The organism is Pseudomonas sp. NFPP02, from assembly GCF_900119355.1.
GTDB lineage: Bacteria > Pseudomonadota > Gammaproteobacteria > Pseudomonadales > Pseudomonadaceae > Aquipseudomonas > Aquipseudomonas paracarnis.
Genome location: NZ_FPJI01000005.1, coordinates 131,718 through 243,145 on the forward strand (window position 1 = coordinate 131,718; position 111,428 = coordinate 243,145).

Consider the following 111,428-nt stretch of genomic DNA (forward strand, 5'->3'; position numbering starts at 1 on the left):
CGCCAAAGCCTGGGTAGATGCCCAGCTTGACTTCCGGCAGGCCGATCTTGGCCGTCGCAGACATGACGCGGAAGTCTGCCGCCAGGCACATTTCCAGGCCGCCGCCCAACGCGATGCCATTGATGGCAGCAACGGTCGGCACGTTGAGGTCTTCGAAATCGCTGAAGATCTTGTTGGCTTCGAGGTTGCCAGCCACCAGCTCGGCATCGGGCAGCTTGAAGTTGTCGACGAATTCGGTGATGTCAGCGCCGACGATAAACACGTCCTTGCCGCTGGAGACGATCACGCCCTTGACCGAAGCATCTGCTTTGATGGTGTCTACGGCCTGACGCAGTTCGTTCAGGGTTAGACGGTTGAACTTGTTGACGGACTCACCCTTGAGGTCGAATTTGAGTTCGACGATGCCACTTTCAAGAGCCTTAACCGTGATGGCTTTACCTTCGTAAATCATCAACTGATCTCCACGATATGGAAGCTGAACAGTACACACTGGACGCTGGTCTCTGGTTTGACATTGACAGTTGAATCAATGCTCACGCCAATCCGCCAGGCACACCCGCCAGTGCGATAGTCGGGTTTTGTATGAGTCGTCTGACAGGCAAACGCTCAATTCATACGCCCGTTTGATTTGGGTACGCCACCTTCATCCAATTCCGAGCAATTGTCAATCGCTCCAAAGGCTAGGAAAAACGCGACTTTCCGGTCATTTCAGAACCCGGCCCACCGGCTGGCCACCCGCCAATATTCAAATATTCACAGGATCAATAATAGAAAAGGTGTGGGAAAAAGCTGTACAGAACGCAATACACGGCTAGGCTAGCGGCAACCTACAGATTTACCGGCCTGCCTGGCCAGCTCCAGCCCGATGATGATGTCGGGCTTTTTATTGGCCGGCTTTTCTGTAGGAGCGAGCTTGCTCGCGAAAACCTGGAGAGCGCCGCGTATAGCCTGGTTATCCGCGTTATCGTTGGCGATTTTCGCGAGCAAGCTCGCTCCTACAGGTGTGGGTCAGGCCAGGGCCTTGAGCAGCGTATCAATATCTTTCAGGACGCTCGCGTCGCCCTTTTCGCCCCAATACAGGGCAATCATTTGTTTGTCGGCCTCGACCTTGTAGACGTTTGCCGGCAGCGTTGCAAAATGCGGCAACAACTTCTCATCCACACAGGGTTCACGCCACTGATTGACCCACAGCCCGGGCTCCAGCTGCCAGTAGCTCCAGGTTGCGGGCGCGTTGCCGCGTCGTGGCCGGCAATACTGCGCGCACGGGCTCGGCGGCTCCTGTTTGAGCCAGTGCGGCCACTCCTGGGGCGCCAACTGCATGGCCAGCCCGATGCGGCGTGCCTCCATGCGCAGGGCCATGCGCCCACTCTGCTGGCGCGAAGGGCGCAGCCATACCAGGGGGCTTAAAACCACCGCAAGGATTGACACCACTATCCAGACCGTCATATGTGTACTCCCGAATTTCTAGATGAGCGGATTTGATCTGCGGCAACCCCATCCGCTTGAAAGCAGCCATACTGAACTTATTGCAGCCCCCTGGAGGAACGCCTCATGCCCTACGAACATATTCTGGTCGCTGTCGACCTGACCGAAGAGTGCGATCCAGTGATCAAGCGCGCACAGGAATCCGCGATTGCCAATGGCGCCAAACTGTCGTTGGTACACATCGTCGAGCCCATGGCTATGGCCTTTGGTGGTGACGTGCCAATGGACCTTTCCCAACTGCAGCAGCAACAGTTCGACCAGGCCAAGGAGCGCCTTGACCGCTTGATTCTCAAGTATCCCAAGGTCAGCAAGGAAAATTCCCATCTTACCTACGGCCAACCGCGCCAGGAAATCCACCACCTGGCCAAAGAACAGGGTTGTGACCTGATCGTAGTGGGTAGCCATGGGCGCCACGGCTTGGCCTTGCTGCTGGGTTCGACCGCCAATGATGTATTGCACGGCGCACCGTGCGATGTACTGGCCGTCAAACTGGTAAAGAGTTCGTAAGACCGATGAAGGTCTAATGTGGGAGCTGGCTTGCCTGCGATAGCGGTGTATCTGCCACCCGATACATCAACTGACAGACTGCTATCGCAGGCAAGCCAGCTCCCACAGTTGAATCGCATTTCATATTAAAAAGCCCGGCGCTCATAGAAGAGCGCCGGGCTTTTTTATTGCGGGTCGATCAGTCAGGCATCCAGCTCGGCCCAACGCTCAACCAACGCTTCCAGCTCCTGGTTCAGCGTCTCCAGAGAGGCGATGACCTTGGCGGTTTCTGCCGCAGGGCGCAGGTAGAAGCCGGCGTCAGCCATTTCCGCTTCGACCGCAGCGATCTGCTGTTCCTTGGCATCGATATCGCCTGGCAAGGCTTCCAGTTCACGCTGCAACTTGTAGCTGAGCTTTTTCTTGGCAGGCGCAGCTTCAGCAGCCGGTGCAGGCGTTTCGGCAGCGACCGGCGCCACCACCGCCGTGTTCAGGTCGGCCTTGCCCGACTTGCTCTCGGTCACGCCCAGCAGGCGCGGCGAGCCGCCCTGACGCAGCCAGTCCTGATAACCGCCCACGTATTCGCGCACCTTGCCTTCGCCTTCGAAAACCAGGGTGCTGGTGACCACGTTGTCGAGGAATTCCCGGTCGTGACTGACCATCAGCACGGTGCCGTTGAAGGTCAGCAAGACCTCTTCCAACAGTTCCAGGGTTTCCACGTCGAGGTCGTTGGTCGGTTCGTCGAGCACCAGCAGGTTGGCCGGCTTGCTGAACAGCTTGGCCAGCAGCAGGCGCGCGCGCTCACCACCAGACAGAGCCTTGACCGGCGTGCGCGCACGTTGCGGGCTGAACAGGAAGTCGCCCAGGTAGCTGAGTACGTGGCGGCTCTGGCCGTCGATGTCGATAAAGTCGCGACCTTCGGCGACGTTGTCGATCACGGTCTTTTCCAGGTCCAACTGGTGGCGCAACTGGTCAAAGTAGGCCACGTCGATGCGAGTGCCCTCTTCTACCTTGCCGCTGGTCGGTTGCAGACCGCTGAGCATCAGCTTGAGCAAGGTGGTCTTGCCGGTACCGTTGGCGCCCAGCAGGCCGATACGATCGCCACGCTGCAGGACCATGGAGAAGTCCTTGATCAGGAACGGGCCGTCCGGGTGATGGAAGCTGACGTTCTCCAGCACCATCACTTGCTTGCCCGACTTGTCGGCAGTATCGAGCTGGATATTGGCCTTGCCGGTACGCTCGCGGCGCTCACTGCGCTCGACGCGCAAGGCTTTCAAGGCACGCACGCGGCCTTCGTTACGGGTGCGACGGGCCTTGATGCCCTGGCGGATCCAGACTTCTTCCTGGGCCAGCTTCTTGTCGAACAGCGCGTTGGCGGTTTCTTCGGCCGCCAGGGCGGCTTCCTTGTGCACCAGGAAGCTGGCGTAGTCGCCGTTCCAGTCGATCAGGCCGCCACGGTCCAGCTCGAGGATGCGCGTGGCCAGGCTCTGCAGGAATGCACGGTCGTGCGTGATAAACAGCACGGCGCCCTGGAAGTCCTTGATGGCTTCTTCAAGCCAGGCGATGGCGCCAATGTCCAGGTGGTTGGTCGGTTCGTCGAGCAGCAGCAGGTCCGGCTCGGACACCAGGGCCTGGGCCAGCAGCACGCGACGACGCCAGCCACCGGACAATTCGGCGAGGGTCTTGTCGGGCGGCAGTTGCAGGCGGCTCAGGGTGCTGTCCACCAGTTGCTGCAAGCGCCAGCCATCACGGGCTTCGAGGTCTTGCTGGACGTGCATCAGTTTGTCCAGGTCTTCTTCGGTGACGCAGTTCTGTGCCAGGTGATGGTATTGCGCGAGCAACTCGCCTACGCCGTCCAGGCCTTCGGCTACCACGTCGAACACTGTCCGTCCGTCGGCCACCGGCAATTCTTGCGGCAATTCGCCGATCTTGAGGCCCGGGGCACGCCAGACAGAGCCGTCATCGGGCTTCTGGTCGCCTTTTACCAGCTTCATCATGCTGGACTTGCCGGTGCCGTTGCGGCCGATGATGCACACCCGCTCACCACGGGCGATCTGCCAGGACACCTTGTCCAACAACGGCATGGCGCCGAAAGCAAGGGACACATCGCTGAATTTGAGCAGGGTCATACGCTTCTCCAAAAACTGGGCGCGCATTCTACCTGAGTTGAAGGTGGGATGCGGTCGGGATTTTCTGTATAGACACGTTCTGTAGGACATTTCCAGCGAACTTGAACGAACCAGCCGGCAAAGCTTTCGCGGGCCGCTGGCAAAAGGCTAAGCTAGGGGCAATCAGTGTCGGCGGTGCCGGTGCTAGTCGTGATTTCTCTGCACGGACGTCTCATGCGCAGTCGCCTTTTCAACTTTTTGTCTTGTCTGCTCCTTTCCGCCACTGCCGTTCAATCCGCCCAGGCGGTGGATCTCACCACTCAACGCCAGTATTACGATCAAGCCAAACGCGCCCTGGCCAAGGGCGACACCGGCCCTTACATGCAATACAGCCAGGCCCTGGCCGACTACCCGCTCACGCCCTATCTGGCCTATGACGAACTGACCGCGCGCCTGAAAACCGCAAGTAACGAGGAAATCGAACAATTCCTCGCCAAACACGGCGACCTGCCCCAGGCCAACTGGATGAAACTGCGTTGGCTGCGCTGGCTGGCCGAACGCGGCGATTGGCAGACTTTTGAAAAGTACTACGACACCAAGCTCAATTTCGTCGAGCTGGACTGCCTGCATGGCCAATACCAGCTCAGCCACAACCTGAAGGCCGAAGGCTACAAGACCGCCGAAAAACTGTGGATGACCGGCAAATCCCAGCCAGCCGCCTGTGACGTCACGTTTGGCCAATGGGCCGCTGCCGGCCAACTCACCGAGCAGAAGATCTGGGACCGCGCCAAGCTCGCCGCCGAAGCGCGTAACTACGCGCTGGCCAACAGCCTGGTGAAAACCCTGCCGACCCTTGGCGCCCAGGGCCGCCTGATGGTGGATGTGGCACAGAAGCCAGACATGCTCAGCGACCCGTCACGCTTCCAGCCGGCCACCGAGGCCATGTCTGACGCCGTGGGCCTGGGCCTGCGTCGCCTGGCGCGCCAGGATCCGGACAAAGCCATGTCGCTGCTCGATGGCTACGCCAGCAGCATGCACTTCTCCCGTGACGAAAAGGTGTCGATTGCCCGCGAGATCGGCTTGACCCTGGCCAAGCGCTTCGACCCGCGCGCGCTGGAGGTCATGACCAAGTACGACCCCGAGTTGCGCGACAATACGGTTTCAGAGTGGCGTCTGCGCCTGCTGTTGCGCCTGGCGCGCTGGGAAGACGCCTACCAGTTGACCCGCAAACTCCCACAGGACCTGGCCACCACCAACCGTTGGCGCTACTGGCAGGCACGCAGCCTGGAGCTGGCCGAGCCGAAAAACCCGCAGGCTTTGGTGCTGTACAAAAACGTGGCCAAGGAGCGGGACTTCTACGGTTTCCTCGCTGCTGACCGCTCCAAAGCCCCTTACCAGTTGAACAACAAGCCGCTGGTGATGAGCCAGGCGCTGGTCAACAAGGTGCGCAATACCCCTGGGGTGCGGCGTGCCCTGGAGTTCTACGCCCGTGGCCAGATCGTCGACGGTCGCCGTGAGTGGTACCACGTCAGCCGTCATTTCAACCGTGACGAGATGGTCGCCCAGGCCAAGTTGGCCTACGACATGAAGTGGTACTTTCCGGCCATCCGCACCATCAGCCAGGCGCAGTACTGGGACGATCTGGACATCCGCTTCCCGATGGCCCACCGCGACACCCTGGTGCGCGAAGCCAAGGTACGTGGCCTGCACTCCAGCTGGATCTTTGCCATCACCCGTCAGGAAAGCGCGTTCATGGACGATGCCCGCTCCGGCGTCGGCGCCAGCGGCCTGATGCAACTGATGCCCGGCACCGCCAAGGAAACCGCACGCAAGTTCAGCATCCCCCTGGCCTCCCCGGCCCAGGTGCTGGACCCGGATAAAAACATCCAGCTCGGCGCTGCTTACCTGAGCCAGGTGCACAGCCAGTTCAACGGCAACCGCGTGCTCGCCTCCGCTGCCTACAACGCCGGCCCAGGCCGCGTGCGCCAATGGCTGCGCGGCGCAGACCACCTCAGTTTCGACGTATGGGTGGAAAGCATCCCCTTCGACGAAACCCGCCAGTATGTGCAGAACGTGCTGTCTTATTCGGTGATCTACGGGCAGAAGCTCAACTCACCACAGCCGTTGGTGGATTGGCATGAGCGGTACTTCGACGACCAGTAGGAGCGAGCTTGCTCGCGAAGAACGTCAACGCTAACGAGTGCTTCCTGGATAAACGCGGCGCCTGTGAGTTTTTCGCGAGCAAGCTCGCTCCTACAGAGGTTTCATTGCCCGCATCGAAAGATGCGGGCATTTTTTATGGGCGCTGATTCACCTGTTCATCTCCATCACTGAACTGCAACGCCGCCAACCGCGCATACAGCGGATTGCTCGCAATCAACTGCTGATGCGTGCCCACCGCCACCAGCTTGCCCTGGTCCATCACCGCAATGCGGTCGGCATTCTTCACCGTGGCCAAACGGTGGGCGATCACCAGCGTGGTGCGCCCCTGCATCAGCTGCGGCAGCGCTTGCTGGATAAGGTGTTCACTTTGGGCGTCGAGGGCGCTGGTGGCTTCGTCCAGCAGCAGGATCGGCGCGTCGACCAGCAAGGCGCGAGCGATGGCCAGGCGTTGGCGCTGGCCGCCGGAAAGGCCCTGGCCACTTTCACCTAAGTGGGTCTGGTAGCCGTCGGGCATTTTCAGGATGAAGTCGTGGGCGTGGGCGATTCGGGCGGCGGCTTCCACCTGGGCGGTGGTGGCGGACGGGTTGCCGTAGCGGATGTTGTCCTCGACGCTGCCGAAGAACAAAGCCGGGCTCTGGGACACCAGAGCGAAATGGCGCCGCAGGTCTAACGGGTCAAGCTCGGTCAGCGGCTGGCCTTCGAGCAGGATTCGGCCTTGCTGGGGGTCGTAGAAACGCAGCAGCAGATCGAAAATTGTCGACTTGCCCGCACCGGACGGCCCTACCAACGCCAGGGTTTCGCCCGGGTTGATGGTCAGGTTCAAGCCGTCGATGGCGTAGCTGTCCGGTCGCGAAGGATAGGAAAAGCGTAGGTCCTGCAGTTCCATGCGGCCACTGACGCGTTCCGGCAAACGTACGCCGCCTGTGGTCGGCGCCTGGATCTCGTTGCCTGACTGCAACAGCTCACCGATACGCTCGGCTGCACCAAAGGCACGCTGCAACTCGCCAAGCACTTCGCTCAGGGTGCCGACGGCGCTGCCGACAATCAGGCTGTAGAACACGAACGCCGCCAGCTCACCGCCGGAAATGCGTCCGCTGATCACGTCCATGCCGCCCACCCACAGCATCACGCCTACCGCGCCGAGCACCAGCATGATCACCAGGGTGATCAGCCAGGAACGCTGCAAGATGCGTTTACGTGCCGTGACAAAGGCGTCCTCGACGGTAACGGCGAAGCGCTGTTCGTCCTGCACCTGATGGTTATAGGCCTGCACGGTCTTGATCTGGCCCAGCGTTTCGGCGACATAGCTGCCGACGTCCGCGATACGGTCCTGGCTCAAACGCGACAGGCTGCGCACCCTGCGCCCGAAGATCAGAATCGGCGCCAGCACCAGCGGCAACGCCACCACCACGATGCTGGTGAGCTTGGGGTTAGTGATAAACAGCAACACGATGCCGCCGATCACCATCAGGGCGTTGCGCAAAAACAGCGACAGTGATGAGCCGATCACCGATTGCAGCAAGGTGGTGTCGGTGGTCAGCCGCGACTGGATTTCCGAGCTGCGGTTGTTCTCGTAGAAGCCTGGGTGCAGGTAGATCAGGTGATTGAACACCTGCCGGCGAATATCGGCCACCACCCGCTCGCCAATCCACGACACCAGGTAAAACCGCGTGAAGGTGCCCACGGCCAGGCCGAGCACCAGCAGCATGAACAGGCCTATAGACTGGTTGAGCAGATGCGGCGACTGGGTCATGAAGCCCTGGTCCACCAACAGGCGTATGCCCTGCCCCATGGACAAGGTGATGCCAGCGGTGACGATCAGCGCCAGCAGTGCGCCAAGCGCCTGCCAACGGTAGGGCGCAATAAAGCGGCTGGCCAGGCGAATCGCACGGCGTTGACGGATTGAGAACATGGAAGGCATCACCCAATGAGGAGTCTGTACCTCAACATTGGGGGAACTTGCGCAAATAACAATGAGTCAGGTTAATTATGCCCGCCGATGCAGGCCGCTAGAGGCTATCGGTCTAAGCCTGATCTGGAAATATGTACCGGTTTCTGGTGGACTGGGTGTTCGAACCGATGAGCGTGTAAGGAGTTGTAACAGCGCGTTCATGAGGGGGAATTAAAGTAGGTACACAACCTGATGAGGAGACAGGCCATGACCTTGCAAAATAGCAGCGACGCCAAGATTGAAGTGATCCGCCAGCCGCAGCAGCTGCCTTGCTCGTACATCGATGCCAAGGGCCGGGAAGTGCAGATTACCGAAGAAATGATCCAGCAAGCCTGCAGCGAGCTGGAACAGCGACTGGTCAAGCCTGCCCAGCAAGGCTGAAGCGCCCACGCTCTTTCAAACCCGGCCCAGATGGCCGGGTTTTTTATGCCCTCTGTAGAAGCGAGCTTGCTCGCGAAGGCCTCAAGAGCACCGCGATAACCGTTACAGCTGTTCGGCACCCAGAGCAGTCACGATCTGTGACAGCACCGCCGACTCCCCGTTGATGCGCACCTTCAAGCCATCGATCTCGCGACGCTCCGGATAGTGCTTGCGCAGCAGGTCGAAAGCTTGGCGCTGTTCCTGCACGGTGCCCACCAGGCTGCGGCGGAAATCCGCGTCGTCACGGCGTGGGTCGTACACACTGCGGCACAAGGTCGCCAGCGCCCAGGCCGGGTCAGTCTCAGGATGCAGGTGCATCTCGGCCAGCCAGGGGGCCGGCAGCAAATCACTTAAGTGAATACTCGGTTCCTGGCCCAGGTGCGCGCACAGCGCCTGGTAAATCTGCGCGGTGCCGCGCTGCTTGCCATCGAGGCTGTAGCCGGCAATATGCGGTGTGGCCAGCACGCACAGGTCAGCCAGGTCGACGTCCACCTCGGGCTCGCCTTCCCACACGTCCAGCACCGCTTGCAGGTCTTCGCGCGCCAGCAACACCTCGCGCAGCGCGGCGTTATCCACCACCGCACCCCGGCTGGCGTTGATCAGCCATGTGCCTGGCTTGAGCTGTTCCAGGCGCTGGCGATCAAGCAGGTGCCAGGTAGAACCGTTGCCGGACTTGATCAGCGGCGTATGCAAGCTGATCACGTCACATTGCTCGATGATCTGCTGCAGGCTGACGTAATCACTGCCCTCGGTAATCTGGCGCGGCGGATCGCACACCAACACATTCCAACCCAGGCCCTTGAGCACCTTGACCAAACGCCCGCCGACTTCACCCGCGCCGACAATGCCGTAGGTGCGCTGCTTGAGGTCAGCGCCTTCGATTTCAGCCAGGGTCTGCAAGCTGCCAAGCACGTAGTCCACCACCCCACGCGCATTGCAGCCGGGCGCGCTGGACCACTGGATACCCGCTTGCTTGAAGTAGTCGAGGTCCAGGTGGTCGGTGCCGATGGTGCAGGTGCCGACAAAGCGCACGTTACTGCCCTCAAGCAAGGCACGGTTGACGTTGGTCACCGAGCGCACCAGCAGTACATCGGCCTGCTCGACGGTGGCGCGGTCGATGGAACGGCCGGGCACGCGGCGAATCTCGCCAAACCCTTCGAAGAATGCATCGAGCAGCGGGATATTTTCGTCGGCAACAATCAGCATGGCAGGCTCCTTTGGCGGATTGGCAGTGTACAGAAGATCCTGTGTAGGAGCTGGCTTGCCTGCGATTGCATCGACCCGGTTTGCCTGATGGACCGAGGTGCCCGCATCGCAGGCAAGCCAGCTCCCACAGGGGTCAGCGCTGGCCTGGGCGCATCGCTTACAAATCCCTAACACAGGTTTTTTCCTGACCGCTGCGTCAACGCGTAGAATCCGCCGTCCTTGCGACTGCCTTTCTATTGGACACCTGTACGTGAACACTGCCACCGCTACCCTCTCCCGCCCCGCCCGCATCAGCCGGGAAGTGCGCGGCCTGCTGACGCTGGCCTTGCCGATCATGATCGGCCAACTGGCCACCACCGCGATGAGCTTCGTCGACGCGGTGATGGCCGGGCGCGTGAGCCCGCAGGACCTGGCGGCGGTGGGCCTGGGTAATTCGATCTGGATCCCGGTGTACCTGTTGATGACCGGCACTCTGCTTGCCACCACGCCGAAAGTCGCCCAGCGCTACGGTGCGGGCCAGTTCAGCGAGATCGGGCCCTTGGTGCGTCAGTCATTGTGGCTGGCCGTCGTGGTTGGCATCGCAGGGGCGCTGTTGTTGCTATGCGCCGAGCCGATCCTGCATGCGATGAAGGTCGAACCCGACTTGATCGAGCCGTCCATGGGCTACCTGCACGGCATCGCCGCCGGTATGCCGGCGGTGGCGTTGTACTACGTGTTTCGCTGTTTCAGTGACGGCCTGGGCCGCACACGGCCGAGCATGGTCATGGGCTTGTGCGGCTTGGCGCTGAATATTCCGCTGAACTACATCTTCATCTACGGCCACTTGGGCGTACCGGCCATGGGCGGCGTGGGTTGTGGCTGGGCTACCGCGATTGCGATGTGGGTGATGATGATCGGCCTGGCCATCTGGACGCGCTGGGGCGCGGCCTATCAAAGCAGCGAATTGTTCAAGCGCTTCGACTGGCCGCAGTGGGCGGTGATCAAGCGCGTGTTGGGCATTGGCCTGCCGATAGGCGTGGCGATCTTTGCCGAATCGAGTATTTTTGCGGTGATCGCCTTGTTGATCGGCAGCCTGGGCGCCACGGTGGTCTCCGGTCACCAGATCGCGCTGAACGTCAGCTCCCTGGTGTTCATGATCCCCTATTCCCTGAGCATGGCCGTCACCGTGCGCGTCGGCCAGGCGCTGGGGCGCGGCGAACCTCGGGAAGCACGCTTCGCCGCCGGCGTCGGCATGGGCACCGCACTGGCGTATGCCTGCTTTTCCTGCAGCTTGATGCTGTTGTTTCGCGAGCAGATTGCAGCGATCTACACCCCCGACCCGGTAGTGATCCACCTGGCGTCGATGCTGATCGTGTTCTCGGCGCTGTTCCAGTTCTCTGACTCGATCCAGGTCACCGCCGCCGGCGCATTGCGCGGCTACCAGGACACCCGGGTGACCATGGTGCTGACCTTGTTCGCCTATTGGGGCGTGGGCCTGCCGGTAGGTTACGCCCTGGGCCTGACAAACTGGCTCGGCGAGCCCAGCGGCCCGAGCGGTTTATGGCAAGGGCTGATCGTGGGCTTGAGCTGTGCGGCGGGGATGTTGGTGGTGCGCCTGGCGCGCAGTGCACGCCGACGCATTCGGGCCGAAAAGGCGCAGGCTTAATCGGCTTTCTTGCGGATCCAGTACAGGTAGGTGCCAGCATCTTCCCGCTGATCCACCAGTTCATGGTCGAGAAACACGCAGAACTTGGGGATATCGCGACGGGTCGACGGGTCGGTCGCGATGACCTTGAGCAGGCCGCCCGCCGGCAGGTCGCGGATGTGCTGGTGCAGCATCATCACGGGTTCCGGGCAGTTGAGGCCGGTGGCGTCGAGGGTCCCGTCGACAGGCTGTTCAAGACTCATACTTCACTCCTAAAACTGGCACCGCTCAACAATGTGGGAGCGGGCTTGCCCGCGATGACGGGGGCACATTCAACATAAACTTCGACTGTAATACCGCTTTCGCAGGCAAGCCAGCTCCCACATTTAATATCAGCGGCCTTTGGATTTCTTTACGTCTACCAGGCGGCGCAGGTGACAGGTCACCTCTTCGCGGTCGTGGTAGAGCTGCTTGCAGCCGATCTCCACACGAATGCCGCGCGCCTTGAAGCCCTCTTCGATGCGCTCCAGCAGGCGCTTCACCTCGGCGTAACGCTGCTTCATCGGCAACTTCAGGTTCACCACCGCCTCGCGGCAATGCCCTTCGCCAATCCAGGTTTCCAAGAGTGCCGCGTTGCGCGCAGGTTTTTCGACGATATCGCAGACCATCCAGTCCACCGGCTGCTTGGGCACGAAGGTGAAGCCGTCGGCCATCAGGTGTTGCACCAGGCCGGTGTCCATCAGGCTTTCGGCCATGGGGCCGTTGTCGATGGCGGTCACCAGCATGCCACGGTTGACCAGTTGCCAGGTCCAGCCGCCCGGTGCTGCGCCGAGGTCGACGCCGGTCATGTCGCCGTGCAGGCGTTCGTCCCACTGGTCACGGGGGATGAAGTGGTGCCAGGCCTCTTCCAGCTTGAGGGTCGAGCGGCTGGGCGCGTCACGCGGGAACTTGAGGCGCGGGATGCCCATGGGCCACATCGCCGAGTTGTTCGACTCGGCCAGGCCCATGAACACTTCGCGGCCGCTCTTGAAGGTCAGCAGCAGGCGCGGCTTGCTCGGGTCGTCCACCAGCTTGCCGGCGTTGAGCAGGGCTTTGCGCAGGTGCACTTCGAATTTCTTGCAGAAGTTCGACAGTTCCTTGCCGTCATTGGTGTCGACCATCTCCAGCCACAAGCTGCCGCACAGCGGAAACTCGCGCAGGTGGGCGAGGATCACGCTGATGCGGTCGGTTTCCGGCAGGTCGATAAACACCCCGCGCGCCCACTGCCTGGGGAAGATCAGCTCGGCAAAGCGCTGGCCGTGCATCAGGCGCTGGGCGCCGTCTTCTTCGGTGCAGACAAATTCGGCGCAGGCGCTGCCGGTCTTGGCCTTGGCGTAGCCGGAAACGTTCAGGCGCGCAGCGTGCTCCGCGATCTCGGAACAGACTTCGCCTTCAAAACCCGGGCGGCAGTGCATAAAAAGGGTGTTCATTGAATCTCCTGGTGAATCAACCGGCGTTGCGCTATCGCAATACCTGTCATGAAAACGCGCGCATGATAGCCGAGTTCGGAACCTTGGACTCAGCGATAGAGTCCAGTTATTAGCCTGCTAATGAAAACAGCGCTAACGTGATAGCTCTGTTCGTCCCGTCAGGTCCGTAGCCGTGCGGACCATAAGGAGTCATGTAATGTCATCCCTTGATAGCCTGAGAACCCTTAAGACACTGCAAATAGACAGCAAAACCTACCACTACTTCAGCCTGCCCGAAGCCGCCAAGAGCCTGGGTGACCTGGACAAGCTGCCGATGTCCCTCAAGGTGCTGCTGGAAAACCTGCTGCGCTGGGAAGACGCCAAGACCGTCACCGGCACCGACCTCAAGGCCATCGCCGCCTGGCTCAAAGAACGCCAGTCCGACCGCGAGATCCAGTACCGCCCCGCTCGCGTGCTGATGCAAGACTTTACCGGGGTACCCGCCGTGGTCGACCTGGCCGCCATGCGCGCTGCCGTGGCCAAGGCCGGGGGTGACCCACAGCGCATCAACCCGCTGTCACCGGTGGATCTGGTGATTGACCACTCGGTGATGGTCGACAAGTTCGGTACCACCAACGCCTTCGAGCAGAACGTCGACATCGAAATGCAGCGCAACGGCGAACGCTACGCCTTCCTGCGCTGGGGCCAGAGCGCCTTCGACAACTTCAGCGTGGTACCACCGGGTACCGGCATTTGCCACCAGGTCAACCTCGAATACCTGGGCCGCACCGTATGGACCAAAGAGGAAGACGGCCGCACCTACGCCTTCCCCGACACCCTGGTAGGCACCGACTCCCACACCACCATGATCAACGGCCTCGGCGTATTGGGCTGGGGCGTGGGCGGGATCGAAGCCGAGGCGGCGATGCTCGGCCAGCCGGTGTCGATGCTGATCCCGGAAGTGATCGGCTTCAAGCTCACCGGCAAGCTCAAGGAAGGCATCACCGCCACCGACCTGGTGCTGACCGTCACGCAAATGCTGCGCAAGAAAGGCGTGGTGGGCAAGTTCGTCGAGTTCTACGGCGACGGCCTGGCCGATTTGCCCCTGGCCGACCGCGCGACCATCGCCAACATGGCACCGGAATATGGCGCGACCTGTGGCTTTTTCCCGGTGGATGAGGTGACCCTGGACTACCTGCGCCTGTCCGGCCGCCCGGCTGAGACGGTCAAGCTGGTGGAAGCCTATACCAAGGCCCAGGGCCTGTGGCGCAACGCAGGCCAGGAGCCGGTGTTCACCGATACCCTGGCCCTGGACATGGGCACTGTCGAGGCCAGCCTTGCCGGGCCCAAACGCCCCCAGGACCGCGTCGCCCTGCCGAATGTAGGCCAAGCGTTCAGCGATTTTCTCGACCTGCAATTCAAGCCCACCAGCAAAGAAGAAGGCCGCCTGGAAAGCGAAGGCGGAGGCGGCGTTGCCGTGGGCAATGCCGACCTGGTCGGCGAGGCGGATTATGAATACGAAGGTAACACCTATCGCCTGAAAAACGGCGCGGTGGTGATCGCCGCGATTACCTCCTGCACCAACACTTCCAACCCCAGCGTGATGATGGCGGCCGGGCTGGTGGCGAAAAAAGCCGTGGAAAAAGGCCTGACCCGCAAGCCCTGGGTGAAAAGCTCCCTGGCGCCGGGCTCCAAAGTGGTCACCGACTACTACAAGGCTGCGGGCCTCACCCAGTACCTGGACAAGCTTGGCTTCGACCTGGTGGGCTACGGCTGCACCACCTGTATCGGCAACTCCGGGCCCCTGCCCGAGCCGATCGAAAAAGCCATCCAGAAGGCCGACCTCACCGTGGCCTCGGTGCTGTCCGGCAACCGTAACTTCGAAGGCCGCGTGCACCCACTGGTGAAAACCAATTGGCTGGCCTCGCCACCCCTGGTCGTCGCCTACGCGCTGGCCGGTACCGTGCGCATCGACATCAGCAGCGAGCCGCTGGGCAATGACCAGCAGGGTAATCCGGTGTACCTCAAGGACATCTGGCCCAGCAGCCAGGAAATCGCCGAAGCGGTGGCCCAAGTCAGCACCAGCATGTTCCACAAGGAATATGCCGAAGTGTTTGCCGGCGACGAGCAATGGCAAGCCATTGAAGTACCGCAGGCAGCCACCTACGTATGGCAGCAAGATTCCACTTACATCCAGCACCCGCCGTTCTTCGACGACATTGCTGGCCCGCTGCCGGTGATCGAGGACGTCAAGGGCGCCAACGTGCTGGCCCTGCTGGGGGATTCGGTAACCACCGACCACATCTCCCCTGCCGGCAATATCAAGGCCGACAGCCCGGCCGGGCGCTACCTGCGCGAACAGGGCGTGGAGCCGCGTGACTTCAACTCCTACGGCTCACGCCGGGGCAACCATGAAGTGATGATGCGCGGCACTTTCGCCAATATCCGTATCCGCAATGAAATGCTCGGCGGCGAAGAAGGCGGTAACACGCTGTATATCCCTACGGGCGAGAAAATGGCGATCTACGATGCCGCCATGAAGTACCAGGCCTCGGGCACACCGCTGGTGGTGATCGCCGGCCAGGAATACGGTACCGGCTCCAGCCGCGACTGGGCGGCCAAGGGCACTAACCTGCTAGGGGTCAAGGCGGTGATCGCCGAGAGTTTCGAGCGTATCCATCGCTCCAACCTGGTAGGCATGGGCGTGTTGCCGTTGCAGTTCAAGCTGGATCAGAACCGCAAGACACTCAAGCTCACCGGCAGGGAGAAGATCGATATCCTCGGGCTGACCGATGCCGAGATCGAGCCGCGGATGAACCTGACGTTGGTGATCACTCGGGAGGATGGCAGCAGCGAGAAGGTTGAGGTGCTGTGCCGGATTGATACCTTGAATGAAGTGGAGTATTTCAAGGCGGGCGGGATTCTGCACTACGTGCTGCGCCAGTTGATCGCCTCTTAAGAAAAACGCAGATCTAAGGTGGGAGCTGGCTTGCCTGCGAAAGCGGTGGGTCAGCCAACCTTTTTATAGCTGATACTCCGCCATCGCAGGCAAGCCAGCTCCCACAGTTTTGATCACATTCCAGGCATGAAAAAGGCGCTGTATCTTTCGATACAGCGCCTTTTTATGGTGTGCGGTTTAGCCGAACAGCCACTTCCAGAGCAGTACCAACACCACCACCGCCAGCACCGGCCGCGCAATGCGGTAGGCCTTGGGATGCTTGCGCTTCCACTGTTTGACCTGGCCGCTGAACTTGTCGCTGAAGGTCTTGCTCCAGGCGTACGCCTGGTTGATGCCGCCCACGCGCTCGTCATCGAGGTTCTGCGGTGCGGTTGCGCGGCCCAGTTGCTTGCTGACCCAGCGGTTGATGCGGGTCATCACGCGGTTGCTCAACGGCCGCTCGATGTCGCAGAACAGGATCACACGGGTCTGTTCGGTTTCGTTTTTCACCCAGTGCACGTAGGTTTCATCGAACATCACGTCTTCACCGTCGCGCCAGGCGTAGACCTGGCCGTCGACGAAGATACGGCAGTCGTCGGAGTTCGGCGTGGACAGCCCCAGGTGATAACGCAGGGAACCGGCAAACGGGTCGCGGTGCGGGTTGAGGTGGCTGCCACCCGGCAACAGCGCGAACATCGCGCCCTTGACGTTAGGGATGCTGCTCACCAGAGCCACAGTCTTGGGGCACAGTGCCTCGGCCGAAGGCAGCGGTTTGTCGTACCACTTGAGGTAGAAACGCTTCCAGCCCTTCTTGAAGAACGAACCGAAGCCGGCGTCGTTGTTCTTTTCGGCAGCGCGGATATAGCCCTCGTCGAACAGGTGCATGGCCTCTTCGCGGATCACTTCCCAGTTGTCCTTGAGCACATCCAGTTCCGGGAACTTGCTGCGGTCCAGGTAGGGCTTGGACGGCACCGCGGAAAACAGGTACATCAGGGCGTTATATGGGGCGAACAGCGCCGAATGGTTGACGAACTGACGCAACATCGGCAAACGGGCCTTGCCACGCAGGTGCACATACAGCGTGCTGCCGATGAACAGCAGCAACACCGACAGTTTGGCGGCCAAAGAAAAGGTCATGCAGCAACTCCTGGAAATAAGCGCCTGGCCAGCAAATTTCCGTCAATGGGAAACCAGACGTAACAGCCGGCCATGATAAACACTTGAGCCATTATGCAGAAGGCCCAGACCGACCGGGTGACATACATCAACCTTGTGGCGAGGGAGCTTGCTCACGCTGGAGTGCGAAGCGCTCCCAGAATAATGGGGCCGCTGCGCAGCCCAGCGGGAGCAAGCTCCCTCGCCACAGGGTTGCTCTTAAGATCAGGCCTGGTTTTCCTGCTCGGTAAACAAATCGCTGAACAACATGCTCGACAGGTAGCGCTCACCGGAGTCCGGCAAGATCACCACAATAGTCTTGCCCTGCATCTCCGGCTTCTCGGCCAGGCGCACGGCCACGGCCATGGCGGCGCCACAGGAGATTCCGCACAAGATGCCTTCTTCCAGCATCAAGCGTCGGGCCATGGCCTTGGACTCCTCGTCGGTCGCCAGTTCCACGCGGTCGACCATCGACAGGTCGAGGTTTTTCGGCACGAATCCGGCGCCGATACCCTGGATCTTGTGCGGACTGGGCTTGATCTCTTCACCCGCCAAGGCCTGGGTGATCACCGGCGAAACCATGGGTTCCACAGCCACCGACAGGATCGGCTTGCCCGCGGTGTTTTTGATATAGCGCGATACCCCGGTGATAGTGCCGCCGGTTCCTACGCCCGCCACCAGCACGTCCACGGCGCCATCGGTGTCGTTCCAGATTTCCGGGCCGGTGGTTTTCTCGTGTATCGCAGGGTTTGCCGGGTTGTCGAACTGGGCCGGCATAAAGTAGGTGGCCGGGTCGCTGGCGACGATCTCGGCAGCCTTGTCGATGGCGCCCTTCATGCCCTTGGCCGGCTCGGTCAGCACCAGTTCGGCGCCCAGAGCCTTGAGCACTTTACGGCGCTCAAGGCTCATGGACGACGGCATGGTCAGCAGCAATTTGTAGCCACGGGCGGCGGCGACAAACGCCAGGCCGATACCGGTGTTGCCCGAAGTCGGCTCGACTATGGTCATGCCCGGCTTGAGTTTGCCGCTGCTTTCCGCATCCCAGACCATGCTGGCGCCAATGCGGCACTTCACCGAATAGCCGGGGTTACGCCCTTCGATCTTGGCCAGGATCGTCACGCCCCGCGGTGCGATGCGGTTGATCTGAACCAGAGGCGTGTTGCCGATGGAGTGCGCGTTGTCTGCGAAGATGCGGCTCATGGCGATTCCTGTTGTCGAGACTTTGGAAGGCCCCAAGGGTATGCCTCGTGCTCCCAAGCGTCCAGAAGGAGGAACGTTGCGACGATCAGAACAGTCAATCCCCTACAAGCTAGGAGAACTGCCCAATGAAACGTCGCTACAGTTGGCCGTTAGGGACAATCGCCGCTCTGGTGCTGGTCCTGATTGCCGTGCACATCGCGCTGCCCTACCTGGTGCGCAACTACCTGAACGACAAACTCGCCAACATGGGCGATTACCGTGGCGAGATTGCCGATGTGGACCTGGCGCTATGGCGCGGCGCCTACCGGATCAACGGCCTGCAAATCGTCAAGGTGGACGGCAAGGTCCCGGTACCGTTCGTCAAGGCGCCGCTGATCGAGTTCGCCGTGAGCTGGCATTCACTCTGGTACGACCACGCCGTCGTGGCCGAGGGGCATTTTGTGCGCCCGCAGATCAACTTCGTCGATGGCGGGGCCAACAAACAGGCGTCCCAGACCGGTAAGGGCACCGACTGGCAGGAACAACTGCGCAAGCTGCTGCCGATTACCCTCAATGAAGTACGCATCGAAGACGGCGAGATCGCCTTCCATAACTTCAGCTCCAAGCCTCAGGTGAATATCAACGCCACCGCGGTCAACGCCAGCTTCTATAACCTGACCAATGTGGTGGATGTCAAAGGCAAGCGTGATGCACGCTTTGAAGGCAAGGCACTGCTGCAAGGCCAGGCGCCCCTGGAAGCCAACGCCACCTTTGACCCGCTGAGCGATTTCGAAGAGTTCGAGTTCCGCTTCCGCGCCCGCGACCTGCAACTCAAACGCATGAACGACTTCGCCTCTGCCTATGGCAAGTTCGACTTCAAGGCAGGCACGGGTGATGTGGTGATCGAAGCCCAGGCTGAAAATGGCCGGCTCACCGGCTATATCAAGCCGCTGCTGCGCGATGTGGAGGTGTTCGACTGGCAACAAGACGTTGAAAACCAGGACAAGAATATCTTCCGTTCGATCTGGGAAGCCGTGGTGGGCGCCAGCGAAACCGTGCTGAAAAACCAGCGTAAAAACCAGTTCGCCACCCGTGTGGAGCTGAGCGGTAGCGTGCATCAGCAAAATATCAGTGCGTTTTCTGCGGTGATCGCGATTCTGCGCAATGGGTTCATCCAGGCGTTCAATGCTCGTTACGAACAGCCCAAGCCCAGCGCTGATTAACCCTGTGGGAGCTGGCTTGCCTGCGATGGCGGTGGGTCAGCCAACTCATCTGTCACTGATACACCGCCATCGCAGGCAAGCCAGCTCCCACACTTCCTGCATGGGCCAGGGCTGATGTGACCCGCCATTCAGAGACTGAATAACCCGTCTGCGTTCACAGTCGCCGGGGCTGAGGGGTATAGTCGGGCCATTGATGAATCCGAGGAATGACCGATGAAGTTCGAAGGCACCCAGGCCTATGTGGCTACCGATGACCTGAAACTGGCCGTCAACGCCGCCATCACCCTGGAGCGGCCGCTGCTGGTCAAGGGCGAACCGGGCACCGGCAAGACCATGCTTGCCGAGCAACTGGCCGAATCCTTCGGTGCCAGGTTGATCACCTGGCACATCAAGTCCACCACCAAGGCGCACCAGGGCCTGTACGAGTACGACGCGGTCAGCCGCCTGCGCGACTCGCAACTGGGCGTGGACAAGGTGCACGACGTGCGCAACTACCTGAAGAAGGGCAAGCTGTGGGAAGCCTTCGAGTCCGAAGAGCGGGTGATCCTGCTGATCGATGAAATCGACAAGGCCGACATCGAGTTCCCCAACGACCTGCTGCAAGAACTCGACAAGATGGAGTTCTACGTCTACGAAATCGACGAGACCATCAAGGCCAAGAAGCGCCCGATCATCATCATTACCTCCAACAACGAAAAAGAGCTGCCGGACGCGTTCCTGCGCCGCTGCTTCTTCCACTACATCGCCTTCCCCGACCGCACCACCCTGCAAAAAATCGTGGATGTGCACTACCCGGACATCAAGAAAGACCTGGTCAGCGAAGCGCTGGACGTGTTCTTCGATGTGCGCAAGGTGCCGGGCCTGAAGAAAAAACCTTCCACCTCCGAGCTGGTCGACTGGCTCAAGCTGCTGATGGCCGACAATATTGGCGAAGCGGTGCTGCGCGAGCGCGACCCGACCAAGGCCATCCCTCCCCTGGCCGGCGCCTTGGTGAAGAACGAGCAAGACGTGCAGTTGCTGGAGCGGCTGGCGTTCATGAGCCGTCGCGGTAATCGCTGATGCTGCTCAACCTGTTCAACGAAATGCGTGCCGCCAAGGTACCGGTGTCGGTGCGCGAGCTGCTCGACCTGATCAACGCGCTCAAACAGCGCGTGACCTTCGCCGACATGGACGAGTTCTACTACTTGGCCCGGGCGATCCTGGTCAAGGACGAGCGGCATTTCGACAAGTTCGACCGGGCCTTCGGCGCCTATTTCAACGGCCTGGAAAAGCTCGACGACCACCTGCAGGCGCTGATCCCCGAAGAATGGCTGCGCAAGGAATTCGAACGTTCCTTGAGCGATGAGGAACGCGCGCAGATCCAGTCCCTGGGTGGCCTCGACAAGCTGATCGAGGAGTTCAAGAAACGCCTGGAAGAACAGAAAGAACGCCACGCCGGTGGCAACAAGTGGATCGGCACCGGCGGCACCAGCCCCTTTGGTTCTGGCGGCTACAACCCCGAAGGCATTCGCGTCGGTGACGCCGGCAAGCGCCAGGGCAAGGCGGTGAAAGTCTGGGACCAGCGCGAGTACAAGAACCTCGACGACCAGGTGGAACTGGGCACGCGCAACATCAAGATCGCCTTGCGCCGCCTGCGCAAGTTTGCGCGCCAGGGCGCGGCCGAAGAGCTGGATATCGACGGCACCATTGACCACACCGCCCGCGATGCCGGCTTGCTGAATATCCAGATGCGCCCCGAACGGCGTAACACTATCAAGCTGTTGCTGCTGTTCGACATCGGCGGCTCGATGGATGCCCACGTGAAAATCTGCGAAGAGCTGTTCTCCGCGTGCAAGACCGAGTTCAAGCACCTGGAGTATTTCTACTTCCACAACTTCGTGTACGAATCGGTGTGGAAGAACAACCAGCGCCGTACTTCCGAACGCACCTCCACCCAGGACCTGCTGCACAAATACGGCGCCGACTACAAAGTGATTTTTATCGGCGATGCGGCCATGGCGCCCTATGAAATCACCCAGGCCGGTGGCAGCGTCGAGCATTGGAACGAGGAGCCCGGGTATGTGTGGATGCAGCGTTTCATGGCCAAGTACAAGAAGCTGATCTGGATTAACCCCTACCCGAAAGATACCTGGGGCTATACGGCGTCGACGGGGATTGTGCGGGAGTTGGTGGAGGACCAAATGTATCCGCTGACGCTGCGCGGGCTTGAAGAGGGCATGCGTTTTCTATCCAAGTGAACCCTGGCCTGTAGCCGATGCTAACGGCTACAGGCACGGCACTCAGCAGTGCTCGTTGTCGATCCAGGAAAACCTGAGAAAGAGCGCAGCGAACTGTTTGATCAGTTCAGAATCCTGGCGGTCTACTTTCCCGTCGTTGTTCACATCCTGATTGATCGAAACACTGGCCCCTTGACCATTCCCGTCGCTGTATACCGCCGCCGAATAGACGATGGTTTCATCTCGAGGGTCTCCCTCGCCATGGTGGAAGTGCAGCCGTACCGTATCAGGAATCCCGTTGTCATCGAAGTCGCCGGCAAACACCTTCAGGTATTTGTCAAAGGGCTCATCGAGACTGAACCACTGGAAAGCCAGAAACAGCTGGGAAAACTCCAGTGCCATCTCCCGGTCAACCTTGTCGACAATGCCGTCTTGATTGAGATCATCCGCAATAATCCAGTCAAACTGGCCATCGTCAGTAATATCAAATGCCGTTGCCCGATGCACAAGCGCGGGGGTTTGGGCGGTGTCATAAAACTCCAGATAGACCACATCCGGAATATCGTTATCGAGTACATCCTGGGCATATATCTTCAAATAGCGCATAGCAAAGCCTGATAGTGAATAAGCCAATCAAGGCTTGCATGGCTGTGCGCTGGGGCAAAGACGACAAAATTCTGCAATGTCGTAGGACTCATCTTTAAAACCCACTTACGCTGAAAACCTGCGTAAATACTCTATGTGCTGCCGATGCGCTGTTTCCTGCACCACCGGGGCCAACCGGACTTTCTCCCCCGGCAAACACTGCGCCAGCCGCGCCAAGGATAAAGGCGTCAACGCGCCCAACCGCGGATAACCACCGATCGTCTGCCGGTCATTGAGCAACACAATCGGCTGCCCATCCGGGGGCACCTGGATCGCGCCCAACGGTATCCCTTCGGAAATCAACGACGGCCCCTGATACTGCAATGGCGTGCCGAGCAAACGCACGCCCATACGGTCGGCACGGCTGTCCAGAGACCATTCGGCGTTGAAGGCATCAAACAGGCTCTGCCCGCTGAACTGGCCTATCTGCGCGCCGATGATCACGTCCAGTGATGCAGCGGATTGCACATCCGGGTTGGCCAGCACCTTCATTGCACCGCCCGTACCGGAATAAGCCAACCGCCCGCCTTCGGCCAAGGCTTTGCCGAAACCGTCCACCCCGCCCAATGCCTCGCGCACGACCGTGGCACAACTGCCCAGTACAGTCTGCGCATCAAAGCCACCGGGCGCGGCCAGATAAGCGCGTGCCCCATTGCACGGCTGGGTGAAGCGCAGTCGCTGGCCCTTTTGCAGGATAAAACTGCGACCGGGGCTTATCGCCCGCTCATCGACATAGGCGCCCAGGTCCGCACCGGCCAAGGCCAGCAGGCAATAATCCTCAGCCTGTACGGTAAAGCCCCCCAGGGTAATTTCCACCACCGGGGCATCCAGGGCATTGCCCAAAAGCCAGTTGGCCCAGGACATCGACACCCAATCCAGCGCGCCGCCCTGGGTCACGCCCAGGTGGCGTACACCAAAACGACCGGCGTCCTGCAACAGGCACAGTGGCGTGCTGGCCTCGATGATCAAGCGGCTCATGCTTGCGCCTCCAGCGGCGTGTCGTCGCCACCCAAGTGGATGAATTCGGCGTGGCTGACCGAGGCGAAGCGCACCGTGTCGCCGGGTTGCATCAGGCTGTAGCCGTCGCGCTCCCGGTCGAACAGTTTGGCCGGGGTGCGGCCGATCAGGTTCCAGCCGCCCGGGGACACCACCGGGTACGCAGCGGTTTGCCGTTCGGCGATACCGACACTGCCAGCGGCCACGCGTTTGCGCGGCGTGTTGAGGCGTGGGGTGGCGAGCACTTCGTCCACCAGCCCCATAAAGGCAAACCCAGGGGCAAAGCCCAGGGCGAATACCTGGTACTCGTGGGCGCTGTGGCGGCGGATCACCTCCTCCACGGCCAGCCCGCTGCGCTGGGACAGCAAGGTCAGTTCCGGGCCGACACTCAGGTCGTACCACACTGGCAACACATGGCATTGGCCGCTGCCCTGGGCCTGGGGTTGCAGGTCGGTAAGGGCCTGGTCAATCAGCGCCCGGGCCTGGGCCGGGGTTAGCGCAGTGAGATCGTAATGCACCATCAAGGTGGTGTAGGACGGCACCAGGTCCACCAATGCCAAGCCAAAGCCATTGCGCAAGCGCTCGGTAGCCGCGAGCATCCACGGCATGTTGGGCTCGGCGATCACGTCAAACAGGCGCACCATCAGGCAGTCGATCGCCACCACTTCGATGCGTGGGTTCATGCTGTTTTCAACGCTTCGCGGATACGCTGCACGGCAGCCACCGAGCTGGCGTTGTCGCCATGCACACACAGGGTATTGGCCTGGAGTACCAATGAGCTGCCGTCGCTGGCAATCAGCGATTCGCCACGGGAAAGGGTCAAGGCCTGCTGCACAATGGTTTCGCTGTCGTGGTGCACCGCGCCGGGCAACTGGCGGGAAACCAGATGGCCGTTGCTGTCATAGGCACGGTCGGCAAAGGCTTCGAACCACAGCGTCACCCCGTATTCATCACCCAACGCTTGGGCCGCGCGGTTATCCCGGGTGGCCAGCAGCATCAGCGGCAGGTCGCCGTAGGCGGCCACGGCCTGGATCACCGCACGCAACTGCGCGGGGTTGGCCATCATGTCGTTGTACATCGCACCATGGGGTTTCACATAGCTGACGCGCCCGCCCTGAGCGCGGCAGATGCCATCCAGCGCGCCGATCTGGTAGTGCAACAGGTCCTGGATTTCCTGCGGCGTGTAATTCATGGAGCGCCGGCCGAAGCCTTGCAGGTCCTGGTAGGCCGGGTGGGCGCCCACTTGTACGCCGTGCTTGAACGCCAGGCTGACGGTCTTGCGCATGATGCTCGGGTCGCCGGCATGGAAGCCGCAGGCCACGTTGGCGCAATCAATGAACGGCATGACTTCGGCGTCCAGACCCATGGTCCAGTTGCCAAAGCTTTCGCCGATGTCGCAGTTCAGTAGCAGGCGGCTCACGGTGGTCGCTCCTGTAGGTTTTGTTTTTTTGTAGTGTGGGATTTATTACACAGAACTCGCAACTTGTCCTGGCACCCCAACGACGCTTATCGTGGAACGGCTCGATTTTTGGCGCTTGCCCGGTGCGACGTCCAACTAATAAAAACCGATTCATGCATAAGAAAAAGTTGATCCCATGAATTTGAAGTTCCTCGAAACCTTCGTCTGGGTGGCCAGGCTCAAGAGCTTCCGGCTCACGGCCGAGAAGCTGTTCACCACCCAGGCCTCGATTTCCAGCCGCATTGCGGTGCTGGAAAGCGAGTTGGGGGTGAAGCTGTTCCTGCGTGATTCGCGTGGCGTGAGCTTGACGCCGGAAGGCTTGAAAGTGCTCGACTATGCAGAGCAGATGATGGTGACCATGCAGGGTTTGAAGCAGTCTCTGGAGACCACCAGCAGCAAGGTCGGGCGCATTCGGATCGGCGCGATGGACACGGTGATCCACACCTGGCTCAGCCCGCTGGTCGCTGAACTGATGAAACTGTTCCCGCTGGTGGAGATCGAGCTGATCGCCGATACCGCGCTTAACCTCAGCGATCAGCTACAAAAAGGCTTTCTTGACCTGATCCTGCAAACCGACCTGCTGCGCCTGGAAACCGTGCGCAGCCTGGAACTGGCCAGCCACCCCATGGCCTGGATCGTGGCCAGCCAGTCGATCTACAACCGCGACTACGCCTCCCTCGCCGAACTGGCCCAGGAGCGCATCATCACCTACTCGAAAAACTCTCACCCACATCAGGACGTGTTGAGTTTGATGCAGGCCAATGGCGTGGCCGCACCGCGCATGAACTGCGTGAACTCGGTGTCGGCGATTACCCGGTTGCTGCGCGATGGCTTCGGCATCGGCGCACTGCCGCCGGTGCTGGTGAGCGAAGAGCTGGAGCGAGGGGAATTGGTGATGCTGCCCATGGCCCAGCGCCTGCCGAACTTGCAGGTGGTGGTGTCGTGGCGCGTAGGAGTGGAGTTGGTGGAGGAAATTGTGGGGTTGTGCCAGAAAGTCGTCGCCCGCTATGCCGAGCAAGTCGGTGCAGAACGCATGCAACTGCATAAACCCGATTAATCGTTCCCATGCTCTGCGTGGGAACGCAGCCTAGGGCGCTCTGCGCCTCCAAGCGCGACGCGGAGCGTCAGAAAAAGCATTCCCACGCGGAGCGTGGGAACGATCAGTGGGTCGTTAGAGGCCCTTGAGGTCCCGTTCTTCGATGGGCCGGCTCTGGCGCAGGCGCCGGCCGCCCAACACCACCCAGTCGATCAAGCGGTACAGGCACTCGATGCCGAACGACAACAGCATCGCCCCGCCCAGGCCCCAGCCCATGGCTTCAGGCGTCAGCAGAATCTGGTAGCTGTAGCCATTCCAGGTCTCCGAACGGATATCCGGGTCGGCAGCCACCGCCACTTGCAGGGCACGGATGTACCACGGGCCCTGCATGGCCTGGTATTGCTTGTCCAACTCGAGCTGACGATCGAGCATAGCGCCCAGGCTGCTGGCGTCGCTCTGGAATACCGGGTCATCGCTGGCGCGGTAATGCGCCACCAAGGCTTGCATATCGCCGTTGAAGAACTGCTGCGCCGTGGACTCGAAACCGCGCAAGCCGGTCTGGGCCTCGATCAGGTGGGCTTCGACGCGCTTGGCGTAGTCATTGATAAACCCCGGCACCTGCACGCCGACCAACAAGCCAACGGCAAACAGCACCAACCGCAGATAGCTCAGCAACATGCTCGATTCCTTACTCGGTAACGCCCTGGCTGACACATTCACCGCGTCGCCACAGGCTCCATTGGCCCGGTTCGTAGCGGGTCCAGTTTTCGTTGTCGGTCAACGGCTCGGTGGCGATCACCGTTACCACATCATTGGGGGTGGTTTCGGCCTGAAAATCGACGATCACGTCGACATCTTTCAAGCGCGCCGGGCCAAAAGGCGCACGCCGGGTGATCTGTGCCAGCTTGGTCGAGCAATAGCAGAACAGCCAGTCGCCGTCGCTGAGCAGGCAGTTGAATACGCCCTTGCTGCGGTATTCGGCGCAGGCGGCGATCAGGTCGGGCAGCACCTGTTCGATGTCCACCGGCTCGGGGAAGGCTTCGCGCACACGGTTGAGCAAGTCGCAGAACGCCGCTTCGCTGTCGGTATCGCCCACCGGGCGGTAGAAGGTGGCGCGGGGGTTGAAGTCCGCCAGTTGGCCGTTGTGGGCAAAACACCAGTTACGCCCCCACAGCTCGCGCACGAACGGATGGGTATTGGCCAGGCTGACCTTGCCCACATTGGCTTGGCGAATATGGCCGATCACCACTTCGCTCTTGATGGGATAACGCTGAACCAGCAATGCGACTTCCGACTCGCTACTGGCAGCCGGGTCCTGGAACAGGCGCAGGCCACGGCCTTCATAGAAGGCAATGCCCCAGCCGTCGCGGTGCGGGCCAGTGCGCCCACCGCGCTGCATCAGCCCGGTAAAGCTGAACACGATATCGGTGGGGACGTTGGCACTCATGCCCAATAATTCACACATGCCAGGGCTCTCGCTGCAGGGCAAACAACGTTAAAGGCGCGGTTCGACCCGCATACCACCGGCAGGCGCCGGACGACGGAACGGTTCGTCGTCTTCCGGCTCGACGGCCAAGGCCGCATCCGCAGCAGCCTTGCGCTCACGGCGAGCGTTGGCGGCGCGCTCGATGGGCCAGCGAATCAGCACAAACACGATGTACAGGGCAAACGCGATCATCGTGTACATGAACAGGTCGGAAATGGCGCGCCAGGCGTTGTTGCCGACCTTGAGCACCAGGTCCAGGGCGGTAATGGCCACGGCCGGCGCAAACTGGGTCTTGACCGGGTCGACAATGGTCGGGCTGAGCAGCAACACCGCCATCAGCAATTGCAGGGGCTCGCGCAGCCAGCGCCAGATCCAGCGGGTCATGCGCCACCACACCAACAGGCAGCCCAAAGCGGCGAAGGCGTAAAGGCCCCAAGCGGTCAGATAGTCGTTCTCGGTCATGGTGTCCATGGCAAGGTTGGCAAACAGGCGGCTATGATAACGGCTTTTGCGTGTCGCGGCTGCAATGCCTGCCACCGTCTGCCAGATAGGGAATTATCCATGCCTATTTCCACCGCACCGATTGCCCGCAAGGCCCCAGGCCCAGACCCGTACGCTTGGCTGCAAGAACGCGACAACCCTGAGGTGCTCGACTACCTCAAGGCCGAAAACGCCTGGCAGGAAGCCCAACTGGCCGATCAGCAAGCGTTGCGCGAGACCCTGTTCGAAGAGATCAAGGGCCGCATTCTGGAAACCGACCTGTCCCTGCCCTCCCCTTGGGGCCCGTATCTGTATTACACCCGCACCACCGCCGGCGACGAATACGCCCGCCACTACCGCTGCCGCCGCCCGGCCGATGACAGCAACCAGGTGGACACCAGCAGCGAAGAGCTGTTGCTGGACCCGAACGTGTTGGCCAATGGCGGCTTTTTCTCCCTGGGCGCGTTCAGCATCAGCCCCGATCACCAACGCCTGGCCTACAGCCTCGATACCAGCGGCGAAGAGATTTACACCCTGTTCGTGAAGGAATTGGCGACCGACAAGGTCAGCGAACTGGCGTTCGACAACTGCGATGGCAGCATGACCTGGGCCAATGACAGCCTGACCCTGTTTTTCGGTGAGCTGGACGACACCCATCGCCCGCACAAGCTGTATCGCTATCGCCTGGACGGCACCGCAGCGCAGGAAGTCTTCCACGAGCCCGACGGTCGTTTCTTCCTGCATTGCTACCGCTCAAGCTCCGAACGCCAACTGTTGCTGGCCCTGGGCAGCAAGACCACCAGCGAAGTCTGGGCGCTGGACGCCGAGCAACCGCACCTGGCCTTCACCTGCCTGGCGCCACGGGTCGAAGACCACGAATACGACGTCGACCACGGCAAGCGCAATGGCCAGTGGACCTGGTTTATCCGCAGCAACCGCGATGGCATCAACCATGCGCTGTACGTGGCCGCCGACACCGGCACGCCGCCCACCGAAGCCGACTGGCAGAACCTGATCCCCCACAGCGACGAGGTCATGCTCGACGGCGTGAGCCTGAACGCCAACGCCATGACCTTGAGCCTGCGCATCGGTGGCCTGCCAGTCATCGAAGTGCACCCTGAGGATGTGCCGGCCTATCGGGTGCAATTGCCTGACGCCGCCTACAGCCTCTACGTGCAGAACAGCCTGGAGTTCCCCAGCGACAAGATCCGCCTGCGCTATGAGGCCTTGAATCGCCCGGCCCAAGTGCGTCAGCTCGAGCTGGCGACAGGCGCGCAGGTCGTGCTCAAGGAAACCCCGGTACTGGGCGTCTTCAACGCCGACGATTACGTCAGCCAACGCCTGTGGGCCACTTCCGCCGACGGCACTCAGGTACCCATCAGCCTGGTGGTCAAGCGTGACCAGCTCGGCAAGCCGACGCCGCTGTACCTGTATGGCTACGGTGCCTACGGCTCAAGCCTGGACCCGTGGTTCTCCCATGCGCGCCTGAGCTTGCTCGACCGTGGCGTGGCGTTTGCCATCGCCCATGTGCGCGGCGGGGGTGAGCTGGGGGAAGCCTGGTATCGCAACGGCAAGCAGGAACACAAGCAGAACACCTTCAGCGACTTTATCGCCTGCGCCGAACATTTGATTGCCGAGGGCCTGACCACCTCCCAGCAACTGGCGATCAGTGGCGGCAGTGCCGGCGGCCTGTTGATCGGCGCGGTGCTCAACCAGCGTCCGGAATTGTTCCAGGCGGCGATTGCCGAAGTGCCGTTCGTCGATGTGCTCAATACCATGCTCGACCCGGAACTGCCGCTGACCATCACCGAGTACGACGAGTGGGGCAACCCCGAGGACCCCGAGGTGTACGCGCGCATCAAGGCTTACGCGCCGTACGAGAACGTCAGCGCCCAGGCTTACCCGGCCACGCTGGTGATCGCCGGCTATAACGACAGCCGCGTGCAGTACTGGGAAGCCGCCAAGTGGGTGGCCAAGCTGCGGGATATCAAGACGGACGACAACCTGCTGCTGCTCAAGACCGAGCTGGGTGCCGGCCATGGCGGCATGAGCGGGCGCTATCAGGGCTTACGTGACGTCGCCCTCGAATATGCCTTTGTGTTCAAGGCCCTCGGTCTGGTCTAACCGCCCGGCGTTTTCGGCTTGCTGTCGTTCTGCTGCAGGCCAGGGACCGTCTGGTCCTTGGGCGGCGCCGGCAACACGATGGGCGCCAGCGGCGGCGAGCCATTCTGGGTCTTGGGCGCAACGGGCGGAGTGACTTGCGGGTACAACGTGGGTGTTGGCGTGCCCGGCGCGCCTGGGGTTGGCGTGGGCGCGACCGGTACGGTTTGTAACTCCTGAGCCTGCGCGGTACCCAATGCGAGCGCGCTCAACACAATGACCGTTAGAATGCTGCACTTCATCGATGGCTCCATGGCCTGACCGGAATGCCCTAAGGCTACTCCCAACCGCGCAAGAATGCCCTTCCCAATGAGATTTCCATGAAACGTTTTGTTCTGCTGGACACCACCCCAATCCCCGACAACGGCGGTGCCTTGTGCCTGTTCGAATACGGCGAGGACTTCGTCATCAAGATCCAGGGCGGTGACGGTGGCCAGTTGATGAACACGCGCATGCACGGCTCCGAAGATGCCTTGGCGGAGATTCCCTGCCGCAAAGTGGCCGGACGCCCAGGATCACGGGTGCTGATCGGCGGCCTGGGCATGGGCTTTACCTTGGCCGCGGCGCTCAAGCATTTGGGCAAGAGCGCCGAAGTGGTGGTGGCCGAACTGGTGCCCGGCGTCGTGGAATGGAACCGTGGGCCACTGGGGGAGAAATCCGGACGCCCGCTGCTGGACCCGCGCACCGTGGTCCGCCTGGAAGACGTGGCCAAGGTACTGCAGGCCGAGCCCCAAGGCTTTGATGCGATCATGCTCGACGTCGACAACGGCCCCGAGGGGCTCACGCAAAAAGCTAACAGTTGGCTGTACTCGGCCAGTGGCCTGGCCGCGTGCGCCAAGGCCCTGCGGCCCAAGGGTGTGCTGGCGGTGTGGTCGGCCAGCGCCGACAAGCTGTTCAGTGACAAACTGCGCAAGGCCGGTTTCAAGGCCGAGGAAGTGCAAGTGTTTGCCCATGGCAACAAGGGCACGCGGCATACCATCTGGATTGCAGAGAAGCTCAAGGGCTGATCACGGTTGATTCAATAGCGCCAATCCCCTGTGGGAGCGGCTAGAATCAACCTTGTCCGTGAACCACCCAATAATAGCCAGGAGCCATGATGAGCTCGAATAACCCACCCTCCCACACCGCCAAGCTGGACCGCATCCTCGCCGATGCCCAGCGCGACCGCGAAATGGGCTACCGCGATAAAGCCTTGAAGATGTACCCCCACGTGTGTGGCCGCTGCGCCCGTGAGTTTTCCGGCAAGCGCTTGAGTGAACTGACCGTCCACCACCGCAACCACAACCATGATGACAACCCCCAGGACGGCTCCAACTGGGAGTTGCTGTGCCTGTACTGCCACGACAACGAACACTCGCGCTACACCGACCAGCAGTACTTCGGCGAAGGCTCCACCAGCAGCCCGAGCATTGCCAAGGCGACGCACAACCCGTTTGCGGCGTTGGCGGGGTTGATGAAAAAAGGCAGCTGAATGCTCCAAGCTGCAAGCCTCAAGAAAAAGCCGCTCGGTTTTTAACTTGCAGCTTGTAGCTTGCAGCTATACTGCTGCCTTTTTCAAAGGCACTCCCGTGGGCAATAAACGCTACAGCTGCATCGGTCTGTACAACCCCAAATCCCCCGAAAACGTCGGCTCGGTGATGCGTGCCGCCGGCTGTTACGGCGTGGCCTCGGTGTTCTACACCGGCGTGCGTTACGAGCGCGCCCGGGGTTTCATCACCGACACCAAGAAGGTGCACCACGATATCCCGCTGATCGGCATCGACGACCTGAAAAAGATCCTGCCCCTGGGCTGCATTCCGGTGGCCGTGGAACTGGTCGAAGGCGCCCGTCCGCTGCCTGAATACACCCACCCCGACCGCGCCCTGTATATCTTCGGCCCCGAAGACGGCTCCCTGGACAAAGAGATCCGCGACTGGTGCGAGGACGTGGTGTACATCCCCACCACCGGCTGCATGAACCTGGCGGCCACGGTCAACGTGGTGCTCTACGACCGACTGGCCAAGGGCAATAACACCCGTTCGGGCCCCAAGTACTGACATTGCGGGAACATCCGGCACATGCGCGCAGTCAGCTAGTAACACTTGCCCTTGTTGGAGACTGATCATGAGCGACAGCAAAACCTTGCGACCTATCATCGAAGCCGCCCCCTTGAAGCCTCAACCCACCCAGAACGTGCATGGCTGGGAGCGCATCGGCTCGGTGGCCGGCGGGGTAATGATGGTGGGTAAAGGCTTGCGCCGCGGCGGGATTTTCGGCTTGATCCAGGTAGCGATTGGTGGCGTGGCACTGGCCCGTGGCTTTACAGGGCACAGTTCGCTCAAGGACAAACTGGAACAGGGCCGCCAGGAAATGAACAGCGTGCGCACCAAGATCGAACGGGCCGGTGAAGAGTTGAAGAACCTGAAGACCAAGGCCGAAGTGGCGGCTGAAAAGGCGGTGAAACCTAAAGCCTGACCTGAGACTTGGACATGCTGGAGATTCAAATGTGGGAGGGGGCTTGCCCCCTCCCACATTTTGAATTGCACAGGGGTTTGGATCAGCGCAGCAGTTTGCTGTCCAGTACCACCGACGACTCACCGATCACACTCTCGGCCAACTGCACGAATTCTTTGGTGTTGACGCTGTTCACCCGCATCAACGCCTGCGCCAGATCGTCCAGGGAGCGTTTGTTGTGGGTCTTCACGCGGATCTCACGGTCCAGCTCCTGCAACACCACCACCGAACGCGCCAGCCTCGCGCCGTTGACGTGCTCGCCTTTGAGAGTGGTGACGTCTTTGCCTTCTTTGGTCAGCCGCGCCTGGATCGCCGCATAGCGTTCATCGGTAATGCCACCGGCACGTCGCATCAGCTCAATCGCGTAGTACTCGCCCAAGCCCTCGCTGATCCAGTCGCTGCTGTCGTGGTCATTGAAGCGTCCGATGGCCTGCACCACTTCGCGCAGCAACGGGCTGCTGCCATTTTCGCCCACCAGCGGCGTGCGGCTGTTGAGGTAGATCGAATCGCGTAACGAATAAGCGCCCCGCCGCATCGGGTCACTGGCACCGACAATCAACAGTTTGCCGGGATGGCGCGGGAACGCGGCTTCCACCTGGGGCCAGACAAACGTCAGCAACGTCAGCACGTCCATGCGGCGCATGCCCTGGCCCTTGGGCGAGGCCACGGTGACGTCGGTTTCACCCAGGCGCAGGCGGCGGCTGCCGAGGTTGCCCGCCAGCATCCAGCCGGTGGGACGGTCGAACAGGCGGGACACGTTGTCGATGCGGAATTTGTTCTGGCCGATGCGCGGCCAGGCCGTTTCGACGCTCTTCCAACCCGTCGGCAGTTCGAACATCAGACGTGAGACCAGCTCGACGCCGTCTTGCTGGTCGAGACGTGCGGCCGGCACCAAGTCTTCGCCGCGCAGTAACGCCCAGCCGGGCGTGATGCGTGTGTCATACACGCCGGGCTTGCGCGCATGGGCCAGGCGCACCCGGTAGGTCAGGCTGGCCTTGTCAGGGCTGGGTTGCCACAGGCCACGGTTGCCCGTGACTTGCCACTGGCCATCGGCCTTGAAGTCGCTGTAGTCACCGTCGCGGCCCAGGTCGAAGTTCAGGCTGCGCACCGCCGCGCCCTGGGACAGGCTGACGCGCACCTCGGCCTGCTGGCTTTGGGGCAACAGCTTGATGTGGTAATCCAGGTCGACTTTCTTCGCGCACCAGCCCGGCCCGCTCAGCGCCAGCACGACCAGGCCCGCTGCCCACTTGGCGGCCACCTTCATACACACTCCTCATTCAGCCTGCGCGGAAAATCAGGTAATCCTCCCAGTCGTCCTCGGGCACGCTGCCTTCGCTGAGCATGCGCCCGGACTGGGAAATGCGTTCATGGTGCACCGCGTCACGGTCGCCGCAGACCAGGTGATGCCACAGCGGCAAGTCCTTGCGCTCGCTGACCAGGCGATAACCGCAGGTCGGCGGCAACCATTTGAACTGATCGGCCTGGCCCGGTGTGAGCTGAATGCAATCAGGCACCGAGGCGCGGCGGTTGGGGTAATCAGTGCACTGGCAGGTTTTCAGGTCGAGCAGTTTGCAGGCGATACGCGTGTAATAGACGCTGTTGTCGTCCTCATCCTCAAGCTTTTGCAGGCAGCACAGGCCACAGCCGTCGCACAATGACTCCCACTCCTCTTGGTCGAGGTGCTCAAGGGTTTTGCGTATCCAGAAAGGTTCGACTTTGGCGGCCATGGCTCTGCATCAGTATCGGAAGGTGAAAAGGCCGCCAGTCTAGTGCCCAAGCCCGTTGGGGCCAAGCGCTTACGACTGACGGTGTTGCAAGACTTGTCAGGCCTGGGTGGGCGCAGTAGTTTTGAATCCCGTTTTTTTCATCAGGGTCTGTCCATGAGCAATAACCCCCGTGTTGCCGATTATCCGATCCACACCCAATTCACCGAGCGCTGGTCGCCCCGCGCCTTTACCGGCGAGAGCATCCCGCAGGAGACGCTGCTGAGTTTCTTCGAAGCGGCACGCTGGGCGCCTTCGGCCTACAACTCGCAGCCGTGGCGGTTTCTGTATGCGCGCCGTGACACGCCGGACTGGGAGCGCTTCCTGGGCCTGCTGAATGAATTCAACCGCAATTGGGCGCAGCATGCGTCGGCCCTGATCATCATCGCGTCGAAAACCGACTTCATCGCCCCGGGTGCTACCGAAGAAACCCCGGCGCTGTGGCACACCTTCGACACCGGCTCGGCCTGGGGCCACCTGGCGCTGCAAGCCAGCCTCAGTGGCTGGCACACCCACGGCATGGCCGGTTTCGACCAGGAACTGACCCGCAAGGAGCTGAAGATTCCCCAGGGTTATGCGCTGCATGCGGCCGTGGCGGTGGGCAAGCTGGGTGACAAGTCGAGTTTGCCGGAGTACCTGCAAGGGCGCGAAATGCCGAGCCCGCGCAAGCCGTTGAGCGAGCTGGTGTCCGAGGGTGACTTCAGCCTCTAAGCATCGCCCTCTCATCCTCTGTAGGAGCGAGCTTGCTCGCGAAGAACGTCAACGATGACGCGCACTTTCTGAATAAGCGCGGCGCCTGTGAGTTTTTCGCGAGCAAGCTCGCTCCTACATGAGGTCATCGGGCAAGCTCTTCAGTACCCGCGCTCGAAATCCACTTCCCCGCGTAGCGCTTGCTTGGCCTGATACGCCCGCAGGTTCTGCACAAACAACTCCACCATCATTGGCGGCGAGGTCGGGGCCGAGCTGTGCCCGGTCAACAGCAAACCCCACGCCGTCCAGAACGGGTGGCGTTGCGGCAAGGGCTCCTGGCGGCACACGTCGATCACCGCGCCGGCCAGGTGCCCTTCTTTGAGCGCCTCGACCAGATCGGCGTCCACCACCGCCACGCCGCGTCCGACGTTGATAAACAACCCGGTGGGCTGGAATTGCTTGAACAGCGCCGCGTCGTACAGGTCATGGGTATCAGGCGTGTTGGGCAGCAGGTTGATCACGTAATCCACCTCCCCCACCAGCCGGCCCAACTGGTCGAGCCCCGCCACTTCGATAAACGGTGCCTGCTCGCGGGCCTGGCTGGCGATGCCATACAACTGCACGCCGAACGGCAGCAGAAACTCGGCCACGCGCTGGCCGATGTCACCGGTGCCGACGATCAGCGCCTTACGCCCCGCCAGGCTCTGGCCCATGCGGTTATCCCATTTGCGCTCCACCTGGCTGACCAACCGCGCCAGCACTTCGCGCTCGTGGCCCAGCATGTAGGTGAGGACAAACTCGGCCATGACCTGGCCAAAAATGCCTACCGCGCGGGTCAGCCGGTAGTCGCGTGGCAAGCCATCGGCCAGCAGGGGCGTGATGCCCGCCCAGGTCGATTGCAGCCATTGCGGATGATGGCCCTGGCGCAGCAGGGTAGCCAACAGATCGGGCTGGCCCAGCCACACCGGACAGTCGGCGGCCAGGCGCGAGAGTTCGGCCGAGTCGCCGCTGGTCAGCACTTCGAGGTCTGGGGCGGCGTCCCTGAGCAATTGGGCGTAGAGCGGATGATCCTGTTCAGCAATCAGAACACGCATGGTTCAAACCTTTGAAAAAACAGTGCAGACGGCCGCCCGCATCCTTACGGCCACCGTCCTCTAATACGATTCCATTGAAGCTGTGCCCTGAAGCGGGCACTGGTCGATCACATCGGGTCGTTGCGGCGCAGCAGCTCTTCGGGCAAGTGCTCGATGTACTCGTCCTCGGCCGGCGGCATTTGCAGGTGGTAGCCCTGCTTGTCGAGGTTTTCCAGCACCACGGCGATGTCTTCGCGCGACAGCTTGCGCTCCGGCGTCAGCACCATGTCAAAGGCGTGATGCGCCTTGCCAAAGGCTTCCATCAACGGCTCGGGCACGCGCTCCAGGGCATCGCTTTTGAGCACATAGAGGTACATGCCGTCTTTTTTCTTGCTGCGGTAGATGGAGCAAATACGTTTCAAGGCTGTTCTCCGGCATTGGCCAGGCTGTCGAGCAACGCCTGGCCCATCAACTCGCGGCGCCAGCCACGCAGCGAGTCTGGCAATTGGTAAGGCCCATCGGGGTAGCCACTTTTAACCAGGGCTTCGAGGGTTTTCTTGCGCAGCATCAGTTCCGGCGCCATGTCCAGGCGCTCGGCGAAGGTTTGGCCCAGGGCACGCAGTTGCTTGATCAACGCTGCAGCGTCCACCGGTAACGGCTCTGCCACGGCAGGCGGCCATTGGTCCATGGGCAGGCTGGCAGTGCGTTTGATCAGGTCCAGCAGGAACTGGCCGTCCTGGCGCACCGTACGCGGGTGCATGTCTTCGATCTTGCCCAGGGCGGCGAGGTTATCCGGCTGGGATTTGGCCAGGGGCCATAACGAGTGCTCGCGAACGATGCGGTTGCGCGGCAAGTCGCGGGCACGGGCCTGCTGCTCGCGCCAGGCGCAGAGCTCACGCAGCACTGCGAGTTGGGCACGGGACAATTTCCACGCCAGCTTGGCGTCGCGGTACAGCTCGTAGGGGTCGATCTCACGGCGCAGGTTGGCCACCAGTTCGGCGCCGTCTTCCAATACCCACGCGTATTTGTCGTCCGACAGTTGCGGGCGCAGGCGGGTGTAAACCTCGGCCAGGTGCACGGCGTCTTCGGCGGCGTAGCTGACCTGCGTCTCTGACAATGGCCGCTGCAGCCAGTCGGAGCGGGTTTCGCCCTTGGGCAGCTCGATATCCAACACCGCCTGCACCAGGCGCGAGTAGCCCATGGAGAAACCGAGGTTGAGGTACGCCGCCGCCAATTGGGTGTCGAACAACGGCACTGGCAAGCTGCCAGTCAGGCGCAACAGCACTTCCAGGTCTTCGCTGCAGGCGTGCACCACCTTGATCACCGCCGGGTTCTCCAGCAAGGCGGCCAAGGGTTGCCAATTGTCGATAGTCAGGGGGTCGATCAGGTAAGCGCGCACGCCATCACCGATCTGGATCAGCCCGGCAATAGGGTAAAAGGTGTCGACCCGCATGAATTCGGTGTCGAGGGCGACGAATGGCAACTGCTGCCATTCGGCGCAATGCTGGCCGAGGCTATCGTTGTCGCAGATCCAGTGAATATCGATGGCCACACGGCTCTCCCTTGAAGAATGGCGCGCAGTATATATCGCGAAAGGGGCTTGCGAGCATCCGCAGTGCACACGCCATCATGAAAACTCCGACAGGAGATGAAGAATAGTCCGACAAACGGGCGTTATCCTCTCTTACGCAAAACGTAGACGCACCATCGCCGCGAGCCCGGCAGGAACTCTTGGTAATTGAGGATTTTGAAGCCGGCTTGGCGAAACTCGCTCTCTACCGGCGTACCCACGTTCACGGCAACAATCACCGTGTCGCGACTGACGCGGTGAAACTCGTGCAACAACATGAGTCGTGCATCGCTACCGGGCACATGGCGAAACAAATCCAGACAGAAAATGCAGTCCACCGCATTCGCCGAAAGGCCAATGGAAAACGCCGAGCCCTGGAATGTTTTGACACGCTTGAGCAACGCGCCCGGGTGATGGGTGCGCGCGTGATCGAGCATCGCCTGGGAGTTGTCCGAGGCCAGGATCACACGGTTGACGTGTTCGGCCAGCACCGGCCAGAAGCGCCCGGAACCACACGCCAGGTCGAGGATAAGCCCTGGCTCGCCCGCCACTTTCAGGGCCTGGCGTACCAACCGCGCATCGCGCCACGCCGACAGGCGCTGCAACAGCCTGGGCGGACGCGGGTCGCCACAGCCCCTGGCATGCTCACGGTCATAGCGCTCGGTGAATTCGGTCTCGATGGAGGATGGAGGTTGTGGCGACATCGCGGGCTCATGTGAATGAAACGGTAGTGAACGACCTTGATCCGCAGCTTAACCTTCGCAACGTGAAAAAAAGGTCGAAAGCCCACCCCGCTAAAACCGGTCACGCTTGATGCATGTACCACCGCCAATCCTGCTCCCCCACCTCGCCCATGAACTGGCGGTATTCGGCACGTTTGACCGCCAGGTAAACGCTTAGGAATTCGCGCCCGAACGCATCCGGTGCCCAGCGGGAGGTTTCCAGCGCGCGCAAGGTGGTCAGCCAGTCGGTGGGCAGCAGTTCCTTGGCCTGGGCGTAGCCGTTGCCTTGCACCGGGGCGCCAGGGTCGAGCTGTTCGCGGATGCCTCGATGAATCCCGGCCAGGATCGCAGCAGCCGCCAGGTAGGGGTTGGCGTCGGCACCGCAGATGCGGTGTTCGATATGCCGCGATTGAGCCGGGCCACCGGGCACGCGCAGGCTGACGGTGCGGTTGTCCACGCCCCAGGTGGCAGCGAGCGGCGCATAGCTGTTGGTTTGGAAGCGTCGATAAGAGTTGGCGTTGGGGCAGAACATCAACAGTGAATCGAGCAAGGTACTGAGCATGCCGCCCACGGCTTGGCGCAGCAGTGGCGTGCCGTCGGTCGCTTCACTGGCAAACAGGTTATTGCCCTGGGCATCGGCCAGGCTGACGTGCATGTGCATGCCGGTGCCGGCCAGGTCGTCGAACGGCTTGGCCATGAAACAGGCGGTCATTCCATGTTTGTGCGCCACGCCCTTGACCAGGCGTTTGTAGCGCACGGCTTCGTCCATCGCCTGCAGCGCGTCGGTGCGGTGTTCGAGGGTGATTTCCACTTGGCCCGGCGCGTACTCGGAGATAGCTGTGCGCGCCGGAATCCCTTGCAGTTTGCAGGCGCTGTAGAGGTCGGCAAGAAACGGCTCGATCTGCTCCAGTTCGCGCAGGCCGTAGACTTGCGTCGAACGCGGGCGATTGCCATCCACATCCCGCGCCGGTTGCGGGCGGCCGTTGCTGTCAGGCTTTTGGTCGAGCAGGTAGAACTCCAGCTCCGCCGCCATCACCGGGTAATAACCGTCGGCCTTGAGCGCCTCGATAACATTGGCCAGCAGGTGCCTGGGGTCGGCCACGGTGGCGGGCAGACCTTCGGTGGGGTGCATGCTGACTTGCACCGCTGCGGTGGGGATCAAGCGCCATGGCATGCGCTGCAAGCTGCCGCTGATCGGGTAGGCGCGGCAGTCAATATCCCCCACCTCCCAGACCAGCCCGGAGTTTTCTACGTCATCGCCATTGATGGTCAGGCCGAGGATGGTACTGGGCAGAGGCCGGCCACTTTCGTACACCGCCAGCAGTTCGTCGCGGTGCAGCAGCTTGCCGCGCGGTACGCCGTTGTTATCGAGGATAAACAGCTCGAACATCTCAATGTCGGGGTTCTGTTCAAGGAAGGTCTGGGCTTCATGCAGGCTGGCAAAAACACTCATGGGAATTCTCATACGTTTGCGTCAGGCAAGCGCGCAGGCGCCGCCGGGCAGATGCGCACAGGTGCGCGTCATCCTTGGGGGTAGATCAACGTAGGAGAGAGGTATCTGGCGGGCGCGCGTGTCGGCAATGGAACAAGGCCCAGAACGCAAGCGCAGACGGCAATGTCGCGGTGTGAGTGTCGGGGCAAGCGTGCATGCGCGGTCCACAGTGATAGAAAGACTTGAGCGTCACACGCGAGGATACGCGAGTAAATTCAGGCTTGATGGAGTTTGGTTGCAGTTTGGCTAAACATTCACCGCGCCTTGCCACCCTGCCCTGTGCTGGAAATAATGAGACCCCGACCGTGCCCCAAGGATTCGACTCCATGAAAGCGCCTCTGGCCCTCTGTGTACTGGCAAGCCTGGCCAATGTCGCCCAGGCCAACACCGCTGCATCTCGCCTTGACGACGTGATTGCGCGCGGCACCCTCACCGTGTGTACCACCGGCGACTACAAGCCTTACACCTCGCTGCGCAGCGACGGCGGCTATGAAGGTATCGACATTGCCATGGCCGAGTCCCTGGCCAAGAGCCTCAACGCCAAAATCAACTGGGTGCCCACCACCTGGAAAACCCTGATGCCGGACTTTCTGACCCAACGCTGCGACATCGCGGTGGGCGGTATTTCCGTGTCGTTGGAACGTCAGAAAAAAGCCTTCTTCAGCCAGTCTCTCGGGGTCGATGGCAAGATCCCACTGGTGCGCTGCGCCGATGTGCAGCGCTACCAGACGGTGGAACAGATCAATCAGCCCCAGGTGCGAGTGATCGAGCCCGCCGGTGGCACCAATGAAGTGTTTGCCCGTGCGCACCTGGGCCAGACGCAGATTCGCCTGCATGACAACGTAACGATTTTTGATGAACTGCTGGCGGGCAAAGCCGATGTGATGATTACCGACGCCAGCGAGGCGCGTTATCAGCAGAAGCTCAAGCCTGGGTTGTGTGCGGTCAACCCGGAGCAACCGATGCAGTACAGTGAAAAAGCGTTTTTGTTGCCGCGCGATGATGTGGCCTGGAAGAGTTACGTGGATCAATGGTTGCATTTGAGTGTGGCGACGGGGGCGTATGCGGGGATTGTGGGGCAGTGGTTGGCTGCGCCTTGAATGCGGGGTGTCAGGTAGATCGGTGTTGATTGTCCGGCCGTCATCGCAGGCAAGCCAGCTCCCACATTGGGATCCTGGGGCGTCAGCCCGGTCCTACGCCTTGATCAACGCTACAAACGCCGCACACGCAGCGCTGCGATACGCGCCCTTGCGACTCAGCAGTGCCGCGGTGCGCTGCGGCAACGGTGGATTGATCACCACGGCATGCAGGCCCGCCTGAGCCTCGGCCAGTGCGCGGGGCAGGATGGTTGCCAGGGGCGTGCTGCGCACGATTTCGATGATCGCGCTGATGGAATTGGCTTCCATGGCAATCTGCGGTTTAACCCCTTGCTGGTGGCAGTAGTCGTCGATATAGCGGCGGGTGGCGAAGCCTGTGTTCAGTAGCACCAGGGGCTGTTCGAGCCAGGCTGGTTGTGTGCGTTCTGGATGGCTGGCACTGACGACCAGGCTCAGCTCTTCGACAAACAGCGCCTCACAGTCGATCTCCAGCCCATGCTCGCCGGTAAAGCCGATGCCGATATCCAGCAGGTCCTCGCCCAGGGCGGCTTCGATGCGGTCTTGGGTCAGTTCCTCAATGCTCAAGGTGATGCCGGGATACGACGCATTGAAGCGTGCCAGCAGCGGGCCGATCAGGTAGGCGGTGAAGGTCGGCGTCATGGCCAGGCGCAAATGCCCCCGGCGCAGGTCCTGCACGTCATGTATGGCGCGGGTGCCGGCCTGTAGATCCTGCAAGGCCAGCCGCGCATAACGCACATAGGCCTGCCCCGCGTCGGTCAGGCTGACACTGCGCCCGGAACGGTCCAGCAGTGGCGCGCCCAGGCTTTCTTCCAGTTGCTTGATCTGTTGCGACAAGGTCGGCTGCGACACGTGCAGCGCCTCGGCGGCACGCGTGAAATTGCGATGCTCGGCAACGGCCAGCAAGTAACGGATATGACGCAACAGCATGGGCAGCGCTCCAACTATAGGCATGACTTATAGAAAGCATAATAAACCGGTCTTGGACGCTATAGCCGAAAACTTCCATCCTTGCCCCATCAGCGACGCAAGGAGAACCACCATGCAGCACCTCATCGACGGCTTTCGCAAATTCCAACGTGAAGCCTTTACCCCGCGCAGTGACTTGTTCAAACACCTGGCGACCACGCAAAACCCCGGCACCTTGTTCGTGTCCTGCTCTGACAGCCGCGTAGTCCCCGAGCTGTTGACCCAGCAGGAACCCGGTGACCTGTTCGTCATCCGTAACGCCGGCAACATAGTGCCGTCCTACGGCCCGGAACCGGGAGGCGTGTCGGCCACAGTCGAATATGCCGTAGCGGTGCTGGGCGTCAGCGACATTGTGATTTGCGGGCACTCGGACTGCGGTGCAATGACTGCAATTTCTACCTGCAAATGCCTGGACCACCTGCCCGCCGTGGCCAACTGGTTGCGCCATGCCGAGTCGGCCAAGGTGATCAATGCAGCCCGTACGCATGCCTCGGACGCTGCCCGCCTGGATGCCTTGGTGCGCGAAAACGTGGTCGCCCAACTGGCTAATCTCAAGACCCACCCTTCGGTCGCCCTGGCGCTGGAACAAGGCCGGATGAACCTGCATGGCTGGGTGTACGACATCGAAACCGGCGGCATCGACGCTTTGGACGGGCACACCGGGCGCTTCGTCTCCCTGCTCGACCACCCCAGCACCCGCGCCCACGCCGCCTGAACCTTATTCAACCCAAGAGGACGTCACCATGTTGCAATCCCAATTCGCCCAAACCCCACGCCTGGCCCTGGCCGACACCGTTATCGACCTCAAGGCACGCAAAAACCTGTCGTGGCAGGACCTCACCGACGGCACCGGGCTGAGCCTGGCATTCGTCACCGCAGCCCTGCTCGGCCAGCACCCGCTGCCCAAGGAGGCGGCCGACATCGTGTGCGGCAAACTCGGCCTTGACGAGGACGCCAGCCGACTGCTGCAAAGCGTCCCACTGCGCGGCAGCTTCCCGAGCGGTGTGCCGACCGACCCAACCATGTACCGTTTCTACGAAATGCTGCAGGTCTACGGCTCTACCTTGAAGGCCCTGGTGCATGAGCAATTCGGCGACGGCATCATCAGCGCCATCAACTTCAAGCTGGACATCAAGAAAGTCGAAGACCCGGACGGCGGCTCCCGTGCGGTCATCACCCTGGACGGCAAATACCTGCCGACCAAACCCTTCTGATTTGCCGCCAACCGTCTACGCTCTTGGCACACCAACAAGAACGAGGGACGGGTAAATGAAGAGACTGCTCCGATTCACCTGGCTGCTGCTGTTGTGTTGCAGCCAGGTGCATGCCGCCAAGGCACAGGAAGCGGATGCCCAAGCCGCCAAGGCCCTGCTGGAAAAAGCCTTGGCGTACTACCACAAGCAAGGTGACAAGGCCTTCGCCGCCTTCAGCCGTCAGGGCGAGTTCATCGACCAGGACCGCTATGTGTTTGTGGTCGATACAAAAGGCGTGCTGTTGGCCAGTGGCGGGCCCTCCTCCGCGCTGATCGGTCGCGATGTGTCCGAGGTGCTCGGGCCCGACCTGCAAGCCTCGTTCAAACAAGCCCTTAGCGTGCCCGAAGGCCAGGGTATCCAGCAGGCTGACTATCGCTGGCAGAACTGGAATGACGGCAAGGTCGAACACAAGCATGTGTTTTATCAGCGGGTGGGCGAACGCATCCTGGCGGTCGGTTATTACTTGCCGCGCGCCACGCCGGAACAGGCACGGGCGCTGCGCAACAAGGCGGTGGAGGCGTTAGTCAAGGATGAAACCGGCACGCTCAAGGCGATCAACTCTTTGCAGGGTGGCTTCCTGCAAGATGACCTGTACGTGTTTGTGGTGGACCTGAACACCCGGCGCTACGTCGCCCACGGCACCAACCTGCGCCTGATCAACACCGATTTTGCCAAGATCAAGGACCCGGATGGCAAACCGGTGGGTGTGCCGATCCTCCAGATGATGGCCGAACAGGACCAGGGCGAATACAAATACCGCTGGAAAAACCCGGTGACCGGCAAGGTCGAGAACAAGCATGCCTATGTGCGCAAGAGCGGGCATTTCATGGTTACGGTGGGGTATTACAGCCCCTGATCCTGATCGTTCCCACGCTCTGCGTGGGAACGCCGCCTGGGACGCTCCGCGTCCGCTTATCTAACTTTGTCTTCACGGCCGCGCAGTACCCGATTCGGCATCGCTATCGCAGCGGCCAACCCCAGCAGCGACACCGCCGCACTCACCATCAGCAAATGCCGGAACGTCACCGCCAGCTCGTCGCGCAACGCATCCTGCGCCGGGCCGGGTGCGGCGTTGAGGCCGTCGAGCAGTACGTTGCCGGAACTGCCTTCGGCCACCAGTGCGCCGCTCGTCAAATGGGCGAAACTGGAATCGTGCAACAGCGCCAGCAGCAACGCCGACATGCAAGCCACCCCCACTGCCCCGCCCAGGGAGCGAAAGAGGTTGGTGGTGCTGGTGGCCACACCGATATCCCGTTGCTCTACCGAGTTCTGCGTCCCCACCAACGAGGTCGGGAACTGCATGCCGGCGGCGATACCGCACAACAACATGAAGACGCTGGTAAGCGCCACCGCCTGGGGGGCGCTGTAGGCCATGCCGAGAATCGCCAGCGGGCTCAACACCGCGCCGCTGAGGATCATCGGTTTATAGCGGCCGGTCACCGAGGTCATGCGCCCGGCGAAATACGCGCCCATCGGCAAGCCCATCGCCAACGGCAGCAAGTGCAGGGCTGCGCTGTCGGCACCAGCGCCGGTCACGGTCTGGTAGCGCAGGGGCATCAGCACCGTCAGGGAAATCGCCTGGAAGCTGGTGACGAAAATCGTGCACCAGCACAACACCGCACTGCGGTTGGCAAACAAGTGCATCGGCAACAGCGGTTCCCGTGCGCGGCGTTCGTGCCATACATACACGCTCAAGGCCAGCAGGGCACAGGCCAGCAACCCCAGCACTTGATCGTCACGCCACGAATGGCCCTGGCCGATTTCAGTGATGCCCAGCAACAAGGCGGTGAGGCCGACGATCATCAGCACCGTGCCGAGGTAATCGATGATCGGCTTGCGCTGCGGCACCGGCAGCCCCACCAGAGTGCGATGGGCCACGTACCAGGCACCGACGCCCAGTGGCAGGTTGATCAAAAACACCCATCGCCACGACAGGTACTCGGTCATATAACCGCCCAGTACCGGCCCGGCCACGCTGGCCACCGCGTACATGCTGCTGAAATACCCCTGATAACGTCCCCGTTCGCGGGGAGGAATAATGTCGCCAATGATCGCCTGGCTCACCGAGACCATCCCGCCAGCGCCGATACCCTGCAGAACCCGCGCCAGCACCAGTTGCTCCATGCTTTGCGCAAGGCCGCAGAACAGCGACGCGAGGGTGAACACGCCCATGCCGATGAGCATCATGGGGCGGCGCCCATACAGGTCACCGAGCTTGCCGTAGATCGGCACCGCCACGGTCATCGCTACCATGTAGCCGGAGATCACCCAGGCGAGCAGGTTGACGTCATGGAACTGTGCGGAAATGGCCGGCATGGACACGGCGACAATGGTCTGGTCCAGGGCACCCAGGAAGATCGCCATCATCAGCGCGACCAGGATACTGCGAACGGCGGGAACGGTTGGAGCAGGCTGATTGAGGTGTGTCACGGCAGAACCTTCGAGCAGGGCCCACAGGCAACGGTCACCGGTGGGAATGCTCGATACGATAGCAGGCTATTCGATAGGCTCGTAAGGAAGGCCGACGTAATTTTCTGCGATGGTTTTACGCCCAGCCTCAGAGCGAATGAAATAGTCCAGTTCGCTTTCGGCAATACGCTGGCTGAAGTCATCCGCCTGGGGAAACTGATGCAGCATCGAGGTCATCCACCAGGAAAACCGCTCGGCTTTCCACACTCGGCGCAGGCAGATTGCCGAGTATTTTTCCAGCAAGTCCAGGCGCCCTTCGCGGTACACCTTGAGCAAGATGCGGAACAAGGTGCTCACATCACTGGCTGCCAGGTTCAAGCCCTTGGCACCAGTGGGCGGCACAATGTGCGCGGCATCGCCGAGCAGGAACAGGCGCCCGTACTGCATGGGTTCCACCACAAAGCTGCGCAGCGGCGCGATGCTTTTCTCGATTGACGGGCCGGTCACCAATTGTTCGGCCAATGAGCCGGGCAGGCGGCTTTTGAGTTCATCCCAGAAACGTTCATCCGCCCAGTCTTCCAGCTTCTCTTCGACCGGCACTTGCAGGTAGTAACGGCTGCGGGTCGGCGACCGCATGCTGCACAGCGCAAAACCCCGCGCATGTTTGGCGTACACCAGTTCGGCATGTACCGGCGGCGTGTCGGCCAGCACGCCCAGCCAGCCGAAGGGATAGACCCGTTCGAACACCTTCAGCGCTTGCGCCGGTATCGACTGGCGGGCCACGCCATGGAAACCGTCGCAGCCGGCAATGTAGTCGCACTCCAGGCGACAGGCTTGGCCTTCATGCTCGAAGGTCAGCCATGGCTGTTCACTTTTCAGGTCATGGGGCTGAACATTGGAGGCTTCGTACAGGGTAATGGCACCCGCGGCTGCGCGGGCGGCCATCAGGTCGCGGGTGACCTCGGTCTGGCCGTAGATCATCACCGACTGGCCGCCGGTCAAGGCCTTGAGGTCGATGGAGGTGAGTTGGCCATTGAGGGCAATATCAAACCCGTCGTGCACCAGACCCTCGGCGTCCATGCGTTGGCTGACGCCGGCTTCGCGCAGCAGGTCGACCATGCCCTGTTCCAACACACCGGCGCGGATACGGCCTTGTACGTAATCGGCGCTCTGACGCTCTAGAACGAGGGTCTGGATGCCAGCGTTGTGCAGCAGTTGGCCGAGCAGCAATCCGGAAGGACCGGCACCAATAATGGCGACTTGGGTTTTCAGGGTTTTCATTATTTTTATGACCTTCAAGCTTCACGCGAACGTATGGAGTGAAAGAGTTGTCATTGCTCTTGTGGCTGACATTTTTCACTTGAGTGAGGCTCATAAGAAGGTGAAAACTGCGTCAAAACCTGTGCTTTTCGCCAATCGGGGCGATTACCGAACCATTATCCTGAGTATCGGATTGAAACCATGACCAAAACCGCGATTCCGGTCTTCAAGCTTTACGGGGAAAGCCAGCAGTGGCCGACTCCCGATTTGTTGCACTGCGAAACCATTTCCCGGCGCAGTCGGGAATACCAGTGGGAAATCCAGCCCCACCGGCACGCGGACCTGTGCCAGTTGCTGTATGTGCACAAAGGCCAGGCACAACTGGAAATCGAGGGCCAGCGCACCACGCTTAACGAGTCGAGCCTGCAAGTGCTGCCACCGCTGTGCGTGCATGGCTTTCGTTTTTCCGAGGACGTGGAAGGGTTTGTGGTAACGCTTTCGGCGCCGCTGGTCAGCCACTTGCAGGCGCAACTGGGCTCTACCGTCGATGGCCTGCACACACTTGGCAGCTACCCGGCGGGCAAGGACAGCGATTACTTGAACAGCCTGTTCGTACGCTTGCAGGACGAATACGCCGATGACCAACCGGCACGGGACATGATGCTGCACGCCTTGGTCAGCGTGTTGTTGGTATGGGTCAGCCGCCAGGCGATCCAGCGCCGCCATCCACGCGCGCCGCGGGGTCGTGAGTACTTTCGGCGGTTTACGCAACTGGTCGAACAGCATTACCGCGAACACCCGAAGATTGAAGACCTGGCCCACAAGCTGGGCATCTCGGTCTCACATTTGAACGGGACGTGTCGGGAATTGGGTGGGCAACCGGCATTGCAGATCATGCATGACCGCCAATTGCTGGAAGCCAAGCGCCTGCTGACCTACACCAGCATGACCATCAATGAAATGTCCGAGGTGCTGGGTTTTTCCGACCCGACCAACTTCTCACGGCTGTTTCGCCGCAGGGTCGGGTTTTCACCCAAAGCGTTTCGTGAACAACTGAAGGCAGAGCAGCCTACCTGAGCGCACTGAAACTGCCGGTGCGGGGAACGCATTGGTCCTGATGGCAGCTGATAGCGAACGCCGCTGGCTGCATGCGCGTTTGCTCGACGCGGTAGGCGGCAGTCCCATACAGCGCTGTTGCCAATGCGCAGAGGGTGAAAATTGTCAGGTACTTTCTGGTTTTAATGCTCATGGCACAGACCTCTGAACGGATCTACAGGGTGCTGTTTAAAGCATAGGTCAACTTGCCCTGATGCGATGCCATTCAGCGCGCTTATTTCAGCTCAAAGCCCGACATCCCAACCCGGCTCTTCAGGAAAGCGCAGCACCAGGAAATCCAGGAGGCTACGCAACGCCGAAGGCATGTGTTTGCGTGAGGCGTACACCGCATAGATGTTCATTTGTCGTGGCTCGGCGTGCGGCAGCAAGCGCACCAACTCCCCACTGCGAATCAGCTCGCCGGCCTGATAACTGGGCAGCATTGCCACCCCTGCCCCGGCCAGCGTCACGCGCATTAACGTGCTGGCCTCGTTGGCCGTGATATTGCCGTGGACCGGCACCGACACGTGCTCTCCGTTTTCTTCGAAATGCCACAGGCTCTTGCCGAAGTAGGAGTGAGTCAGGCAATTGTGCCGGGCCAGGTCTTCGACTTTCTGCGGCGCCGGATGCTCGCGCAGATAAGCCGGTGTGGCGCACACCACCGAGCGACATACGGTCAGGCGCCGGGCGATCAGGTTAGGGTCCAGATCATTGCTGGTGCGGATCGCCAGGTCGATGCGCTCGTCCACCAGGTTCACCGTGCGATCAAGCATCTGCAAATCCACCGTCACCAGGGGGTAAAGCTTGACGTATTCGGCAATCGCCGCGCCCAGCTGCGCTTGGCCGAACGAGGTGCTGACGCTCAGGCGCAACAGACCTCGGGGTGCATCATCGGGTTCGCTGACGGCGGCCTGCATATCCCCACACAAGTCCAACAATTGCCGGCAACGCGGTAGTGTTTCCCCCCCGGCGGCAGTGAGGCTGAGCTTGCGCGTGGTGCGGTGCAGCAGGCGTGCACCCACCCAGTCTTCCAGCTCCGCCAGGTAACGCGAGACCACCGGGCGCGACAGGTCAAGGTGGTCGGCGGCGGCGGATTGGCTGCCCAGGTCCACCACGGTGACAAACACGCGCATTGCTTGAAGACGATCCATGATTTGCCCGCTTTTAGAAACAAACTATGTCCCAGCATCGCATTTTTTGTCGCGTTTTATGCAACTAAGCTCTGTGCATCCCTTATCTATGGCAGGAGCTGCCCGATGTTCTCGACCTTCAAACGCTTGACCCTGGCTACTGCCGCCCTGGCATTCGCTGCCCACGCAGCGGCGGCAGAGCTGAAACTGGACGTGTACAACCCAGGCGAAGCCGCGATCTTCCCGGTCAGCTCGGTGCTGGTGAGCGGCGAGAAAGACGCGATCCTGGTGGATGCGCAATTCGGCAAAGGCCAAGCCGAGCAACTGGTGCAGAAGATCCGCGCCAGCGGCAAACGCCTGACCACCATCTACATCAGCCATGGCGACCCGGACTACTACTTCGGCCTGGACACCCTCACCGCCGCTTTCCCCGACGCCAAGGTGCTGGCGCCGCAGCCGGTGGTCGACCATATCAACGCCACTGTCGCCGACAAGCTGGCCTTCTGGGGCCCGAAAATGGGCGCAGACAAACCGGCCAAGACCCTTGTACCGCAGGTACTTAAAGGCCACAGCCTGACCCTGGAAGGACAGCAGCTTGAAGTGGTGGGCCTCGACGGCCCGCAGCCAGATCGCAGCTTTGTGTGGATCCCGTCGATCAAGGCCGTGGTTGGTGGTGTGGTTATCGCTGAAAACATCCACGTCTGGATGGCTGATACCCAGAGCGCGCAATCCCATAAAGACTGGTTGGCCACCCTCAAGCGCATTGAAGACCTGAAACCGAACACCGTGGTGCCAGGCCATTACCTGGGCACGCCATCGCTGGCCTCGGTCAACTTCACCGCCGATTACATCAAGGCCTTCGACCTCGAAACCGCCAAGGCCAAGGACTCCGCCGCCCTGATTGCGGCCATGAAAAAACGCTACCCCACCCTCGCCGACGAAAGCTCGCTGGAACTGAGCGCCAAAGTCGCCAAGGGCGAAATGAAGTGGTAACTGGCTTTAAACCTTAACCCTGTTGGAGAACATCATGAGCAAGATTGCAATCATTGGTGCCACCGGCCGCGCCGGTAGCCAACTGCTGGAAGAAGCGCTGCGTCGCGGGCATACCGTCACCGCCATCGCCCGCAATACCGACAAGCTGGCTGTGCGCCCAGGCGTTACGGTCAAACAGGTTGATGCCCTGGATGCCGAGGCCTTGCAACACGCCATCAGCGGTAGCGACGTGGTGATCAGCGCGGCGCACTTCGCCACCCTTCCCGCCAGCGCCGTGATCGGCCCGGTGAAAAAGGCCGGGGTGAAACGTTTGTTGGTGGTCGGCGGCGCAGGTTCGCTGTTGTTGCCCGGTGGCGGGCGCGTGATCGACAGCGAAGGGTTCCCGGCTGAATATAAAGCTGAAGCCAGTGCCGGGGCTGACTTCCTGGAAACGTTGCGTCAGGAAAAGGAGCTGGATTGGACCTTCCTGTCGCCATCGGCCCTGTTCGACGGCACCGAGCGCACGGGCAAATTCCGCCTGGGCAAGGATGAGCTGCTGATGGACAGTGACGGCAATAGCTCGATCAGTTTTGCCGACTTCGCCATCGCCATGCTGGATGAAGTGGAAACACCGAAGCATTCGCGCCAGCGCTTTACCGTCGGTTACTGACCCAACGCCGTCAACGCTAAACACGATGCGAAGCGAGTAGCTCTTGATCTGCTCTTGATCTGCTTTTGATCTTGATATTAAGCGCCCCGTTAAACCACGCTGGCCGGAATTCGACAGGGATTTGGGGGGTAAACCGGCAGGGATGCCGGTTTAGCCGCCCCGCGCCATGGATGGCGCGTGGCGGCGGCCCCCCAAATCACTGGCGGATTACGGGCACACCGAGCCTAGGCGAGGTGCCGAGTGGTGGGGCAAGAGCCCTTTTGGTTACTTTTGGGGCTCTTTTCCAAAAGTGACCCGCTGTAAAAGCGGAACCCTAGGTGGCCGTTACCGCAGGAATGGATATGTACACAATCCAACTGTGTCGCCTGCCAGGCCGCCTTCGCGAGCAAGCCCGCTCCCACAGTTGGATTGCGGGGGTGTCAGGTAGATATGTGTCGCCTGGGAGGCCGTCATCGCGAGCAAGCCAGCTCCCACATTTGGATCGCGGCGAGTCAGGTAGATTGGCGTTGGCTGTCATCCCACACTGGCTTCACTGACCAACCAATCCATCAGCGCGACCAACCCAACCGACGGTTCCTTCCCCGGCGGATACACCAGGAAATACCCCATCCCCGTCGACACCCGCAGTTCAAACGGCATCGCCAACCGCCCCGCCTTCAGATCCTCGCCAATCAGCGCACTGTCGCCCATCGCCACCCCGGTGCCCTGGGACGCTACGGTCATTGCCAAGTCCAAGGTTTCGAAGTGGTGCCGTTGGATGGGATCGCTCAAGCAGGCATTGGCAGCCTTGAGCCACAACGTCCAATCGCGCTCGTCTCGGGTCGGGTGCAACAGTACCTGATGCTGCAAATCCTGCGGCGTACGCAAACTGCCCAGCAACCCAGGCACGCAGACCGGCGTGAGACGCTCGTCGAACAGATGCCGCGCCTCGGCGGACTGCTCGGCGATGGGCCCGTAGATCACCGCCGCGTCAAACGTCTCACGACGAAAGTCGACGTTATAGGCCACCGTCGTGGTGAGCTCCACCGGCACATCCGGGCGTTCTTTTTGCCATTGCAGCAAGCGCGGCAACAACCAGCGCATCACGCAGGTGGACGCTTTGAGCTGCAAGGTGCGGCGCCGGTCACCGATGTGCTCCACCGCGTCAGCGAGCAAGCCAAACACCTGTTGCGCGCACGCCAGCCATTCGCGCCCCTCCTCCGTCAGGCTCAAGCCCCGCGCCTGGCGCCGGAACAAGGCATAGCCCAACTGGCTTTCCAACCCGGCCACCTGCCGGCTCACCGCGCCCTGGGTGATGTGCAGGTGTTCGGCGGCACGGGTGAAGTTGCAGCACTGGGCCGTGACCCAGAAGGTGTGCAACGCAGGTAACGGAGGGAGGCGTTTCATCGGGGCGCAGCCATGACGGGAGGACATGGCGAGTATGACTTTTTATCGATTGTTGCCGCCACCGGCCAACCGCTCCAATAGCGCTTCGAATCCATCACAAGAGCGACCTGTATGGCGACCTGCGGCGAAGTATTGGTGCACCTCCTGGAACGCTACGGCGTGGACCACGTGTTCGGCATTCCCGGCGTGCACACCGTGGAGCTGTACCGGGGCCTGGCGCGTTCCAGTATCCGACATGTCACCCCGCGCCACGAACAGGGCGCCGGCTTCATGGCCGACGGTTATGCGCGCACCTCTGGCAAGCCCGGCGTGTGCTTTATCATCACCGGCCCCGGCATGACCAATATCACCACCGCCATGGGCCAGGCCTATGCCGACTCGATCCCGATGCTGGTGATTTCCAGCGTGCAGGCACGCAGCCAGTTGGGCGGCGGGCGCGGCAAGTTGCATGAACTGCCGAACCAGAGCGCGCTGGTGGCCGGGGTGGCGGCGTTCTCCCATACCTTGATGTCAGCGGCCGAACTGCCCGCCGTGCTGGCGCGGGCGTTTGCGTTGTTCCAGGCTGGTCGGCCGCGCCCGGTGCATATCGAGATCCCCCTTGATGTGTTGGTGGAAAATGCCGACGCGTTGCTGGGCAGCACGCCTGTCAGCGTCACCCGTGCCGGCGCAGCACCGGCTGCCATTGAGCAGATGCGCCAGTGGCTGGCTGCGGCCAAGCGCCCGCTGATTCTGGCCGGTGGCGGCGCCATTGACGCCGCCACCGAACTGACCCACCTCGCAGAAACCCTCGGCGCGCCCGTGGCCTTGACCATTAACGCCAAGGGCATGTTGCCCGCCGCGCACCCGCTGCTGATCGGCTCCACGCAGACACTGCCCGCCACCCGTGCCTTGGTGGCTGAAGCTGACGTGGTATTGGCGATCGGCACCGAGTTGGCGGAGACCGACTACGACGTCACCTTCGCCGGCGGTTTCAACATTCCCGGAACGCTGCTGCGCATCGATATCGACCCGGACCAGACCGTACGCAACTACCCGCCCCAAGTGGCACTGGTGGCCGATGCGCGCATTGCCGCCCAAGCCCTGCTTACCGAAATCAACCGCCAGCCGCTGGCGCCGCGCACTGCCGACTGGGGTGCAGCACGCGTCGCCCGTTTGTGGGCCGAGCTGGAACCTGCCTGGGGCGCTTCGACGCGTGCGCAAACCCGGTTTCTCAACGCCGTTCTGGAGGAATTGCCCGGCGTGGTGTTCGTGGGCGACTCCACTCAACCGGTGTACAGCGGCAACCTGACCCTTAACCTCGACCACCCACGCCGCTGGTTCAATTCCTCCACCGGTTACGGCACCCTGGGTTATGCCCTGCCCGCCGCCATGGGTGCCTGGCTCGGGCGCGGCGATGGCCAAGCGGTGGTGTGCCTGATCGGCGACGGCGGTTTGCAATTCACCTTGCCGGAACTGGCCAGCGCGGTGGAGGCCCGTACTCCTGTGATCGTGCTGCTGTGGAATAACCAGGGTTATGAAGAGATCAAGAAATACATGGTCAACCGTGATATCGAGCCGGTGGGTGTGGACATCTACACGCCGGACTTTATCGGCGTGGCCACGGCCCTGGGTTGCGCGGCAGAAAGCATCCGCGGCATCGAACATCTTCGCACCGCATTGCATGCTGCTGCTGACCGCCAGGGGCCGACGCTGCTTGAAATCGACCAAGGGCGGTGGGAGTTGACGAATCTGTAATCCCGCAACGCTGGACCTGTGGCGGGGGAGCTTGCTCCCGTGACGCCCTGCCAGCCAACGCCCTATGCGCGCTTACCTCACCACTCGGCATCCGCATTTTTTCAATAGCCCCTGCGACTTTCTGATTTGCCCCGCTGCACGCTCCATGGCCTGATTCGCCCTTGTTCATTCAAGGCAGGCCCATGGAAAACGTTCAGGCAAAATCCACCTCGGCACTATGGCTGATGATCAGCGTAGTGCTCGTCGCTCTCAACTTGCGCCCCTCGATGGCGGCCGTGGGGCCCTTGCTGGCGTCGATTCGTGCGGATGTGCCGCTAAGTTTCAGCAGCGCCGCCTTACTGACCATGTTGCCGGTCATGGCCATGGGCCTGGCGATGTTCTTTGGCATGGGCCTGGCCAAGCGCGTGGGCGAGCATCGCAGCATTGTGCTGTCGCTGCTGGTGATTGGGCTGGCGACCTTGTCGCGGTTGTTCCTGGATTCGGCACTGGAGCTGATAGTGAGTGCCATCGCGGCGGGAGTCGGCATTGCGCTGATTCAGGCATTGATGCCGGCGCTGATCAAGTCGCGGTTCAGCGCCAATGTCTCGTTATTCATGGGCCTGTATGTCACCGCGATCATGGGCGGCGCGGCCCTGGCTGCTTCGTTCTCGCCGTTGGTGCAAGCCCGGACCGGCAGTTGGCGTATCGGCCTGGCTATCTGGGCACTGCTGGCGTTGCTGGCCCTGGTGTTCTGGTATGCCCAGCGTGCGGCACTTCCGCCGTTGCCTCAAGCCGGCTCGGGCCCTCAAGAGGCTTTTTTCAGCAATCGCCGCGCCTGGTTGCTGGCGATCTTTTTTGGCCTCGGCACTGCGTCCTACACCTGTGTGCTGGCGTGGCTGGCGCCCTACTACGTCGAGCAGGGTTGGAGTGAACAGAATGCCGGCTTGCTGCTGGGCTTCTTGACCGCCATGGAAGTGATCTCCGGCCTGGTCACCCCGGCCATCGCCAACCGCCGCCAGGATAAGCGTGGCGTGGTGGCGGTGTTGCTGGTGCTGATCATCCTGGGTTTCTGCGGGCTCATTCTCAGCCCGCAACACTGGAGCCTGTTGTGGCCATGCCTGCTCGGCCTGGGGATTGGCGGCCTGTTTCCGATGAGCCTGATCCTGTCCCTGGACCACCTCGACAACCCGCGCCGCGCCGGTGTCCTTACCGCGTTTGTGCAGGGCATCGGTTATCTGATCGCCGGCCTGTCGCCGCTCATTGCCGGCATAATCCGCGACCAATTGGGCAGCTTCGAATGGGCCTGGTGGTCATTGATGGCAGTGAGCGGGCTGATGCTGCTGATCGTCATGCGTTTCAACCCGGCGCATTACGCACGCCATATCCGCTGACGTCGTATTACAAACATTTTTTGTCCCACACAAAACATTGAAGGGTCCTACAGAGCTTTCTATTGGTACGAGCGTTCCGTTAACATTTTGCTCAGTCTTGTACTGAGTTCGGTACAAAGGGTTTACGGACGAAACCGATGCTAAACAGTAACTTGCTCAGAAAGCTCGATATGCAGGATTTGATGGTGTTCATCGCCGTCTACGACCAGAGCAGCGTTACCGAGGTGTCTGAAACGCTGTTCGTCAGCCAGTCCACCGTGAGCTATAGCCTGAAGAAGCTGCGCACCAGCTTTGAAGATGAGCTGTTTATCAACACCCGCGCAGGCATGCGTCCTACGTACAAGGCCACCACCATGTACGAGCACGTGCACAAGATTCTGGAAAGCATCAACCTGTGCCATGCCGGTGGCCAGGCTTTTGATCCGACCCAACAGGCCGTGACCTTCAATGTGTGCGCGCCGGAATATTTCGAACAGTTGATCCTGCCGCGCCTGCTGAAGCGCTTCGACCATGCCGACCTGCCGGTAATCGTCAATGTGCAGAAGCTGGAGACCGACATCCCCGCCGACGACCTGCGTGAGGGTCGCCTGGACTTGGTGATCTGCTTCGGCCCGCACTTTCACCGCGCTCACAAAGACTTCAAGACCCAGATGCTGTTGGAGGACGACTTGGTCTGCGTGTGCGACCAACGCTCAGCGCCGAGAGAACAGGCGTTCAGCCTGCAATCCTTCGTTGAGCGGCGCCACGTATTCCCTACGCCGTGGACCTCCGACACCAACATGATCGATGGCTGGCTTGCGCGCCAGGCCCGCAAGCGTCAGGTGATTGCACGGGCCAACAGCTACAGCGCGGCATTGAAGATGATTGCCGGCACCGACTTCATCGTCACCTTGCCCCGCCGCGTGCAAAAGTTACTGGCACCGGCGCCGGCATTCGGTGTTTGCGAAGCACCTAACGGTTTGCCGGGATTCACCCTGGATATGCAGTGGAACGAAACCAGTGGGCAGGACAGCGCCAATACCTGGTTTCGGGAACAAGTGGTGAAGGTGTGTGCGGATCAGGGTTTGTTATAGGAACGCGCCTGATCAAGCTCTCCACACCCTAATCAGATAGCCAGTGACGTTCGGCGCTTAGTGACAGCCTGTGACGCGACATCCCGAGCGACAGGGCAATCGATATGGCAGTCTGCTATTACTTTGACCATCCACGCCAGAAACTGCTTTACGGCACCTGAACGCTCACGCCCCGGCACGCATACAGCTGAAAACTGCGCGCCCGGAATCTTGATGTCGGGCCTGTAAGGAATCAGCAATCCATTCGCAACATAGTCTGCCGCCAAGACCGTGCTCGCCAGCGTCAAGCCATGCCCGGCAATAGCGGCCTGGAGCGCAAAATGCTCATCGTTGTATTCACGATAGACCGCGTTTGATAGCCAACCTTCATGATTCGCAGCCGCGCACCAGGACGCCCAACTAATTGAAGCGGGCGATGACGTCGCCCAACGTATATTTATAAGTTTCAACGAAGCTTCAACTTCCTCTTGCCTCCAGTGGGCATGAGAGAAAACACCAAACTGTTCGCGCATAAGCGCGTGGCTGTACAAGTCTGGAAAATCGCGAAACCCACAACGAATCGCTAAATCAACAGATGAGTCACGAAACAAATCCACCACTTCATTACTGGTTTCAACACTGACATGAATGTCTGGATGTTCGCTATAAAATTTCGCCAGCCGAGGGATCAACCATAAAGACGCAAATGCCGGCGTGGTAGAAACTCGGAGTGTGTTGGAGTCGGCGGGTGGCTTGAGCGAAGACATACTACCGCTTATATCCAGAAACGAAAGATGCACCTTTGAATATAGCCTCTCACCGTTCGCTGTGAGTTGAACACCGTGGGGAGTGCGCACAAAAAGCATACTGCCCAGTAAGTTCTCTAGTGTTTTTATTTGTTGTGATACTGCCGCTGGGGTAACAAACAACTCCGCGGAGGCTGCTTTAAACCCACCGAGTCTTGCGGCAGATTCAAATGCACGAATGGCTGTCAACGGCAATTTTGCGAACATTAATCAATCCCCCTTCCATGGTAAAAAAACTAAGCCAGGCTTACTTTATCTGATTTGCCTTCGCTTTCATAGAAGTGAATTCTAGGCTACGCCACCTAGCCGGTAACAGGAGGCGCGTCGATCGAGAATGTCGAGTCCATACTGACCGCGCTTGCGGATTGACGAAATTCTTTAGTCTAACTAAATGACACTGGCCTATATACGGTCTACCCCTGAGTGCACTTCAGCGTTCATGGAGTAGGTCTCGTTGCGCCTTTTTTAGAGCAAATGGTGCATTCATGGAAAAGAACATACCTATCATTGACGTCGGTAGTTTGACGCAGGGAGCAGAGATATCACCACGTCTAGTAAAGGAGATCGACAACGCGTGCAGGGAGGTCGGATTTTTCACCGTCGTCAATCACGGTGTAGATAACACGCTTATTTCAACTGTCTTCTCTCAAATAGAATCGTTTTTTGATCTGCCTGTTCAGGCCAAGGAAAAAATCGAAATTCATAAATCCCCCTATATGCGTGGCTACTTTAGCGAAGGCGCTGATAAGTCGGATGGCATATTGGGCGATGTCAAAGAGGGTTTTGACATGGCCGCGGACTTGTCGCTTGACGACGAGTTCGTAAAAGCCAAATTACCTTTTTACGGCCCCAATGTATGGCCAGAGGAATTACCCGACTTCAAGCTTGCGATGAGGGAATATCACTCGCAAATGCTTGCGTTCGGAAAAAAACTGCTAAACGTGTTTGCCCTTGCGCTCAATATGCCGATCGATTACTTCGATGATAAATTCAAGAAGCCGATGGCCCAATTGAGAGTCCTGCGTTATCCCTCCACCCAATATACGCAGGGAGCGCCGATGGGTGCTGGAGAGCATACAGACTTCGGCTGGATCACGATGATCTCGGAAAGTGCCACCGGGGGGTTGGAGGTACAGAGTGCCAACGGCACCTGGATCAAAGTCAAACCCATCCCAAATGCCTTTGTCGTCAATGTCGGGGATCTAATGTCTCGCTGGACGAATGACCGTTACAAGGCAACGCTGCATCGAGTGATAAATACCTCCGGCAAATTACGCCATTCGGCGGCGTTCTTTATGGACCCAGACTACACCGCCAAAGTGGAGTGCCTGCCCAGCTGTTGCGCAGACGGCAGTCCTGCGAAATACGGAGCGATCATCGCGGGTGAGTACATGGACCAGAGGTTCTTGGAAACCACCACATTTCGTGAACTTGAACCCAACTAGTAGGAGTATTGAACGTGCTAGGTAAAGAATACACATTCTATCTATCAGCGATCGTAGCGATACTGGGCACCGTGGGCTATCACATGCTCATGAAGAAAATACCGTCTACGATCAACCCCTTGGTTTCAATTGTCAGTATTTATGTGGCGATCGTTATCCTGTCCACCTTGATGTTGCCGTTTTTTTTGGGCAGTGGAACGTTACTCGCGGGTTTGAAGCAAATGACCTGGCTTCAGGGAGGCATCGCGTTTTGCATCTTGATGATGGAAATCGGCTTTTTGATGATGTATCGCAGTGGATGGGACCTCAGTACGGGCAATATCGTTACCGGCGCCATTATCAATATTGCGCTCGGCTTCATCGGGGTATTTCTGCTTAAAGAAGGACTCTCTTATTTAAATATTGCCGGTGTTTTATTGTGCATCGTCGGCGTGATACTGATCGGCTACAAATCCAGTAGCAGCGAACAACCCGTGGATGCGGATACGCACGCTACGGTCTCGCTAGTACCACCTTCACTGGTGCCAGATGCAACAGCAAAAGAACCCTAGCCAGCCGTACACCTGCAATACATCTTTGGCATTGTGTATGCACACATATTCAAACCCCGCCGTTAGTTCCACATGCGCACGGAAGTGATTACACCTGTCCAGGCATGATCGGTTGTTCAATGCTAGCCCCCAAACCAGCTCAATAAGCGTTTCAGTGATTTTGCTCTTGAAGGTGATGAGATGTCTTTACTGTATGCTGATAATTATCTGCGCGCCATCAAAGACGCCAACGTGAAAACCCTGCTTATTTCAATAGCTAAAGAGCGAAGACTGTTGCCATCGGTGATGATACTAAGTGCAATAGCATCCTTCACTGTAGGGGGCATATTCCTGGCGTATACTCAACAGATCGTTGCGGTACTCGGTGCGATTATCTTGATTGCCCTTGCCAAAATCTGGTCCTGGTACCTGAGCCACGATTGCGCGCACAATTCTGTTTTCAAGTCGAAGAAAGTCAATTCTGTCATCGGAGAGTTGCTGTCTTTCCTTAACGGCCTCTCTTTCTTTTCATTTGAAGCCTATAGAAAAGATCATGTTCGCCATCATGCCGAAAAAATTGATATTGGTGGGTTTGATAGTGGTCACTTTGCTGTCGCTCATCCGAGGCTATTCAGTGCAATCATTGTTGCAGAAAAAATATATCTTCCCGCCTTCTACTATGTGATCAAGCTTACCAATATTTACTCCGTGATATTCAGCGGCAGCAGGCGCGAAGTTGCAAGGGGTATTGGAAGCCTGTGCATTTACATTGTAGCCTTCGCTACGTTTGCCCGGTTCTCCCTGATACTTGTGGTGGTATGGCAAGCCTCCTCCTTCCTTAGGATACACATCGTACGATTCGTCGACTGTTTCCAGCATTCTTTCCAGCAGGTGTATACGGCGGGAGAAAAGCTAACCCATGGAAAACACTACGAAATCCAGAATACCTTCTCCGTACCGGTGGCAAGAAAGTTTACCTTCCTCAATCTGATTATTTTGAATTTTGGTTACCACGCGGCCCACCACTGCTTTCCAACATGCCCTTGGTATATGTTGCCACAACTGGAAGCTGCCATAACCAAACAGTTGAGGCTTTACGGAATAACGGACACAAGAGAAGAAAGCACGCCATTCTTCAACTTCATGACTGCCTACCATCGTGGGCGGTTATCAAGAATCATCAGCACCGATGAAGGACAACCCTACGATGCTGATGGCCAATTTAACACCCACCATTTCACCGGTGCGTACACAGATAAGCTCTTAGGTTGAGTCACCCACTCAGGTCGGGCCTTATCAAAGCATGGACACTGTCAGGTCGTGGATACGGAGACCCCCACCTCAGCGCTTGAAAGTCGTAACTTACTTATAACTCAACTCATGACAAATCAATCAGATCTATAAAGGAGTGCGTGTGGACGATTCATGTGCAGACGCCAACAGCTTCTGGCTGACGGCTGTTGAAAAAGAGAGTATTCGGGACGCGCTCATAGACATTTGTTACGAGCCAACGGGAGGGCGAGACTACATCCACCTCATTCGCATGACCGCTTATCAAAAGTTTCCCGCGCGACTTCTAAAAAAGCTTGAATCACTTAAAGATGACGATGCTTCTTATTGTGTATTTGAGAACCTTCCGATTGATGACACATTTGGCAGCCCGCAAGGCGACGCTAATAGCTTGAACTTCAAAAGTGGTTATCTTTCTGAAAATGTGCTGGTTGCCCTGGGCAGTTTGATAGCGGAGCCCTACTCCATCAAGCATGAGGGGCCAAAACTGGTCAATGACTTGGTACCGCATCCGGAGGCCGTAGGCGAGTATACCGGCAACGGTTCGGACCTGGAGTTGGACCTGCACACCGAAAATGCCTTTCAGGCTTATGACTCCCGTGGAGACACCTCGCCGCTGGCTCTTCTGCTTCTCGGCGTTCGCGGTGACCCTGCCGGGGTGGGCCCGAAAACCTGGGTGGCCGATGCGAGGGAAGCCCTTCAGGTTCTGGAACAGGCCGATATTGAAATCCTATATGGCAAACATTTCATCATTCGTCAGCCCTACCGCTGGAGGAACAGTGCCGCAGGCGCGAAAGAAACTCATGTGTACCCAATTCTGAGCGGCCCGCTGACTCACCCTAGAGTCACTGCTGCGTTTTACCCGGACATGGTAATTGCCGCTGATCACGAAGCACAAAATACCCTGTTGAGGTTTTACAACGCGCTTAAAAGCGTAGCGCGGCCGCTGGACATTCAACCTGGCAAGTTGGTGTACATCAACAATCGTTTCATGCTCCATTCGCGTGACAAGTTCACCCCCAGTTTCGATCCAGAGGGGCATGCGTATCGTTGGATCCAGCGTTTGTTCATCACGAATAACTTGTGGAACTTCCGTTCATTCAACAAGTGTGGCGCGCGGATCTTCGAACCCGTTACTCGATGATATAAAGAGATAAATTAAATGTCGAACCATAACCCATATACATCAATTATTCATAATATAGGCACTTTCCTCACGGGTGATCTCGCGTCTCCACTCATTACAGCAGACACCCTCGTCAGTGTTGATGGCATGATCACCTACGTTGGTCAGGCAGCAGATGTGGATTTTTCACACGCAGACCTGCTGATTGACGCCAAGCAGAGCACGGTCATGCCAGGTTTGATCGACAACCACACTCACCCGACCCTGGGTGAGTACAGCCCGCGCTCTGGCAACCACAATTGGATCTGGCACTCCTTGCAGGGCGGCGTGACGACCATGATCTCTGCCGGGGAAGTGCACGTTCCGGGGCTACCGACCGACAGGGTCGGTACTATCGCCATGGCAATCGCAGCGCAGCGCTCTTTCTCCAATGCGCGCCCTAGCGGAATAAAAATGGAAGCCGGCGCGCCACTGCTCAACGATGAGTTTTCGGATGAGGATTTCGCCGCAATGGTTGCTCAAGGCATCAACCAACTGGGAGAGGTCGGGATAGGCCCGGTCAAGTCAGTCAGTCGTGCAGCTGAATTGGTCAAGATGGCTCGCAAACACGGTATGACCTCCATTACCCACACGGGCGGTCCTTCAATTTCTACCTCCCAGAGCATGGGTGCAGAAGAGATCCTTGAAATTGCGCCCGATATCATCGGGCACATCAATGGCGGCTATACCGCACTGGCACCCAGCCAAATCAGATGCCTGTGTGAAGGCTGTCTGGGTGCCCTGGAAATCGTACATAACGGCAACGAGTTCGCGGCGGTCACCACCCTGAATTACGCACGAGAAATGAACCAACTGGACCGTATCGTCATTGGCACGGATTCCCCTGCCGGATGTGGGGTTCCCGCGCTTGGCATGCTCAGGGCAATTGCCTTGCTCAGTAGTTTCGGCGACGTTCCACCGGAAAAGGCCGTCTGTTTCGCAACGGGTAACACCGCCAAGGTGAGAAAGTTGAATCGGGGGATTCTGGGCGTCGGAAGAGAAGCCGACATTCTGATCGCCTGTGGGCCTTTGGGAGGAGCGCAACCCAGCGTACTTGGAAGTTTCAGCAGTGGTGACCTTCCAAGTATTACCTCGATTCTGATCGATGGGCGCCTGGTCGTGAGGCAATCCAGGAACTCGCCACCGCCATCTGTCACACCTGAAATAACTCTGCGTACCTAATAGCAGCGTCCCGAAAGGGACGTCGCCTCGAGAGCACTCTTATGCATAGAATTCTGCCCGAGATTACGCGCAGAGGGCCTACCGTACTCGCATGCGGTTGCGCAATTGGATTGGCTATTCCCTATCTTGCAGACTTGGCGAGGCCATTGCTCCCCGTCATGGTTTTCATATTTGTTCTGGGCACTCTCCTGCGTATTAACAACGCTGAAGTCATCACTGCAGCCAGAAACTTGAAAATATCCCTGATATTTCCAGCCCTGATGGTGGTGGCTTGCCCTTATATTTTTGGAATGCTTTCGCTTTACCTCACCGGCAATCAAGAACTTTCCCTTGCGATAGCCATCGCTGTTGCCGCCCCGCCCGCCAGCGGAAATGCAGCCGTCGCGAGAATGCTCGGGCTTGACCCTTCCATGTCCCTGGTGACTGCGCTCTGCTCAATGGCAATTATCCCTGTCACCGCTCCGCTGATACTCCACCTATTCGCTGATGGCCTTTCACTCTCCTTGAACCCCGTTGATCTGGCGATCCGACTGGCCGTGTTGATAGGAGGCGCCGAAGGCGCTGCTATTTTGATACGTCGTTTTTCGCACACCTTCGTCGCCACGCACGGCCTGGCTATTGACGGTATTGTCGTCATCGCGCTTTTCCTCTTTGCAGTAGGCACGATGGCGGGCATGCAGCAGGTAATTCTGGAGACCCCTTCGTTGGCCATATCAATGATCGCCATTGCCTATTGCATCAACGTCTGCCTGCAGCTCCTCATGGGCTGCTTATATCCCGGGTCATTGATCGCCAAGTTCACCATGGCACTCAACGGTGGCAATAGAAATGTTGGGCTATTATGGTCTGCTCTTGGTGTCAGCTTATCGCCCACAATGGCGTTGTATTTTGCATGCTGCCAACTGCCTATTCACACCATGCCGAAGATACTGCAGTTTGTTTTACCCAGAGTTGAAAGCTATTTGAACAAACTGGTTTTAAGCAAGAATCGAATCTGAGCTATTACTGCCTGGAACTGCATAAAAATGATACTCACGCCAGAAAATATCAGGCAGATTGCCGAACGCTCTTCGCTGGAGACTACTGCCTGCTCTTGTATTCGGGGCTTGTCGCAGGGGTGGGAAACCTTACCCAAAACACTCGAGGCGAGCAGCCTGTTGCGCTTCATAGGCGAAATCCCGACCGATAGGGCACAAGAACTCAGCCTTGAGGAATACCACCCGAACGGTACCCATTTCTGGTCTGAAGACGCGCCTATCTGCTTTGATTTCTTTCCTTATAATATTTCAAGCGTCTGGGGCTGTAAGTGTTGCGCGCGAGCATTCCTCAGGTTTACGGAAGCAGGCGCCTATCACTCCGAACAACGCATCCGTATTTTGCGTGCGTCGCTGATTGGCAACCCCGTTCAAGAAGAGCACGTTCAGGATTAGCCGTTCTTGAGGCGTCCCCCTCCTTCCCCTAGCACGGGTATAAACCTCAGGCTTTATTCGCTACCAACCCGCGATCACTCATGAATGCCTCCAGCCGCGAGCGCATCCAGCGTTCCGCCGGGTCTGTGTCAACGTGGCTGAGCCACACCATGGACAAATCCAGGGTCGGGGTTTCGAACGGGAACGGCTCGCAGAACAGATTCCCGCTGGCGGCCATAGCCTGGGCGGTGTAATCCGGCAGGCTGGCGATCATGTCGGTGCCGGCAAGCAAGGCCGGCAACGAACTGTATTGCGGCACCGAGAGCACTACATGGCGTTTGCGGCCCACCTCTGCCAGCCACTCATCGGCAAACCCGGCCACATTGGCGGTGTGGGACACCAGCACGTGGGGCCGTGCGCAATATTCGTCAAGGGTCAGCGGGGTGTCCGAGGCATCGGCGCGCAGCAGGCACGGGCGGATGTGCCGCAATAGCTTGCGCTTGGCATTGGCCGGCAACCCGCGGGTCTGGGTGATGCCGACGGTAATATCGCCAGAAGCCAGCAGGTCGGGAATGCGCCAATAATCCACATGCTGCACCACGAACACCACCTGCGGCGCTTCCTGACGCAAGGCCCGTAGCAAGGGTGGCAGCAGGCCGAACTCAACGTCATCGGACAGGCCGATGCGGAAAGTCATGGTGCTGATGGACGGGTCGAAATCATGGGTCAGGCTCAGGGCCGAAGACAGCGAGTCGAGGGCCGGCGACAGGTGCTGGATGATCTCCTCGGCGCGCGCCGTAGGCTCCATGCGATGGCCGACACGAATAAACAGTGGGTCGTTGAAGAGGGTACGCAGGCGGTTGAGGGCCGAACTGATGGTCGGTTGGCCGAGAAACAGCTTCTCCGCCACCCGCGTCACATTGCGCTCGAGCATCAGTGCTTCAAAGACCACCATCAGATTGATGTCAGCCTTGCGTAATTCATTGCGATTCATCGGCGCCTGCCCCTTTCCCCAAGACAAGCGGCAGTTTAGGAAGGCTGCGGGGCTGCGTCTATGTGCGTACTGCTCAATAAACGGGTTGGGGGCGGTAAATCTGCGTTTGAAGGTTGCCGCTGCGCATAAAAATGTGGGAGCGGGCTTGCTCGCGAAGGCGGTGGATCAGCCGACGACTCCGTTGACTGACACACCGCCTTCGCGAGCAAGCCCGCTCCCACAATTAGACCGCGGTTACCTGACTCAAGGCTTGAGCGGAAACTCCTGGTCACGCTCGGAAAGCTCGGTGCCATCGTCCGGATGCTTCCAGGTTTGCGGCTTTTCGTCTTCGCGCTGCCGCCGGGGTTCTTCACGCTCCGGCTCGTTGTGCTGCTTGTGTTCGTTGCCCATAACGGCCTCCGCCCATAAGAATTGGAAACAGCTTCAAGCATAGGACACGGCGGGTTGTTTTGAAGCCGGGATAGATTGATAGCCAATACGCATCAATTCATCCAAATTAGTCACTTATCATTTCTAAATGTGTCAGCCACTATCCCAAGTCTTAAGCGAAACAAGCACTTTAAAAAGAACGCTGGAGACACAAAACCATGACGACCCCTTCCCGGCCTGCGGCTGCCCCCTCGAAAGTAGGCGCGGTATTGCGCGTTACTTCGGGCAATTTTCTCGAACAGTTCGACTTCTTTCTGTTCGGTTTCTACGCCACCTATATCGCTGCCGCGTTCTTCCCGGCCGCTAATGAGTTTGCGTCATTAATGATGACCTTCGCCGTGTTCGGCGCTGGCTTCCTGATGCGTCCATTGGGCGCGATTATTCTGGGTGCCTACATCGATGACGTGGGCCGTCGCAAAGGCTTGATCGTGACCTTGTCGATCATGGCCAGCGGTACGCTACTGATCGTACTGGTGCCGAGTTATCAGACCATCGGCCTGTGGGCGCCGTTTCTGGTGCTGCTGGGGCGCCTGCTGCAAGGTTTCTCGGCAGGTGCGGAGCTGGGTGGCGTGTCGGTGTACCTGTCCGAAATGGCCACGCCGGGCCGTAAAGGCTTCTACACCAGTTGGCAGTCGGGCAGCCAACAGATCTCCATCGTCGTCGCCGCAGCCCTGGGTTATGGCCTGAACGTGTGGATGGAACCTGCGGTGGTGGCCGATTGGGGCTGGCGGATTCCGTTTGCCGTCGGTTGCGTGATCATTCCGTTCATCTTCGTGCTGCGTCGCAACCTGCAGGAAACCGAAGAGTTCGCCAACCGCAAGCATCGCCCGACCATGCGTGAAGTGATGGCAACCCTGGTGAAGAACTGGACCGTGGTCATCGGCGGCATGCTGATGGTGGCCATGACCACTACCGCGTTCTACCTGATCACCGTGTACGCGCCGACTTTTGGTAAAACCGTGTTGCACCTGAGCACCTCGGACGCCTTGCTGGTGACCTTGCTGGTCGCGATCTCGAACTTTTTCTGGCTGCCGATCGGCGGCACGTTAAGCGACCGCTTCGGCCGTAAACCCGTGCTGATTGCCATGACGGTGCTGACTGTCCTTACGGCTTATCCGGCATTGTCCTACGTGGTCAACGCACCAAGCTTTGCGCACATGCTGGAAACCCTGCTGTGGTTCTCGTTCCTGTATGGCATGTATAACGGCGCGATGATCCCGGCGTTGACTGAAATCATGCCGGTGGAAGTGCGTGTGGCGGGTTTCTCCCTGGCCTACAGCCTGGCGACAGCAGTGTTCGGTGGCTTCACGCCAGCGATCTCCACCTGGTTCATTCACATCACCGAAGACAAGGCTTCACCTGCGTATTGGATGATATTCGCCGCGCTGTGTGCATTGTGTTCGACCCTGGCGTTGTATCGCCGCGCCAATACCCGTGGCCAAGTCATGCAGGAGGCTGCGCAATGAAGCCGCTGTTCAAGACCCTCGCTGCTGTCGTCCTCGGCACCCTGGCGCTATCAGCCCAGGCTGAACAACTCAAGGTCATGACCTCGGGCGGCTTCACCGCCGCGTACAAATTGCTCGGCCCGCAATACGCCGAGCAAAGCGGTGACACCCTCGACACCATCCTTGGCCCGTCCATGGGCAAGGCGCCGGAAGCGATTCCCAACCGCCTGGCCCGTGGCGAACAGGCCGATGTGGTGATCATGGTCGGCTATGCCCTGGATGAGTTGATCAAACAAGGCAAAGTCGACCCCGCGTCCCGCGTGGAGCTGGCGGACTCGCGGATCGGCCTGGTGGTGAAGGAAGGTGCGGCCAAACCTTCGATCAATACCGATTCCGAGCTCAAGGCTGTGTTGAGCCAAGCCAAATCGGTGGCCTATTCGGATAGCGCCAGCGGCGTTTATGTCGAGAAGGAATTGTTCAAGAAGCTCGGCATGCCGGCCAAGGGCACCATGATCCAACGCGTGCCGGTGGGCGAACAGGTGGCCAAGGGTGATTACGAGGTCGGCTTGCAACAAGTGGCGGAATTGTTGCCAGTCAAGGGCGTGACGTTCGTAGGCAAGATCCCGGAAGACGTGCAGTCCGTTACCCGTTTCGCCGCCGGTATTCCAGTGAACGCCAAACACCCTGAGCAGGCCAAGGCACTGTTGCAGTTCATGGCATCGCCCGAGGCCCAGCAGGAGGTGCAATCCACCGGCCTGGACTCGGTGTCACGCTGACCGGAACGGCATCTCCCGCACCAGTCGCTCCAACTCCAGCGCCGCCGGTGGCAACGTCCGCCCGCGGCGCTTGATCAAGCCCACATTGCGCAGTACCTGGGGCTCCACCAGCGGCACACTGACCAGAATCGGGTGAGTGTGCGCCGGCATCGCAATCGACGGCACCATCGCTACGCCCAGCCCCGCCTCCACCAGCCCGATCATGGTGGTCACGTGGTGCGTCTCGCAGATACTCGGCTTTTTCACCCGCACCCCACGCAAGGCCTGGTCGAGCAGGAAGCGGTTGCCCGACGTCTTGTCCACCTCGATGTAGTCATGCTCATAGGCCTCGGTCCAGCTCACGCTGTCACGCCCAGCCAGAGGGTGATCACGTCGACAGGCCAGCACGTAGCGCTCCTGCAGCAGCAACTCGAATTCCACCTCATCGGCCAGGCTACCGCTGAAACTCACGCCAAAGTCCGCCTCGCCGCTGGCTACCGCATTGCACACCTCGCCGGCACTGGCATCCAGCACCCGCAGGCGAATCTTCGGATATAGCTTGTGGAACTCGGAGATTACGTGGGGCATGAAGTAGTACGCGGTAGACGGCACGCAGGCGATGGTGACATTACCCATGCGCGTCGAGGCGACGTTGCTGATACCCATCAGCGCGATGTCGAGATCGTCGAGCATGCGCTCGACCTGGGGCAAAAATGCACGCCCGACCATGGTCAGGCTGACCCGTCGCGTGGTGCGTTCGAACAGCTTTACATCCAGCGCGGATTCGAGCTTTTCGATACGCCGACTGAGGGCCGGTTGCGAGATACGGATGGCCTCGGCAGCGCCACGAAAACTGCCCTTGTCCACCACGGCGCGGAAAGCTTGGAGGTCGTTGAGGTCGAAGTTGATGATCACGGGAGGCAGGCCAAAGGTGGTCGAGGTGGCGAGCATTATCGTATGGGAGCCGGTGGGACGCCATGTGTGCCTAGATGGTTTGCCGAGATCATCCTGTTACACATATGAAGTCATACATATCAGCAGGTTATCAGCCACCTACGGCAACGCGATCGCCAAAACGGGTCAATACTTTCGGCCTGACCTACACAACTGGAGACGTAGCAACTCATGGAAACCTACCCCTTCTGGATAGACGACGAGGCGCCGGACATCGGCATCGATCAGTTGCTTCTTGCATCGCGCCAATGGTCGAGTAGGATTGAATCCCACTCACCCCAGGCGGATACACCCATGCGCTCAACCCAGCAAATGAGCATCACCTTGCCCCTAGAAATGGCGGCCCTGGTCAAAGCCAAGGTGGCTGCTGGCGAATATGCCAGCGAAAGTGAAGTGATTCGCGACGGCCTGCGGGCGTTGCTGGCGCGTGATCGTGCCATGGAGGATTGGCTCAGAGCCGAAGTCATCCCCGCAGCGACCGCCCTTGAGGCGAAGCCTGAGCTTGGGTTATCGCCAGAACAGGTCCGCGAACATATGGCCGCCAGACGTCAGCGCAAAGGCACAGGGGAAGCGTGAGCTACTCGGTAGTTTTTTCGCCCGAAGTCTTGGCGCAACTCGATGCCCTTGAAGACTACATCAGCGATGTCGGCTCCCCTCCTGTAGCGGCGCGTTTTATCGACAATCTTGTCAGCTACTGTGAAAGCCTTGCCCTGTTTCCCTTGCGTGGCATGCGCCGTGACGACCTGCTGAAAGACTTGCGCATCACTCACTATCGTCGCAGCACCATTATTGCTTTCAGGGTGAAGCCTGACTTCAAAACGGTATCAATAGTGGGGGTGTTTTACGGCGGGCAAGATTACACGGCGTTGTTGCACGCAGATCAGAACGAGCACCCGACAAGGGCTGAAAAGCCTGCTGAAAACTGATCAGCAGGCTTTTAGCGTTCAAACACCCTTTAATAAAGGGTCTGATAGCGCGTTCCAAGCCGCTGGTGCACCGAAAAACGCCTGGGCATTACTGTCCAACGTTTCCAAGTGATACCCGCCTTCCTGCACGATCACGCAGGGCAACCCCAGCGCACGGATGCGGGCTCCCAACCGCGCAAAGCCTTCCCGCGTCACCGCGACTTTGCTTTGTGGGTCCAGCTCATAGATATCGAAGCCCAGTGACAACACCAGCACATCCGCCGAGAAGTCCTTCACCGCTGCCAGGGCCTGCTCCAGTTTTTCAAAGAACACCGCTTCGCTGGCACCATGGGGCATCGGCAGGTTGAGGTTGTACCCCTCGCCGGCGCCGTTGCCTTTTTCCTCGGCAAAGCCTGCGACGCCAGGATAGAAGTTGGTCGGGTCGCCGTGGATCGACACATACAGCACGTCGTCGCGGTCGTAGAAAATTTCCTGGATGCCCTGGCCATGATGCATATCGGTATCGAGCACGGCGACACGCTGGAAACCCTGGCGCAGCGCTTGCGCAGCCACGGCCGCATTGTTGATGTAACAGAAGCCACCGGCCGCGTCGAAGCGGGCGTGATGGCCCGGCGGCCGGCACAAGGCGTAGGCGGCAGGGGCGCCATCGAGGATTTCTCCCGCTGCGGCGATGGCGCTTTGGGCTGACCAATAAGCCGAGCGCCAGGTCAACTCACCGATGGGGCAACTGCCATCGGCCAGGTAGCGTGCCGCCTGGGCCAGGATGCCGCGCAAGGCATTGGGTTCACGCACGAAGATGTTGGACATGACTTCGTCGCCCCAGTCTTCGGGGATTTCTTTCCAGCGCTGGTGAGCTTCTTGAAGAAAAGCCAGGTAGTCGCCGCCGTGCACGGCGAACAACGGATCCATACCGTAATCAGTCGGTTGCTGGATATCGAAGCCCAGGGTTTGCGCAGCCAGCAGCAAGTTGCGCGCTCGCTCGGGAACCTCTTGGGGCGTGCGCATCTGGCCGCGGGAGTAGTAGCTACGCGGGTGATGCAGGAGTTGTTCGGGGTGAAAAAACGTCTTCATGAGTTGCTCCTGGATAAACACAGAACCTGTGGGAGCTGGCTTGCCTGCGATAGCGGTGAATCAGGCAGTACATTGTTCTCTGACAGTCCGCTATCGCAGGCAAGCCAGCTCCCACAGGGGTGCGGCGTCGGCCTTTAGAAATGAACATGCCCGGCGCGTTTCAAGACGGCGTTGAGCAAGACATCGGTACCCTGGCGCACATCGTCGGGCAAGACATCCTCGGCTTCGTTGTGGCTGAGGCCGCCGACGCAGGGGATGAAGATCATCGCGGTGGGGCAATAGCGCGCCAGGTGAATCGCATCGTGGCCGGCGCCGCTGACGATGGTCTGCTGGCTGTAGCCCAAGCCGTCCACCGCAGCCTGCACGCAAGCCACGCACTCAGCGTCGAACGGCGTAGCCGGGCTGATCCAGTGAGGCGTGATGGTGACGCTCAGGCTACGGTTGTCCGCGATAGCCTGCAGGCGTGCACGCACTTGCTGCTCCATGGCGTCGATGTCGGCGTCGCGGTGATGGCGCAGGTCGACGGTAAAGTTGAGCAAGCCGGGGATGGTGTTGCGCGACGACTTGGCGATGCTCAGTTCACCCACAGTGGTAAGGCCCTGCGGGGCAAAATCGGCAGCGAGGTTTTCCAGGGCCTGGATCATTTTTGCCGCGCCGTACAGCGCATCTTTACGCAACGGCATCGGCGTGGTGCCAGCGTGCGCGGCCATGCCTTCGACCCGTACATCGAGCCAGCGAATCGCTTGACCACCGGTGACTACGCCGATGCTGTTGGCGTTGTCCTCCAGGATCGGGCCTTGCTCGATATGCGCTTCGAAATACGCATCCACCGCGCCACCCAACGGGCGCTCACCGTTGTAGCCGGTGGCGCGCAATGCCTCGGCCACGCTGATACCGTCGACATCGGCGGTGGCCAGTGCCTTGTCCAGGGCGAGCGTGCCGGTGAATACCGCCGAGCCCAGCATCGCCGGGGTGAAACGGGCGCCCTCCTCGTTGGTCCACACTGCAATTTCCAACGGCTTGCGCGTCTGGATGCCGTGGTCGTCGAGGCTGCGGATGACCTCCAGGCCAGCCAACACGCCGTACACCCCATCGAAGCGTCCGCCTTCGGGCTGGGTATCCAGGTGGCTGCCCATCATCACCGGGGCGGCGTCATTGTCGGTGCCCGCGCGGCGGGCGAACAGGTTGCCGATGGCATCCACGCTCAACGTCAGGCCGGCTGCTTTACACCAGTGGCTGAACAGCTCACGACCGGCCTTGTCTTCAGCGCTCAACGCCAGGCGGCAGCTGCCACCGCGTGCGGTCGCGCCGATCTCGGCCATGTCCATCAGGCTACGCCACAGGCGCTCGCCATTAATCTTCAACATTGCTGACTCCCTCAACTGTGTGCCATTTCCAGGCGGTGGGCCGTGGCATGGCGGCGGGACAAGGCCAGTACGCACACCAACGAAACCGCCGCGATCACGCTGTAAAACACTGCCATCGGCCACCATTGGCCCAGGTATTGATGGGCCAGCCAGGTGCCGATCAACGGTGTCAGGCCGCCGGCCAGCGCGCCGCATACCTGGTAAGCCAGGGAGATCGCGGTGTAGCGCACACGGGTTTCAAACAGGCCGCTGACAAAACCTGCGATGACGGCGTAGAACGACGCCATGCACACCACCGCCAGGGCAATGCCGAGGATGATCAACGGTGCCTGAGCGCTGCTGACCAGGACGAACATCGGGTACGGCGAGGCCATTGCCAGCACGCACATGGCGCACAGAAACCGGGTAGCGCCGACCTTCTCCGCCACCCAGGCGGCCAGCGGCTGGACGCAGAACTGAATAATGGCGACGAAGAACAGGCACTCCAGAATCAACGAGCGCGGCAGGTTAAGTTGCTGAGTGCTGTAGGCAATCATGAAGGTGTTGGTGAAATACACGCGCTTTTTCCGCCAGGGCCTTGTCTTCGAGGAACTCCGGCGACTCGTTCACACCCAGGCGAATCGCGAGGCCGACGATCAACAGCAAGGCACTGGCCAGGAACGGCAGGCGCCAGCCCCAGCTGAGCAGGTCCTCTTCAGGTAAACGAGTGACGGCACTGAACGCTAGCAAGGAAAGAATCAAACCGGCCGGGCTGCCCAACTGCGCGAAGGATGCAAAGAAATTACGCCGCCCTTTCGGCGCGTGCTCGCCAGCCATCAACACCGCCCCACCCCACTCGCCGCCAACCGCAATACCCTGCACCACCCGCAACAGGATTAACAGCACCGGTGCGGCAGCGCCGATCTGGGCATAGGTCGGTAACAGGCCGATGCACACCGTGACCACGCCCATCATCACGAGGGTAATCACCAGGGATTTCTTGCGGCCGATGCGGTCGCCGATATGACCGAACACGATGCCGCCCAACGGCCGCGCAAAAAAGCCGACGGCGAAGGTGCCGAACGCGGCCATGGTGCTGAACAATTTATCGTCGGAGGGGAAGAACAGTTGACCGAACACCAGCGCTGCAGCGGTGGCATAGATGTAAAAGTCGTACCACTCGATCATGGTGCCGATAAAGGCGGCGGCCGCAGCACGGCGAGGCTGCGGCGAAGCGGAAGGCTTCATGGGGCTGGCTCCTTTGTTTATTTTTTTGGCAGGAGAAAGTCAAACCGGTGCGCTCTGGTGGCGCTCGTTAAACCCGATTTTTCGGCCAGGGGCTATGATTAGTCAATTTTCTATTTATTATCTTGATTATAAGAACTGCTTATTATCGAGCGCCGCCATGCCCGAATTCCGCCGCGATATTCACCCTCTGCTCAATGACCGCCTGGACTGGAACCTGCTGCGCACCTTCCGCGTGATCGGCCAGGAACTGAGCATCAGCCGCGCCGCCGCCCGCCTGCATCTGACGCAACCGGCCATCAGCCAGGCGCTCAAGCGCCTGGAAGAACAGCTGGATTGCCAGCTCATCCTGCGCCGAGGCCCGCGCTTCGTGCTCACCGAAGCCGGTGAGCAGATCTTCGCCATTGCCGGAGAGATGTACGGCCAGGTCTCGCAGATGAGCAACGCCCTGCAAAAGCCGGGTGATGAAGTGATCGGCAAAGTGCGCTTGCTGATGATCAGCCGGATTAATTCCGACACTTTCGATGACTTTCTCGCGGGTTTTCATCGCGAACATCCACGGGTCGATCTGGAAGTCGAAGTGATGCGCAGCTCCGACATTGTCGCCGCGCTGCTGGAAAAAACCGCGACCCTGGGGCTCAGCCTCAATCGCCGGCCACAACCGCGCCTGGAACAGCATCTGTTTCTGCGTCAGCGTTATGCGTTCTTTTGTGGAAAACACCACCCATTGTTCGGACGCACAGGGTTAGTCGAAGGGGATCTGCAATCGGAGAATTTCGTGAGTTTTACCAGCGACCAGATTGGCGGCATGTTGTCGCCGCTGACTATTTTCCGTGATCAGCAAGGGTTTGGCGGGCGGATCGTGGCGTCATCCTCCAGCCTGGAAGAAGTGCGGCGATTGGTCATTGCCGGGTTTGGCTTGGGCTGCTTACCCACTCATGTGGTGGCGGACGATGTGGAGCGCGGGCTGCTGTGGCGGTTGCCGCCGGATGAGGGGATTGCGGATGTGGATATTCATCTGTTGTGGAACCGGGAGCAGAAGTTGAGTCGGGCGGAGGGGGTGTTTATTGAGTGCCTTCTGGAACGGTTGGCCGAAAAATGATTGCTCACATCGATAGCACTGATGATTACTATCGAAACGAGCGCCTGAACGATTGCCGACACTGATTCCTATAATCGCCCCACATTCCCTCCTCGCCTGGCTTCAGGCGACATTCCTCCCGGAACCCAATCCCATGCCAAGCGCGAGCCAGGCCCCTAGCGGGCATCCTGAACATAATCAACAAAGCGTCAAACAGCAGTGGTTGGCGATTCTTTCGGTCGCCGTGGGTGCCTTTGCCCTGGTGACCAGTGAGTTCCTACCGGTGGGCGTACTCAACGACGTCGCCAGCGATCTGGGCATCAGTGCCGGTCACGCCGGATTGATGGTGACATTGCCCGGCATCATGGCTGCCCTCGCCGCGCCGTTTCTGTCGGTCAGCATTGGCGCCATGGACCGTCGTTACTTGCTGATCGGCCTGACATTGGTGATGATCATCGCCAACTTGGTGGTGGCCTTCGCTAATGATTTCAGCCTGCTGCTGTTCGGCCGCGTATTGCTCGGCATCAGCATCGGCGGCTTCTGGGCCACGGCCATTGCCCTCAGCGGGCGGCTGGCGCCCAAGGGCGTGGGCGTAGCAAAGGCCACCTCGATCATCATGATGGGCGTGACCCTGGCCACCGTTCTGGGCGTGCCTGTGGGTACCTGGCTCAGCGGCCTGATGGGCTGGCGGATGACCTTCCTGGTCACGGCGTTGGTGGGCATTCCGGTGCTGTTGGCGCAAATCTTCCTGCTGCCGCGACTCACTCCTGAGAAAGCCATTCAGATCCGTGACCTGCCAGCTTTGTTTATCAACCCACAAGCACGGGTCGGGTTGATCGCCGTACTGCTGATCGGCCTGGCGCACTTTGCTGCGTATACCTATGTCGCGCCGTTCTTTAAACACAGCTCCGGCTTCGACGGGCCAACGATTGGCTCATTGTTGCTGCTGTATGGCGTGGCGGGCGTGCTGGGCAATGTGTTCGCCGGCTTCGCCGCCAACCGCAGCGTACGCAACACCCTGCTGCTGGTCGCGCTGATGATCGGTACCAGCACTGCACTGTTCCCCTACTTCGCCACCGGTATGACAGGCGCCGTGGTGCTGATCGCGCTCTGGGGCTTTGCCTTTGGGGCTTTCCCGGCCTGCGCCAGCATCTGGATGTTCGTGGTGGCGCCCAAGGATGTGGAACGAGGCATGCCGCTGTTCGTGGCGCTGTTTCAGGTGATCATCGCCCTGGGTTCATTCTTTGGCGGGCGGATCGTCGACCAAATGGGCAGTTCGGTGTTGTTGAGCCTGGCTACGGTGTTGGTGGGGTTCGGGTTTGCGACCGTGCTGGTGTTGGGGCGCAAGGTGAGTAATAGCCTGGTGGCGCAGCCTGCCTGACCGGGTTGTAGGCGCAAAAAAGCCTGCTGAGCGTTGAGTTCAGCAGGCTTTTTTCGTTTCGGGAGCAGGTATTTATTTGGCCGTGGGGAAATCACGCTCCAAGACAGCGTCCACCAAGGCTTGCGCGTTCTCAATCAATTGAGCCAGGGCCATGATCACGGGCGACTGCGTGCTGACTGGATCTTCGGCGCATTGGTAGGCGGATTGAAGGGCGGATGAGAGGGTTTCGGTGGCGTTTATAAGGGTTTCTTCGGTGCCGACATCATCGGCTACGCAAAAGATTTTGCGTGCATGCCCTTCGGTAGAATCAGCGGTGATCTTATTCATGATGTAACCCCAGCCAACGCAACCCTGCACGAAAACTGCCGAACCTGCACAACGTAAGTACCTGTTTCGGAAAAGCTTGGTAACCAGAACCCCACCAGGAACCTTGTGTGCATAAGCCTGCAAGCTAGCCTCAAAAGGTCGCCGCGGTGGCGACATACTGTCAAGGGTGCTGATATGCCAACGAGATATCGCGATGCGGTCACTGGTGAATACGTAACAGAGCAAGAGGCGAAGAGAAGACCAAGGGAAACGGTGAAGGAAACCGATAAAAAGCGCCCGGCAAAGCCGACGGCCAAGAAGTAGGATTAACAGATGAGAGCGACTGCCGTATGTCCAGACAGACTTGCCAATGAAACCCGACTGCTCCAATGTAATGACCAACGTCATTACACAAGGAGCTATCTCTTGGCATCTATCAACATCCGTATCGATGACGACCTGAAAGCTCGTGCCTACCTAGAGCTGGAGAAACTCGGTGTCACACCTTCTGAACTGATACGTCAGGCGTTGCAATATGTTGCCGAACGCGGCCAGTTGCCATTTAAGCCTGTGCTGATGACTGAAGAGGATGAAGCCTTGATGGCGACCGTACGTGAGCGTCTTGCATCGCCTCAACGCGTAAGGGTTTCTTTGGATGACCTATAGCCTTGATTTTGATGCGCGTGCATTGAAGGAATGGCAGAAACTCGGCGACACCCTCCGTCAGCAACTCAAGAAGAAGCTGGTCGAAGTCCTGAACAACCCACGTATTGAGGCTAACCGCCTACATGGGCTGCCTGACTGCTACAAGATCAAACTGCATAGCAGCGGATACAGGCTGGTGTATCAAGTGATAGATCAGGAAGTTACGGTGTTCGTGGTCGCCGTCGATAAACGTGAACGAGATCAGGCTTATCGCAAAGCGTCTGAGCGCCTTGTTCAGCGTTAGGCAGGACTACAACAATTCCCTGAAGCAGCCGTTAATAAAGGCTGAAAACGAAAAAGCCCCGCAGTTTATTCAGCTACGGGGCTTTTTCTATGTAATGGCGGAGAGATAGGGATTCGAACCCTAGGTACCGGTGAAGGTACAACGGATTTCGAATCCGTCCCATTCGGCCACTCTGGCATCTCTCCAACGGCGCGCATCATAACAGCATGATTGATGGATGCAAAGCGCCGAAGCGATTTTTTTCCGTGCTATCAGATGCTTGCGTCGATTACAGCGGTACGCCGAGGCGCTTGGCGACTTCTTCGTAGGCTTCGATCACGTCACCGAGGCCTTGGCGGAAGCGGTCTTTGTCCATCTTCTTCTTGGTGTCCTTGTCCCACAGGCGGCAACCATCCGGGCTGAACTCGTCGCCCAGGACGATGGAGCCGTCGTGGAACACGCCGAATTCGAGCTTGAAGTCCACCAGCAACAGGCCGGCGTCGTCGAACAGCTTGCTCAGCACGTCGTTGACCTTGAGGGACAACTCCTTCATGCGCGCCAGTTGCTCAGCGGTGCCCCAGCCGAACGCCACGACGTGGGATTCGTTGATGAACGGGTCGCCCTTGGCGTCGTCCTTCAGGAACAGTTCGAAGGTGTAAGGGTTGAGCTTGAGGCCCTCTTCCACGCCCAAACGCTTGACCAGGCTGCCGGCGGCGTAGTTACGCACGACGCATTCCACCGGGATCATGTCGAGCTTCTTGACCAGGCACTCGTTGTCGCCCAGCAGTTTGTCGAATTGGGTCGGGATACCGGCCGCTTCGAGTTTCTGCATGATGAAGGCGTTGAACTTGTTGTTCACCATGCCTTTGCGATCCAGCTGTTCGATGCGCTTGCCGTCGAACGCCGAGGTGTCGTTGCGAAACAGCAGGATCAGGCGGTTGGCGTCGTCGGTCTTGTATACCGACTTGGCTTTGCCGCGGTAGAGTTCTTCACGTTTTTCCATGATGGGCTCCGCTTTGAGTAAGGTGGGCTAGGCGATGTGTCGCCAGTCGAGCCCTGAATCTTGATCGGCCAGTTGCAGCCAGTCCGGGTCGCACCCGAGGGTGTCGACAAAACATTGCCGGGCAAGCGTCGGCAGGTTGTTCTTGCTGCTGAGGTGAGCCAGGACCAGGTGTTGCAGGTCTTGCCAGCCCAACTCATACACCAGGTATGCGGCCTGGTGGTTGTTCAAATGTCCCAGCTCGCCGCCCACCCGTTGCTTGAGAAAGTAAGGGTAGTGACCGCGTGCCAGTAGATCCCTGCAGTGGTTGGACTCGATCATCAAGGCATCGAGGTCCCGGTATCCGTCCAGCACCCTGGCGCAATAGGAACCCAGGTCGGTCAGCACGCCGAAACGCCGCTGGCCGTCACTGAATACGTATTGCGTGGGCTCCTGGGCATCGTGGGCAACCGCGACGACATTGATGCTCAGGGCACCGATTTGCAGTTGCTCGCCACCGGCCAGAAAACCTGCCGGCTCAATGGGTTTGCGCATCCCGCGCAACGTGCCGCGACTCAAGTACACCGGCAGATTGTAGCGCCGAGACAGCAAACCCACGCCATGCACATGGTCGGCATGTTCGTGGGTTACCAGAATCGCGCTCAGTTGCGTGGGGTGAACCCCCAGGCGCAACAGGCGCCGCTCGGTTTCCCGCAGGGAGAAACCACAATCGACCAGCACGTACGTGTCATCATGGGCGACCAGCGTACCGTTCCCTTGGCTACCGCTGCCGAGAACGGCAAAACGCATCGGATCAGCCCAGGTTGTCTTGAATCACGCCCAACACTTTGCGCGCTGTTTCAGCTGGCGCGACGGTGTTGATGTTCTTCTCGACGGTGACTTGCACGCTTTCGCCCACCTTGCTCAAACGAACCTGATAACGCTCGGCACGGGTTTCGATCTCTTCCTTGGTCGGCGCGCTGCCGAACAATTTGCCGAAGAAACCTGGCTCATCGTCTTTCTTCTCGGCCTTTTCAGCCACGTTGATGTAGTACAGGCCCAGGCTGCGGTTGATGTCTTCAACGCGCCAAGGGCCCTGCTCCAACGCACGGCCAACACTGGCCCAGGCACGGTCGAGGTCTTCACCCAGGTTCAGCACGACGTTACCGCTGCCGTCTTCGGTGAGGCTGACGCGGCTAGGGGTGTCGTAATCACGGGCGGCGAGCAGGGAAACGGAACCGCCCTTCTCGGAGATACGGCTCATGCTGGCCAGCATCTCGTCGACCAGCGCGGCGTCGACGCCGGTGTTAACCGAGCGCGGCGTGAAGTCGACGTCAGCCGTGCTGCCGGCAGGCCGCTCGGCGCTGACGACATAGACTTCGCTGGTATTGCGCTGCACGCCGGGCTCGATGCGCACACGCACACGGGCTTCGCTGTCGGCGGCTACACCGCCCGCCAGCAGGCGCTGGGCCATGTTGGCGGACAGCTCGCGACCTTGCTGCCATGCGGTGGTGAACTCACCGGTCTGCGGGCGTTGCTGGTCGAGGCGGAAACCGTTGTCCTGGAAGAACTGCACCGCCACCGGCCAGACTTCGGCAGGCGGACGCTGAGCCACGATCCAGCGGTTGTCGCCGCTTTTCTGCAGGCTGTAGTCGCTGGCATCGGCCACGGCCATAATCGGCTGTGGGCGTGGCACTACGTACTCACCCTTGACCGTGTCGTCGGCGACGTTGCGTGGAATCGGCAACAATGGGTCAAGGCGCTTGGCGACATTGACATCAGGCGGCAGTTGCATCGGTTTGGTTGCTTGCGCTTCCAGGTAATCGCTGCCGCGGTCACGGAAGTAGCCTTCCGGGCCCCATACCCAACCGCAGCCACTGGTGCTGGAGATAATCAAGGCAAGTGCGGAAAGTCCGGCCAATCGCTTCATGCGTAGTGCTTCCTCAATTAAACCAGGACGCCGGACTGGCGCAGGGCCTGTCGCAGCGGTTCGTGACAGGCTTCGCTGAGGGGGGTGAGCGGCAGACGGATACCGTCCGGCATCAGGCCCATCTCAAACAGCGCCCACTTCACGGGAATAGGATTGGATTCGATAAACAGTGTCTTGTTGAGCGGCATCAGCTTTTCGTGGATGGCGCGAGCGGTGGCTGCATCGCCCGCGATGGCGGCGGCACACATATCGCTCATGGCGCGCGGGGCCACGTTGGCGGTCACGGAGATATTGCCCTTGCCACCCAGCAGGATCAGCTCGACAGCGGTGGCGTCGTCACCGGAATACACCAGGAAGTCGCTGCTCACGCCGGCCAGGATGTCCTTGGCGCGTTGCAGGTCGCCAGTGGCTTCCTTGATGCCGATGATGTTCGGCACGGTGGACAGGCGGATCACGGTCTCGGCCTTCATGTCGCACGCGGTGCGACCCGGTACGTTGTAGAGGATCTGCGGGATCTGCACGGCTTCGGCGATGGCTTTGAAGTGCTGGTACAAGCCTTCCTGGGTCGGCTTGTTGTAGTACGGGGTTACCAGCAGGCAAGCGTCGGCGCCAGCCTTCTTGGCGTTCCTGGTCAGCTCGATCGCTTCACGCGTCGAGTTGGCGCCCGTACCGGCGATCACGGCAATGCGGCCCGCAACGCGCTTGACCACGAACTCGATCACCTGGATGTGCTCTTCCACATCGAGGGTGGCCGATTCACCTGTGGTGCCGACCGCCACAATGGCGTTGGTGCCCTCTTGCAGGTGGAAGTCCACCAGTTTGCCCAGGCTGTCCCAGTCGAGACGACCTTGTGCATCCATGGGTGTGACCAGTGCCACCATACTGCCCGCAATCATGCAACCGCTCCTGCCGGAAAAAGAGAGCCGTAATGGTACTGGCGCCAAGATGCTTGTACAAGCGAAGTACCGCGTGAGGATGCGTTCTGGCGCAACTAAACGTCGGGCAATGACATCATCGGGCCAAAGCACCACCCGAAGCCGGCTGATCACGCAATGAAAACGCCACCTCCTAGCCCTTGGCGACGCTTTTCGCTACCCTTGATCCTTTGATCGATACAGCCCACACGGTATCGACCGCTCATCGCTTTAGGAAGGCTGCATGTCCACCCCCACAGTTCGCGAACAATTCCTTGTTATCAGTGCCCTCGGCGCCAACCCCATGGAGCTGACCAACGTCCTGTGCCGCGCCAGCCATGAGAACCGCTGCGCCGTCGTGACCTCCCGCCTGACCCGCCACGGCGAGTGCAGTGCGCTGGTCCTGCAGATTTCTGGCTCCTGGGATGCCTTGGCACGCCTTGAAACCGGCCTGCCGGGCCTGGCCAAAAAGCACGACTTTACCGTCAACGTGGTACGCAGCGCCGCCCTGGAAAATCGCCCACAGGCTTTGCCTTACGTGGCCTATGTCAGCTCGGCCTACCGTTCGGACATCGTCAACGAGTTGTGCCAGTTCTTTATCGACCATAACGTCGAGCTGGAAAACCTGACCTGTGACACCTACCAGGCGCCACAAACCGGCGGCACCATGCTCAATGCCACCTTTACCGTGACCTTGCCGGCCGGCGTACAGATCAGTTGGCTGCGCGACCAGTTCCTCGATTTCGCCGATGCCCTGAACCTCGACGCCTTGATCGAACCATGGCGCCCACAGAACCCCATGTAAGGAAGTACCTCTCTATGCCGGTAGCCATCGACACACCCGTGGCCGATTTCGAGGCCCAGGCCACCAGCGGCCAGACCTTCAGCCTCGCGGCCCTCAAGGGCAAGCAAGTGGTGATCTACTTTTACCCGAAGGACAGCACCCCAGGCTGCACTACCGAAGGCCAAGGCTTTCGTGACCAGTACGCCGCATTCAAGGCCGCCAATACCGAAGTGTTCGGCGTGTCGCGTGACAGCGTGAAGTCCCACGAGAACTTCAAGGGCAAACAGGAATTTCCTTTCGAGCTGATCAGCGATAAGGACGAAGCGGTCTGCCAGCTGTTTGATGTGATCAAGTTGAAGAAGCTGTATGGCAAGGAATACCTGGGTGTGGATCGCAGCACATTCCTGATCGACAGCCAAGGCGTGCTGCGTCAGGAATGGCGCGGAGTGAAAGTGCCGGGGCATGTTGATGCCGTGTTGGCGGCAGCGCAGGCGCTGAATAAGGCCTGATTCTGCGTCGACAAGGCCGTCAGGCCTTGCGCAACCAATAACGGTACACACCCTCGGCGGCGTCTTCATGCTCCAGGGTGTGGCCGGCCAGCTTGGCAAAGGTGCGAAAATCACGCTGGGAGCCGGCGTCGGTGGCAGTCACCTTGAGCACGGCACCGCTGGCCATTTTATTGAGCTCCAGCTTGGCCTTGAGCAACGGCAAAGGGCAGTTAAGACCGCTGGCGTCGAGTTCGGCGTCACAGGCTACAGCGTCGGTCATGGTGCTACTCCAGGCAAACATTCGGGCCGCTTAGAATATCTGGTCCCAAGCTCAGTGTCCGGCTACAGTAAGCTCTTTGTCGAAAGGCTTTGTGCATGACTTTTTTGCGCCCTACCCTGCTGACGCTGGCCTGCCTGCTGGCCTCCCCGGCCTTTGCTGACGACCTGCCGTCACTTGGTGACGCCAGCTCTGCCATAGTCTCGCCGCAACAGGAATACCAATTGGGCCGCGCCTGGCTGGCCTACCTGCGCGGCCAGGTTTCGCAACTCAATGATCCGCAACTCAAGGATTACGTTGAAACCAGCGTGTACAAGTTGGTGGAGACCAGCCAGGTCAATGACCGGCGCCTGGAATTCATCCTGATCAACAGCCCACAGCTCAACGCCTTTGCGGCTCCCGGTGGGATCGTCGGGGTCAACGGCGGCCTGTTTCTCAATGCACAGACCGAAGGTGAATACGCGTCGGTACTGGCCCACGAACTGGCGCACTTGTCCCAGCGTCACTTCGCCCGAGGCGTGGAAGCGCAATCACGCATGCAACTGCCGATGATGGCCGCCCTGCTTGGCGGCATTATCGCCGCCGCTGCGGGTGCCGGCGATGCCGGTATCGCCGCGATTGCCGGCTCACAAGCCGCCGCGATCCAGGAACAGCGCCGCTTCTCTCGCCAGAACGAGCAAGAGGCCGACCGCATCGGCATCCTCAACCTGGAGAAAGCCGGCTACAACCCGCGCTCCATGCCCACGATGTTCGAACGGCTGATGCGCCAATACCGCTTCGACGCCAAGCCACCGGAGTTCCTGCTGACTCACCCGGTAACCGAATCGCGTATCGCCGACACCCGCAACCGCGCCGAACAAGCCAAACCTGGCGGCAAGGAAGACAGCCTGCGCTATCAACTGATTCGCGCACGGGTGCAGCTCAAGTACGAAGACACACCAGGTCTGGCCGCCAAGCGCTTCCAGGCGCAGCTGGATGAGAACCCTAAAAATGACGTTGCGCGTTATGGCCTGGCCATCGCTCAGATCAAGGGTACTCAACTCAAGGAAGCGCGGGAAAGCCTGGCGCCGCTGCTGGCCAAGGCGCCCAACGACATTACCTACAACCTGGCCCAAATCGAACTGGACATCACCAGCAACCGCATGCCGGATGCGCAGCAACGTACCGACCGCATGCTCACCCAGTACCCCAGCAACTACCCGCTGAACCAGGTGCGGGTAGACCTGCTGCTTAAACAGAACCGTACCGCCGATGCAGAAAAGGCACTGGATGGGCTGCTCAAGTCGCGACCGGACGATCCGGACGTGTGGTATCAGGTCGCCGAGACTCGCGGCTTGTCCGGCAACATCATTGGCCTGCATCAGGCTCGCGCCGAATATTTCGCATTGGTGGGGGATTTCCAGCAAGCCATCCAGCAGTTGGACTTTGCCAAGCGGCGCGCCGGCAATAACTTCCCGTTGTCCTCACGCATCGACGCCCGTCAGCGTGAGCTGATCGAACAGGAGCGCTTGGTGAAAGGCATGATGAGCTAAACCCGGCGCCCACAAAAAAGCCCCGCTGCCGTTAACTGGCAGCGGGGCTTTTTTATAGGTCTAGCGGATTACTCGGCCAGTTTGAAGGTGATGAAGCTGGCACGGCCTTGACGCAGGACGCGCATCGACACCGAGCGATTCTTCGGCAACGCCTTGGCGATGTCGGCGAATTCCTTGGTGGTATCGATTGCCTGGTTGTTCAAGTGGGTGATCACGTCACCCGGTTGCAGGCCGATCAAGGCGGCTGGGCCGTCCTGCACTTCCTTGATCACGACACCGCTTTGCAGGTCGAAGGTTTTCTTCTGCTCGGCGGTCAGTTCAACGACGGCGATACCCAGGCGGTTACTGCTGCGCTCGGCGCCTGGCTTGGCGTTGCCCAGGGCGTCCAGGGTCGCGCCTTCTTCCGGAATTGCCCCAACGGTCAGTTCGACGTTCTGGCGCTTGCCATCACGAATCACTTCCAGCTTGGCTTTGCCGCCGGCCTTGAGCGCGCCGACCAAGTGAGGCAAGTCCGCCGACATGATGATCGGCTGGCCGTTCATGCTCAGAATTACGTCACCGACTTTCAGGCCGCCCTTGGCCGCAGGGCCATTGTCCTGAATCTGCGCAACCAGGGCACCGGCCGGCTTGTCGAGACCGAAGGACTCAGCCAGGTCCTTGTTCACTTCCTGGATTACCACGCCCAACCAGCCGCGGCTGACCTTGCCGCCGCTTTTGAGTTGATTGGAGACGTCCATGGCCACATCGATCGGGATCGCGAAGGACACGCCCATGAAGCCACCGGAGCGGGTGTAGATCTGAGAGTTGATCCCCACCACTTCGCCGGCCAGGTTGAACAGCGGGCCACCGGAGTTACCCGGGTTGATCGGCACATCGGTCTGGATGAACGGTACGTAGTTTTCGTTTGGCAGGCTGCGACCGATGGCGCTGACGATGCCTTGGGTAACGGTGTGGTCAAAGCCGAACGGTGAACCGATCGCGACCACCCACTGACCGGCCTTCAGGTCCTGGGACTTACCCAGCTTAAGCACCGGCAAGTCCTTGCCATCGATTTTGAGCAAAGCCACGTCGGAACGTGGATCGGTGCCAATCAGCTTGGCCTTGAGTTCACTGCGGTCGGCCAGGCGCACGAGAATCTCGTCGGCATCGGCAATCACGTGGTTGTTGGTGAGGATGTATCCGTCAGGCGAAATGATGAAGCCGGAGCCCAGGGACTGGGCTTCGCGCTGACCACCGCCACCACGGGGAGAGCGAGGTTGGGGCATCCCGCGTTCGAAGAACTCGCGCAACATGGGCGGCAAGCCTTCCAGGTCGGGCATCTGCTGGTTCGAGACTTTGCGATCCGGCAGCTTCTGCGTGGTACTGATGTTCACCACGGCAGGCGAGGCCTGCTCCACCAGTTGGGTGAAGTCAGGCAGCTCGACCGCTTGCGCAGGTAAGGCCTGGCCCAGCACCAGCACTGTGGCGACTATGGATAAGTAAGACTTCAAACGTGGTATCGACATACAGCTCCCGTTACGACGAGCAGGGTTAAGCGACAGGGTTCAATAAACGCCGGATACTGCGAGCGGCATTTTTGTTCCGCGAACAAACAAGGCCAGAGCCATCAAACCCTGACCTATAAAAAACATGGGAAGTTTTTGCAAGTGAAAATGCTGATCCAGAGATTTCATACGCCCCGCACCCAACGAAATTCGGGCTCAGATTGAAAGAACAGGATGAACATAAGATTAACAATCTCAGGGCGTGGCGGCGGCCTTCTCACCACGTACCGACAACGCGATGCGCTCAGCAGTACCAATGGGAATTTCGCCCACTACCGTGACCATTATTTCGCCATCTACTGTATTCAAGCGCCGCGAGACTGCCACGGTCGGCCCAAGCTGAGCGCGGGTTTCATTCACATCGGCGCCATCGGCTAACTCAAGAAACACCGAAAAACGCGCAAGCCCATCGTCATACATCAGGCTGTCGACGGTAGATTTCGTTTGGGCATCTTTACGCGTAGCGCTGCTGATCTGTTGGAAACCAGGCGGTAGCCAGTCCAGATGCCACTTTTGCGTGGCAGACAACTCAGGTGCTTTAGCGGCGGACATCGTTACTGGCGAACAGTCGCTGCTGGGCTGCAAGTCCTGGTCAGAAGGAGTGGCCGAAGCATCCAGGCGGGTGAACTGAAAACGCTCCAACAACTGCCCTTGGTCATTTAGCAGCAAGGATTTAAGCGGCAGCGCAGTTTCACGGTCCAGGTGTAATTCAAACCCATAACGATAGGGATCACGGGGGCTGATCGACACAATCATCGCATGACGACCGGCCACGCGCGATTTGCCAATGACGGCCAGATCATAGAATGAAGTGAGTTTTTTTGGATCAAGAATACGCGAGGGTGCCTCAGCTGATTGACCGAGACCGGCAGCCAACGTGCCACTGACACATTGTGCCCGACCATCAACCCTGACCGCTTCCCGGGCGGAGCCGTCAAGTTGCAACAAGCGTTCACGAACATGACCATTCTGGACACGGTGCCAGATGTCATGGGTAGAAAAACTGCCGTTACGTTCGTAGACAAACGTACCTTCAAAGCTTTGCTGCTGCTCTGCACGCCCAAGTCGAGTCAGCCAGTCTTGGGCTTCATCGGCATGGGCGGATAGTGCAAACCAACTACTGAGCAAAAGCGTAAGGAGCGGTATGGCGCGCATAGGGCTCCTTAGCGAATCAGCGGTTTTCCTGGCTTGCTGCACGAGCGTATGGCAGAGCGCTGTCAGTGCCTTTGGCAGCCGATTCCTGCGCATGTTGACGCAGGTAGCCTGGAAGGCGCTGATCCTGCCAGCCGGATTGCCCCTGAAGTACACCATTAGCCATAGGGCCGGTGGTATCAGTGCTTTCCTTGTAGCCAGCCAGCACGGCCGGGCCTTTGACTTGCGGACCGGCCATGACCGGTTGCTGAGTCTGTTGGGCCAGCTCGTTGCCTGCGATCTCGTCCTGGTTGTACAGGCGAACGCCTGCCAATACAGCAACGGTCACCGAAGCGGCCACTGCCAGACGACCCAGGCTACGCCACGGACCACGCGAGGCTTTTGCCGGAACGGCTTCATCAGCCAGTGCAGCAGAAACGGCCGCAGCAATATCCAGACGAGGGATTAGGAGATCCTTGTGCATCACCGCCCGAGCGACTTGGTAACGAGACCAGGTATCACGGGTTTGGGCGTCATCAAATGCGTTAAGCACTCGACGAAGTTCCAGTTCATCCGCTTCGTTATCCATCACTGCGGACAGCGATTCCTGCAGGGCATCACGACTCATGGCGGTTCCTCTCTTGGCTGTCGCCGCTGTCTTTAGTTTTCCTGCAACAACGGTTGCAAGGCTTTGTCGATGGCTTCTCGGGCCCGGAAAATCCGCGACCTCACAGTCCCCACCGGACATTGCATGACGCTCGCAATGTCTTCGTAACTCAGACCATCGAATTCACGTAAAGTTAACGCCGTACGCAAATCTTCTGGCAGTTGCTGAATAGTGCGATGGACGGTTCCTTCGATCTCGTCGCGCAGCAATGCACGCTCCGGCGACTCGAGATCTTTTAGGCCGTGATCACCATCGTAGAATTCAGCATCTTCTGAACTGACATCACTGTCTGGTGGGCGGCGACCGCGTGACACCAGATAGTTTTTCGCCGTGTTGATGGCGATGCGGTATAGCCACGTGTAAAACGCACTGTCACCGCGGAAATTTCCAAGTGCACGGTAAGCCTTGATAAAGGCTTCCTGCGCAACGTCCTGCGCTTCATGGGTGTCGTGCACAAACCGCACGATCAACCCGAGAATTTTGTGCTGGTATTTCAGCACTAGCAGATCAAATGCTCGCTTATCACCGCGCTGTACGCGCTCGACCAGCTGCTGATCCTCTTCCTGGGTTAGCATGAACACTCCTCGTTGTACTTGAAGGAGGCTTGCATAACTAAACGATCAGGCTTGCAAACATAGACTCGGGCTTTTCGCAAAAGTTCTCCCCCTTCAAGCAAGTTTCCGGCATGCACTGATTTGGCACACACGAAAAACGCAGCACGGTCGGTGCCGGCTGCGCGAATAATCTTGTCGCCGGTTTCGTGACGCGTCCAATGCTCCCGACGGGCCAATAAACTCAACGTTTTCCCAGCTTTCGGGCAACCTGCTATTGAGTCGGGGCTTATGCAAAAAGTTCCCGTCCCGCTAACCGGCCGTTTCCCAAAGCTGCGCAGCATAATCTCACAATGCCACGAAGGCGTGGCTATTGTGCCGCTCCACCCCTCTATATACTAGTGGCCCGTGTGACCCTTTGATTCGCCGATCCAGGCGTACTGTTTGCGCCCCCCTTTGGATCGCTTTTTGCGGAATCCGTCAAATGAGCCAACAGTTTCAACACGATGTCCTCGTAATCGGCAGCGGCGCCGCCGGCTTGAGCCTGGCCCTGACCCTGCCCAGCCATTTGCGTATAGCGGTTTTGAGCAAAGGCGACCTGGCCAACGGCTCGACCTTCTGGGCCCAGGGCGGTGTTGCTGCGGTGCTGGATGACACCGACACCGTGCAATCCCACGTCGAAGACACCCTTAACGCCGGCGGGGGCCTGTGCAACGAAGACGCCGTGCGCTTCACCGTCGAGCACAGCCGGGAAGCCATCCAATGGTTGATCGACCAAGGTGTGCCTTTCACCCGCGATGAACATGCCGGCAGCGACGACGGTGGCTTTGAGTTCCACCTGACCCGTGAAGGCGGCCACAGCCATCGCCGAATCATTCACGCTGCCGATGCCACCGGGGCCGCGATTTTCAAGACCCTGCTCGACCAGGCCCGCCAACGTCCAAATATCCAATTGCTGGAGCAGCGCGTCGCCGTCGACCTGATCACCGAAAAACGCCTGGGCCTGCCGGGCGAACGCTGCCTGGGCGCCTACGTACTCAACCGCACCAGCGGTGAAGTCGATACCTATGGCGCACGCTTCACCATTCTCGCCTCGGGCGGCGCCGCCAAGGTCTACCTCTATACCAGCAACCCCGACGGTGCCTGCGGCGACGGCATTGCGATGGCCTGGCGCTCGGGCTGCCGGGTCGCCAACCTGGAGTTCAACCAATTCCACCCCACGTGCCTGTACCACCCGCAGGCCAAGAGCTTCCTGATCACCGAAGCCCTGCGCGGCGAAGGCGCACATTTGAAGCTGCCCAATGGCGAACGCTTCATGCAGCGCTTCGACCCACGCGCCGAGCTGGCACCACGCGATATCGTCGCCCGCGCCATCGACCACGAAATGAAGCGCCTGGGTATCGACTGCGTGTACCTGGACATCAGCCACAAGCCCGAAGCCTTCATCAAGACCCACTTCCCGACCGTCTACGAACGCTGCCTGACCTTCAACATCGACATCACCAAGGGCCCGATCCCCGTGGTACCGGCCGCGCACTACACCTGCGGTGGCGTGATGGTCGATCAGCATGGCCGCACCGACGTGCCGGGCCTGTATGCCATCGGCGAAACCAGCTTCACCGGCCTGCACGGCGCTAACCGCATGGCCAGCAATTCATTGCTTGAATGCTTCGTGTATGCGCGCTCGGCGGCAGCGGACATTCTTGAGCAACTGCCGCGCATCCCGGTACCGGCCGCCCTGCCCCGCTGGGACGCGAGCCAGGTCACCGATTCGGACGAGGATGTGATCATCGCCCACAACTGGGACGAGCTGCGGCGCTTCATGTGGGACTATGTGGGCATCGTGCGCACCAACAAACGCCTGCAACGGGCGCAACATCGGGTGCGCTTGCTGCTGGATGAGATCGACGAGTTCTATAGCAACTATAAGGTCAGCCGCGACCTGATCGAGTTGCGCAACCTGGCCCAAGTGGCCGAGCTGATGATCCGGTCCGCCATGGAGCGCAAGGAAAGCCGCGGCCTGCATTACACCCTCGACTACCCACAGATGCTGCCCGAAGCCCGGGACACTATCCTGGTGCCAACCACCTACGGCGGCTGAACTTCAGGCGTACCCGCAGGCGCCGATGCACATCGGTGGCCTGCGCATCCTTTGGCACGCAGATGGACCGCACTCGCCGTTCACCCTGCACTCGGTAACGCAACACCACGATCAGCGGCAACGCCAGGCTGTCGGGCCGCAGCTGCACTGGGTGCCACCCGCGTGCGGCGCTCCATAATTGCCAACCATCGTCGTCACGGCGCAGGCCACGAATCGACGAACGGTGAGTGAGCAGGATTTGCCGCGGCAATACCCAGGCACAATGAGCCAGACATAGCAGGATGCCCAGGCTTGAGTAAGGCAGGTTTAGAACCAGCAGGCTGCCCAGCGCGACCAGTTGGGCAAGCACATAGGCCGCCAGCAACAGCCGCGAGGCCTGCCAGCGGCATTCGAAACGATTATTTGGGCTGGACACGATCCAGGATCATCCGAACCATGCGCTGCAGCTCCGGGTCTTCGGATTCGGCGCGCTCCATGAACCAGCCAAACATGTCCTGGTCTTCGCACTCGAGCAACCTGACGTAGAGGTCGCGGTCCACCTGATTGAGCGTCGCGTATACCTCTTTGGTGAAAGGCACCAGCAACACATCCAGCTCCAGCATACCGCGACGGCTGTGCCAGTAGAGGCGATTGATTTCTACATCTTCGACCATGGAGCCCTCCTAAAATAGAGCGCAAGTATACAGCCCCGACGACACTGGAACAGTCGGCTTTGGTCGCCCTATATGGAAACTATGCATTTGCCGGACGCCCCTCTATGATGCACCCATGACTTTTTGACCTGCGATGACCCATGGCTGACTCCGCTTTTTTCTGCTCCCTGTCCCACGAAGGCGTTCTCGCCGTCCGCGGCTCTGATGCTGCCAAGTTCCTGCAGGGCCAACTGACCTGCAACCTCAATTACCTGAGTGATACCCAGGCCAGCCTGGGCGCGCGCTGCACGCAAAAAGGCCGGATGCAGTCGAGCTTCCGCATCCTGCTGCAGGGTGATGGCGTGCTCCTGGCCATGGCCACCGAGTTGCTTGAGCCGCAGTTGGCGGATTTGAAAAAGTACGCGGTGTTCTCCAAATCCAAGCTCACCGACGAAAGCGCTGCCTGGGCGCGCTTCGGCCTGGCGAACGCAGACGCGGCCCTGAGCGCCCTGGGCCTCGCGCTGCCGGTCGAGACCGATAGCGTGGCGCGCAACGAGGCATCGATTGCCGTCCGCGTTTCCCCGGGCCGGGCCGAACTCTGGGTACCTGCCGAACACGCCGACGCCGTGCGCAGCCAATTGGCCGCGCAGTTGCAACAGGCTGACTTGAATGCCTGGTTGCTTGGCCAGATCCGTGCCGGTATCGGCCAGGTGATGCCCCAGACGCGCGAGCTGTTCATTCCGCAGATGCTCAACCTGCAGGCTGTGGGCGGCGTCAGCTTCAAGAAAGGCTGCTACACCGGCCAGGAAATCGTCGCGCGCATGCAGTACCTGGGCAAACTCAAGCGGCGCCTGTATCGCCTGAGCCTGGAGGCCAACGAGCTTCCCGAGCCAGGCACTCCGTTATTTTCCCCGAGCCATAACAGCGCGATCGGCGAAGTGGTCATCGCAGCAAAAGCCGACCAGTCGATTGAACTTCTCGCCGTGCTGCAAGCCGAAGCTGCCGACAGTGGCGACGTGCGCTTGGGCACCCTCGAGGGCCCGGGCTTGAATCTGCTTGACCTACCCTACCAACTGGACCGTGACCGCGAGATCCAGCGTTAATCGCCGTACTTTTTGCAGCACCCTAGAGAGCATGAATGAACAAGCTGGCGGAAAAAGTCCAACAAGCGTTGGTAACGGCCATCGACAACGATGACCTGGTTCTGCCGACATTGCCGGAGGTGGCCCTGAAAATTCGCCAGGCCGCCGAAGACCCGGACATCAGCATCAGCCACCTGAGCAAAGTGATCAGTCGTGACACGGCCCTGTCGGCGCGCCTGATCAAAGTGGTCAACAGCCCGCTGCTACGGGCCAGCCAGGAAGTCACCGACCTGCACACCGCCATCACCCGGCTCGGTACCAACTACAGCAGCAACCTGGCTATCGGCCTGGTGATGGAGCAGATCTTCCACGCCCGCTCAGAGGTGGTCGAACAGAAAATGCGCGACGTGTGGCGCCGCAGCCTGGAGGTGGCGGGCGTGAGCTACGCCTTGTGCCGTCGCCACAGCCAGCTCAAGCCAGACCAGGCGGCGCTGGGTGGCCTGGTGCATCAGATCGGCGTGCTGCCGATCCTCACGTATGCCGAGGATCACTATGAGCTGCTGGCCGACCCTGTCAGCCTCAACCACGTCATCGACAGCATCCACCCGGTGCTGGGGGACAAGCTGCTGCGGGTCTGGGACTTCCCTGAGATGCTGGTGAACGTGCCGGGCCAATACCTTGACCTGACACGCGACTCTGCAAGCCTGGACTACGTCGACCTGGTGCAGGTCGCCGCGCTGTACTGCCACCGCGGCACCGACCACCCTCTGGGAACCGTGCCGATTACCGCCTTGCCGGCCCTCATGAAGTTGCGCATAGACCTGCACAGCGACGCCCTGCGCAGTGAACTGGACGAAGCGCGCTCGATGTTTTACTGATCAACCCGCGATAAAACTCACGCGTACCTTTAGCCCCGCCAGCTCGCCATCATGCAGGCTGATCTGCGCCAGGTGCGCACGGCAAATCTCCCCGACAATCGCAAGCCCCAAGCCCGACCCCATGCCCTGCTGGCTGCGTCGATAAAAGCGTTCGAACACCCGGTCCCGCTCATCCAGTGGGATGCCTGGGCCGTCATCCTCGACTTCCAGCACCGCTGGGGCCTTCACTCGCAGAATGACGTTGCCGCCGGGCGGGGTATGGGCCAAGGCGTTATCCACCAGGTTGCTCAGCAGCTCATTCAACAGCGTTGGTTCGCCGCGCAGCCATACCGGCTCGTCGGCCTCCAGCGCCAGGGCCACGCCCCGCGCATGGGCCAGCGGCGCCATGGCCATACCGAGCTCACGGGCCAATTGGCTTAAATCGAGCAGTTGCGCACCGCCTTCGGCAATGGCGCGGGCACCGTTTTCGATGCGGGCCAGGGACAACAATTGATTCGCCAGGTGCGTCAGGCGGTCGGTGCCCTGGGCGGCCGTTTCCAGGGTGCTGCGCCAGGTGGCCGGTTCTTCGGCACGCAGGCCCAGTTCCAGCCTTGCCTTGAGCGCCGCCAGGGGTGTGCGCAGCTCGTGGGCAGCGTCGGCAATAAACTGCGCCTGGCGCTCGAACTGCCCGCGCAAACGTTCGGTGAAATGGTTGAGCGAGCGCACCAGTGGGCCGAACTCATCCTGAACTTCCACTAATGGCAGAGGCCGCAGGTCATCAGGCTGGCGCTCTTCCACCGCCGTACGCAGGCGTTCCAGCGGGCGCAGTGCGGCGCTCACCGCGAACCACACCAGCAATAACGCACCGATGGCGAGCATGCCCAGACGCAGCAGTGTATCGGCCATCAGGCTGCGGGCCATGGCCACCCGGGCTTCGTCGGTCTCCGCAACACGAATTTCGGCCATGCCGTTCATGTTCGGTTCCGAGACGGCCTTGAGCAGGCTCACCACGCGAACATGCTGGCCCAGGTACATGGCGTTATAGAACCGCGCCAAGGCTGGATAATCGTCGGTGCGGGGCGTGCCGGGCGGCGGGCCAGGCAGGTTTTCGTAACCGGAAATCAGTTTCTGATCAATATCATTGACTTGGTAATAAATGCGCCCGGCACTGTCGTAGGCAAAAGTGTCCAAGGCCACATAGGGCACATTGGCGCTGAGGGTGCCGTCCACCTGGGTCAAGCCGGCGGCAATGGTGCGTGCCGAGGCCAGCAGCGTGCGGTCATAAGCGGTGTCGGCGGCTTCGCGACCGTTCCAATAAGCGCTCATGCCGCTGGCGAGCATCAACAACACCAGCAATAACGCAAGGTTGCACAGCAAGCGCCAGCGCAGGCTGCTGGGCTTATGCATCACGGGCTTCCAGCAAATAGCCAAGGCCCCGGAAGGTGACGATGGCGATGGGTTGGCCATCGAGCTTCTTGCGCAGGCGATGCACGTAGATTTCGATGGCGTCGGGGCTGGCCTCCTCGTCCAGGCCGAATACCTGGGACGCCAATTGTTCCTTGCTCATCACGCGCCCCGGCCGGGCGATCAACGCTTCGAGCACCGCTTGTTCTCGGGAGGTCAAGGTCATCAGCTCGCCTGCGACCGTGAAGCGCCGGGTGTCGAGGTCGTACACCAGCACACCGCAGGTTTGCTGACGCTCGCCGCCCAGCACGCTGCGCCGCAACAGTGCCTTGACCCGTGCTTCGAGTTCCGTGAGTTCAAACGGTTTGGCCAGGTAGTCATCGGCGCCCAGGTTCAGGCCGTGCACGCGGTCTTTTACATCACTGCGAGCAGTCAGCATCAGCACCGGCAGGTTTTTTCCACGTGCCCGCAAACGTGCGAGCACCTCGAAACCATCCAGGCGCGGCAACCCTACGTCCAGGATCACCGCGGCGTATTCCTCGCTGCTCAAGGCCAGGTCCGCCGCCACGCCGTCATGCAACACATCAACGGTCAAACCCATGCTCTTGAGCGCTTGGGCCACGCTTTCGGCGAGCTGCAAATGGTCTTCAACCAGGAGGACACGCATGGATTTCTACCTCGTTCAGGGGTGGTCGACGCCACGCTTTACCCGGCAGTTTACAGCCGCAACCTGGCCTGTGAAGCCCGAAAACATTGAAAGGCGATTGAAAGGTTAGTGAAAGCTTCGCCCTTTAGCATCCAACCACGGTGGTCTATGCCCGCCGAGTTGCCTGACCCGTAGCGCCCGAAAAACGCCTCGAAGCGTTTTCGCCAGAATAAGAACAATAACGGAGTACACCACGATGCTGTCGACCCAGCCACAGGCTTGCCCGCCTGTTCGTTCTTCCCGCCTGACCCACACCGCCCTCGCCAGTGCCGCTGCCCTTGCCGGCTTTTCGCCGCTCAGCCAGGCTGCCTTCTTCGAAGACAGTAGCGCGACCCTGGAAACCCGCAACATGTACTTCAACCGCGACTTTCGCGACGGTACCAGTGCCCAGCAATCCAAGCGCGACGAATGGGCCCAGGGCTTCATGCTCAACGTGCAATCGGGCTACACCGACGGCACCGTCGGCTTTGGCGTGGATGCGCTGGGCATGCTCGGCGTCAAGCTCGACTCCAGCCCCGACCGCACCGGCACCGGCCTGCTGCCGACCCACGATGACGGCCGCGCCGCCAACGAGTACTCCAAGCTGGGCCTGACCGGTAAAGTGAAAATCTCCGCCACCGAGCTGAAGATCGGCTCGCTGATCCCCGAACTGCCGATCCTCAAGCCCAACGACGGGCGCATCCTGCCGCAGACCTTCAACGGTGGCTTGATCACCTCCAAGGAACTCAAGAACCTGGTATTCACTGGTGGTCGCCTGGACAAAGCCAAGGACCGCGACGACACCAACTACGAAGACATCGCGCTCAATAACAAGAACAGCCGCTTCCTCAGCGGTGCCACCGGCAAGCACTTCAACTTCGGCGGCGTCGACTACAAGTTCGCCGACAAGATCACCGGCAGCTACCACTTCGCCCAACTCGACGACGTGTATCGCCAACACTTCCTCGGCATGGTCGCCTCACGCCCGATGGGCCCTGGCACTTTCGCCGCCGACCTGCGACTGGCAATCAGCGATGACACCGGCTCGGCCCGCGGCGGCAATATCGACAACACGTCCCTCAACGGCTTGTTCAGCTATGCCCTCAATGGCCATAAGCTCAGCGCCGGCTACCAGCACATGTCCGGCGACAGCGCCTTCCCGTATGTGGATGGCAGCGACCCGTACCTGGTCAACTTCGTGCAGATCAACGATTTTGCCGGCGCCGAAGAACGCTCCTGGCAGGCACGCTACGACTACGACTTTGCCAAGCTGGGCATTCCTGGCTTGAGTTTCATGAGCCGTTACCTCTCGGGTGACAACATCAAGCTCAAGAACGGCGAGACCGGCAAGGAGTGGGAACGCAACAGCGAGATCAAATACGTGGTGCAAAGCGGCACGTTCAAAGATGTGGCCGTGCGCCTGCGTAACGCCACCTATCGTTCCAACTATTCGGCCCGTGACGCAGATGAAATGCGCTTGCTGGTCAGCTACAGCGTCGCACTTTGGTAGTAACCCCCTCATAACAAAAACGATGGAGATCACCATGACCCTTTCACTGCGTAAATTTGCCCTCGCCGCTGGCTGCATGCTGTTCGCCGGCCAACTGCTGGCCGCCGACGAACCCAAGCGTCCGGAATGCATCGCCCCGGCCTCCCCAGGCGGCGGTTTTGACCTGACTTGCAAACTGGCGCAAAGCGCGCTGGTGAACCAAAAGCTGCTGACCAAGCCGATGCGTGTGACCTACATGCCAGGCGGCGTGGGCGCGGTAGCCTACAACGCGGTCGTCGCCCAGCGCCCTGCGGATGCGGGCACGTTGGTTGCCTGGTCGAGCGGTTCGCTGCTGAACCTGGCCCAGGGCAAGTTCGGCCGTTTTGATGAAAGCGCCGTGCGCTGGTTGGCGGCAGTGGGCACCAGCTATGGCGCCATCGCGGTGAAAAGCGACTCGCCCTACAAGACCCTTGATGACCTGGTCAAAGCCCTGAAGAAAGACCCGGGCAGCGTGGTGATCGGCTCCGGCGGCACCGTCGGCAGCCAGGACTGGATGCAAACCGCGCTGATCGCCAAGGCCGCCGGGATCAACCCGCGCGAACTGCGTTACGTCGCCCTTGAGGGTGGCGGTGAAATCGCTACGGCTCTGCTGGGGGGGCATATCCAGGTGGGCAGTACCGACATCTCCGACTCCATGCCGCATATCCAGAGCGGCGATATGCGCCTGCTGGCGGTGTTCTCCGAGCAACGCCTGGATGAGCCGGAAATGAAGGATATCCCGACCGCCAAAGAGCAAGGCTACGACATCGTCTGGCCGGTGGTGCGTGGCTTCTACCTGGGGCCAAAGGTCAGCGATGCCGACTACGCCTGGTGGAAAGACGCCTTCGACAAACTGCTGGCTTCCGAGGAGTTCGCCAAGCTGCGTGACCAGCGCGAGCTGTTCCCGTTCGCCATGACGGGCCAGGAGCTGGACACCTACGTGAAGAAACAGGTGGCTGACTACAAAGTGCTGGCCAAAGAGTTCGGCCTGATCCAGTAATCGCCCCTCTTTTGTGTAATGCCCCTGTAGGAGCGAGCGTGCTCGCGAAGAACCCAAGGACATCCACGTGCGTCCAGAGAGCACGCGTTATCGTTGACGTTTTTCGCGAGCAAGCTCGCTCCTACAAGAGGGGCCTTGGAGTTTTCTATGCTCTTACAACGCATTTTCGCTGCCGTGCTATTGCTGGCCTGTATCGGCCTCGCGCTGATGGCCTGGCCGTATCAGGCGGCTTTTTCCTACGAACCCGTAGGGCCAAGAGCCTTCCCCCTGCTGTTGCTCGGGCTGATGGGCCTGGCGCTCATCTACATGATGATTCGCCCGCAGGCGACCAAACACACTGACGATGAACCCGCGCTGGATCAACCCACGTTGATCAAGATCGGCATCTGTGTGGCCCTGCTGCTGGTGTTTGCAGGCACATTCGAATCCTTGGGTTTCATTCTCAGCAGCATGCTGATCGGTATTCCGATGGCACGGCTGTACGGCGGCCGCTGGTTGCCCAGCGTGGTGATCATCACCTTGATGAGCGTCGGTCTTTATCTGCTGTTCGATAAAACCATGGACGTACCGTTGCCCCTCGGCCTGCTCGACGTTCTGGAGAACTGATATGGATACTTTTGGCTATTTGGGCCAGGGTTTCGGCGTTGCGCTGAGCCCCTATAACCTGGTGACCGCGTTGTGCGGCACCCTGATTGGCACCGTGGTCGGCCTGTTGCCGGGCCTGGGCCCGATCAACGGCGTGGCACTGCTGATCCCCATCGCCTTCGCCCTGGGCTTGCCGCCAGAGTCGGCGCTGATCCTGCTGGCAGCCGTGTACCTGGGCTGCGAATACGGCGGCCGCATCAGTTCGATTCTGCTGAACATCCCGGGCGAAGCCTCCACCGTCATGACCACCCTCGACGGCTACCCGATGGCCCGCAAAGGCCTGGCTGGCGTGGCACTGTCATTGTCGGCCTGGAGTTCGTTCATCGGCGCGTTTATCGCCACCTGCGGCATGGTGCTGTTCGCCCCGCTGCTGGCCAAGTGGGCGATTGCGTTCGGCCCGGCGGAATATTTCGTCCTGATGGTGTTTGCGATTGTCTGCCTGGGCGGCATGGCCGGTGACAAACCGCTGAAGACGTTTGTTGCCGCGCTGATCGGCTTGTTCCTCTCTTGCGTGGGCATCGACGCCAACAGCGGTGTGTACCGCTTTACCGGCGATAATATTCACCTGACCGACGGTATCCAGTTCGTGGTCCTGGTGCTCGGCCTGTTCTCCATCAGCGAGATTCTCCTGCTGCTGGAAAAAACCCACCGTGGCCAGGAAGCAGTGAAAGCCACCGGGCGCATGATGTTCAACGCCAAGGAAGCCTTGTCGGTGCTCACTGTGAATCTTCGTTGCGGCGTGTCGGGCTTTATCATCGGCGTGTTGCCGGGCGCTGGTGCAACCATGGCCTCGGCCGTTGCCTACATGACCGAGAAACGCATCGCAGGCGCCAGCGGCAAATTCGGTCAGGGCGACATGCGCGGCCTGGCCGCCCCAGAAACCGCGATCGGCGCATCGGTCTGCGGCGCCATGGTACCCATGCTGACCCTCGGCGTTCCTGGCTCGGGCACCACGGCGGTGATGATCGGCGCCCTATCGCTGTACAACATCACCCCCGGCCCACTGCTGTTCCAACAGCAACCGGACATTGTCTGGGGCCTGATCGCCTCGTTGTTCATTGCCAACATCATGCTGGTCGTGCTCAACATCCCGATGATCCGCATCTTCACCCGTATCCTCGCCGTGCCGAACTGGGCGCTGGTGCCGGTGATCGCCATCATTACCGCGATTGGCGTGTACGCCGTGCATGCCACCACCTTCGATCTGTTCCTGATGATCGCAATCGGCATCTTCGGCTACATCCTGCGCAAGCTGGACTTCCCGCTGTCACCGCTGCTGCTGGGCTTTATCCTCGGCGGCCTGATGGAGCAGAACCTGCGCCGTGCGCTGTCGATCTCCAACGGTGCGCTGGAAATCCTGTGGTCGAGCCCGATCACCTTTGGCGTCTGGGTGCTGACCGCAATCATGCTGCTTGTACCGCTGCTGCGTATCTGGCGTAAACGCGTGCAACAGCGTCGTGCCCTGGCCGATGTCTGAGGTCACCTTTAAACATTGGTGGGGAACACCGCTGGTCGGCCTGGCCGGCGGTTACCTGGCCAGCCTGGTCGGCTGGCCTTTGCCGTACATGGTCGGCTCGTTGCTGGCGATCATCCTGGTGCGCTGCCTGACGCCCTGGCAATTGGCAGAGATTCCCGGCGGGCGCAAATGCGGCCAATGGGTGGTGGGCATCGGCATCGGCCTGCACTTCACCCCGGTGGTGATCGAGCAGGTGATGAGCCACTTCGGCCTGATTTTCTTCGGTGCACTGGTCACCAGCTTGTCGAGCGTGGTGGGCGTGTGGTTGATGCGCCGCAGCGGTGAAGACCGCGCCACGGCGTTTTTCTCCAGCATGCCGGGCGGTTCCGGGGAGATGGTCAACCTCGGCGCCCGCAATGGCGCGGTGCTCAGCCGGGTTGCGGCCGGGCAAAGTCTGCGGGTGCTGGTGGTGGTGCTGTGCGTGCCAGCGATCTTCAAATATTTGCTCGGAGGCGGCGCGCCGCAGTTCCATCCGGCGCCCGTGGACTGGGCGTGGCTGGCCGTGCTGTTTCCGGTGGGTGCGCTGGTTGCCTGGGGCTGGCAACGCTTGCGCCAACCCAACCCTTGGCTGTTCGGGCCATTGCTGGTGAGCGCGATCGCCAGTGTGACCTGGGATTTACACATCGGCCTGCCCGACGGCGGCAGTCAGATCGGCCAATGGTTGATCGGCAGCGGTTTGGGCTGCCACTTCAATCGGCAGTTCTTCCGTCGCGCGCCATCGTTCATGGGCCGCACCTTGATTGGCACGGCATTGACCATGCTGCTGGCGACGTTAGCGGCGGTGGGCTTGAGCGCCCTCACTCACCTCGACCTGCGATCACTGACCCTGGGCATGATGCCAGGCGGTATCGCTGAAATGAGCCTGACAGCTGAAACCCTGCAGCTGTCGGTGCCCTTGGTGACGGCGATGCAGGTGATGCGCTTGTTGTTCGTGCTGTTTTTGGCCGAGCCTTTGTTTCGGCACTGGAACCGTCAGCCAGCCCCCCGCTAAAACCTCCCACATGTTGAATGTGCCAGGCCTCACACCGGTGGCAAACGCCACTCGATGGGGGCCTCGCCATTCTGCTCGAGAAACTTGTTGGCCCGGCTGAAATGCCCGCAGCCCAGAAACCCGCGATACGCCGACAACGGCGACGGATGCACCGAGGTCAGCACCAGATGCTTGGTGGCGTCGATGAGCTTCTGCTTGCTCTGAGCATGGGCGCCCCACAGGAGGAACACCAGGTGAGGCTGATGCTCGCTGACTACCTCGATAATCCGATCGGTGAAGAACTGCCAGCCCTTGCCGGCATGGGCGTTGGCGTTGGCGCGCTCCACGGTCATGGTGGTGTTGAGCATCAGCACGCCCTGGTCGGCCCAGCTTTGCAGGTAGCCGTGGTTGGGGATGTCGATGTTCAGGTCGCGCTTGAGCTCTTTATAGATATTGACCAGCGACGGCGGTGCCGGCACGCCCGGTTGTACCGAGAAGCACAAGCCGTGGGCCTGGCCAGGGCCGTGGTACGGGTCTTGTCCGAGAATCACGACCTTGACCTTGTCCAGCGGCGTTGAGTTGAGCGCGTTGAAAATCAATGGGCCGGGGGGGTAGATCTCTTTGCCAGCGGCATGTTCCTGGCGCAGAAACTCGCGCAATTGCGCCATGTAGGGCTTCTCGAACTCCTCCCGCAGGGCGTGTTTCCAGCTGGGTTCGAGTTTGATACGGTCGCCATCGGTCATAGTTGAATTGTCTTGTAAAAAAGAATGAGGCGAACCCTAGGAAAGCCGACCCCGCTTGTCAATTGATCTGACACAGCACCGGCACTTTCCCACGAAGGGATCATACTCATCCTTCACCTTCTCGATTGAGGCCACGATGAACCTGCATTTCGAAGAACTGACCGGCAGTGGCGGCGCTCGCATCGGTATCGCCAGCCTGGACGCGCCAAAGTCCCTTAACGCCCTCTCCCTGCCGATGATTCTGGCCCTGGATGAGCGCATGGAGGCCTGGGCCAAAGACCCGCAGATCGTCTGCGTGCTGCTGCGCGGCAACGGCCCCAAAGCTTTTTGCGCCGGTGGCGAAGTGCGCAGCCTGGCTCAGGCTTGCCGTGAACAGCCGGGCGAAGTTCCGACCCTGGCCGCGCAGTTTTTTGCCGCCGAATATCGTCTTGACTACCGCCTGCACACCTACCCGAAGCCGTTGATCTGCTGGGGCCACGGTTATGTATTGGGCGGCGGCATGGGCCTGTTGCAAAGCGCCGCCGTGCGTATCGTTACGCCAAGCAGTCGTTTGGCCATGCCCGAAATCAGCATTGGCTTGTACCCGGATGTGGGGGCCAGTTGGTTCTTGTCCCGCTTGCCGGGCAAGCTCGGCCTGTTCCTGGGCCTCACCGGCGCCCATATCAACGGTCGCGACGCGCTGGACTTGGGCCTGGCCGACCGTTTCCTGCGTGATGACCAGCAAGACGATCTGCTCGATGGCCTGCTGCAGCTGAACTGGCAGGAACAGAGCGCGATGCAACTCAACAGCTTGCTCAAGGCCCTGGCGCAGGAGGCAAACAGTGATCAACCCGAAGCGCAATGGCTACCGCGCCGCGCACAGATCGACGAATGGCTTGATGTAGGAGATGTGCGGTGTGCCTGGCGCGCCTTGAGCCTGCTGCGCGACCACAGCGACCCGCTATTGAGCCGGGCCGGCAAAACCCTCAGTGAGGGCTGCCCACTGACGGCGCATCTGGTGTGGGAACAGCTCCAGCGTGCCCGTCACCTCTCATTGGCCCAGGTGTTCGAGATGGAATACACCCTGAGCCTCAACTGCTGCCGTCATCCGGAATTCGCCGAAGGGGTTCGGGCGCGCCTGATCGACAAAGACCAGGCGCCTCGTTGGCACTGGCCGGATATCAACACACTCCCGGAAACGGTGGTGCAGGCGCACTTTGACAAGGCCTGGGAAGGTAGGAATCCTCTGGCGGATTTATCTGACTACTGACAGGTCTGTACGCTTGTCGTTGACCTTGAAAGCGCAATTGTCCGGCTGGCTGTCCTCGCACGTATACACCGGCAACTCGAACGCATCGGGCTGCAGCCTCCAATACAAGGTGCTGGTCAACGACATGTTGATAACCTCATTTCCGCTGCTTGGCCTCAACGCTACAACACCGTTCCAACTGGTGCGGTAGATGCACTTGTCCATGTAGCCGTTTCCTCTCTCCTCGCCGTCGCCCGGCATGAAGATTGCGCCAATGAACCCGTCGACAACACCACGCGACGCTACCTTCGGGCTTTGCCAGCGCAGGCCATTGTCCTGGGCGCGATAATGGCCGTCTGCATACGCGACCTGCGACGGATAAGGACAGCCTTGCTCCGCTCTTGCCGATGCAATGAAGCAGCTCATCAGCAGGAGCACGCAAATCAATTGTTTGAACATAGGGTTTCCATCTGCTCAGTCTCACCACGCAAAAGCACAAGGCTCCTCGTTAGTGAAGTACAGCTAGCGCCTCAAAGATAGCTGTTAAATCTGACAGTACGGACATACGGTACCTATAAAAAACGGCGCATGATGCGCCGCTTGTTTTTCAAGATATTTAACGGTGACCGCCGCGGCCACCTCCGTGGTCGGAACCGCGTCCACGCCCGCCATTGCCCCAGCGGTCGCCCCACCCCTGGTTTGGGTAGGGCCGGTACCCGGCGCGGGGGTAATAGCGCGGGGCCGGTTGGTAGTAGCGCGGCGCCGAATAGTAGCGAGGCTGTGGCGCATAGTAGCGAGGCGCTGGCGCGTAATAGCTGCGCCCAGAAGGGTAATAACGCGGGCCGCCGTAGTAATAGGCTGGCGCCGGCGCGGTGTAGACCTCGGAGCGATAGTAGGTAGCGCCTCCATCGTAATAGGGCACGCAGGCTGAAAGGGTCAGGCCGAGCAAAGCGATGAGCAGCAGTCGTCGATACATGGCGGCCTCCTGGACCGCGGAAGAGCTCCTCCAGCGACGCTGGCGAGCGGCATTCAGCTTTCACTGAATGACGAAACATCTGACATCAAAAACCGAATCTGGTGCGTTCGCGACACAACTGGAAACACCTGTTTCAGACGAAGTGAAAGCCCGCCAAAACGCCATGATGATGGAATGCCGCGCAGCCGCGCTGTATCGTGCAACAACTAACGCGCCCTACCCGATTCCCTTCTGAACCGACCCATGATCACACCGACCCTTTGCCCCGCCTGTGGTGCCCGCAACGACTGCTCCCTGGCCGATCCGCGCACTGCCGATCAAGCCTGCTGGTGCTACGGCGTCATCATCGACCCGGCGGTGCTTGAAGCCCTGCCGGATGAGTTGCGTGATAAAGCCTGCCTGTGCCCACGCTGCGCCCAGGTGGACGAACAGTTGCGTAACCGCAATGCGCGTTGATCGTTTCCTCAGCAACCTGCCACAGTTCAATCGCAAGCAAGTGCGCCTGTTGCTGGTGGAACGCCGGGTGACCGTTGAAGGGGTTGCGGTCAGCGATCCTCACCATGACGTACGTGAATTCAGCCAGGTCTGCGTTGACGGTGAAATCCTGCAAGCGGGCAAGCCGGCGCGCTATTTCATGCTGCACAAACCCCGGGGTTGCGTCAGCGCCACGTCGGACCCGCAACACTCCACGGTCCTTGACCTGCTGGACGAACCGGACAAAGCCGAACTGCATATCGCCGGGCGCCTGGATTTCAACACCACCGGCCTTATCTTGATCACCAACGACGGCCAATGGTCGCGGCGCCTCACGCAACCGCAGACCAAGTTGCCCAAGGTGTACCACGTGCAAACCGAACAGGACATCAACCCGCAGTACGCGGTGACGTTCGCGGCGGGCGTGTATTTCGCTTTCGAAGATCTCACCACCCAACCTGCCGAACTTGAACTGCTGGGCCCCAGGACAGCGCGGTTGAGCATCATCGAAGGCCGATATCACCAGGTCAAACGCATGTTCGGTCATTTTGATAACAAGGTGATCGGCCTGCACCGCGAGCGAATGGGGCCCTTAGTGCTCGATGCGTCGCTTGCGCCGGGTCAGTATCGGCCACTGACTGACGAAGAGATCCTAAAAGTCTGACGACCGTTCAGCCGATGATGGCAAAAAACCAGCCCGTCGCCTTGCGACATGCGTTCCGTACTGCTTGAATCAGGGCTTCAGCCAGATAATGACTGATGAGTCGCCTATAACCTCCAAGAAACACCTTGCCTCGCCCGCGCTTGATCCTCGGGCCTTCCCGGCAAACCGCCCGCCATAACAACACCCGCCGGCCAGCCGTCATCGGACCGACATGGGCCCTCATTTTCCAGGCGTATGCCTACCTGTCATAAAGCTCGTGCAGAGTGATCTGCGCGCACTACCCGCTTGCCAGGAGTCTTACGACATGAGGCCAGAAATCGCTGTGCTGGATATACAGGGTCAGTATCGGGTGTACACGGAGTTCTATCGCGCGGACGCGGCGGCAAAGACCATCGTCCTGGTCAACGGCTCAATGGCGACCACAGCGTCCTTCGCTCAAACCGTGAAAAGCCTGTACCCGCAATTCAATGTGGTGTTGTACGACCAGCCCTACGCTGGCCGTTCCAAAATCCATAACCGTCATGAGCAGATGCTTACCAAGGAAGTCGAAGGCCAGATCCTCCTTGAACTGCTCGACCACTTCGCCGCTGAACACGTATTGTCCTTCTCCTGGGGCGGGGCCGCCACGTTGGTTGCCCTCGCACAGCGACCCCGTCGGGTAGAAAAAGCCGTAATCAGCTCATTCTCGCCGGTGATCAATGCGCCCATGCGTGACTACCTCGAACGTGGCGTCGACTACCTGGGCAACCTCGACCGCGACCGCGTCGGCCATCTGGTCAACAGCACCATCGGCAAGCACCTGCCTTCGCTGTTCAAACGCTTCAACTACCGCCATGTCAGCAACCTGGCCGCACACGAATACGGGCAGATGCACTTTCACATCAGCCAAGTGCTCAACAGCGACCGGCAGTGCTACCTCAAGGCAGCCAGGCAGATCGATATTCCAGTGTTGTTCTTGAACGGCGAGTGGGACGAATACACCAGTGCAGACGACGCCAAACTGTTTGGCCAGCATGTGGCCAAGAGCAGCTTCAGCACCATTCAGGCAACGGGACACTTCTTGGACATGGAACATAAAGCCGCGTGCCGCGACAGCCGTGAGGCCGTGGTGGGCTTCTTGAAAGGGCAGCGGCCCGCAAGCCCGTTACGGTATAGCCAGGGCCAGGCGCAGCATGCATGGGCGCTTTGAAATCAGGCCTGACACTGTGGCGAGCAAGCTCTGTCGCCACACGCAACTCTCACATTTTTCAAAGAAAAACTTCAAATCCAGCTGAACATCTGGTACAAAGTCAGCCGCTCTGAGCGGGTATAGTTTAGTGGCAAAACGAAAGCTTCCCAAGCTTTAGTTGAGGGTTCGATTCCCTCTACCCGCTCCACTCAGATTTGCACTTGCGTCAGGGGTTTCTGGCGGAGGCTGCACAAAAAACCGGTCCTTGGTGACCGGTTTTTTTATGCCTAAAATTTAGTCTCCAGCACTCATCTGCTGCTCGGCTATCTGTTGAATCGCATCGTTGAATACGTGTTGAATCATCCACAGGAAAAAGCTGCTCGGGGTTTCTGGCATTCGCAGCGCGAAAAGTATTACAGCAGGAGCGATAGGTACGCCTAAGCAAAGTCTTACAGGAAGACCGGCAACACCTCACGATAATGTAGGCTCATCGGCCCAGAGTTCGGAAACATGGCAATGCTGGACACCAAAAAAGCCACACCCAAAATCATCCTGTGCCAAGTAGCCGGCTGGGTGTTGGTTTTGCCGCTGCTGGTCTCGTTTGTACGGCTGCCCTTCCCCCTCGGATTATTGCTGGAGTCAGGAGTGATTGCCTCCTCAGCGTATGGCGTGAGGTTTGCCTGGCGTCACGCAACCCCACGCGTGGCTGTGTTCGCTTTGTTTGTCACCCTGCTCAACGTCATTTCTATGGTCATGTTAAGTACAGCGTCCGTACTCAAGGCCCTTTACATTATCGCCTGGCTCTACTGGTACCCCTATTATTCCAACTGGGTTTACTGGAATGTCTAGTTTGGCAAGAATTTGACCGCAAGAAACGTAGTTCCCAGCCCCCTTGGTGGAACTACAGTGGCGTCGTCCCCATCAACGCCCTTCAAGGAAACTGCTCATGGACTACCAATACAAGCTCATGCCTTCCCCTGTCGGTGAACTCACTCTGGTGGCGCGGGATGGCAAACTCAACGCCATCCTCTGGGAAGTAGAACGTGCCAATCGCGTGCGCCTGGGTGAATTGATCGAAGCCGACGACAGCCCAATGCTCTTGGAAACCGAGCGCCAATTGCAGGAATACTTCACCGGAAAGCGTAACCACTTCGAACTGGAACTGGACTTCACCGGCACTGACTTCCAGAAGCAAGTCTGGCAAGCACTGCTGACCATTCCCTTCGGCGAAACCCGCAGCTATAGCCAGATCGCACAGCAGATCGGCAACCCCAAAGCCGTGCGCGCCGTCGGCGCCGCGAATGGGCGCAACCCCATTTCAATCATTGCGCCATGTCACCGGGTGATCGGCGCCTCCGGCGGACTGACCGGGTTCGCGGGCGGGTTGGCAGCCAAGCAGTATTTACTCGCACTTGAAGGCACAGGCCAGACGGAACTGGCGTTATAGGCGGTATTGACCCATACCCCGTCTGAAACCCGGCATGAAAACGGCGGTGGGAGTCCCCTCCCACCGCCGTTTTTCAGATCGGGCAGCGGCCTCAACCGTCGCCTTGATGGCCCTTACCGTAGGTCGACGCCAGGGCCCGGGCTTTTTGCAAGCGCTCTTCAAGCTTGGGTAGCGTCTCATCCACCAGTGCCTTTATCTCTGGCACATCCGACGCCGCGCCTTCTTTCTGGAACAGGGCGATGGCGTCTTCGTTTTCCTTGACCTGCTGCGCGGTATAGGCAGCGTCAAACGAATCGCCGTCCTTGAGTTCAGGCATCAGGGTTTCGGCTTTATCAACGATCTTCTCCCGTGGGGCCACTGGCAAATCAAGCTTCTTGGCGATCGCCGCCAAGTGCTGGTTGGCCAGCGTGCGCTCGTTGATGACCTCAATGGTGTAGTCCTTGATTTCCTGGGACGAGGTCTTGGCGTGGGCCATGCGACTGGTTTCGATATCGGCCATACCTTTGGCCGAAGCCTGCTCGATGAATTCTGCAGGCGACTGGGCGAAAGCATTGCTGGCGCCGAGGCCCAGCAGCATCGCGAAACTGGCGGTGCGTAACCGGATAGCCATGCGGCTCATGATGGGTTCCTCCAGGGCAAAAATAGGCGCGGGAGCATACAACCCGCCCTGAATTCGAATTTTCAGGGCGGTAAAGGTTTAGAAAAAACTTACCTGGGCGACGAACGGTCGTCGTCGCATCAGGCCGCTTTGCTGCCGAACAGGCCCGGCAATGCGTGCGCCAAAGCATTGAGGGCGAAGCCGATAAACATCACGCCGCAGAGCTTGGTGATCAGGATTTCATGGCGTTGATACAGCGTGCGCACCCGTTGGGCACCCACCACGCCAATCAGGATCGCGTAGGCCAGCAAGCCACCGATAAAGCTCAACAGAATCAAGGTCGGCAGCATCGACCAAGTCAACAACTCGGCTCGGCTGGAGAGCAACGCGGTGAACGTCGCCACGGCAACCGGGTAGGCCTTGGGGTTGGTCAAGCCAAACAGAATACCGTGCCAGAACGGATGGCGCGCCGCGCCCTGAGGGGCATCGCTATTGCGGCGCTGGGTGCGGATCGCACGCCAGCCGAGCCAGAATAAATACACCCCGCTGAGTACGCCGAGCACATCAAAGGCACTGCTGCCGACTTCTCGCGCACCGACGATGGCAATCAGCGCCGTGCTGCACCACACCACATCGCCGAGCAAATGACCGCACAAGAATCCTGCCCCGGCACGCCGGCCACGGGCCGCACCGATGCCGAATACGGCCAGGACACCGGGGCCAGGGGTAATGCCGTAGATAAAACCCGAAGCCAGCACGGCGAACAGCAAGGATGGGGTCATGGTAGACGCTCCGACAGACGCTTGAGGGTGAACGATTCTGCATGTTTCAGCGCGGTGGGTAAAACTTCATTCCAGCATAGGGCTGGGCGCGACAGGCTTGCAGCCGCGAGGCCAGATCGCCGACATGAACCTCGAGCTTATGGCCGTCGGGATCGAGAAAATAAAACGATGCGCCTTCACTGCGGTTGTCTCGCCACTCCTGTACGCCGGCGGCGCGCAGGCGTTCGACCAAGGCAGTGAAATCAGCAGCATCGACAGTGAACGCATAGTGGGTGTAATCCATCGCCGGAGCAGCCGAGCGCAACGGGTCCAGCGACAGGCACAGCCAAAGCCCAGGCAGTGAGAGGTAGGCACCGTTATCCCAGGTTGCGTCGAGCTGCAGGCGCAGCAGGTCGTGATAGAAACTGACGCTGCGCGGCACATCGGCGACGGCCAGGGTCAGGTGGTTGAAACCGCTGAGCATCTAGGTGTTCTCGCGTTATCGTGGGTCTGCGGACAATACACCCACCACCCTGCCAATCAACCACTGCAACCCCACATCCCCCCCCCGCCGCGTATGCCAGGCCAGCTCAAAGGCAAACGACGGAATATGAAACGGCGGTGGCACGGCCAGCAATTGCCGAGCGTCGATATTCATCAAACCCCGGGACGACACCGTCAGAATCAGGTCCGTGCCCTGGATCAACTGCGGCGCCACGCTCCAGTGCGGCAGGCTGATCGCCACGTGGCGGCGTTCACGAATGGCCGTCAGCGCCCGTTCGATTTCTGGCGTGCCGCTGCCGCGCATCTCCAGCAGCACATGGGGGCGTGACAGATATGTCGGCAGGTCCAGCACTCCGTTGGGCGCAAGGCTGGTGGGGTCGACCAGGCAGGTGTAATGCTCTTCGAACAGCGGCGTAGTCCGCAGTTCGGCGGGCATGTCGGGGAATACGCCCGCAGCCAGATCGAGATCGCCATTGAGCACACCCTCAACCATGCCTTCGCGGCTGGCCTGGATGATCTGCAAGTCGATACCGGGCGCTTCATGGCGTAGGACGCGAACCAAACCGGGCAGGAATATCGCCGCGCTGTAGTCCGACATCGCCACACGAAAGCGGCGCTTGGCAGAAGTGGGGTCAAAACGATTCGGCGCCAGTAATGCCTGCACCTGGGCCAGAGCTTCGGTCAATGGCGCCGCCAATTCCAGGGCGCGGGCGGTTGGCACCAGTGTGCCGCCCTGACGCATAAGCAGCGGGTCGCCCAGCATATCGCGCAGCCGTGCCAACGCATGGCTGACCGCCGGCTGGCTCAGGTGCAGGCGCTCGGCGGCGCGGGTGACGTGTTGCTCGCTGAGCAAAGCGTCGAGGATCACCAGCAGGTTAAGGTCGACGCGGCGCAGATCATTCATCAACTGCATGTCCAGCATAAGAATTTGGAATTTAAATTTGCGCGACGAATACCCTAGAGTCCAGCAAAACCTTTGGGAGCGTCGAGATGACTGTGTTGCATTGGGTAGGTTTGTTAGCGCTGGCGGTGTTAGCCGGCGCGGTAGTGCCGTTTCAGAGTGCGATCAACGCCAACCTCGGGCGCGGGCTCGGCCATCCGTTGTGGGCCACCCTGGCGTCGTTACTGGTGAGCATCATCGTGCTGCTGCCGGTGATTGTGGCGATGCGTTTACCCCTGCCGAGCCTGGCCTTTATCAGCAAGGCACCGTTGTGGATGTGGGCCGGTGGTGCCTTTGGCGTGTGTTTTATTTCATTGGCGTTGATGCTGCTGCCCAAGCTCGGCGCATCGGGCTTCATTGCGCTGGCCATGGCCGGGCAGATTCTCGCGTCGTTGCTGCTGGACCATTTCGGCCTGTTCGGCCTGGTGGAACGTCAGTTGACAACCTCCCGGGCGTTGGGCGCGTTACTGCTGATCAGCGGCGTTGCGCTGATTCAGCTCAGCGGCGCTCAGCCGCCAGGCGATTGATCTGGGCCTGCTCCACCACGGGCTGCGGCGCGCCTTGGCTGGCCGCCTGCAACATCGCACGGCCGACGGTCTCGGTGCTCACCACCCAATCCGGTTTCAGTCGCCGCACAAACGAAAGCACCGGCCCAAGCACGCTGTAGAAGGATTGGTACAACGGCGTCTTCGAACGCACACCGTGCAACGGCTGGATGATCCCGGGGCGGAACAGATACACCGCCTTGAACGGCAAGCGCAGCAAGGCATTTTCGGTCTTGCCCTTGACCCGCGCCCACATCGACTTGCCGGCTTCGGAACTGTCCGTGCCGGCGCCGGACACATAGATAAAGGTCATCTGCGGATTGAGCCGCGCCAGGGTGCTGGCCGCCACGAGGGTCAGGTCATAGGTGAGGTGGGTATAGCGCGCCTCCTTCATGCCCGCCGACGAAACACCCAGGCAGAAGAAACATGCATCAAAACCCTGCAGCAGGTTTTCCAGGGGGTGGAAATCCAGCATGTCGTTGTGCAACACCTGATGCAGCTTGCCATGCTCCTGGGTCAAGGGCGTGCGGCCGACGGCCACCACTTCCTGCACATCGACCGCCAGCAGGCACTCGCGCAGCACACCCTGGCCCACCATGCCGGTGGCGCCGAATAACAGAACTCTCATGAAGGGACCTCAGCGGCACGCCGCACGCTTGATGCTTGAATGCATTGAGCGTGTAGCTTACCGCGTGCTGCCATAGGCTGCCCCTATCAAAAAGCGCTACGAAAGATCTCCTCAATCTGACGCTGGTCCGCCCGCCGCGGGTTGGTCAGCCCGCAGGCATCTTTCAACGCATTGCTGGCCAGCAACGGAATGTCCTGCAACTTAGCGCCAAGCTCACGCAAGCCCGCAGGGATTTCCACGTCCTGTGACAACCGACGAATCGCCGCGATGGCAGCCTGGGCGCCCTCCTCGGCGGTGATGCCCTTGATATCTGCGCCAAGGGCCCGGCCCACGTCGCTCAGGCGTTTGGCGCAGACGCTGGCATTGAAGCTTTGTACATGGGGCAATAGCACCGCGTTGCACACGCCGTGGGGCAAGTCGTACAAGCCGCCCAGTTGGTGGGCCATGGCATGCACGAAACCCAGGGACGCGTTGTTGAAGGCCATACCGGCGAGGAATTGCGCGTAGGCCATGTTTTCCCGTGCGGCCTTGTCAGTGCCGTCGCGCACCGCCAGACGCAGGTTGACGCTGATCAATTCGATGGCCTTGATCGCGCAGGCGTCGGTGATCGGTGTCGCAGCGGTGGACACGTAAGCTTCGATGGCGTGGGTCAGCGCATCCATGCCCGTGGCGGCGGTGAGGCCCTGGGGCATGCCGACCATCAGGGCCGGGTCGTTGACCGACAGCAACGGCGTGACATTGCGGTCGACGATGGCCATTTTTACGTGG

118 protein-coding genes, 2 tRNA genes and 3 pseudogenes (2 of these 123 cut by a window edge) are annotated in these 111,428 nt (G+C 59.9%); 61 read left to right on the top strand and 62 right to left on the bottom strand.

Features of this window, described 5'->3' with window-relative positions:
• The 3 genes and pseudogenes from fadB to BT204_RS10715 all read right to left on the bottom strand — a co-directional run.
• Positions 1–451, bottom strand: the start of a protein-coding gene (gene fadB / locus BT204_RS10710; RefSeq protein WP_003189649.1) for a fatty acid oxidation complex subunit alpha FadB. It extends 1,697 nt beyond the left edge of the window; the window shows 451 of its 2,148 coding nt (coding positions 1–451); its start codon is at positions 449–451; the stop codon falls past the left edge of the window.
• A 449-nt stretch (positions 452–900) separates the two neighbouring features.
• A pseudogene (locus BT204_RS27350) lies at positions 901–987 on the bottom strand (outer membrane lipoprotein carrier protein LolA); the annotation flags it as partial.
• 21 nt (positions 988–1,008) lie between these two features.
• Positions 1,009–1,446 (bottom strand): hypothetical protein, encoded by a 438-nt coding sequence (locus BT204_RS10715; RefSeq protein WP_072446782.1) that lies wholly within the window; start codon positions 1,444–1,446, stop codon positions 1,009–1,011.
• Between the two features lie 105 nt (positions 1,447–1,551).
• On the opposite strand from BT204_RS10715, the gene BT204_RS10720 reads away from it, so the two are divergent.
• Positions 1,552–1,992 carry a universal stress protein gene (locus BT204_RS10720; RefSeq protein ID WP_034126643.1) on the top strand — a complete coding sequence of 147 codons (441 nt, stop codon included), beginning with the start codon at positions 1,552–1,554 and terminating at the stop codon, positions 1,990–1,992.
• A gap of 182 nt (positions 1,993–2,174) precedes the next feature.
• On the opposite strand, the gene BT204_RS10725 is transcribed toward BT204_RS10720, so the two are convergent.
• On the bottom strand, positions 2,175–4,097 hold the full coding sequence (locus BT204_RS10725) for an ATP-binding cassette domain-containing protein (protein ID WP_072446784.1): 1,923 nt from the start codon (positions 4,095–4,097) through the stop codon (positions 2,175–2,177).
• Between the two features lie 213 nt (positions 4,098–4,310).
• Here BT204_RS10725 and BT204_RS10730 point away from each other — a divergent pair, with 213 nt between their 5' ends.
• Entirely contained in the window at positions 4,311–6,239 is a 1,929-nt protein-coding gene (locus BT204_RS10730) for a transglycosylase SLT domain-containing protein (protein ID WP_054919957.1), read from the top strand.
• Between the two features lie 133 nt (positions 6,240–6,372).
• On the opposite strand, the gene BT204_RS10735 is transcribed toward BT204_RS10730, so the two are convergent.
• Positions 6,373–8,160 carry an ABC transporter ATP-binding protein/permease gene (locus BT204_RS10735; RefSeq protein WP_175550966.1) on the bottom strand — a complete coding sequence of 596 codons (1,788 nt, stop codon included), beginning with the start codon at positions 8,158–8,160 and terminating at the stop codon, positions 6,373–6,375.
• Between the two features lie 237 nt (positions 8,161–8,397).
• Here BT204_RS10735 and BT204_RS27865 point away from each other — a divergent pair, with 237 nt between their 5' ends.
• Positions 8,398–8,571 (top strand): PA1571 family protein, encoded by a 174-nt coding sequence (locus BT204_RS27865; RefSeq protein ID WP_014717504.1) that lies wholly within the window; start codon positions 8,398–8,400, stop codon positions 8,569–8,571.
• A gap of 102 nt (positions 8,572–8,673) precedes the next feature.
• Here the strand turns inward: BT204_RS27865 and pdxB are convergent, their stop codons facing one another.
• Entirely contained in the window at positions 8,674–9,816 is a 1,143-nt protein-coding gene (gene pdxB, locus BT204_RS10740) for a 4-phosphoerythronate dehydrogenase PdxB (RefSeq protein WP_072446788.1), read from the bottom strand.
• Between the two features lie 250 nt (positions 9,817–10,066).
• Here pdxB and BT204_RS10745 point away from each other — a divergent pair, with 250 nt between their 5' ends.
• The gene (locus tag BT204_RS10745; RefSeq protein WP_014717502.1) at positions 10,067–11,461 is read left to right on the top strand and encodes an MATE family efflux transporter; all 1,395 of its coding nucleotides are present in this window, start codon (positions 10,067–10,069) and stop codon (positions 11,459–11,461) included.
• On the opposite strand, the gene tusA is transcribed toward BT204_RS10745, so the two are convergent.
• Together tusA and rlmM are read right to left on the bottom strand one after the other, a co-directional pair.
• On the bottom strand, positions 11,458–11,703 hold the full coding sequence (tusA, locus tag BT204_RS10750; RefSeq protein WP_054898798.1) for a sulfurtransferase TusA: 246 nt from the start codon (positions 11,701–11,703) through the stop codon (positions 11,458–11,460). The two genes, BT204_RS10745 and tusA, sit on opposite strands and share 4 nt — an antisense overlap.
• A 129-nt stretch (positions 11,704–11,832) precedes the next feature.
• A complete protein-coding gene (rlmM, locus tag BT204_RS10755; RefSeq protein ID WP_054919968.1) occupies positions 11,833–12,909 on the bottom strand; it encodes a 23S rRNA (cytidine(2498)-2'-O)-methyltransferase RlmM in 1,077 nt (358 codons plus the stop codon).
• A gap of 196 nt (positions 12,910–13,105) precedes the next feature.
• On the opposite strand from rlmM, the gene acnA reads away from it, so the two are divergent.
• Complete coding sequence (gene acnA / locus BT204_RS10760; RefSeq protein WP_072446790.1) at positions 13,106–15,847, top strand: aconitate hydratase AcnA; 2,742 nt, start codon at positions 13,106–13,108, stop codon at positions 15,845–15,847.
• A gap of 177 nt (positions 15,848–16,024) precedes the next feature.
• Here the strand turns inward: acnA and BT204_RS10765 are convergent, their stop codons facing one another.
• Positions 16,025–16,963, bottom strand: coding sequence for an aspartyl/asparaginyl beta-hydroxylase domain-containing protein (locus BT204_RS10765; RefSeq protein ID WP_005786126.1), 939 nt, complete (start codon positions 16,961–16,963; stop codon positions 16,025–16,027).
• Positions 16,964–17,206: 243 nt separating this feature from the next.
• Positions 17,207–18,181, bottom strand: coding sequence for a cysteine synthase A (gene cysK / locus BT204_RS10770; protein ID WP_014717498.1), 975 nt, complete (start codon positions 18,179–18,181; stop codon positions 17,207–17,209).
• A 125-nt stretch (positions 18,182–18,306) separates the two neighbouring features.
• On the opposite strand from cysK, the gene BT204_RS10775 reads away from it, so the two are divergent.
• The 3 genes from BT204_RS10775 to BT204_RS10785 all read left to right on the top strand — a co-directional run bounded on the left by BT204_RS10775 (position 18,307) and on the right by BT204_RS10785 (position 21,620).
• The gene (locus BT204_RS10775) at positions 18,307–19,383 is read left to right on the top strand and encodes a DUF748 domain-containing protein (protein ID WP_072446792.1); all 1,077 of its coding nucleotides are present in this window, start codon (positions 18,307–18,309) and stop codon (positions 19,381–19,383) included.
• 213 nt (positions 19,384–19,596) lie between these two features.
• Positions 19,597–20,442, top strand: coding sequence for an AAA family ATPase (locus tag BT204_RS10780; RefSeq protein WP_003189627.1), 846 nt, complete (start codon positions 19,597–19,599; stop codon positions 20,440–20,442).
• Positions 20,442–21,620 carry a vWA domain-containing protein gene (locus BT204_RS10785; RefSeq protein ID WP_003189625.1) on the top strand — a complete coding sequence of 393 codons (1,179 nt, stop codon included), beginning with the start codon at positions 20,442–20,444 and terminating at the stop codon, positions 21,618–21,620. The genes BT204_RS10780 and BT204_RS10785 overlap by 1 nt, the downstream gene beginning before the upstream one ends.
• A 42-nt stretch (positions 21,621–21,662) precedes the next feature.
• Here BT204_RS10785 and BT204_RS10790 read toward each other — a convergent pair whose 3' ends face one another.
• The 4 genes from BT204_RS10790 to BT204_RS10805 all read right to left on the bottom strand — a co-directional run bounded on the left by BT204_RS10790 (position 21,663) and on the right by BT204_RS10805 (position 24,660).
• Positions 21,663–22,205: a hypothetical protein gene (locus tag BT204_RS10790; RefSeq protein WP_054919976.1), complete on the bottom strand. Its 543-nt coding sequence runs from the start codon at positions 22,203–22,205 to the stop codon at positions 21,663–21,665.
• Between the two features lie 105 nt (positions 22,206–22,310).
• Positions 22,311–23,222: a 5-oxoprolinase subunit C family protein gene (locus BT204_RS10795; RefSeq protein WP_072446794.1), complete on the bottom strand. Its 912-nt coding sequence runs from the start codon at positions 23,220–23,222 to the stop codon at positions 22,311–22,313.
• Complete coding sequence (locus tag BT204_RS10800; RefSeq protein WP_057975687.1) at positions 23,219–23,923, bottom strand: 5-oxoprolinase subunit B family protein; 705 nt, start codon at positions 23,921–23,923, stop codon at positions 23,219–23,221. The genes BT204_RS10795 and BT204_RS10800 overlap by 4 nt, the downstream gene beginning before the upstream one ends.
• Positions 23,920–24,660, bottom strand: a complete 741-nt coding sequence (locus BT204_RS10805) for a 5-oxoprolinase subunit PxpA (protein WP_057975686.1) — start codon at positions 24,658–24,660, stop codon at positions 23,920–23,922. Before BT204_RS10805 ends, BT204_RS10800 begins: the two co-directional genes overlap by 4 nt.
• A 175-nt stretch (positions 24,661–24,835) precedes the next feature.
• Here BT204_RS10805 and BT204_RS10810 point away from each other — a divergent pair, with 175 nt between their 5' ends.
• On the top strand, positions 24,836–25,756 hold the full coding sequence (locus BT204_RS10810; protein WP_034126629.1) for a LysR family transcriptional regulator: 921 nt from the start codon (positions 24,836–24,838) through the stop codon (positions 25,754–25,756).
• Between the two features lie 114 nt (positions 25,757–25,870).
• Here BT204_RS10810 and BT204_RS10815 read toward each other — a convergent pair whose 3' ends face one another.
• From BT204_RS10815 to BT204_RS10825, 3 genes are read right to left on the bottom strand one after another with little or no spacing between them, the layout of a single operon-like run.
• Complete coding sequence (locus BT204_RS10815) at positions 25,871–26,413, bottom strand: DUF2937 family protein (RefSeq protein ID WP_034126628.1); 543 nt, start codon at positions 26,411–26,413, stop codon at positions 25,871–25,873.
• Between the two features lie 10 nt (positions 26,414–26,423).
• Positions 26,424–27,200 carry a class II glutamine amidotransferase gene (locus BT204_RS10820; protein WP_003189615.1) on the bottom strand — a complete coding sequence of 259 codons (777 nt, stop codon included), beginning with the start codon at positions 27,198–27,200 and terminating at the stop codon, positions 26,424–26,426.
• A 30-nt stretch (positions 27,201–27,230) separates the two neighbouring features.
• The gene (locus BT204_RS10825) at positions 27,231–27,758 is read right to left on the bottom strand and encodes a hypothetical protein (protein ID WP_054919983.1); all 528 of its coding nucleotides are present in this window, start codon (positions 27,756–27,758) and stop codon (positions 27,231–27,233) included.
• Positions 27,759–27,782: 24 nt separating this feature from the next.
• Here BT204_RS10825 and BT204_RS10830 point away from each other — a divergent pair, with 24 nt between their 5' ends.
• A complete protein-coding gene (locus tag BT204_RS10830; RefSeq protein ID WP_072446796.1) occupies positions 27,783–29,825 on the top strand; it encodes a S9 family peptidase in 2,043 nt (680 codons plus the stop codon).
• Here the strand turns inward: BT204_RS10830 and BT204_RS10835 are convergent.
• Positions 29,822–30,103, bottom strand: coding sequence for a hypothetical protein (locus tag BT204_RS10835; RefSeq protein WP_034126625.1), 282 nt, complete (start codon positions 30,101–30,103; stop codon positions 29,822–29,824). The two genes, BT204_RS10830 and BT204_RS10835, sit on opposite strands and share 4 nt — an antisense overlap.
• A 78-nt stretch (positions 30,104–30,181) precedes the next feature.
• Here BT204_RS10835 and BT204_RS10840 point away from each other — a divergent pair, with 78 nt between their 5' ends.
• The 4 genes from BT204_RS10840 to BT204_RS10855 all read left to right on the top strand — a co-directional run bounded on the left by BT204_RS10840 (position 30,182) and on the right by BT204_RS10855 (position 32,315).
• Positions 30,182–30,868, top strand: a complete 687-nt coding sequence (locus BT204_RS10840; RefSeq protein WP_034126624.1) for a spermidine synthase — start codon at positions 30,182–30,184, stop codon at positions 30,866–30,868.
• 89 nt (positions 30,869–30,957) lie between these two features.
• Positions 30,958–31,332: a YajD family HNH nuclease gene (locus tag BT204_RS10845; protein WP_034126623.1), complete on the top strand. Its 375-nt coding sequence runs from the start codon at positions 30,958–30,960 to the stop codon at positions 31,330–31,332.
• A gap of 97 nt (positions 31,333–31,429) precedes the next feature.
• Positions 31,430–31,897, top strand: coding sequence for an RNA methyltransferase (locus BT204_RS10850; protein ID WP_072446798.1), 468 nt, complete (start codon positions 31,430–31,432; stop codon positions 31,895–31,897).
• A gap of 67 nt (positions 31,898–31,964) precedes the next feature.
• Positions 31,965–32,315 (top strand): YgaP family membrane protein, encoded by a 351-nt coding sequence (locus BT204_RS10855; protein ID WP_014717485.1) that lies wholly within the window; start codon positions 31,965–31,967, stop codon positions 32,313–32,315.
• An 82-nt stretch (positions 32,316–32,397) separates the two neighbouring features.
• Here the strand turns inward: BT204_RS10855 and BT204_RS10860 are convergent, their stop codons facing one another.
• Together BT204_RS10860 and BT204_RS10865 are read right to left on the bottom strand one after the other, a co-directional pair.
• Positions 32,398–33,618 (bottom strand): hypothetical protein, encoded by a 1,221-nt coding sequence (locus BT204_RS10860; RefSeq protein ID WP_057975680.1) that lies wholly within the window; start codon positions 33,616–33,618, stop codon positions 32,398–32,400.
• Between the two features lie 13 nt (positions 33,619–33,631).
• Positions 33,632–34,081 carry a YcgN family cysteine cluster protein gene (locus BT204_RS10865; protein WP_003172524.1) on the bottom strand — a complete coding sequence of 150 codons (450 nt, stop codon included), beginning with the start codon at positions 34,079–34,081 and terminating at the stop codon, positions 33,632–33,634.
• Between the two features lie 153 nt (positions 34,082–34,234).
• On the opposite strand from BT204_RS10865, the gene BT204_RS10870 reads away from it, so the two are divergent.
• Positions 34,235–34,828: a nitroreductase family protein gene (locus BT204_RS10870; RefSeq protein ID WP_054898831.1), complete on the top strand. Its 594-nt coding sequence runs from the start codon at positions 34,235–34,237 to the stop codon at positions 34,826–34,828.
• Between the two features lie 140 nt (positions 34,829–34,968).
• Here BT204_RS10870 and BT204_RS10875 read toward each other — a convergent pair whose 3' ends face one another.
• From BT204_RS10875 to BT204_RS10895, 5 genes are all read right to left on the bottom strand, one after another.
• Positions 34,969–35,901: a D-2-hydroxyacid dehydrogenase gene (locus BT204_RS10875; RefSeq protein WP_054919992.1), complete on the bottom strand. Its 933-nt coding sequence runs from the start codon at positions 35,899–35,901 to the stop codon at positions 34,969–34,971.
• A 107-nt stretch (positions 35,902–36,008) separates the two neighbouring features.
• The gene (locus BT204_RS10880) at positions 36,009–36,302 is read right to left on the bottom strand and encodes a YcgL domain-containing protein (RefSeq protein WP_003189597.1); all 294 of its coding nucleotides are present in this window, start codon (positions 36,300–36,302) and stop codon (positions 36,009–36,011) included.
• Positions 36,299–37,432 (bottom strand): ribonuclease D, encoded by a 1,134-nt coding sequence (gene rnd, locus BT204_RS10885; RefSeq protein WP_034126618.1) that lies wholly within the window; start codon positions 37,430–37,432, stop codon positions 36,299–36,301. The genes BT204_RS10880 and rnd overlap by 4 nt, the downstream gene beginning before the upstream one ends.
• A 122-nt stretch (positions 37,433–37,554) precedes the next feature.
• Complete coding sequence (locus BT204_RS10890; protein ID WP_034126617.1) at positions 37,555–38,154, bottom strand: class I SAM-dependent methyltransferase; 600 nt, start codon at positions 38,152–38,154, stop codon at positions 37,555–37,557.
• Positions 38,155–38,254: 100 nt separating this feature from the next.
• The gene (locus tag BT204_RS10895; protein WP_072446800.1) at positions 38,255–39,625 is read right to left on the bottom strand and encodes a glutamine synthetase family protein; all 1,371 of its coding nucleotides are present in this window, start codon (positions 39,623–39,625) and stop codon (positions 38,255–38,257) included.
• Between the two features lie 365 nt (positions 39,626–39,990).
• On the opposite strand from BT204_RS10895, the gene BT204_RS10900 reads away from it, so the two are divergent.
• Entirely contained in the window at positions 39,991–40,764 is a 774-nt protein-coding gene (locus BT204_RS10900; protein ID WP_072446802.1) for a transporter substrate-binding domain-containing protein, read from the top strand.
• 93 nt (positions 40,765–40,857) lie between these two features.
• Here the strand turns inward: BT204_RS10900 and cynR are convergent, their stop codons facing one another.
• Positions 40,858–41,709 (bottom strand): transcriptional regulator CynR, encoded by an 852-nt coding sequence (gene cynR / locus BT204_RS10905; protein WP_034126614.1) that lies wholly within the window; start codon positions 41,707–41,709, stop codon positions 40,858–40,860.
• A gap of 112 nt (positions 41,710–41,821) precedes the next feature.
• Between cynR and BT204_RS10910 the strand changes: the two genes are divergently transcribed.
• Genes BT204_RS10910 through BT204_RS10920 form a run of 3 tightly spaced genes read left to right on the top strand, consistent with a single transcriptional unit; the run spans position 41,822 to position 43,857 of the window.
• Positions 41,822–42,463 (top strand): carbonic anhydrase, encoded by a 642-nt coding sequence (locus BT204_RS10910; RefSeq protein ID WP_003189587.1) that lies wholly within the window; start codon positions 41,822–41,824, stop codon positions 42,461–42,463.
• 28 nt (positions 42,464–42,491) lie between these two features.
• Positions 42,492–42,962 (top strand): cyanase, encoded by a 471-nt coding sequence (gene cynS / locus BT204_RS10915; protein ID WP_014717475.1) that lies wholly within the window; start codon positions 42,492–42,494, stop codon positions 42,960–42,962.
• Positions 42,963–43,017: 55 nt separating this feature from the next.
• Entirely contained in the window at positions 43,018–43,857 is an 840-nt protein-coding gene (locus tag BT204_RS10920) for a cache domain-containing protein (protein ID WP_072446804.1), read from the top strand.
• A 56-nt stretch (positions 43,858–43,913) separates the two neighbouring features.
• Here BT204_RS10920 and BT204_RS10925 read toward each other — a convergent pair whose 3' ends face one another.
• Both BT204_RS10925 and pobA read right to left on the bottom strand, forming a co-directional pair.
• Entirely contained in the window at positions 43,914–45,431 is a 1,518-nt protein-coding gene (locus BT204_RS10925; RefSeq protein ID WP_072446806.1) for an MDR family MFS transporter, read from the bottom strand.
• 66 nt (positions 45,432–45,497) lie between these two features.
• Positions 45,498–46,682 (bottom strand): 4-hydroxybenzoate 3-monooxygenase, encoded by a 1,185-nt coding sequence (gene pobA / locus BT204_RS10930; protein WP_169918859.1) that lies wholly within the window; start codon positions 46,680–46,682, stop codon positions 45,498–45,500.
• 189 nt (positions 46,683–46,871) lie between these two features.
• Here pobA and BT204_RS10935 point away from each other — a divergent pair, with 189 nt between their 5' ends.
• Entirely contained in the window at positions 46,872–47,747 is an 876-nt protein-coding gene (locus BT204_RS10935) for a helix-turn-helix domain-containing protein (RefSeq protein ID WP_014717471.1), read from the top strand.
• On the opposite strand, the gene BT204_RS28110 is transcribed toward BT204_RS10935, so the two are convergent.
• Together BT204_RS28110 and BT204_RS10945 are read right to left on the bottom strand one after the other, a co-directional pair.
• Entirely contained in the window at positions 47,740–47,919 is a 180-nt protein-coding gene (locus BT204_RS28110; protein ID WP_003189580.1) for a hypothetical protein, read from the bottom strand. The two genes, BT204_RS10935 and BT204_RS28110, sit on opposite strands and share 8 nt — an antisense overlap.
• Before the next feature lie 91 nt (positions 47,920–48,010).
• The gene (locus BT204_RS10945) at positions 48,011–48,916 is read right to left on the bottom strand and encodes a LysR family transcriptional regulator (protein ID WP_034126609.1); all 906 of its coding nucleotides are present in this window, start codon (positions 48,914–48,916) and stop codon (positions 48,011–48,013) included.
• A 105-nt stretch (positions 48,917–49,021) separates the two neighbouring features.
• Here BT204_RS10945 and BT204_RS10950 point away from each other — a divergent pair, with 105 nt between their 5' ends.
• Both BT204_RS10950 and BT204_RS10955 read left to right on the top strand, forming a co-directional pair.
• Positions 49,022–49,888, top strand: coding sequence for an MBL fold metallo-hydrolase (locus BT204_RS10950; protein WP_060764432.1), 867 nt, complete (start codon positions 49,022–49,024; stop codon positions 49,886–49,888).
• Positions 49,889–49,922: 34 nt separating this feature from the next.
• Positions 49,923–50,537 carry an NAD(P)-dependent oxidoreductase gene (locus BT204_RS10955; RefSeq protein ID WP_034126607.1) on the top strand — a complete coding sequence of 205 codons (615 nt, stop codon included), beginning with the start codon at positions 49,923–49,925 and terminating at the stop codon, positions 50,535–50,537.
• 513 nt (positions 50,538–51,050) lie between these two features.
• Here BT204_RS10955 and BT204_RS10960 read toward each other — a convergent pair.
• Positions 51,051–51,923: a LysR substrate-binding domain-containing protein gene (locus BT204_RS10960; RefSeq protein WP_054920015.1), complete on the bottom strand. Its 873-nt coding sequence runs from the start codon at positions 51,921–51,923 to the stop codon at positions 51,051–51,053.
• Positions 51,924–52,034: 111 nt separating this feature from the next.
• On the opposite strand from BT204_RS10960, the gene BT204_RS10965 reads away from it, so the two are divergent.
• The 3 genes from BT204_RS10965 (at position 52,035) to BT204_RS10975 (ending at position 56,100) form a co-directional block, all read left to right on the top strand.
• On the top strand, positions 52,035–53,657 hold the full coding sequence (locus BT204_RS10965; protein ID WP_072446808.1) for a 5-guanidino-2-oxopentanoate decarboxylase: 1,623 nt from the start codon (positions 52,035–52,037) through the stop codon (positions 53,655–53,657).
• A gap of 182 nt (positions 53,658–53,839) precedes the next feature.
• Entirely contained in the window at positions 53,840–55,027 is a 1,188-nt protein-coding gene (locus tag BT204_RS10970; RefSeq protein WP_072446810.1) for a cyanate transporter, read from the top strand.
• 137 nt (positions 55,028–55,164) lie between these two features.
• A complete protein-coding gene (locus BT204_RS10975) occupies positions 55,165–56,100 on the top strand; it encodes a LysR family transcriptional regulator (protein WP_034126603.1) in 936 nt (311 codons plus the stop codon).
• A 32-nt stretch (positions 56,101–56,132) separates the two neighbouring features.
• On the opposite strand, the gene BT204_RS10980 is transcribed toward BT204_RS10975, so the two are convergent.
• Positions 56,133–57,092 carry a LysR substrate-binding domain-containing protein gene (locus BT204_RS10980; protein WP_072446812.1) on the bottom strand — a complete coding sequence of 320 codons (960 nt, stop codon included), beginning with the start codon at positions 57,090–57,092 and terminating at the stop codon, positions 56,133–56,135.
• 278 nt (positions 57,093–57,370) lie between these two features.
• Here BT204_RS10980 and BT204_RS10985 point away from each other — a divergent pair, with 278 nt between their 5' ends.
• The 7 genes from BT204_RS10985 to BT204_RS11015 all read left to right on the top strand — a co-directional run bounded on the left by BT204_RS10985 (position 57,371) and on the right by BT204_RS11015 (position 63,927).
• Positions 57,371–58,330 carry an isopenicillin N synthase family dioxygenase gene (locus BT204_RS10985; RefSeq protein ID WP_034126602.1) on the top strand — a complete coding sequence of 320 codons (960 nt, stop codon included), beginning with the start codon at positions 57,371–57,373 and terminating at the stop codon, positions 58,328–58,330.
• A gap of 14 nt (positions 58,331–58,344) precedes the next feature.
• On the top strand, positions 58,345–58,881 hold the full coding sequence (locus BT204_RS10990; protein WP_052199952.1) for a hypothetical protein: 537 nt from the start codon (positions 58,345–58,347) through the stop codon (positions 58,879–58,881).
• Positions 58,882–59,061: 180 nt separating this feature from the next.
• Positions 59,062–60,132, top strand: coding sequence for a fatty acid desaturase family protein (locus BT204_RS10995; RefSeq protein ID WP_072446814.1), 1,071 nt, complete (start codon positions 59,062–59,064; stop codon positions 60,130–60,132).
• Positions 60,133–60,274: 142 nt separating this feature from the next.
• Positions 60,275–61,294 (top strand): TauD/TfdA family dioxygenase, encoded by a 1,020-nt coding sequence (locus BT204_RS11000; RefSeq protein ID WP_034126600.1) that lies wholly within the window; start codon positions 60,275–60,277, stop codon positions 61,292–61,294.
• 18 nt (positions 61,295–61,312) lie between these two features.
• Positions 61,313–62,497, top strand: a complete 1,185-nt coding sequence (locus BT204_RS11005; RefSeq protein WP_054920025.1) for an amidohydrolase family protein — start codon at positions 61,313–61,315, stop codon at positions 62,495–62,497.
• A 110-nt stretch (positions 62,498–62,607) separates the two neighbouring features.
• Positions 62,608–63,495 (top strand): hypothetical protein, encoded by an 888-nt coding sequence (locus BT204_RS11010; protein ID WP_233098214.1) that lies wholly within the window; start codon positions 62,608–62,610, stop codon positions 63,493–63,495.
• A gap of 27 nt (positions 63,496–63,522) precedes the next feature.
• The gene (locus tag BT204_RS11015) at positions 63,523–63,927 is read left to right on the top strand and encodes a hypothetical protein (RefSeq protein WP_054920030.1); all 405 of its coding nucleotides are present in this window, start codon (positions 63,523–63,525) and stop codon (positions 63,925–63,927) included.
• A 46-nt stretch (positions 63,928–63,973) separates the two neighbouring features.
• Here BT204_RS11015 and BT204_RS11020 read toward each other — a convergent pair whose 3' ends face one another.
• Complete coding sequence (locus BT204_RS11020; protein WP_003189553.1) at positions 63,974–64,900, bottom strand: LysR substrate-binding domain-containing protein; 927 nt, start codon at positions 64,898–64,900, stop codon at positions 63,974–63,976.
• A 243-nt stretch (positions 64,901–65,143) separates the two neighbouring features.
• On the bottom strand, positions 65,144–65,290 hold the full coding sequence (locus tag BT204_RS27870; RefSeq protein ID WP_164919346.1) for a hypothetical protein: 147 nt from the start codon (positions 65,288–65,290) through the stop codon (positions 65,144–65,146).
• Between the two features lie 197 nt (positions 65,291–65,487).
• Between BT204_RS27870 and BT204_RS11025 the strand changes: the two genes are divergently transcribed.
• The gene (locus BT204_RS11025; protein ID WP_003189550.1) at positions 65,488–66,795 is read left to right on the top strand and encodes an MFS transporter; all 1,308 of its coding nucleotides are present in this window, start codon (positions 65,488–65,490) and stop codon (positions 66,793–66,795) included.
• The gene (locus tag BT204_RS11030; RefSeq protein WP_070415480.1) at positions 66,792–67,550 is read left to right on the top strand and encodes a substrate-binding domain-containing protein; all 759 of its coding nucleotides are present in this window, start codon (positions 66,792–66,794) and stop codon (positions 67,548–67,550) included. Before BT204_RS11025 ends, BT204_RS11030 begins: the two co-directional genes overlap by 4 nt.
• Here BT204_RS11030 and BT204_RS11035 read toward each other — a convergent pair.
• The gene (locus tag BT204_RS11035) at positions 67,542–68,444 is read right to left on the bottom strand and encodes a LysR family transcriptional regulator (RefSeq protein ID WP_034127031.1); all 903 of its coding nucleotides are present in this window, start codon (positions 68,442–68,444) and stop codon (positions 67,542–67,544) included. The genes BT204_RS11030 and BT204_RS11035 overlap by 9 nt on opposite strands.
• Positions 68,445–68,777: 333 nt before the next feature.
• Between BT204_RS11035 and BT204_RS11040 the strand changes: the two genes are divergently transcribed.
• Together BT204_RS11040 and BT204_RS11045 are read left to right on the top strand one after the other, a co-directional pair.
• Positions 68,778–69,059 carry a ribbon-helix-helix domain-containing protein gene (locus tag BT204_RS11040; RefSeq protein ID WP_034127030.1) on the top strand — a complete coding sequence of 94 codons (282 nt, stop codon included), beginning with the start codon at positions 68,778–68,780 and terminating at the stop codon, positions 69,057–69,059.
• Positions 69,056–69,409: a type II toxin-antitoxin system RelE/ParE family toxin gene (locus BT204_RS11045; protein WP_034126594.1), complete on the top strand. Its 354-nt coding sequence runs from the start codon at positions 69,056–69,058 to the stop codon at positions 69,407–69,409. Before BT204_RS11040 ends, BT204_RS11045 begins: the two co-directional genes overlap by 4 nt.
• Before the next feature lie 18 nt (positions 69,410–69,427).
• Here the strand turns inward: BT204_RS11045 and BT204_RS11050 are convergent, their stop codons facing one another.
• The 3 genes and pseudogenes from BT204_RS11050 to BT204_RS11060 form a co-directional block, all read right to left on the bottom strand.
• Entirely contained in the window at positions 69,428–70,480 is a 1,053-nt protein-coding gene (locus BT204_RS11050; RefSeq protein WP_072446816.1) for a histone deacetylase family protein, read from the bottom strand.
• Positions 70,481–70,614: 134 nt separating this feature from the next.
• The gene (locus BT204_RS11055; RefSeq protein ID WP_072446818.1) at positions 70,615–71,847 is read right to left on the bottom strand and encodes a Zn-dependent hydrolase; all 1,233 of its coding nucleotides are present in this window, start codon (positions 71,845–71,847) and stop codon (positions 70,615–70,617) included.
• Between the two features lie 11 nt (positions 71,848–71,858).
• A pseudogene (locus tag BT204_RS11060) lies at positions 71,859–73,074 on the bottom strand (MFS transporter).
• A gap of 157 nt (positions 73,075–73,231) precedes the next feature.
• Between BT204_RS11060 and BT204_RS11065 the strand changes: the two are divergent.
• Complete coding sequence (locus BT204_RS11065; protein WP_034126590.1) at positions 73,232–74,173, top strand: LysR family transcriptional regulator; 942 nt, start codon at positions 73,232–73,234, stop codon at positions 74,171–74,173.
• A gap of 133 nt (positions 74,174–74,306) precedes the next feature.
• Positions 74,307–75,533: an MFS transporter gene (locus BT204_RS11070; protein ID WP_057975665.1), complete on the top strand. Its 1,227-nt coding sequence runs from the start codon at positions 74,307–74,309 to the stop codon at positions 75,531–75,533.
• Positions 75,534–75,605: 72 nt separating this feature from the next.
• Here BT204_RS11070 and BT204_RS11075 read toward each other — a convergent pair whose 3' ends face one another.
• Positions 75,606–75,860, bottom strand: a complete 255-nt coding sequence (locus BT204_RS11075; RefSeq protein ID WP_019818461.1) for a DUF6124 family protein — start codon at positions 75,858–75,860, stop codon at positions 75,606–75,608.
• Between the two features lie 405 nt (positions 75,861–76,265).
• Between BT204_RS11075 and BT204_RS11085 the strand changes: the two genes are divergently transcribed.
• On the top strand, positions 76,266–76,505 hold the full coding sequence (locus BT204_RS11085) for a type II toxin-antitoxin system RelB/DinJ family antitoxin (RefSeq protein WP_014717442.1): 240 nt from the start codon (positions 76,266–76,268) through the stop codon (positions 76,503–76,505).
• Positions 76,495–76,788: a type II toxin-antitoxin system RelE family toxin gene (locus BT204_RS11090; RefSeq protein ID WP_034126587.1), complete on the top strand. Its 294-nt coding sequence runs from the start codon at positions 76,495–76,497 to the stop codon at positions 76,786–76,788. The genes BT204_RS11085 and BT204_RS11090 overlap by 11 nt, the downstream gene beginning before the upstream one ends.
• 95 nt (positions 76,789–76,883) lie before the next feature.
• Here the strand turns inward: BT204_RS11090 and BT204_RS11095 are convergent.
• The 5 genes from BT204_RS11095 to dapA all read right to left on the bottom strand — a co-directional run bounded on the left by BT204_RS11095 (position 76,884) and on the right by dapA (position 80,572).
• Positions 76,884–76,973: transfer RNA gene (locus tag BT204_RS11095), tRNA-Ser, on the bottom strand.
• An 83-nt stretch (positions 76,974–77,056) separates the two neighbouring features.
• The gene (gene purC / locus BT204_RS11100; RefSeq protein WP_027604309.1) at positions 77,057–77,770 is read right to left on the bottom strand and encodes a phosphoribosylaminoimidazolesuccinocarboxamide synthase; all 714 of its coding nucleotides are present in this window, start codon (positions 77,768–77,770) and stop codon (positions 77,057–77,059) included.
• A 27-nt stretch (positions 77,771–77,797) separates the two neighbouring features.
• Complete coding sequence (locus tag BT204_RS11105; protein ID WP_054897606.1) at positions 77,798–78,556, bottom strand: MBL fold metallo-hydrolase; 759 nt, start codon at positions 78,554–78,556, stop codon at positions 77,798–77,800.
• Positions 78,557–78,560: 4 nt separating this feature from the next.
• Positions 78,561–79,676: an outer membrane protein assembly factor BamC gene (gene bamC / locus BT204_RS11110; RefSeq protein ID WP_032892980.1), complete on the bottom strand. Its 1,116-nt coding sequence runs from the start codon at positions 79,674–79,676 to the stop codon at positions 78,561–78,563.
• 17 nt (positions 79,677–79,693) lie between these two features.
• Positions 79,694–80,572 (bottom strand): 4-hydroxy-tetrahydrodipicolinate synthase, encoded by an 879-nt coding sequence (gene dapA / locus BT204_RS11115; protein ID WP_054897607.1) that lies wholly within the window; start codon positions 80,570–80,572, stop codon positions 79,694–79,696.
• A gap of 262 nt (positions 80,573–80,834) precedes the next feature.
• Here dapA and BT204_RS11120 point away from each other — a divergent pair, with 262 nt between their 5' ends.
• The gene (locus BT204_RS11120) at positions 80,835–81,395 is read left to right on the top strand and encodes a glycine cleavage system transcriptional repressor (protein ID WP_003189463.1); all 561 of its coding nucleotides are present in this window, start codon (positions 80,835–80,837) and stop codon (positions 81,393–81,395) included.
• Between the two features lie 14 nt (positions 81,396–81,409).
• Positions 81,410–81,883, top strand: a complete 474-nt coding sequence (locus BT204_RS11125; RefSeq protein WP_003189461.1) for a peroxiredoxin — start codon at positions 81,410–81,412, stop codon at positions 81,881–81,883.
• 19 nt (positions 81,884–81,902) lie between these two features.
• Here the strand turns inward: BT204_RS11125 and BT204_RS11130 are convergent, their stop codons facing one another.
• The gene (locus BT204_RS11130; RefSeq protein ID WP_014717366.1) at positions 81,903–82,142 is read right to left on the bottom strand and encodes a sulfurtransferase TusA family protein; all 240 of its coding nucleotides are present in this window, start codon (positions 82,140–82,142) and stop codon (positions 81,903–81,905) included.
• Positions 82,143–82,237: 95 nt separating this feature from the next.
• Here BT204_RS11130 and BT204_RS11135 point away from each other — a divergent pair, with 95 nt between their 5' ends.
• Positions 82,238–83,671, top strand: a complete 1,434-nt coding sequence (locus tag BT204_RS11135; RefSeq protein WP_072446821.1) for a M48 family metalloprotease — start codon at positions 82,238–82,240, stop codon at positions 83,669–83,671.
• 68 nt (positions 83,672–83,739) lie between these two features.
• Here the strand turns inward: BT204_RS11135 and BT204_RS11140 are convergent, their stop codons facing one another.
• From BT204_RS11140 to rpoE, 4 genes are all read right to left on the bottom strand, one after another.
• Entirely contained in the window at positions 83,740–85,176 is a 1,437-nt protein-coding gene (locus BT204_RS11140; protein ID WP_014717365.1) for a DegQ family serine endoprotease, read from the bottom strand.
• 234 nt (positions 85,177–85,410) lie between these two features.
• A complete protein-coding gene (locus BT204_RS11145; protein ID WP_072446823.1) occupies positions 85,411–86,370 on the bottom strand; it encodes a MucB/RseB C-terminal domain-containing protein in 960 nt (319 codons plus the stop codon).
• Positions 86,371–86,386: 16 nt separating this feature from the next.
• The gene (locus BT204_RS11150) at positions 86,387–86,974 is read right to left on the bottom strand and encodes a sigma-E factor negative regulatory protein (protein ID WP_072446825.1); all 588 of its coding nucleotides are present in this window, start codon (positions 86,972–86,974) and stop codon (positions 86,387–86,389) included.
• A 32-nt stretch (positions 86,975–87,006) separates the two neighbouring features.
• The gene (gene rpoE / locus BT204_RS11155) at positions 87,007–87,588 is read right to left on the bottom strand and encodes an RNA polymerase sigma factor RpoE/AlgU (protein WP_003172477.1); all 582 of its coding nucleotides are present in this window, start codon (positions 87,586–87,588) and stop codon (positions 87,007–87,009) included.
• Between the two features lie 460 nt (positions 87,589–88,048).
• On the opposite strand from rpoE, the gene nadB reads away from it, so the two are divergent.
• On the top strand, positions 88,049–89,665 hold the full coding sequence (gene nadB, locus BT204_RS11160) for an L-aspartate oxidase (protein WP_054897610.1): 1,617 nt from the start codon (positions 88,049–88,051) through the stop codon (positions 89,663–89,665).
• Here the strand turns inward: nadB and BT204_RS11165 are convergent.
• Entirely contained in the window at positions 89,634–90,080 is a 447-nt protein-coding gene (locus BT204_RS11165) for a protein YgfX (protein WP_072446827.1), read from the bottom strand. The genes nadB and BT204_RS11165 overlap by 32 nt on opposite strands.
• On the bottom strand, positions 90,064–90,318 hold the full coding sequence (locus BT204_RS11170; RefSeq protein ID WP_003189444.1) for an FAD assembly factor SdhE: 255 nt from the start codon (positions 90,316–90,318) through the stop codon (positions 90,064–90,066). Before BT204_RS11170 ends, BT204_RS11165 begins: the two co-directional genes overlap by 17 nt.
• Before the next feature lie 140 nt (positions 90,319–90,458).
• On the opposite strand from BT204_RS11170, the gene BT204_RS11175 reads away from it, so the two are divergent.
• Positions 90,459–91,400 (top strand): CAF17-like 4Fe-4S cluster assembly/insertion protein YgfZ, encoded by a 942-nt coding sequence (locus BT204_RS11175; protein ID WP_057975661.1) that lies wholly within the window; start codon positions 90,459–90,461, stop codon positions 91,398–91,400.
• A 35-nt stretch (positions 91,401–91,435) separates the two neighbouring features.
• Positions 91,436–92,257 carry an HDOD domain-containing protein gene (locus BT204_RS11180; RefSeq protein ID WP_034126564.1) on the top strand — a complete coding sequence of 274 codons (822 nt, stop codon included), beginning with the start codon at positions 91,436–91,438 and terminating at the stop codon, positions 92,255–92,257.
• Here the strand turns inward: BT204_RS11180 and BT204_RS11185 are convergent, their stop codons facing one another.
• Entirely contained in the window at positions 92,258–93,643 is a 1,386-nt protein-coding gene (locus tag BT204_RS11185; RefSeq protein WP_054897613.1) for a sensor histidine kinase, read from the bottom strand.
• A complete protein-coding gene (locus tag BT204_RS11190; protein ID WP_014717358.1) occupies positions 93,636–94,307 on the bottom strand; it encodes a response regulator in 672 nt (223 codons plus the stop codon). The genes BT204_RS11185 and BT204_RS11190 overlap by 8 nt, the downstream gene beginning before the upstream one ends.
• A gap of 235 nt (positions 94,308–94,542) precedes the next feature.
• On the opposite strand from BT204_RS11190, the gene BT204_RS11195 reads away from it, so the two are divergent.
• The 5 genes from BT204_RS11195 to BT204_RS11215 all read left to right on the top strand — a co-directional run bounded on the left by BT204_RS11195 (position 94,543) and on the right by BT204_RS11215 (position 100,005).
• The gene (locus tag BT204_RS11195; RefSeq protein ID WP_054897614.1) at positions 94,543–95,835 is read left to right on the top strand and encodes an OprD family porin; all 1,293 of its coding nucleotides are present in this window, start codon (positions 94,543–94,545) and stop codon (positions 95,833–95,835) included.
• Positions 95,836–95,863: 28 nt separating this feature from the next.
• Positions 95,864–96,853, top strand: coding sequence for a Bug family tripartite tricarboxylate transporter substrate binding protein (locus BT204_RS11200; RefSeq protein WP_161793218.1), 990 nt, complete (start codon positions 95,864–95,866; stop codon positions 96,851–96,853).
• Positions 96,854–97,000: 147 nt separating this feature from the next.
• Positions 97,001–97,459, top strand: a complete 459-nt coding sequence (locus tag BT204_RS11205; protein ID WP_003189430.1) for a tripartite tricarboxylate transporter TctB family protein — start codon at positions 97,001–97,003, stop codon at positions 97,457–97,459.
• Position 97,460: 1 nt separating this feature from the next.
• Positions 97,461–98,975, top strand: a complete 1,515-nt coding sequence (locus BT204_RS11210) for a tripartite tricarboxylate transporter permease (protein ID WP_003189428.1) — start codon at positions 97,461–97,463, stop codon at positions 98,973–98,975.
• The gene (locus BT204_RS11215) at positions 98,968–100,005 is read left to right on the top strand and encodes an AbrB family transcriptional regulator (RefSeq protein ID WP_072446829.1); all 1,038 of its coding nucleotides are present in this window, start codon (positions 98,968–98,970) and stop codon (positions 100,003–100,005) included. Before BT204_RS11210 ends, BT204_RS11215 begins: the two co-directional genes overlap by 8 nt.
• 29 nt (positions 100,006–100,034) lie before the next feature.
• On the opposite strand, the gene ung is transcribed toward BT204_RS11215, so the two are convergent.
• The gene (gene ung / locus BT204_RS11220; RefSeq protein ID WP_020301023.1) at positions 100,035–100,727 is read right to left on the bottom strand and encodes a uracil-DNA glycosylase; all 693 of its coding nucleotides are present in this window, start codon (positions 100,725–100,727) and stop codon (positions 100,035–100,037) included.
• A 136-nt stretch (positions 100,728–100,863) separates the two neighbouring features.
• Between ung and BT204_RS11225 the strand changes: the two genes are divergently transcribed.
• Positions 100,864–101,976, top strand: a complete 1,113-nt coding sequence (locus tag BT204_RS11225; RefSeq protein ID WP_054917625.1) for an enoyl-CoA hydratase/isomerase family protein — start codon at positions 100,864–100,866, stop codon at positions 101,974–101,976.
• Here the strand turns inward: BT204_RS11225 and BT204_RS11230 are convergent.
• Together BT204_RS11230 and BT204_RS11235 are read right to left on the bottom strand one after the other, a co-directional pair.
• Positions 101,962–102,414, bottom strand: coding sequence for a DUF3757 domain-containing protein (locus tag BT204_RS11230; protein WP_054897618.1), 453 nt, complete (start codon positions 102,412–102,414; stop codon positions 101,962–101,964). The genes BT204_RS11225 and BT204_RS11230 overlap by 15 nt on opposite strands.
• A 157-nt stretch (positions 102,415–102,571) precedes the next feature.
• The gene (locus BT204_RS11235) at positions 102,572–102,931 is read right to left on the bottom strand and encodes a hypothetical protein (protein WP_019818497.1); all 360 of its coding nucleotides are present in this window, start codon (positions 102,929–102,931) and stop codon (positions 102,572–102,574) included.
• A gap of 67 nt (positions 102,932–102,998) precedes the next feature.
• On the opposite strand from BT204_RS11235, the gene BT204_RS27875 reads away from it, so the two are divergent.
• From BT204_RS27875 to BT204_RS11265, 8 genes and pseudogenes are all read left to right on the top strand, one after another.
• On the top strand, positions 102,999–103,166 hold the full coding sequence (locus BT204_RS27875; RefSeq protein WP_155290838.1) for a hypothetical protein: 168 nt from the start codon (positions 102,999–103,001) through the stop codon (positions 103,164–103,166).
• An 8-nt stretch (positions 103,167–103,174) separates the two neighbouring features.
• Positions 103,175–103,387, top strand: coding sequence for a cysteine-rich CWC family protein (locus BT204_RS11240; protein ID WP_034126556.1), 213 nt, complete (start codon positions 103,175–103,177; stop codon positions 103,385–103,387).
• A complete protein-coding gene (locus BT204_RS11245; RefSeq protein ID WP_054917624.1) occupies positions 103,377–104,069 on the top strand; it encodes a pseudouridine synthase in 693 nt (230 codons plus the stop codon). The genes BT204_RS11240 and BT204_RS11245 overlap by 11 nt, the downstream gene beginning before the upstream one ends.
• Positions 104,070–104,373: 304 nt before the next feature.
• Positions 104,374–105,258, top strand: coding sequence for an alpha/beta fold hydrolase (locus BT204_RS11250; protein ID WP_072446831.1), 885 nt, complete (start codon positions 104,374–104,376; stop codon positions 105,256–105,258).
• Positions 105,259–105,371: 113 nt separating this feature from the next.
• Positions 105,372–105,445, top strand: a tRNA-Gly gene (locus BT204_RS11255).
• Between the two features lie 107 nt (positions 105,446–105,552).
• Positions 105,553–105,668 (top strand): annotated as a pseudogene (locus tag BT204_RS27370) (type II toxin-antitoxin system HicB family antitoxin); the annotation flags it as partial.
• An 85-nt stretch (positions 105,669–105,753) separates the two neighbouring features.
• Complete coding sequence (locus BT204_RS11260; RefSeq protein ID WP_054898755.1) at positions 105,754–106,086, top strand: hypothetical protein; 333 nt, start codon at positions 105,754–105,756, stop codon at positions 106,084–106,086.
• A 97-nt stretch (positions 106,087–106,183) separates the two neighbouring features.
• Positions 106,184–106,684: a methylated-DNA--[protein]-cysteine S-methyltransferase gene (locus BT204_RS11265; RefSeq protein ID WP_072446832.1), complete on the top strand. Its 501-nt coding sequence runs from the start codon at positions 106,184–106,186 to the stop codon at positions 106,682–106,684.
• Positions 106,685–106,775: 91 nt separating this feature from the next.
• Here BT204_RS11265 and BT204_RS11270 read toward each other — a convergent pair whose 3' ends face one another.
• From BT204_RS11270 to BT204_RS11285, 4 genes are all read right to left on the bottom strand, one after another.
• Positions 106,776–107,303: a DUF4142 domain-containing protein gene (locus BT204_RS11270; protein ID WP_003189402.1), complete on the bottom strand. Its 528-nt coding sequence runs from the start codon at positions 107,301–107,303 to the stop codon at positions 106,776–106,778.
• A gap of 119 nt (positions 107,304–107,422) precedes the next feature.
• Positions 107,423–108,064, bottom strand: coding sequence for a LysE family translocator (locus BT204_RS11275; protein WP_034126551.1), 642 nt, complete (start codon positions 108,062–108,064; stop codon positions 107,423–107,425).
• 46 nt (positions 108,065–108,110) lie between these two features.
• Positions 108,111–108,527 (bottom strand): fosfomycin resistance glutathione transferase, encoded by a 417-nt coding sequence (gene fos / locus BT204_RS11280; protein WP_054917612.1) that lies wholly within the window; start codon positions 108,525–108,527, stop codon positions 108,111–108,113.
• Positions 108,528–108,542: 15 nt separating this feature from the next.
• Entirely contained in the window at positions 108,543–109,469 is a 927-nt protein-coding gene (locus BT204_RS11285) for a LysR family transcriptional regulator (RefSeq protein WP_072446834.1), read from the bottom strand.
• 68 nt (positions 109,470–109,537) lie between these two features.
• On the opposite strand from BT204_RS11285, the gene BT204_RS11290 reads away from it, so the two are divergent.
• Positions 109,538–110,014 carry a DMT family transporter gene (locus BT204_RS11290; RefSeq protein ID WP_054917607.1) on the top strand — a complete coding sequence of 159 codons (477 nt, stop codon included), beginning with the start codon at positions 109,538–109,540 and terminating at the stop codon, positions 110,012–110,014.
• Here the strand turns inward: BT204_RS11290 and BT204_RS11295 are convergent.
• Entirely contained in the window at positions 109,986–110,660 is a 675-nt protein-coding gene (locus tag BT204_RS11295) for a Rossmann-fold NAD(P)-binding domain-containing protein (protein ID WP_060764400.1), read from the bottom strand. The two genes, BT204_RS11290 and BT204_RS11295, sit on opposite strands and share 29 nt — an antisense overlap.
• A gap of 86 nt (positions 110,661–110,746) precedes the next feature.
• Positions 110,747–111,428, bottom strand: partial view of an L-threonine dehydrogenase gene (gene yiaY, locus BT204_RS11300; protein WP_072446836.1) — the 3' portion only. The gene runs 467 nt beyond the window's last position; only the last 682 of its 1,149 coding nucleotides appear in the window; its start codon lies off the right edge, out of view; the stop codon is at positions 110,747–110,749.

Coding starts and splice junctions, on each gene's coding strand:
- BT204_RS10715 (WP_072446782.1), bottom strand. CDS start 1,446: ATGACGGTCTGGATAGTGGTGTCAATCCTTGCGGTGGTTTTAAGCCCC.
- BT204_RS10720 (WP_034126643.1), top strand. CDS start 1,552: ATGCCCTACGAACATATTCTGGTCGCTGTCGACCTGACCGAAGAGTGC.
- BT204_RS10725 (WP_072446784.1), bottom strand. CDS start 4,097: ATGACCCTGCTCAAATTCAGCGATGTGTCCCTTGCTTTCGGCGCCATG.
- BT204_RS10730 (WP_054919957.1), top strand. CDS start 4,311: ATGCGCAGTCGCCTTTTCAACTTTTTGTCTTGTCTGCTCCTTTCCGCC.
- BT204_RS10735 (WP_175550966.1), bottom strand. CDS start 8,160: ATGCCTTCCATGTTCTCAATCCGTCAACGCCGTGCGATTCGCCTGGCC.
- BT204_RS27865 (WP_014717504.1), top strand. CDS start 8,398: ATGACCTTGCAAAATAGCAGCGACGCCAAGATTGAAGTGATCCGCCAG.
- pdxB (WP_072446788.1), bottom strand. CDS start 9,816: ATGCTGATTGTTGCCGACGAAAATATCCCGCTGCTCGATGCATTCTTC.
- tusA (WP_054898798.1), bottom strand. CDS start 11,703: ATGAGTCTTGAACAGCCTGTCGACGGGACCCTCGACGCCACCGGCCTC.
- rlmM (WP_054919968.1), bottom strand. CDS start 12,909: ATGAACACCCTTTTTATGCACTGCCGCCCGGGTTTTGAAGGCGAAGTC.
- acnA (WP_072446790.1), top strand. CDS start 13,106: ATGTCATCCCTTGATAGCCTGAGAACCCTTAAGACACTGCAAATAGAC.
- BT204_RS10765 (WP_005786126.1), bottom strand. CDS start 16,963: ATGACCTTTTCTTTGGCCGCCAAACTGTCGGTGTTGCTGCTGTTCATC.
- cysK (WP_014717498.1), bottom strand. CDS start 18,181: ATGAGCCGCATCTTCGCAGACAACGCGCACTCCATCGGCAACACGCCT.
- BT204_RS10775 (WP_072446792.1), top strand. CDS start 18,307: ATGAAACGTCGCTACAGTTGGCCGTTAGGGACAATCGCCGCTCTGGTG.
- BT204_RS10780 (WP_003189627.1), top strand. CDS start 19,597: ATGAAGTTCGAAGGCACCCAGGCCTATGTGGCTACCGATGACCTGAAA.
- BT204_RS10785 (WP_003189625.1), top strand. CDS start 20,442: ATGCTGCTCAACCTGTTCAACGAAATGCGTGCCGCCAAGGTACCGGTG.
- BT204_RS10790 (WP_054919976.1), bottom strand. CDS start 22,205: ATGCGCTATTTGAAGATATATGCCCAGGATGTACTCGATAACGATATT.
- BT204_RS10795 (WP_072446794.1), bottom strand. CDS start 23,222: ATGAGCCGCTTGATCATCGAGGCCAGCACGCCACTGTGCCTGTTGCAG.
- BT204_RS10800 (WP_057975687.1), bottom strand. CDS start 23,923: ATGAACCCACGCATCGAAGTGGTGGCGATCGACTGCCTGATGGTGCGC.
- BT204_RS10810 (WP_034126629.1), top strand. CDS start 24,836: ATGAATTTGAAGTTCCTCGAAACCTTCGTCTGGGTGGCCAGGCTCAAG.
- BT204_RS10815 (WP_034126628.1), bottom strand. CDS start 26,413: ATGTTGCTGAGCTATCTGCGGTTGGTGCTGTTTGCCGTTGGCTTGTTG.
- BT204_RS10820 (WP_003189615.1), bottom strand. CDS start 27,200: ATGTGTGAATTATTGGGCATGAGTGCCAACGTCCCCACCGATATCGTG.
- BT204_RS10830 (WP_072446796.1), top strand. CDS start 27,783: ATGCCTATTTCCACCGCACCGATTGCCCGCAAGGCCCCAGGCCCAGAC.
- BT204_RS10835 (WP_034126625.1), bottom strand. CDS start 30,103: ATGAAGTGCAGCATTCTAACGGTCATTGTGTTGAGCGCGCTCGCATTG.
- BT204_RS10840 (WP_034126624.1), top strand. CDS start 30,182: ATGAAACGTTTTGTTCTGCTGGACACCACCCCAATCCCCGACAACGGC.
- BT204_RS10845 (WP_034126623.1), top strand. CDS start 30,958: ATGAGCTCGAATAACCCACCCTCCCACACCGCCAAGCTGGACCGCATC.
- BT204_RS10855 (WP_014717485.1), top strand. CDS start 31,965: ATGAGCGACAGCAAAACCTTGCGACCTATCATCGAAGCCGCCCCCTTG.
- BT204_RS10860 (WP_057975680.1), bottom strand. CDS start 33,618: ATGAAGGTGGCCGCCAAGTGGGCAGCGGGCCTGGTCGTGCTGGCGCTG.
- BT204_RS10865 (WP_003172524.1), bottom strand. CDS start 34,081: ATGGCCGCCAAAGTCGAACCTTTCTGGATACGCAAAACCCTTGAGCAC.
- BT204_RS10870 (WP_054898831.1), top strand. CDS start 34,235: ATGAGCAATAACCCCCGTGTTGCCGATTATCCGATCCACACCCAATTC.
- BT204_RS10875 (WP_054919992.1), bottom strand. CDS start 35,901: ATGCGTGTTCTGATTGCTGAACAGGATCATCCGCTCTACGCCCAATTG.
- BT204_RS10890 (WP_034126617.1), bottom strand. CDS start 38,154: ATGTCGCCACAACCTCCATCCTCCATCGAGACCGAATTCACCGAGCGC.
- BT204_RS10895 (WP_072446800.1), bottom strand. CDS start 39,625: ATGAGTGTTTTTGCCAGCCTGCATGAAGCCCAGACCTTCCTTGAACAG.
- BT204_RS10900 (WP_072446802.1), top strand. CDS start 39,991: ATGAAAGCGCCTCTGGCCCTCTGTGTACTGGCAAGCCTGGCCAATGTC.
- cynR (WP_034126614.1), bottom strand. CDS start 41,709: ATGCTGTTGCGTCATATCCGTTACTTGCTGGCCGTTGCCGAGCATCGC.
- BT204_RS10910 (WP_003189587.1), top strand. CDS start 41,822: ATGCAGCACCTCATCGACGGCTTTCGCAAATTCCAACGTGAAGCCTTT.
- cynS (WP_014717475.1), top strand. CDS start 42,492: ATGTTGCAATCCCAATTCGCCCAAACCCCACGCCTGGCCCTGGCCGAC.
- BT204_RS10920 (WP_072446804.1), top strand. CDS start 43,018: ATGAAGAGACTGCTCCGATTCACCTGGCTGCTGCTGTTGTGTTGCAGC.
- BT204_RS10935 (WP_014717471.1), top strand. CDS start 46,872: ATGACCAAAACCGCGATTCCGGTCTTCAAGCTTTACGGGGAAAGCCAG.
- BT204_RS28110 (WP_003189580.1), bottom strand. CDS start 47,919: ATGAGCATTAAAACCAGAAAGTACCTGACAATTTTCACCCTCTGCGCA.
- BT204_RS10945 (WP_034126609.1), bottom strand. CDS start 48,916: ATGGATCGTCTTCAAGCAATGCGCGTGTTTGTCACCGTGGTGGACCTG.
- BT204_RS10950 (WP_060764432.1), top strand. CDS start 49,022: ATGTTCTCGACCTTCAAACGCTTGACCCTGGCTACTGCCGCCCTGGCA.
- BT204_RS10955 (WP_034126607.1), top strand. CDS start 49,923: ATGAGCAAGATTGCAATCATTGGTGCCACCGGCCGCGCCGGTAGCCAA.
- BT204_RS10960 (WP_054920015.1), bottom strand. CDS start 51,923: ATGAAACGCCTCCCTCCGTTACCTGCGTTGCACACCTTCTGGGTCACG.
- BT204_RS10965 (WP_072446808.1), top strand. CDS start 52,035: ATGGCGACCTGCGGCGAAGTATTGGTGCACCTCCTGGAACGCTACGGC.
- BT204_RS10970 (WP_072446810.1), top strand. CDS start 53,840: ATGGAAAACGTTCAGGCAAAATCCACCTCGGCACTATGGCTGATGATC.
- BT204_RS10975 (WP_034126603.1), top strand. CDS start 55,165: ATGCTAAACAGTAACTTGCTCAGAAAGCTCGATATGCAGGATTTGATG.
- BT204_RS10980 (WP_072446812.1), bottom strand. CDS start 57,092: ATGTTCGCAAAATTGCCGTTGACAGCCATTCGTGCATTTGAATCTGCC.
- BT204_RS10985 (WP_034126602.1), top strand. CDS start 57,371: ATGGAAAAGAACATACCTATCATTGACGTCGGTAGTTTGACGCAGGGA.
- BT204_RS10995 (WP_072446814.1), top strand. CDS start 59,062: ATGTCTTTACTGTATGCTGATAATTATCTGCGCGCCATCAAAGACGCC.
- BT204_RS11005 (WP_054920025.1), top strand. CDS start 61,313: ATGTCGAACCATAACCCATATACATCAATTATTCATAATATAGGCACT.
- BT204_RS11015 (WP_054920030.1), top strand. CDS start 63,523: ATGATACTCACGCCAGAAAATATCAGGCAGATTGCCGAACGCTCTTCG.
- BT204_RS11020 (WP_003189553.1), bottom strand. CDS start 64,900: ATGAATCGCAATGAATTACGCAAGGCTGACATCAATCTGATGGTGGTC.
- BT204_RS27870 (WP_164919346.1), bottom strand. CDS start 65,290: ATGGGCAACGAACACAAGCAGCACAACGAGCCGGAGCGTGAAGAACCC.
- BT204_RS11025 (WP_003189550.1), top strand. CDS start 65,488: ATGACGACCCCTTCCCGGCCTGCGGCTGCCCCCTCGAAAGTAGGCGCG.
- BT204_RS11030 (WP_070415480.1), top strand. CDS start 66,792: ATGAAGCCGCTGTTCAAGACCCTCGCTGCTGTCGTCCTCGGCACCCTG.
- BT204_RS11040 (WP_034127030.1), top strand. CDS start 68,778: ATGCGCTCAACCCAGCAAATGAGCATCACCTTGCCCCTAGAAATGGCG.
- BT204_RS11050 (WP_072446816.1), bottom strand. CDS start 70,480: ATGAAGACGTTTTTTCACCCCGAACAACTCCTGCATCACCCGCGTAGC.
- BT204_RS11055 (WP_072446818.1), bottom strand. CDS start 71,847: ATGTTGAAGATTAATGGCGAGCGCCTGTGGCGTAGCCTGATGGACATG.
- BT204_RS11065 (WP_034126590.1), top strand. CDS start 73,232: ATGCCCGAATTCCGCCGCGATATTCACCCTCTGCTCAATGACCGCCTG.
- BT204_RS11070 (WP_057975665.1), top strand. CDS start 74,307: ATGCCAAGCGCGAGCCAGGCCCCTAGCGGGCATCCTGAACATAATCAA.
- BT204_RS11075 (WP_019818461.1), bottom strand. CDS start 75,860: ATGAATAAGATCACCGCTGATTCTACCGAAGGGCATGCACGCAAAATC.
- BT204_RS11090 (WP_034126587.1), top strand. CDS start 76,495: ATGACCTATAGCCTTGATTTTGATGCGCGTGCATTGAAGGAATGGCAG.
- purC (WP_027604309.1), bottom strand. CDS start 77,770: ATGGAAAAACGTGAAGAACTCTACCGCGGCAAAGCCAAGTCGGTATAC.
- BT204_RS11105 (WP_054897606.1), bottom strand. CDS start 78,556: ATGCGTTTTGCCGTTCTCGGCAGCGGTAGCCAAGGGAACGGTACGCTG.
- bamC (WP_032892980.1), bottom strand. CDS start 79,676: ATGAAGCGATTGGCCGGACTTTCCGCACTTGCCTTGATTATCTCCAGC.
- dapA (WP_054897607.1), bottom strand. CDS start 80,572: ATGATTGCGGGCAGTATGGTGGCACTGGTCACACCCATGGATGCACAA.
- BT204_RS11120 (WP_003189463.1), top strand. CDS start 80,835: ATGTCCACCCCCACAGTTCGCGAACAATTCCTTGTTATCAGTGCCCTC.
- BT204_RS11125 (WP_003189461.1), top strand. CDS start 81,410: ATGCCGGTAGCCATCGACACACCCGTGGCCGATTTCGAGGCCCAGGCC.
- BT204_RS11130 (WP_014717366.1), bottom strand. CDS start 82,142: ATGACCGACGCTGTAGCCTGTGACGCCGAACTCGACGCCAGCGGTCTT.
- BT204_RS11135 (WP_072446821.1), top strand. CDS start 82,238: ATGACTTTTTTGCGCCCTACCCTGCTGACGCTGGCCTGCCTGCTGGCC.
- BT204_RS11140 (WP_014717365.1), bottom strand. CDS start 85,176: ATGTCGATACCACGTTTGAAGTCTTACTTATCCATAGTCGCCACAGTG.
- BT204_RS11145 (WP_072446823.1), bottom strand. CDS start 86,370: ATGCGCGCCATACCGCTCCTTACGCTTTTGCTCAGTAGTTGGTTTGCA.
- BT204_RS11150 (WP_072446825.1), bottom strand. CDS start 86,974: ATGAGTCGTGATGCCCTGCAGGAATCGCTGTCCGCAGTGATGGATAAC.
- rpoE (WP_003172477.1), bottom strand. CDS start 87,588: ATGCTAACCCAGGAAGAGGATCAGCAGCTGGTCGAGCGCGTACAGCGC.
- nadB (WP_054897610.1), top strand. CDS start 88,049: ATGAGCCAACAGTTTCAACACGATGTCCTCGTAATCGGCAGCGGCGCC.
- BT204_RS11170 (WP_003189444.1), bottom strand. CDS start 90,318: ATGGTCGAAGATGTAGAAATCAATCGCCTCTACTGGCACAGCCGTCGC.
- BT204_RS11175 (WP_057975661.1), top strand. CDS start 90,459: ATGGCTGACTCCGCTTTTTTCTGCTCCCTGTCCCACGAAGGCGTTCTC.
- BT204_RS11180 (WP_034126564.1), top strand. CDS start 91,436: ATGAACAAGCTGGCGGAAAAAGTCCAACAAGCGTTGGTAACGGCCATC.
- BT204_RS11185 (WP_054897613.1), bottom strand. CDS start 93,643: ATGCATAAGCCCAGCAGCCTGCGCTGGCGCTTGCTGTGCAACCTTGCG.
- BT204_RS11190 (WP_014717358.1), bottom strand. CDS start 94,307: ATGCGTGTCCTCCTGGTTGAAGACCATTTGCAGCTCGCCGAAAGCGTG.
- BT204_RS11195 (WP_054897614.1), top strand. CDS start 94,543: ATGCTGTCGACCCAGCCACAGGCTTGCCCGCCTGTTCGTTCTTCCCGC.
- BT204_RS11205 (WP_003189430.1), top strand. CDS start 97,001: ATGCTCTTACAACGCATTTTCGCTGCCGTGCTATTGCTGGCCTGTATC.
- BT204_RS11210 (WP_003189428.1), top strand. CDS start 97,461: ATGGATACTTTTGGCTATTTGGGCCAGGGTTTCGGCGTTGCGCTGAGC.
- BT204_RS11215 (WP_072446829.1), top strand. CDS start 98,968: ATGTCTGAGGTCACCTTTAAACATTGGTGGGGAACACCGCTGGTCGGC.
- ung (WP_020301023.1), bottom strand. CDS start 100,727: ATGACCGATGGCGACCGTATCAAACTCGAACCCAGCTGGAAACACGCC.
- BT204_RS11225 (WP_054917625.1), top strand. CDS start 100,864: ATGAACCTGCATTTCGAAGAACTGACCGGCAGTGGCGGCGCTCGCATC.
- BT204_RS11230 (WP_054897618.1), bottom strand. CDS start 102,414: ATGTTCAAACAATTGATTTGCGTGCTCCTGCTGATGAGCTGCTTCATT.
- BT204_RS11235 (WP_019818497.1), bottom strand. CDS start 102,931: ATGTATCGACGACTGCTGCTCATCGCTTTGCTCGGCCTGACCCTTTCA.
- BT204_RS27875 (WP_155290838.1), top strand. CDS start 102,999: ATGACGAAACATCTGACATCAAAAACCGAATCTGGTGCGTTCGCGACA.
- BT204_RS11240 (WP_034126556.1), top strand. CDS start 103,175: ATGATCACACCGACCCTTTGCCCCGCCTGTGGTGCCCGCAACGACTGC.
- BT204_RS11245 (WP_054917624.1), top strand. CDS start 103,377: ATGCGCGTTGATCGTTTCCTCAGCAACCTGCCACAGTTCAATCGCAAG.
- BT204_RS11250 (WP_072446831.1), top strand. CDS start 104,374: ATGAGGCCAGAAATCGCTGTGCTGGATATACAGGGTCAGTATCGGGTG.
- BT204_RS11260 (WP_054898755.1), top strand. CDS start 105,754: ATGCTGGACACCAAAAAAGCCACACCCAAAATCATCCTGTGCCAAGTA.
- BT204_RS11265 (WP_072446832.1), top strand. CDS start 106,184: ATGGACTACCAATACAAGCTCATGCCTTCCCCTGTCGGTGAACTCACT.
- BT204_RS11270 (WP_003189402.1), bottom strand. CDS start 107,303: ATGAGCCGCATGGCTATCCGGTTACGCACCGCCAGTTTCGCGATGCTG.
- BT204_RS11275 (WP_034126551.1), bottom strand. CDS start 108,064: ATGACCCCATCCTTGCTGTTCGCCGTGCTGGCTTCGGGTTTTATCTAC.
- fos (WP_054917612.1), bottom strand. CDS start 108,527: ATGCTCAGCGGTTTCAACCACCTGACCCTGGCCGTCGCCGATGTGCCG.
- BT204_RS11285 (WP_072446834.1), bottom strand. CDS start 109,469: ATGCTGGACATGCAGTTGATGAATGATCTGCGCCGCGTCGACCTTAAC.
- BT204_RS11290 (WP_054917607.1), top strand. CDS start 109,538: ATGACTGTGTTGCATTGGGTAGGTTTGTTAGCGCTGGCGGTGTTAGCC.
- BT204_RS11295 (WP_060764400.1), bottom strand. CDS start 110,660: ATGAGAGTTCTGTTATTCGGCGCCACCGGCATGGTGGGCCAGGGTGTG.